This window comes from Salmonella sp. K21076, from assembly GCF_039650795.1.
Lineage (GTDB): Bacteria > Pseudomonadota > Gammaproteobacteria > Enterobacterales > Enterobacteriaceae > Salmonella > Salmonella enterica.
This window is the reverse complement of the sequence record NZ_JBCLYA010000020.1, coordinates 1-115,343: the sequence shown is the minus strand read 5'-3', so window position 1 is coordinate 115,343 and position 115,343 is coordinate 1. Positions and strand designations below refer to the sequence as shown.

Below are 115,343 nucleotides of genomic sequence, written 5' to 3'. Positions count from 1 at the left end.
CTTTACGCTTTTAACATGCGGCTAGCCGGGAACAAATTCACCGTCTAAAAAGAGTTTTCCGTTTTCCGCATACATAACGAGCGCATTAAGATAGTCCGGATCAAACTTCACGCCGCGCTTATTTTTTGCAATATACGTCAAACAATGATTATGGGTAAAAATGACTATATTTTTATTCTGCGACTTTTTCAGTAACGTATTGATTGAAGCATAAATACCGCTGCCGCAATCCATCATTTTTTTATCCGCCGTAAGCGACCTGCCTGCGGAAAACCAGGTTGCCGACTGGATGGTGCGCACCGTATTACTGGAATAGAGATTGTAATTTTGTATATCGGCACTGAAGGCTTTACCCAGCGCTCTGGCATCTTGCGCACCGTTGACCGTAATCCCCGTGCTGTCTGACAGGCAGGTATTATCGGAACGATCGCACCGCTCGGCATGGCGGAATAACACGACTACCGGATGCTGCTTCGCCAGCGCCGCCAGCGCCTTACCGTTAATCTGCGGTAGACCGTTACCGCTCCAGGCATGTTGTGAGGCCAACCCAGCGATAATAACCAACGCCCCCGCCAGAATCGCGAAATAGCGTTTGTTTTTAATAAAGCGTAGGGTAAATGCCAGCACATTAACCTCTCAGGCAGACAGTGCAGCTAACTTAATAGCAATACGATTAAAATGAAATTCCGCGACGGAAGACCAGAAACATAAAAACAGCTTTTGGGCATGCATAAAATGCCTTAAACTTTCGGCGAAAGCAAAGCATAATTCCGTTAAAATTATCTTTTTACTTCACCTTAATTTCTTAATGTTAATTTAATCTTCATCCAGTAGGGTTCAGCTAAATGCGTTAAAAAATAAGCCCTTTTCTATTGCCGAAATATTTGAAAAGCGGCTTTCAATGGCTGAAGGAAAAATGATGTCGGACTTTTTGCCTTTCTCCCGTCCGGCGATGGGCGCGGAAGAGCTCGCTGCCGTTAAGACCGTACTGGACTCAGGTTGGATAACAACCGGCCCGAAAAATCAGGAACTGGAAGCGGCGTTTTGTCGGCTAACAGGCAATCAATATGCCGTTGCCGTCAGTTCAGCCACTGCCGGTATGCACATCGCGTTGATGGCGCTGGGTATTGGTGAAGGCGACGAGGTCATTACACCGTCAATGACGTGGGTTTCTACGCTAAATATGATCGTTTTACTCGGCGCGACCCCCGTCATGGTCGATGTCGATCGCGATACGCTGATGGTCACGCCTGAACATATCGAAGCCGCGATTACGCCACAAACCAAAGCAATTATCCCCGTCCACTACGCTGGCGCGCCCGCCGATCTGGACGCTATTTACGCTCTTGGCGCGCGTTATGGCATTCCGGTGATTGAAGACGCGGCGCACGCGACAGGAACCAGCTACAAAGGTCGCCACATTGGCGCCCGGGGCACCGCGATTTTCTCCTTCCACGCCATTAAGAACATTACCTGCGCTGAAGGCGGTATCGTCGTCACGGATAACCCGCAATTCGCCGATAAACTGCGCAGTCTCAAGTTTCACGGGCTTGGCGTTGATGCCTGGGATCGACAGAGCGGAGGACGCGCGCCACAAGCGGAAGTCCTGGCGCCGGGCTACAAATATAATTTGCCCGACTTCAACGCCGCTATCGCGCTTGCCCAGTTACAGAAACTGGATGCGCTTAACGCTCGCCGCGCCGCCATCGCAGCGCAGTACCATCAGGCAATGGCAGACCTTCCTTTTCAGCCTCTGAGCCTTCCGCCGTGGGAGCATATTCACGCCTGGCATTTATTCATTATCCGGGTCGATGAAGCCCGCTGCGGTATTACCCGGGATGCTCTGATGGCATCGCTGAAAACGAAAGGCATCGGCACAGGGCTGCATTTCCGCGCCGCGCATACGCAAAAATATTATCGCGAACGTTTCCCAACGCTCACGCTGCCTGACACCGAGTGGAACAGCGAGCGGATCTGCTCACTGCCGCTCTTCCCGGACATGACCGAGAGTGACTTTGATCGGGTCATTACCGCCCTTCATCAGATAGCAGGACAATAAGCATGTTTGACGCCGCCCCCATAAAAAAAGTCTCGGTGGTTATTCCTGTCTATAACGAACAGGAAAGCCTGCCGGAATTGATAAGACGCACCACCACCGCCTGCGAGAGTCTGGGCAAAGCGTGGGAGATTTTATTGATAGATGATGGTAGCAGCGATAGCTCGGCGGAGCTGATGGTTAAGGCGTCCCAGGAGGCCGATAGCCATATCATCTCTATTTTACTCAACCGTAACTACGGTCAACATGCAGCGATTATGGCGGGGTTTAGCCATGTAAGCGGCGATCTCATCATTACGCTGGATGCCGATCTGCAAAACCCGCCGGAAGAGATCCCGCGCCTGGTGGCGAAAGCCGATGAAGGGTTCGATGTGGTAGGCACCGTGCGACAGAACCGACAGGACAGCCTGTTTCGCAAATCGGCGTCAAAAATCATTAATCTGCTGATCCAGCGCACAACGGGCAAAGCGATGGGCGATTACGGCTGCATGTTACGCGCCTATCGCCGCCCTATTATCGATACCATGTTGCGCTGCCATGAACGCAGCACCTTTATCCCTATTCTGGCCAACATTTTCGCTCGTCGGGCTACCGAAATCCCGGTGCATCACGCTGAACGTGAATTTGGCGACTCTAAATACAGTTTTATGCGTCTCATTAACCTGATGTATGACCTGGTGACCTGCCTGACGACGACGCCTCTGCGCCTGTTGAGTCTGCTGGGCAGTGTTATCGCCATCGGCGGGTTTAGCCTGTCGGTATTGCTTATTGTACTTCGCCTGGCACTGGGACCGCAGTGGGCGGCGGAAGGCGTATTTATGCTCTTTGCCGTTCTGTTTACCTTCATCGGCGCGCAATTCATCGGTATGGGACTGCTGGGCGAATACATCGGTCGCATTTATAACGATGTCCGCGCCCGCCCCCGCTATTTTGTTCAACAAGTTATCTACCCGGAAAGCACGTCGTTTACTGAGGAAAGTCACCAATGAAAGCCGTTATTTTTGCCTATCACGATATGGGATGTCAGGGCGTGCAGGCCGTACTGGATGCAGGATATGAGATTGCCGCAATTTTCACTCATGCCGACAATCCTGCGGAAAACACCTTTTTTGGCTCCGTCTCCCGGCTGGCGGCAGGATTAGGGATTCCGGTTTATGCGCCGGATAACGTAAACCATCCTATCTGGGTCGACCGCATCGCTGAACTTGCGCCAGATATTATTTTTTCGTTCTATTACCGCAACCTGTTAAGCGAAGAAATTCTGCACCTCGCCCCGGCTGGCGCGTTCAATCTGCACGGTTCTCTATTGCCAGCCTATCGTGGCCGTGCGCCGCTAAACTGGGTTCTGGTTAACGGCGAAAGCGAAACGGGCGTAACGCTGCATCGTATGGTCAAACGTGCCGACGCCGGAGAGATTGTCGCCAGTCAACGCGTCGCTATTGCGCAGGACGATGTTGCGCTTACCCTGCATCATAAGCTATGTCAGGCCGCGCGCCAGTTACTTAATAGCATCCTGCCCACCATGAAATGCGGCAATATACCTTCTGTTCCTCAGCGTGAGTCTGACGCTACGTATTATGGTCGCCGCAGGCCGGAAGATGGCCTTATCGACTGGCACAAACCGGTTTCCACGGTGCATAACCTGGTGCGGGCGGTAGCCGCCCCCTGGCCCGGCGCGTTCAGCTATAACGGCTCGCAAAAATTCACTATCTGGTCTTCCCGAATTTGTCCGGATGCGCAAGGCGCGCTTCCCGGCTCGGTAATTTCGGTCTCTCCGCTGCGGGTCGCCTGCGCCGATGGCGCGCTGGAGATTATTACCGGCCAGGCCGGAGACGGCATTACTGTACAGGGCTCGCAGCTTGCACAGACGCTTGGTCTGGTGGCGGGCGCGTGTTTGAACCGTCCACCAGCGACCAGCGGTAAACGTCGCATTCGCGTTCTCATCCTCGGCGTCAACGGTTTTATCGGCAATCATTTGACCGAACGGTTACTGGATGAAGAGAATTACGAGGTCTACGGTATGGATATCGGCAGCAACGCCATTAGCCGATTCCTGCTCCACCCTCGCTTTCATTTCGTGGAGGGAGATATCAGCATCCACTCAGAATGGATCGAATATCATGTCAAAAAATGCGATGTCGTACTGCCGCTGGTAGCAATTGCAACCCCGATTGAATACACCCGCAACCCGCTGCGCGTCTTTGAACTTGATTTTGAAGAAAACCTGCGGATTATCCGTTATTGCGTGAAATACCGTAAACGCGTGGTTTTCCCGTCTACCTCTGAAGTGTACGGCATGTGTACGGACGCCTCTTTTGACGAAGACAAATCGAATCTGATCGTCGGGCCGGTGAATAAGCCGCGCTGGATTTACTCCGTTTCCAAACAGCTTCTCGACCGGGTGATTTGGGCTTATGGCGAAAAAGAGGGATTGCGCTTCACGCTTTTCCGTCCCTTTAACTGGATGGGGCCGCGGCTGGATAGCCTGAACGCGGCGCGTATCGGCAGTTCACGCGCGATAACGCAGTTGATTCTGAACCTGGTAGAAGGGACGCCGATCAAGCTTATCGACGGCGGTCAGCAGAAGCGCTGTTTCACCGATATTCGTGACGGGATCGAAGCATTATTCCGCATTATTGTGAATGAGGGCGATCGGTGCGATGGCAAAATCATTAATATCGGCAACCCTGACAACGAAGCCAGTATTCAGGAACTGGCGACGCTGTTGCTCGACAGTTTTGATAAGCATCCGCTGCGCTGCCATTTCCCACCATTTGCCGGTTTCCAGGTCGTCGAAAGCCGTAGTTATTACGGCAAGGGTTATCAGGATGTCGCACACCGGAAACCCAGTATCGACAATGCCAGGCGCTGTCTGGACTGGGAGCCGTCTATTGCGATGCGTGATACGGTTGAAGAAACGCTGGACTTCTTTCTGCGTAGCGTCGATATCGCGGAACGCGCATCATGACGAAAGTCGGTTTACGCATTGACGTTGATACCTTGCGAGGAACGCGTGAAGGTGTTCCCCGGCTGCTGGCGACATTGCATCGCCACGGCGTTCAGGCCAGCTTTTTCTTCAGCGTCGGGCCGGACAATATGGGACGCCATCTTTGGCGTCTGATAAAACCGCGATTTTTATGGAAAATGCTACGTTCAAACGCCGCCTCGCTCTACGGTTGGGATATCCTGCTGGCCGGCACCGCCTGGCCGGGAAAAAATATCGGCAACGCTAATGCCGGGATTATTCGTGAAACGGCAACATACCATGAGACGGGACTACATGCCTGGGATCACCATGCGTGGCAGACTCACAGCGGCCACTGGAGTATCCGCCAGCTTGAAGAAGATATTGCGCGCGGCATAACGGCGCTTGAGGCCATTATCGGAAAACCCGTCACCTGCTCAGCCGCGGCCGGCTGGCGAGCGGATGGGCGCGTTGTTCGTGCGAAAGAACCGTTCAACCTGAGGTATAACAGCGATTGCCGTGGAACCACCTTATTCCGTCCGCTACTGATGCCGGGCCAGACAGGGACGCCGCAAATCCCGGTCACCTTACCCACGTGGGATGAGGTTATCGGCCCCGCCGTTCAGGCGCAGTCGTTCAATACCTGGATTATTTCCCGTATGTTGCAGGACAAAGGCACGCCGGTATATACCATCCATGCGGAAGTCGAAGGTATTGTCCATCAGCCGCTGTTTGAAGATTTGCTCGTTCGTGCACGCGATGCGGGGATCACCTTTTGTCCTCTGGGCGAACTGCTGCCGGCATCGCCTGAGTCTCTGCCGTTGGGGCAAATTGTACGTGGACACATCCCTGGCCGTGAAGGTTGGCTGGGGTGTCAACAGGCAGTGAGCGCCTCATGATGAAATCGATACGCTATTATCTGGCTTTCGCCGCGTTTATCGCGCTCTACTATGTTATTCCTGTCAACAGCCGCCTGCTCTGGCAGCCGGATGAAACGCGCTATGCCGAAATAAGTCGGGAGATGCTGGCGTCTGGCGACTGGATCGTGCCGCATTTTCTGGGATTACGTTATTTTGAAAAACCGATAGCCGGTTACTGGATAAACAGTCTGGGTCAGTGGCTTTTTGGCGCTACCAATTTTGGCGTGCGGGCCGGCGCTATTTTAACGACATTGCTGGCCGCAGCGCTGGTGGCGTGGCTGACGTTCCGCTTATGGCGGGATAAACGTACCGCGTTGCTCGCCTCCGTGATCTTTCTCTCCCTCTTTGCCGTTTACAGTATCGGGACGTATGCGGTACTCGACCCGATGATCGCGCTTTGGCTTACGGCCGGGATGTGTTGTTTCTGGCAGGGGATGCAGGCCACGACCCGAACGGGCAAGATTGGGATGTTTTTGCTACTGGGCGCAACCTGCGGTCTGGGTGTATTAACTAAAGGGTTCCTCGCCCTGGCCGTACCGGTGGTGAGCGTGCTGCCGTGGGTTATTGTTCAGAAACGCTGGAAGGACTTTTTGCTTTACGGCTGGCTGGCGGTCTTGAGCTGCTTTGTGGTTGTCCTTCCCTGGGCGATCGCCATTGCGCGACGCGAAGCCGATTTCTGGCATTACTTTTTCTGGGTGGAGCATATCCAGCGATTCGCCATGAGCGATGCCCAGCATAAAGCCCCTTTCTGGTACTATCTGCCGGTGCTGCTCGCGGGAAGTTTACCGTGGCTGGGGTTACTGCCTGGCGCGCTTAAACTGGGCTGGCGCGAGCGAAACGGCGCATTCTATTTGCTCGGATGGACGATCATGCCGCTTCTCTTTTTCAGCATTGCGAAAGGGAAACTGCCCACCTATGTTCTTTCCTGTTTCGCACCGATAGCGATACTCATGGCGCGCTTCGTCCTGCATAACGTAAAAGAAGGCGTCGCCGCGCTACGTGTCAACGGCGGGATCAACCTGGTGTTCGGGATAATCGGGATCGTCGCGGCGTTTGTCGTCTCCTCATGGGGCCCGCTGAAATCGCCGGTGTGGACGCATATCGAAACCTATAAAGTGTTTTGCGTCTGGGGCGTCTTTACTGTTTGGGCGTTTGTGGGCTGGTATAGCCTCTGTCATAGCCCAAAATACCTATTACCCGCGTTTTGTCCGCTGGGACTGGCGCTGCTGTTCGGCTTTTCCGTCCCCGACAGGGTGATGGAGTCCAAACAGCCACAGTTTTTTGTCGAAATGACCCAGGCGCCTTTGGCATCAAGCCGCTATATTCTTGCCGACAGCGTGGGCGTCGCCGCCGGGCTGGCCTGGAGTCTGAAACGAGACGATATTATGCTCTACGGACACGCGGGCGAACTCAGGTATGGTCTTAGCTATCCTGATGTACAGAATAAATTCGTTAAAGCCGACGATTTTAACGCCTGGCTCAACCAACATCGTCAGGAGGGCATTATTACGCTAGTACTTTCAATAGACAAAGACGAAGACATCAGCGCACTTTCCCTTCCCCCTGCGGACAATGTTGATTATCAGGGGCGTCTGGTGTTAATTCAGTATCGGCCTAAATGATCGGCATCGTTCTGGTGCTTGCCAGTCTGCTCAGCGTTGGCGGTCAGCTCTGCCAGAAGCAAGCGACACGGCCATTGACGACGGGCGGACGCCGCCGTCACTTGATGCTGTGGCTGGGCCTGGCGCTGATATGCATGGGTGCAGCGATGGTGCTGTGGCTGCTGGTGCTACAAACCCTGCCGGTGGGAATTGCTTACCCGATGTTGAGTCTGAATTTTGTCTGGGTCACGCTGGCGGCCTGGAAAATCTGGCATGAACAGGTTCTGCCCCGCCACTGGTTGGGCGTCGCATTAATTATCAGCGGCATTATCATTCTGGGGAGTGCGGCATAATGGGCGTAATGTGGGGACTGATAAGCGTTGCGATTGCCTCCCTCGCCCAGTTGAGTTTAGGATTCGCCATGATGCGACTGCCATCGATAGCGCATCCACTGGCGTTTATTTCCGGGCTGGGCGCATTTAATGCCGCGACCCTGGCGCTATTCGCCGGTTTGGCGGGATATCTGGTTTCCGTCTTCTGCTGGCAGAAAACATTACACATGCTCGCGCTCAGCAAAGCCTATGCGCTGCTGAGTCTCAGTTATGTGCTTGTCTGGGTAGCCTCAATGTTGTTACCCGGTTTGCAAGGCGCTTTCAGCCTAAAAGCGATGCTCGGCGTATTGTGCATTATGGCGGGGGTAATGCTGATTTTTCTGCCCGCCAGATCATAATGGCTTGCGCGTCAACCGCTGCCATTCGTCGCAGGAATAACAGCGTGCATCAACGATTTTTAAGGTCTGGTGTTTTTCCCGATTAATACAATACTGCGCATCCTGTAAAGGCGACAGGATATCGCCGGGACTCAGTAATATCATGGAATTCGCCTCGGCGATCATTTTTAGCGAACCGCCGCTATCGCACAGCACCAGAACATGGCACGCCCTCTTTTTGACATAATGCGATTTCTTAACCAACCATTCCATAGCGCCCCCGTTTCACGCTGATTGTTCATAACACGTTACACATCAACGGATAAACAAAACGGCAATAGCGATGGAATGGTTGTATATTAACCTAACATTAATTTTTACAGATCTTACACACCCACTGCTGGAGCGCACGGCGAGATATTTTAATCCCTCCGTTTTTCAGTTCTGACGGCAGCGTCAACCAGCGAACCGGCTGTTGAAAACGCGCCAGCTTATCGCGAACCCATTCAGCGAGGTTCACGTCTCCGGCCTGCGATGCATACTCCACAACCGCAACGGGACGATGGCCAAACTCTTTATCTTCTACCGGCACGACAAAGGCTTGTTGCACCAGCGGATGCGCGTTAATAACGCGTTCGACTTCCTCCGGCTGAATGCCTTCGCCGCCGCTAAAGAACAAGTTGTCCAGCCGCCCGGCGATGGTTAGCCTGCCGTGGTTCAGCTCGCCGCGATCGCGCGTGGCAAACCAGCCTTCGTCATTAACCAGCGGGATCAGTTTGCCATCACGCCAGTAACCTTCCGCCATACTGGCGGCGCGCAGCCAGACTTCATTATCGACGATTCTGATCTCTCTGCCGGGAAGCGGCGCGCCCACATCATCCGAACCATCGGCCTCTTTGGCGCATACCGTAGACGCGAACTCCGTGAGCCCATACCCGCACCAGCAGCGAATCCCTTGTTTGCTGGCCTGGTCGGTGAGTTCAACCGGAATCACCGCGCCGCCGAGCAAAACGGCTTTCAGCGTCACCGCCGCCCGATTCGCCAACAGCCGCCACAGCTGCGTCGGCACCAACGAAGCATGAGTACAACCTGCCAGCATCTGCTCCAGCGGTTGCTTATCGCGTACCGTCATGCGCGCCCCGGCGAAGAGCCAACGCCACATAATACCCTGCCCGGATACATGAAACAGCGGCAGCGATAGCAGCCAGTCATCCTGAGGGCCAAACGGCATTAGCGAAAGCACCCCCTGCGCGCTGGCAAGATGCGCCTGGCACGTATGTACAGCCGCTTTTGGCAATCCTGTGGAACCCGATGTCAGCGTCATGGAAACCAGACGCTGCGGTTGCCAGGCCACAGCATACGCCACTGTACTTTTCCGCAACTGCAACACGGTTAATCCGGAAAACGCGTTTTCGCCTTCCAGTGTCAGCGCAAAACGCAGCGTTAACTTCGGCACCAGCGCCTCCAGCAACGTCTGGGGCAACTGCGGGTTGACGGGCAGAACCCGCGCGCCGCACTGCATCAGCGCAAGCCATGCCAACAGAGTGCGCGGCTGATTCCCGGCGCGCAGCAGGACACCGTCGCCCTCCCGTACGCCCTGCGCGGCAAACCCGCCCGCCAGCGCATCAATACGCTCACAGAGGGCGCGCCAGCTTAGCACTTCATCGTTCAGGCGCAGAGCGGGCGCCTGACTGCGAACCTGACGCCAGTGGCGCCACGGCCAGTCCGTGAATGTCATAACAGTCGTTCCAGCTCATCACGCTTCAGACAAGGCAACGCGTTACCAGGCCAGGGGCGAACCTGTTGCGCCTGCATCAGATGCAAGGTATCCAGTCCGGGCAGCGTTCCCGGCGTCAACCAGGCGGCAATCCGCGCCAGTTGCGTCAGGCCGAGGCTGGACTCGATCGAAGAGCTGATGACCGCCGTCAGTCCCAACGCATGGGCGGCAGCGACTTGCTCACGCACTTTATCAAGCGATCCGGTCAGCGTAGGTTTGATAACCACAGCCCTGACGCCCTCTTCGGCTTCAAAGGTGAAATCCGCTTCGCGCAGACTTTCGTCCCAGGCAATCGCGATGCCGGTTTCACGGGCAAAGGCGCGGGAATCATCCCGCGTCTTACACGGTTCTTCGAGAAAGGCGATACGAGCGCGGTAATCCGGATTAACATACTTTGCGAACTGTTGGGCTTTTAGCGGCGTCCAGGCGCGATTCGCATCCAGACGCAGATGCAGATCCGGGATCGCCTCCAGCAGCAAATTAACCACCATGCCGTCGCGTACCGCTTCATAGAGACCCACTTTGACCTTAGCGATTTTCTCGCCGGGCATATCGGCAAGCCGCAGTACCAAATCGTCAGGATCGCCAGTGCATAACGGCGCGGCGCGATAGTCCGCCGCCTCCGGCAAGACGCCAGTCAGTTCCGCCAGCGCGCAGCTTGCGCCAAACGCGACCGAAGGCATCTCCGGTAATCCCTCGCTCCCCTGAAGCCAGTCATTCACCCATGTCAGGAGCGCCGTCTGCGCCTCTTCCCACGTTTCCTGACTGAAGCCCGGCAGCGGGGAGATCTCTCCCCACCCTTCACGCTCGCCGTCACGCAGACAAACATACAGCCCGTCGCGAGTTTTTAACCGCCTGTCGCGCAGAACCACCCCCGCGTCCATGGGGATCTGCCAGCGGTATACCTGCGCGCTACGCATTATGGGTTCCGTTTGAATTTGCTGAAGTCAGGCTGACGCTTCTGGTTAAAGGCGTTACGGCCTTCCTGCCCTTCTTCCGTCATGTAGAACAGCATGGTAGCGTTGCCGGCCAGCTCCTGCAGCCCGGCCTGACCGTCACAATCAGCATTCAGCGCCGCTTTCAGGCAACGCAGCGCCATCGGACTGTTTTGCAACATTTCGCGGCACCAGCGCACGGTCTCTTTTTCCAGATCCGCCAGCGGAACGACGGTGTTAACCAGCCCCATATCCAGCGCCTGTTGCGCATCGTACTGGCGGCACAGGAACCAGATTTCACGCGCTTTCTTCTGACCAACGATACGCGCCATATACGAAGCGCCCCAGCCGCCGTCAAAGGAGCCGACTTTCGGACCGGTCTGGCCGAAGATGGCGTTTTCGGCCGCGATGGTCAGGTCGCACATCATGTGCAGCACATGACCACCGCCGATGGAGTAACCCGCGACCATCGCGACAACCGGTTTTGGACAGGTGCGAATCTGGCGCTGGAAGTCCAGCACATTCAGGTGATGCACGCCGGAGTCATCCTGATAACCGCCGTAATCGCCGCGCACCTTCTGGTCGCCGCCCGCGCAAAACGCTTTATCGCCTTCGCCGGTCAGAATAATCACGCCCACGTTGTCGTCGTAACGGGCATCCGCCAGCGCCTGAATCATCTCTTTGACGGTCAACGGACGAAATGCATTGCGCACCTGCGGACGATTAATGGTGATTTTTGCAATACCGTCGGTGGATTTTTCATAACGAATGTCGGTGTAACCCTCCGAGCAGTCGTGCCATTCTACCGGTGCGTAAAGCATTGTTTCATCAGGATAGATCATAGTGTGTCCTTTAGTCAGAGACGCAGAATCTGAGCCAGACTGTCTACCACGCCAGCGGGGTTTTCCCGGTGCGCGTTGTGTCCGGCGTTACGAATGACATGGCATGTCGCCGCCACTTCCTGCGCCAGGGCGCGGAATTTGCTGTCGCGTTCGCCACATAAATAATAAAACGGAAATGCCAGCGCGTTAAGCACCTCGCGTAAATCCGGCTGGACGGCAAGCGATGTCGCCTCCAGCATCGCAGCCAGCGTTTCGCCGTTATTCTGGCTACGCAGCGCCGTTAGCGCCTGCCTTTGCTGCGCCGTCAGCGAGGCGAACACCGGCTGCTGATACCAGTCGTGAAAAACCTCAGTCAAGGGTTCATGACGAAAACGCTCTGCCCAGCGCCCGTCGGACAATCGTCTTTCAGCGCGCGCCTGTTCATTTTGCAGCCCCGGATGACCGCCTTCGACCACCAGGCCGCACAGGCCGGGTATTCCCTGGCAGGCTGCCATCATCGCCACACGGCCGCCAAGGGAGTATCCCACCAACCAAAACTTTAGTATGTTGTAACTAATTAACGTGGCGCGCAGTAATCTGATGACATCGGCAAAGCCGCCGACCGGAATAGCCGCAGATCCGCCATGTCCTGGTAAGTCAATATAAAGCCGCGAACAGCCGTGAAACTGTTCGCCAACCGGCTGCCATTCGCGGCAATCGCCAGAAAAACCGTGCAGGAAAACCAGCGAGGGCGTCCCAGGCTGTCCGGGCATGTGCTGCGCGTGCAACATCATAGATGGCTTACCTGAGCCAAAAGTTGCTGCAGCGTCTGCGCGCCATCCGTATCGTTTACCACCAGCTCAATCACCGTTGTCGCCGGGGTTCGCCACGCGCCAGCCAGCGCAGACTCCAGTTCTTCCCAGTTTTCCGGGCGATGATAGCGCAGGTTAAACATGGCGGCCGCATGGTCAAAATGGACGTTTTGCGGCATCAGATAAAAGCGCTCACGCTTACTTTGCGGCGTCGGCAGCAGGGAAAAGATCTGCCCGCCGTTATTGTTGACCACAATCAACACAAACGGCGCGGATACCTGACGTAGTAACGCCAGCGCGTTAAGATCGTACAGCGCGGATAAATCACCGACGATAGCCAACGTCGATTTGGCGCTGGCGCGCTGCACGCCCGCCGCTGTGGAAAGCAGGCCGTCAATGCCGCTCGCCCCGCGATTGCTGTATACCGGATAGCCGGCCGGCAACTGTGACAGCGCGTCGATCAGACGCACCACCAGACTATTGCCCACGAACAATTGCCCCTGCTCCGGCAGATAGTCGCGGATACGGTGCGCCAGCTGCGCTTCGCCAAAGGTGTCTCGCTGCGCGACCACCCGTTGCCACGCCAGTTCCGCCAGACGCGGGATCTCTACACACCACGGTTTACGTTTTTCCGCCGGATGCAGTTCCAGCCAATCGGCGATTTTCGCTACCAGTCTGCGTCCACGATGGTGCGCCGGGTCCAGACGACCTTCAATATTGTCGATTACCCAGTACTCTTCCGGCACGCAGGTTGCCTGCCATTGCAGTAAGCGTTTTCCGGTAAGGCTACTGCCAAGCTGGACGACAATCTGCGCCTGCTGCAGTTCGGTCACCGCTTTGGCGTTGCCGAGCCACAGGTCGGCGCACGGCAGCGGCTGCCCGGTTTGCGACAATACGTCGCCAATTAATGGCCATCCCAGAGTTTGCGCCCACTGCGCCACTTTTTTGCCTTCTTCCGCGCTCATACGCCCGGCGACAACGACACCGCGTTTTTGTCGCCAGAAGAACCAGTCGCGCTGTTTGTCGCTTGCCAGTCGACGCGCTTCGCGCAGCCAGGGTTTTTCATCCTGCCACCAGTCGCCGAGACGCTGCTGCCAGACCAGACCGGTGTCATTCATATCGCCATACAGCGGTTCGGCAAAAGGACAGTTAATGTGCAGCGCGCCCGCATGAAGCATGGCGAGCGCATTGTCGATGGTCGACACCAGCCAGCGCGCCGGAATATCCTGCGTGGGACGCGGCAACGACAGAGTTTGGGAGGGGTGCGAGGCAAACATCCCCGCCTGACGGATCGCCTGGTTGGCGCCGCAGTCAATCAGCTCCGGCGGGCGATCGGCGGTAAGTAAAATGAGCTTCTCGCCCGTCAGACCCGCCTCAATCAGCGCCGGATAGAGGTTCGCCACGGCGGTACCTGAAGTGACAATAACGGCAACCGGCTGTTGGCTGACTTTCGCCAGCCCTAACGCCAAATGACCAAGCCCACGCTCATCAAAGTGCGTATGGTGAATAAAAGCAGGATTCTCTGCCGCCGCCAACGTGAGCGGCGTGGAACGGGAACCAGGGGCGATACAAACATGCCTGACGCCATGACGGGTTAAGGCTTCCAGGATGACCGCCGCCCAGCGCCGGTTAAATGCACTTACTGACATGAGTTTGTCCGGTATCAATCATTGGGACTAAGTATAAAGAGCTGCAAAAATGGATTATTGATATGGGTCGGGAATATGTGACTCATTACGCGTCCATCTGCAATAAGGTACGTAACCCGGCCGCTTTATTATCTATTTCCTGCCATTCCTGTTCCGGATCGGAGCCGCGGACGATTCCCGCGCCGGCATACAACCGCACCACATTGGCCGTCACTTTGGCTGAACGTAACGTCACGCAAAACTCACTTTGCCGCGTGGAGAGATAGCCTGCCGACCCGGCATACCATTCACGTTCGAACGGCTCATGTTGTTCTATAAAACAACGCGCGGGTTCACGAGGGATCCCGGCGACCGCTGCGGTAGGCTGTAACTGGTGCAGGCAGAGCGTGTCGTCCGCCTGATTAAGCGCCGTCCAGATACAGCGGCGCAAATGCTGTACCTTGCGCAGTCTGAGCACCTGCGGCGGCAGCACATCCAGCGAGTGGGTGCAGTTTTGCAGTCGCTGGCAGATGTCTTCGACAACCAGCATATTTTCTCGCTGGTTTTTATCGTCTTTCATTAACCATTCGCCAAGCTGCCAGGCTTTATGGTTATCCGGATGGTTCGCCACCGTCCCGGCCAGCGCTTCGGTACGCAGCGCCGTTTCACGACGCCGCCAGAGCCGCTCCGGCGATGATCCCAGAAAGGCGGTATCGGCGGAAAAGGCCATAAAAAAGTGGTAGCAGTTGAGATTTAAACGACGACTGGACGCCATCATCGCGGCGGCATTGACCGGACGGGAGAATTGTAAGTCGGTGGCCCGCGCCAGCACAACTTTATCAAACGCCTCTTGCGCAATAGTGTGGGTGGCCTGCTGAATCAGCTTCACCCAACCGTCTTTGTCCGGCCAGTGTTGTTCGCTCGTGAGCGAAAGGCGCAGCGCCGGAACAGGCTTAATACCGACCAGAGAAGCGAGAAACGCTTTCGCCAGGCGCGCATCATCGCGTAGCGAAACGTCACTGTGCAGATGTAAGCGTAAGGTCGCCGTACCACCGCTACGTCGCCACTCCAGCCTCGGCAGCAATAAGTAGCCCTCTTTCGGCTCGAACGCATTCAGCCCCCAAATACGCAGGTCAGGCTGCGCGTGCTGACGTAAAAACCGTTGCGCCAGATCGAGCGATGAAAAGACGGTGATGGCCCCGAGAACGGCAGCTTCTTCGTCGCCATTGCGCTGTTGCCAGTAGAATTGCGGAAAGGATGACTGGCTGGCCAGCCAGCTCAATGCATCGAAGGCATCGTTTAAAGGGAAAGGCGCATCGAAAACGCAAAGCCCTGGCGTCGCCGGTATCTCTTGCGATAGCTGACGCGTCAGATTTTCCAGCGCAGTAGTAATAGAATGCACGCGGCCCCTCCCTGTTAAAAACCCCACATTATACGGGGTACTGCCCTAAAAAAGCAGTACCTCATTTAGGGAGGGTTGCAATTCTGTTCAGTGGGGGGATTTAGCGCCGCGCCAGCAGCAGTCCAAGCACCAGTCCTACCGCCGCGCCTACGCCAATACCCTGCCAGGGTTTTTCATGAACGTAGTCATCCGCTTTATAAACGGCCTGCTTTGCCCGGTAATAATAGCTATCCGACGCATGGCTTACGCGGTTTTTCACCTCTTCCAGCGCTTGTTCCGCGCGGGCTTTCAGCTCAATGTATTTTTGATCGGCGGGATCGCCTGAGGAACGTAAAACCTCTTCCAGCGTTTCGCTGAGCAAAGTCAGATCATCATCAACACGTGATTCACCAAATTGATATGACATTCTCATTCTCCGTTGTGTTAACACCTGCTCCTAACTATAGTCAACGGTTTCGGTTTATGCCTGATGAACCTCCCGCGCCATTCCCCGGTGCGGAATGCCGTCTTCGTCATAAACATCGGTGACGGGAATAAAACCAAACCGCGCATAAAAAGGTTGCAGATGCGCCTGCGCCCCCAGATATAGCGGCTTATCCGGCCAGTGCCGCCCACAAGATTCCAGCGTTTTCGCCATTAATTGCTGGCCCAGTTTCGCCCCTCGCCAGGCATCGCTGACGATCACCCGGCCAATGACAACCGGGTCTGATTCGTTATCACTTTTCAGAATCCTCGCATACGCCACCAGCTCATCCTGATGCCAGCCCAGAATATGCCGATTGTCGCCGACTAAATCATCGCCATCCACATCCAGGTAAGGACAGCGCTGTTCTACCACAAAGACCGCGCAGCGCAATTTGAGTAACGCGTAAAGTTGAGGAACAGTAAGTTCGCTATGGTGGAGATCCTGCCAGTCAATCATGATGCGCTCCTGTGTTGTGGTAATCTTGGGTTAAACGATAACCAAACGCGTATGGACAAGATGGAATTAATTTTTTTAGGTACGTCCGCAGGCGTTCCCACACGCTCACGCAATGTAACGGCAATTTTATTACATCTGCAACATCCAACGCAGCCGGGAGTATGGCTTTTTGATTGCGGCGAAGGGACACAGCATCAAATGCTTAATACCGCGTTTCATCCCGGTAAGCTTGAGCGCATTTTTATCAGCCATCTTCACGGCGATCATCTGTTTGGCCTGCCGGGTCTGCTATGCAGCCGGTCGATGGCGGGGAATCCCCATCCGCTAACCGTATACGGGCCTCAAGGCGTGCGTGAGTTTATTGCAACCACACTGCGCCTTAGCGGTTCATGGACCGATTTTCCGTTGCAAATTGAAGAAATTAGCGCTGGCGATATTCTTGACGACGGTCTGCGTAAAGTGACCGCATTCAGGCTGGAGCATCCACTGGAGTGCTACGGATATCGCGTTGTTGAACATGACAAGCCTGGCGCGCTGAATGCCAGGGCGTTAAAAGCCGCAGGCGTTACGCCCGGCCCGCTGTTTCAGGCGTTGAAGGCAGGAAAAACCGTCACGCTTGCCGATGGAAGGCAGATCAATGGCGCCGACTACCTTGCTCCCGCCGTGGCCGGGAAATCAGTGGCGATTTTCGGCGATACCGCGCCCTGCGAGGCCGCCCTCGCACTGGCGCAGGGTGTGGATGTGATGGTTCATGAAACCACGCTGGATGCGTCAATGGAGGAGAAAGCCAACGCTCGCGGACACAGCTCCACCCGTCAAACCGCGACGCTGGCGCGGGAGGCTGCCGTTGGTCGGCTGATCATGACCCACATTAGCTCACGCTATGACGATAAAGGCTGTCAGCGCTTACTGGCGGAATGCCGCGCTATTTTCCCGGCGACGGAGCTGGCTTACGATTTTTCTGTTTTCCCGGTTTAGCGCTCCATTTTTTGTCCTCATTGCCGATAACACTAAAAAAGGCAGGCTTTCATAATGAGGTTAGGATGGACAATTTTCAGAAAGATATTGATGACAGGGCCAATTTAACCCTGTCCAACCGTTTTGAACTGCTGTTATTCCGTCTTGGTACATCGCTGCATGAACAGAAGTCAGAGCTGTTCGGTATCAATGTATTTAAGCTGCGCGAAATCATACCTATGCCCGCCTTTACGCGCCCGGCAGGCATGAAAGCGCCGCTATTGGGCATGGTCAATATTCGGGATCAGGTCATTCCGGTGATTGATTTGCCAGCGGTAGCGGGCTGCAAGCCGGAAACCGGGCTGAATATTTTGCTGATCACCGAATATGTGCGCAGCGTACAGGCATTTGCCGTCGAGTCGGTGGAAAATATTATGCGTCTTGACTGGCAACAGGTGCATACCGCCGAGAAAGCCGTCAACGGTCGCTACATCACCAGTATTGCCTGCCTGGATGACAACAAAGAAACCAACAACCTGGCGCTGGTGCTCGACGTTGAGCAGATCCTTTATGATATTGTCCCCTCCAGCCACGATCTGCGCGCCACCAATCTGAAGACCAATAAATTTTATATTACCCCCGGCGCGGTTGCCATTGTGGCGGAAGACTCCAAAGTCGCCTGCGCGATGCTGGAAAAAGGGCTGAACGCGATGGAAATTCCGCATCAGATGCATGTGACCGGCAAGGATGCCTGGGAGAGAATCCAGCAACTGGCGCAGGAAGCGGAGGCCGAAGGTAAGCCAATTAGCGAGAAAATCGCGCTAGTCCTGACAGACCTTGAGATGCCGGAGATGGATGGCTTTACGTTAACGCGTAAAATTAAAACCGATGAACGGCTGAAAAAGATCCCGGTTGTTATTCACTCTTCCCTTTCCGGCAGCGCCAACGAAGATCATGTGCGTAAGGTGAAAGCCGACGGCTACGTGGCCAAGTTTGAGATTAACGAACTCTCTTCAGTGATACAGGAAGTGATGGAACGCGCGGCGCAAAACATCAGCGGCCCGCTGGTAAGCCGGCAGTTGCTAAGTTAAATTCCGGTCGCTGAGACCTTACAGGCCGGATGGCGGCGCAAGCGCCTTATCCGGTCTACCGTCCTGAGTCATTTTAAAGAATGACATCAGGTAATAAAAAACCCGCTTCGTGAAGCGGGTTTTTCGTTTTTACTTATTGCTTACATCAACGGCGTCGCTAACTGCACAAGGCTAATCAGCGGCTGCGGCCAGACGCCCAGTACCAACACCAGCAACGCGGAGATCAGCACCACGATACCGCCTGCGCTGTACTGCCAGTTTGTCGGCGCGTCGCGTCCCGGTTGCTGCGGCGCGTGCAGGTAGAGACTCACCGCAACGCGCAGGTAGTAGTACAAACCAATCGCGGAACCCACCACCACGGCGGCGACCAGCCACCACAGGCTGGCCTGAACGCCGACCGCCAGCACGTAGAATTTGCCGATAAAGCCCAGCGTCATTGGGATACCTGCCAGCGACAGCATCATCACCGTCATCACCGCGGCAAGAACCGGACGGTGCCAGAACAGACCACGGTAAGAGTACAGGGAGTCGGCATCCGGGCCGCGGAACGGGCTGGACATCAGGCTGACCACGCCAAACGCGCCGAGGCTGCTGAACAGATAACCGGCCAGATAAACGCCTACCGCTTCCATCGACATCTCGCCGCTCTGCAGGGCAATCAGCGCCACCAGCAGATAGCCGAGGTGAGAGATAGAAGAGTAACCGAGCAGACGTTTGATGTTGGTCTGGCTCAGCGCCATCAGGTTACCGAAGATGATAGAGGCAAAGGCGATAATGCCCAGCACCACGCGTACCGCTTCGCTGTCGCCTACCGGCGCATACAGGAACAGACGCATTACCACGCCGAAGATAGCGATTTTGCTCGCCGTCGCCAGGAAGGTAGAAACCGGCGCAGGCGCGCCCTGGTAAACGTCTGGCGTCCACAGGTGGAACGGCACCAGAGAGAGTTTAAAGCCCAGACCGACAATCATCAGGCCAAAGCCCGCCAGCAGCAACGGCTCGTGCAGCATACCATCGCCGAGGCTCTTACCGAGCGCTTCGAAAGACAGGTTGCCGGACTGCGCATAGACCAGCGCCATCCCGAACAGCAGGAAAGACGAGGCGGCGGCGGAGAGGATGGTGTATTTGATACTGGCTTCCAGCGAGCGTTTCTGGCGGAAAGCATAACCAATCAGGCCGAACAGCGGCAGTGAGATCAGTTCAATACCGAGGAACAGCGCCGCCAGATGGTTGGCGTTCGCCAGCAGAATTCCCCCCAGGCTGGCGATTAACACCAGCAGGTAGAACTCTTCCTGGTTATCGTTATAGCCTTCCAGCCACGGGTAGGCAAAAGTACAGGTGGCGAGGCTCGCCAGCAGCACCAGCCCGGTGTAGAGCATCGCAAAGCCGTCAACGCGCATCAGCGGCGTGACGTCCATTGCCCCGGCCTGGCCGACAAACCAAAGCGAAACCAGAGCAGCGTTAAGCCCAATGACCGACAGCGTGGCATTGAGGAAGTGATTGCGTCGCCACGCAATGGAGAGCATCACAACCACCACCGTCAAGCCGACGATCAGCAGCGGTAGCAGCGCAATCAGGTGTTGTGGAGTTATTGTCATGGCGATTTACGGCCTTGTAGTAGTAACGGAATTAACAAACCACTGCTGGATGTTGCTCATCGCAGAATGCGAGGTATCCAGAATCGGCTGCGGATAGAAGCCAAGCAGTACCAGAAGCACCACCAGCAACAGAATGATAAACAGCTCGCGCAGCGACATCCCTAGCAGTTCCTGGCTGGCAATCTGGCTCTTCGCTTTACCAAAGTAAGCGCGATGCAGCATCGCCAGCGAGTATACAGAGGCGAATACCAGCCCAAAGGTCGAGATAACGGTAATCATCGGCACCACCTGGTAGCTGCCGAACAGAATCATAAATTCGCCGACAAAGTTACCGGTGCCCGGCATACCGAGCGTCGCCACCGCAAAGAACATGGACAGCGCAGGCAACCACTTCATCTTGCCCCACAGGCCGCCCATCATACGCATGTCACGCGTATGCAGACGTTCGTACAACTGGCCACACAGAATGAACAGACCGGCTGCGGACAAACCGTGTGCAATCATCTGAATCACCGCGCCCTGGTACGCCAGCTGACTGCCGGTGTAGATAGCGATCAGCACGAAGCCCATGTGGGAAACGGAGGTATAGGCAATCAGGCGCTTGATGTCGTATTGGGTAAAGGCCATCCACGCGCCGTAGAAAATGCCGATGACGCCCAGCCACATGGCGATGGGCGCAAACTCCGCCGACGCGTTCGGGAACAATGGCAGGGAGAAACGCAGCAGACCGTAAGCGGCGGTTTTCAGCAAGATCCCCGCCAGGTCGACGGAACCGGCGGTCGGCGCCTGGGAGTGCGCATCCGGCAGCCAGCCATGCAGCGGAACCACCGGCATTTTCACCGCGAAGGCGATGAAGAAGCCCAGCATCAGCAGATATTCCACACCGTGGGACATCGGGGTATTCAGCAGCTCTTCATAGTTGAAGGTCCACACGCTGGTCGCTTTATAGTGCACAAACACCAGCGCCAGGATGGCAATCAACATCACCAGACCACTCGCCTGGGTGTAAATGAAGAACTTGGTTGCCGCCGTGATACGCGTTTTACCGTCAGAAGCTTTGTGGCCCCACAGCGCTATCAGGAAGTACATCGGCACCAGCATCATTTCCCAGAAGAAGAAGAACAGGAACATGTCGATGGCCAGGAACACGCCGATAACGCCGCCTAAGATCCACATCAGGTTGAGGTGGAAGAAGCCCTGATATTTTTCGATTTCTCGCCAAGAGCAAAGCACTGCCAGAACGCCGAGCAGGCCGGTCAGCACCACCATTAGCAGCGACAGTCCGTCGAGCGCCAGATGGATAGAGATGCCAAAACGCGGGATCCACGGCAGGACAAATTCAGATTGCCACTGTGGAATACCGGCGGATTGCGTCAGTGAGTAGCCGCCCTGCAACCACAATTGCAGACCGAGCGCCAGCGTCAGTTCCATGGTAATCAGCGCTATCCAGCGCGGCACTTTCACGCCAAAGCGTTCGGTCTGCCAGCACAGAAAGCCGCCGATAAAGGGGATTAATATCAACCAGGGTAATAACATAGCTAAGTATGTCCCTTATATTTACTCCTGCTCAGGCTATCTCACTCGTCAGCCCAAATCCTGCCAGTGCTCACACAAAACGCAGCGCGTTTTGAACGTCCGTAAGGACGGCCCCGTAGGGGTGAGCTTCGCGAATCATCCTCACGTACTTCAGTACGCTCCGGTTGCTGTGCGCTGGCGGTATCCGGTCTGACTTCGCCGATGACGCCTGTACTTCAGGAACAGATTTTCAACGAATTCTAAAAATTATTTTTGGGTTTGTAGGCCGGATAAGCACTGCGCCATCCGGCAGTCGTTCATCCAGCCAACAAACTCAACGCAGTACCATCAGCAGCGCCAGCACCACAACCGCGCCGATGCTCATGGATGCCACATACCAGCGCAAATAACCGTTCTCGCTCAGTACCAGGCCTTTGCCTGCAAAACGGGAAAGGATAGCCGGAATGTTCATCAACGCATTAAGCGGGTCGCGCTTCAGCAGCCAGGCGATACCGAGGAATGGCTTGACGAATACTTTGTCGTACAGCCAGTCAAAGCCCCAGGCGTTATACCACCAGGTCCCCAGCAGATGGCCCGGCGCGCTGTTGGCGATCGACGTCACCAGCGTACGTTTACCCAGCCACAGCCATGCGGCAATCAGGATGCCGGCAATCGCCACTACGCCAGAGGTAATTTCCAGGGTCAACACACGACCATGCGCCAGTTCAGTTGTCTGCGGCAGCACCCCCTGCAGAGGCGGCACAATCAGCGCGCCAACAAAGGTAGACAGAATCATCAGGACAATCAGCGGCAGATGGTGGGTAATCCCCTTCCCTGCATGAGCATGAATTTGTTCTTTACCGTGGAATACGATGAAAATCATCCGGAAGGTGTACAGGGAGGTCATGAACGCGCCAACCAGACCCGCCACCATCAGATTGATATGACCGTTCGCCATCGCGCCAGCCAGGATCTCATCCTTACTGAAGAAGCCCGCAGTGACCAGCGGCAGCGCCGACAGCGCCGCGCCCCCCACCAGGAAGCAGGCATACACCAGTGGAATGGACTTACGCAGACCGCCCATCTTAAAGATGTTCTGTTCGTGATGGCAGGCCAAAATTACCGAGCCGGATGCCAGGAACAGCAGCGCTTTAAAGAAGGCGTGCGTCATCAGGTGGAAAATCGCCGCATCCCACGCCTGCACGCCAAGCGCCAGGAACATGTAGCCAATCTGGCTCATGGTGGAATAGGCCAGCACGCGTTTGATGTCGGTCTGCACCAGCGCGGCGAAACCCGCCATGACCAGCGTAATCGCCCCGATAATGCCCACCAGATGCAGAATTTCCGGGGTCATCAGGAACAGGCCATGCGTGCGTGCGATCAGGTAGACACCGGCGGTAACCATGGTGGCGGCGTGGATCAGCGCGGAGACCGGCGTCGGACCGGCCATCGCGTCGGCAAGCCAGGTCTGCAACGGTAGCTGCGCAGATTTACCGACCGCGCCGCCCAGCAGCATCAGCGTCGCCCACATCAGCATGTTGTTGCCGTCAGCAAAGTGCGCTGGCGCCAGCTCGACCATTTCGCGGAAGTTCAGCGTGCCCAGTTCGTTGTAGAGGATGAACAGCGCGAAGGCGAGGAATACGTCACCGACACGGGTCACCACGAAGGCTTTCATTGCCGCCGCGCCATTCTTCGGATCGCTGTAATAGAAGCCGATCAACAGATAAGAGCACAGGCCCACGCCTTCCCAGCCGAGGTACATCAACAGCAGGTTATCGGACAGCACCAGAACAACCATGCTGGCGATAAACAGGTTGGTATAAGCGAAGAAGCGGGAGTAGCCCTCTTCTCCACGCATGTACCAGGAAGCGAACATGTGGATCAGGAAGCCGACGCCGGTGACCACAGAGAGCATGGTCAGCGACAGGCCGTCCAGCACCAGGTTAAAACCGATGTTGAAGTTACCGACCGACATCCACGTCCACAGCGGCTGGCTGAACGCCTGTTTGCCGTTGGCGAAGAAATCCATCCCGACAAACGCTGTCACCAACGCCGCCAGACCAACGGAGCCCACGCCAATGGTCGCGGAGAGATTTTCCGACCAGCGTCCGCGAGAGAACGCCAGCAGTACAAAGCCAATCAATGGCAGAATAATGGTTAAGGCAAGCATGTTCATCCACGCATCTCACTTACTGAATCGATGTTCAGGTTCTGGCGACGGCGATGGAGTTGCAGCAACAGCGCAAGTCCAATACTCGCTTCCGCAGCCGCAAGGCTGATGGCGAGAATGTACATCACCTGACCATCGGTCTGGCCCCAGTAGCTCCCGGCGACCACAAAGGCCAGCGCGGAGGCGTTAATCATGATTTCCAGCCCGATCAGCATAAACAGCAGATTGCGGCGGATAACCAGACCGGTTAAACCCAGGACGAATAAAATCGCAGCGAGGATCAGTCCGTGTGTTAAGGGGATCATGCGCGCTCCTCCGTTTTTCTTTTCGCGCGGTCATCGGCGCGGTTGCTTAGCACTTCGCCCGCACGCTCTTCACGACCGACGTGGAACGCCACCACCAGGCCTGCCAGCAGCAGCATAGACGCCAGTTCGACCGCCAGAACATAAGGCCCGAACAGCGTAATGCCCACCGCTTTCGCGCTAATCGGCGTGCCGTCGATGCCCTGGTCGTTAACGCCCAGAATGGCGTACACAATAACCGCCAGCATAATGGCCGACAAAACCGCCGGACCAATCCACACCTGCGGCTTCAGCCACTGGCGTTCCTGTTCGATTTCGCTGCCGCCGAGGTTGAGCATCATCACCACGAACACAAACAGCACCATAATGGCACCCGCGTAGACGATAATTTCCAGCGCACCGGCAAAGTAAGCGCCCAGCGAAAAGAACACCCCGGAAATCGCCAGTAGCGATATCACCAGATACAACAGCGCGTGTACCGGATTGGTATGGGTGATCACTCGCAGGGTCGCGAGGATGGCTATCAGGCCACAGATATAAAAAGCGAATTCCATTGCCCTCTCCTTACGGTAACAGGCTCTTGACGTCGATAGGCTTGGCTTCGTTCTCTGCTTCGCCTTTATCTTTGCCGTCGATTGCCATACCCGCCATCCGGTAGAAGTTATATTCCGGGTATTTGCCCGGACCGGAAATCAGCAGATCCTCTTTTTCGTACACCAGATCCTGACGTTTGTATTCGCCCAGTTCGAAGTCCGGGGTCAACTGAATCGCCGTGGTCGGGCACGCTTCTTCGCACAGGCCGCAGAAGATGCAGCGTGAGAAGTTAATGCGGAAAAATTCCGGATACCAGCGGCCATCTTTGGTCTCCGCTTTTTGCAGAGAGATACAGCCTACCGGACAGGCTACCGCGCACAGGTTACAGGCAACGCAGCGCTCTTCACCGTCCGGGTCGCGCGTGAGCACGATACGGCCACGGTAACGGGGCGGTAAATAGACCGGCTCTTCCGGATACATCCGCGTTTCGCGTTTCGCGAACGCATGCAGGCCGATCATCCAGATACTGCGTACCTGAGTGCCGAAACCTACTAATAATTCTTTTAAGGTCATGGTCTTTGTGTCCCTTATTGCGCCTGCCACAGAATGACAGCCGCCGTTACCAGCAAGTTGATGAGCGTCAGCGGCAGGCAAACTTTCCAGCCGAAGGACATTACCTGGTCATAACGCGGACGCGGTAACGACGCACGAATCAAAATGAACATCATCATGAAGAACGCGGTTTTCAGCGCGAACCAGACGAATGGCGGTAAGAACGGGCCATGCCAGCCACCGAAGAACAACGTTACCATCAGCGCGGAAACGGTGACGATGCCGATGTACTCCCCCACGAAGAACAGACCGAATTTCATACCGGAATATTCGATGTGGTAACCGTCCGCCAGTTCCTGCTCGGCTTCCGGCTGGTCAAACGGGTGACGGTGACAGACCGCTACGCCCGCGATGGCGAAAGTAACAAACCCAAAGAATTGCGGAATCACGTTCCACAGATGCGCCTGGTTATTGACGATATCGGTCATATTAAATGAACCGGCCTGCGCCACCACGCCCATCAGGGAAAGACCAAGGAACACTTCGTAGCTCACCGTCTGGGCAGACGCGCGCATCGCGCCCAGCAGCGAGTATTTGTTGTTGCTCGACCAACCGGCGAACAGTACCGCGTAAACCGCCAGACCGGCCATCATCAGGGAGAACAAAATCCCGATGTTTAAATCGGCCACCACCCAGTTAGGGCTAACCGGCACAATGGCGAAGGAGAGCAGCAGCGAAGTAAACGCGATCATCGGCGCCAGGGTAAAGATGACGCGATCCGAGAATTTCGGGATCCAGTCTTCTTTAAAGAACATCTTGATCATATCCGCGACCAGCTGGAGCGAGCCGCCCCAGCCAACGCGGTTTGGTCCATAACGGTTCTGGAACAGACCCAGCAGACGACGTTCGCCAAAGCTCATGAAGGCCCCGCAGGTGACGACCACCAGCAGAATCACCACCGCTTTGAGAATGCTCAGCAGGATCTCAATCAGATCCGGTGTAATCCAACTCATTGTTGCGCCTCCCGCAGATCCTCAAGACGCGCGCCAGCCAGAACCGGCGCGATGCCAGGCATACCCATCGGCAGCCCTACCTGCCCTGCCGCTAACCCTTCAGAGATTTCAACCGGCAGCGTCACCGTATTGCCATCGTAGCTAAAGGAGACGCGAGTCCCGGCATTGACGCCCAACTTCGCAGCATCCGCCGGGTTAAGTTTGATATACGGCTGCGGCATACGGCTCTGGAAGACCGGAGAACGCTGAGACAATTCGTCGCTGCCAAACAGGTGGTAATACGGCGCAATACGCCACTGACCGTCCTGCGCCTGGAAGCTTGCCGGCACGGTAGTGAAATAATCCAGACCGCCCTCAGTCGCTTCAATCAAACGCACGCCCGGATCGCCGTGACGCAGTTTGCCGCCCACTTCATCCTGGAATTTGTTCCACGCCTGCGGAGAGTTCCAGCCCGGCGCCCAGGCGAACGGAATTTCAGATCGCGGGGCAGTCGGTTGGTTATTCCCTTCCATTGAGAAGGCGAACATGGTGTCTTTATCCTGCGGCTGACGTGGTTCATGCACGCTGATATTGGCGCGCATCGCCGTACGACCGCTGTAACGATGCGGTTCGCGCGCCAGCTTCTGCCCACGAATGCGGAAGGTCGCATCCGGCGCGGCGTCCTTAATGCCGGCAAATTGCGGCATGGCGGCAATGACCGCGTCGATCACATGGTCAAGCTGTGTCCAGTCCACTTCGCGGTTTTCGACGGTGCTGTGCAGCGAATGCAGCCAGCGCCAGCTTTCCAGCATAATCGTCTTGTTATCGTAGTAGGCCGGGTCATAAACCTGGAAGAAGCGCTGCGCGCGGCCTTCGTTGTTGATGACCGTACCATCGCTTTCGGCGAAGCTTGCCGCGGAAAGCACCAGATGAGCATTTTCCATAATCGCCGTGCGCTGATGGTCAACCACCATCACCAGCGGCGCTTTGGCGAGCGCGGCGTTCACGCGCGTAGCGCTTGCATGACGGTGGAGATCGTTTTCCAGCACCACCACCGCGTCCGCGCTGCCGGTTTCCAGCTCGCCCAACGCATCGTCAAGCGAACCGCCGCCCATCATACCCAGCCCCATGCTGTTCACGGAGCGGGCAATCATAATAATACCGACGTCGGCGCCACGGCCTTTCAGCGCTTTCGCCACGTTGGCGGCCGCCTGAATCACCTCACTGCTACCGGCGTTAGTGCCGGAGATAATCAGCGGTTTTTTCGCGCCGGCCAACGCCTGCACAATGACATCAATTTTGTTTTGCAAGTCGCTGTCGATACCGTCAACCGCAGGCGCTGTATTGTCCAGCGCATGGGCAATCGCAAAGCCCAGGCGCGCCTGATCTTCCACCGGCGCGCGATAAGTCCAGGCGGCGATATCATCCAGACGGGTGTCGTCCACGTTAGTCACGAACAGCGGATGTTTGGCACGCTGGCCGATGTTAAGGATGGCCGCAATCTGCCAGTCGGCCACTTTCTGCGCCGCCGCCATTTCACGCGCTTTACCTTTCACCGCCTGGCGTACCGCCAGCGCAACGCGCGCGCCGGTCTGAGTGACATCCTCACCCAAGACCAGTACCGCGTCATAAGATTCGATCTCCCGCAGCGCCGGGGTGTAAATTCCGCCTTCACGCAGCACTTTCAGCGCCAGTTGCAGACGTTCCTGCTCGCCGCGCGCGATACCGGTGTAGAAGTTTTCCGCACCAACCAGCTCACGCAGCGCAAAGTTGCTCTCAATGCTGGCGCGTGGCGAACCGATACCGATCACTTTCTTCGACTGGCGCAGAATATCCGCCGCGCCCTGCATCGCCTGCTCGGCGTTGAGAGTAATAAAGTCATCGCCACGACGCTGAACCGGCTGACGCGGGCGGTCTTTCAGGTTCACATAGCCATAGCCGAAACGACCGCGGTCGCAGAGGAAGTAATGGTTAACGGTACCGTTGTAACGGTTTTCGATACGGCGCAGTTCGCCATAGCGCTCGCCCGGGCTGATGTTACAGCCGATGGAACACTGCTGGCAGATGCTCGGCGCAAACTGCATGTCCCATTTACGGTTGTAACGCTCGGAGTGCGTTTTATCGGTGAAGACGCCGGTCGGGCAAATCTCGACCAGGTTACCGGAGAATTCGCTTTCCAGCGTACCGTCTTCCGGACGCCCGAAGTAGACGTTGTCATGCGCGCCATAGACGCCCAGATCGGTACCGTCAGCATAATCTTTGTAGTAACGTACACAACGGTAGCAGGCGATGCAGCGGTTCATTTCGTGCGAGATGAACGGCCCCAGATCCTGGTTGCGGTGGGTACGTTTGGTGAAACGGTAGCGGCGGAAACTGTGACCCGTCATCACGGTCATATCCTGAAGATGGCAGTTACCGCCCTCTTCACAGACCGGACAGTCGTGCGGGTGGTTAGTCATCAGCCACTCCACCACGCTTTCACGGAACTGTTTCGCTTCTTCGTCGTCAATAGAGATAAAGGTACCGTCGGTGGCTGGCGTCATACAGGACATCACCAGGCGACCACGCGTATCTTCCGCGTTTTGGTATTGCTTCACCGCACACTGGCGGCAAGCACCGACGCTTCCCAGCGCCGGGTGCCAGCAAAAATACGGAATATCAAGGCCGAGGGACAGACATGCCTGTAGCAGGTTGTCCGCGCCGTTGACCTCGTATTCTTTGCCGTCTACATGAATCGTAGCCATTAGCATGCTTCCAAATTAAAAATCGTTAACTCACCAGCGCTCTTTGAGCAGGTTCGGCTGAATACCATTGATTAAATGGGTATTACTGAACGGCTGCTTGATGCCAGCTTCGAATTCTTCGCGGAAATACTTAATTGCGCTTTGCAGTGGCTCAACCGCGCCCGGCGCATGCGCGCAGAAGGTTTTACCCGGCCCGAGGAATCGACACAGTTGCTCAAGCGTCTCGATATCCCCCGGCTGGCCTTCGCCACGCTCCAGCGCGCGCAGAATTTTCACGCTCCACGGCAACCCGTCGCGGCATGGCGTACACCAGCCGCAGGATTCGCGGGCAAAGAACTCTTCCAGGTTACGCACCAGCGACACCATGCCGATTTCGTGGTCTACCGCCATCGCCAGCGCGGTGCCCAGACGGCTCCCCGCTTTACCGATGCTTTCGAATTCCATCGGCAGATCGAGGTGTGCTTCGGTCAGGAAGTCTGTCCCCGCGCCGCCCGGTTGCCAGGCTTTGAATTTCAGGCCGTCACGCATACCGCCGGCGTAGTCTTCGAGGATCTCGCGCGCGATGGTGCCGAACGGTAATTCCCACAGGCCCGGATTCTTCACGCGGCCCGAGAAGCCCATCAGCTTGGTACCCGCATCTTTGCTTTTCGAGATGTTCTGGTACCACTCCACGCCGTTGGCGAGGATTGCCGGGACGTTACACAACGTTTCGACGTTATTCACACAGGTCGGCTTGCCCCATACGCCGGAGGTCGCCGGGAAAGGCGGCTTGGAGCGCGGGTTCGCGCGGCGGCCTTCGAGGGAGTTAATCAGCGCCGTTTCTTCACCACAGATGTAACGCCCTGCCCCGGTGTGGACAAACAGTTCGAAGTCGAACCCGGTGCCCATGATATTTTTGCCAAGCAGCCCGGCCTCGGTTGCTTCGGCAATCGCACGGCGCAGATGTACAGCCGCTTCGATATATTCGCCGCGCAGGAAGATGTAACCACGATACGCTTTCAGCGCGAACGCGGAGATCAGCATGCCTTCCACCAGCAGGTGCGGCAGTTGTTCCATCAGCAGACGGTCTTTATAGGTGCCCGGCTCCATTTCATCGGCGTTACACAGCAGGTAACGGATGTTCATGGATTCATCTTTCGGCATCAGGCTCCACTTCAGACCGGTGGAAAAGCCCGCGCCGCCGCGCCCTTTCAGACCAGCGTCTTTTACCTGGCTGACGATTTCATCCGGAGACAGGCCGGTCAGCGCCTTACGCGCGCCTTCGTAGCCGTTTTTGCTACGATATTCATCCAGCCAGACCGGCTGTTTGTCATCGCGCAGACGCCAGGTCAGCGGATGGGTTTCGGGAGTACGGATAACGTTTTTCATTTATACCGCTCCAGTAGTTCAGGAATGGCTTCCGGGGTCAGATGGCTGTGAGTATCCTCATCAATCATCATGTTCGGCCCTTTATCGCAATTCCCCAGGCAGCAGGTCGGCAGCAGCGTAAAGCGGCCATCAAAGGTCGTCTGCCCCGGTTTGATGTTGAGATTTTTTTCCAGCGCGGCCTGAATCCCCTGATAGCCGGTGATATGGCACACCACGCTGTCGCAGTAGCGAATCACGTGGCGACCGACCGGCTGACGGAAGATCTGGCTGTAGAATGTGGCGACGCCTTCGACGTCGCTCGCCGGAATACCCAGCACATCGGCAATAGCGTAGATCGCGCCGTCCGGCACCCAGCCACGCTGCTTCTGAACGATTTTCAGCGCTTCAATGGACGCCGCACGCGGGTCTTCGTAGTGGTGCTTCTCGTGCTCTATCGCTTCACGCTCTGCCGCACTCAGCTCAAAAGCCTCGGTTTGTGGTTGTTGATTCTCGTGCATAATTAGCGGTCCACATCTGACATAACAAAATCGATACTACCCAGATAGACAATCAGGTCGGAGACCAGGCTACCGCGGATCGCCGAGGGAATCTGCTGCAGGTGCGCAAAGCTCGGCGTGCGCACGCGGGTACGGTAGCTCATAGTGCTGCCGTCGCTGGTCAGGTAGTAACTGTTAATCCCCTTCGTCGCTTCCACCATCTGGAAGGACTCCTGCGCCGGCATCACCGGGCCCCAGGAGACCTGCAGGAAGTGGGTGATCAGGGTTTCGATATGTTGCAGCGTGCGCTCTTTCGGCGGCGGCGTGGTCAGCGGGTGATCCGCTTTGAACGGCCCTTCCGGCATGTTATCGAGGCACTGCTGAAGAATGCGCAGACTCTGGCGCAGCTCTTCCACTTTCAGCATCACGCGGGTATAGCAGTCGGAAACGCCGCCGCCCACCGGCACTTCAAAGTCAAAGTTTTCGTAGCCAGAATATGGACGCCATTTACGCACGTCGAAGTCTATCCCGGTCGCGCGCAGCCCTGCGCCGGTGGTGCCCCACTCCAGCGCCTCTTTCGCGCCGTAAGCGGCAACGCCCTGCGAACGCCCTTTCAGAATGGTGTTACGCAGCGCGGCTTTCTCGTAAGAGTCCAGACGCTTCGGCATCCACTCAAGGAACTCTCGCAGCAGGCGATCCCAACCGCGCGGCAAGTCGTGCGCGACGCCGCCGATACGGAACCAGGCCGGGTGCATACGGAAACCGGTAATGGCTTCCACCAGATCATAAATTTTCTGCCGGTCGGTAAAGGCAAAGAAGACCGGGGTCATCGCGCCGACGTCCTGAATAAAGGTCGAAATGTACAGCAGATGACTGTTAATGCGGAACAGTTCGGAGAGCATCACGCGGATGACGTTCACACGATCCGGGACGGTGATCCCCGCCAGTTTTTCTACCGCCAGCACGTACGGCATTTCATTGACGCAACCACCGAGGTATTCGATACGGTCGGTATAGGGAATGTAGCTATGCCAGGACTGGCGCTCGCCCATTTTTTCGGCGCCGCGGTGGTGATAGCCGATATCCGGCACGCAGTCGACGATTTCTTCGCCGTCAAGTTGCAGGATAATACGAAACGCACCGTGCGCAGACGGGTGGTTCGGGCCGAGGTTGAGGAACATAAAGTCCTCGTTGTCAGTCCCGCGCTTCATCCCCCAGTCTTCCGGCTTAAAGGTCAACGCTTCCATCTCCAGATCCTGCTTGGCTTTGGTCAGCTCAAACGGGTCGAATTCGGTCGCGCGCGCCGGATAATCTTTACGCAGCGGATGGCCTTCCCAGGTTTGCGGCATCATGATGCGCGTCAGGTGCGGGTGGCCTTCGATATCAATGCCAAACATCTCCCAGGTCTCACGCTCGTACCAGTTGGCGTTAGGGAAAAGTTTAGTGAAGGTCGGCACGCGCAGGTCGTTTTCAGACAACGCCACCTTGAGCATAATATCGCGATTACGCTCAATGGAAATCAGGTGGTAGAAAACGGAAAAATCCGCGGCGGGTAACCCGTCACGGTGCGTACGCAGGCGTTCATCCATGCCGTGTAAGTCAAACAGCATGACGTAAGGTTTCGGCAGTTTCTTTAAGAAATCGCCAACCTCCAGTAGTTGTTCACGCTTGACCCAAACAACGGGGATACCGGTGCGGGTCGCCTGAACGGTAAAGGCATCCGGCCCAAAACGGTTGCGCAGTTCGCCGATAACCGGATCATCAAGATGATCGCGGGTACTCCATGCAGCGTCTTGCGCGGTTAAGTCGGTCATATTGTTCACCATTGCAAATGGTCCGTGGTGGTCGGCAGTGCTTCGCGCTATTAAAATAGTGGTTAGCGAAGTGAAGTGCTGCTGCCGACAGGCGCAAATTAAATCTCGTCCGGGGTACGCAGGTTCGTGACGGCAATACGCTCGCCGCGTTTACGTTCGCGTTCTGGCTGCATATTGGCGCGATACACGCCCTGATCGCCCACCACCCATGAGAGCGGACGGCGCTCTTTGCCAATCGATTCTTGCAGCAGCATCAACGCTTGCATATACGCTTCCGGACGCGGCGGACAGCCAGGGATATACACATCCACCGGGATAAACTTATCAACGCCCTGCACTACCGAATAAATATCGTACATGCCGCCGGAGTTGGCGCAGGCGCCCATAGAAATGACCCATTTTGGCTCCAGCATTTGGTCATACAGACGCTGAATAACCGGAGCCATTTTGGTAAAGCAGGTACCGGCCACCACCATCAGATCAGCCTGACGTGGCGACGCACGCAGCACTTCCGCGCCGAAACGGGCAACGTCATGCACTGCGGTAAACGAGGTCACCATCTCTACATAGCAGCAAGAAAGGCCGAAGTTGTAGGGCCAAATTGAGTTTTTACGGCCCCAGTTAACCATGTCATGCAGTTTGCCCATGAACACGTTTTTGTTAACTTCCTGCTCCAGGGGGTCGGTTACGATCTCCTGTTTTTGCAGGGGGTAACGGTCATTCTCACCGTTAGGATCTATGCGGGTGAGCGTATAATCCATCTTAATGCCTCGCGGTTAGCGTTGACGATTAGCGATACTGTTCGTTTCCGGGTTCATACGCTCGCGGCGTGAACGCGCGGGCGTCCAGTCCAACGCGCCAATACGCGCCAGATAAACCAGACCAGCCAGTAACACAAAAATAAAAATTGCAGCTTCCACAAAGCCAACCCAGCCGCTTTCGCGGATAGAAGTTGACCATGCGAACAGATACAGCGCTTCAACGTCGAAGATAACGAAGAACATGGCTACCAGGTAAAACTTGGCAGACAAGCGTAAGCGGGCGGTGCCGACCGAGTCGATACCTGATTCAAACGGAACGTTCTTGTGCCTCGCGCGTGCGCGACCGCCCAAAAACCAACCGCCTACCAGCATCAGGCAGCACAGGCCAATGGCAACGATAAGAAAGATAGCGAATGCCCAGTGATGAGCGATGACTTCAGTGGATGTTGACATACTCATTGCTTACTCATCAAAAGTAGCGCCAGTTCCTCTGCTCTTTACGGCAGATGGACGCCACATCGATTCAGGGGAGGAATAAAAAAACCCTACAATTACTGTAGAAAATGATAAAAACAGCTAATTGATGTGGTTTTTTACTCCTTTCTATAACCTTTTGTCAACTTTAACAAAAGTTCCTTCACATTAATTTACATCAATTCATCATCATTAACATTAAGTGCCATCCTGGAGAAAATGACTCTTCGACCAGGGGGGATTTTATGTTGTTGAATCGTGTCCGTTGTGAAGCAAAAGAAATAACACACACCTATTTTGACAGGAATTTGTGAAGATGCCTCCCCCTAAATGGGAGTATTTTCTTGATCTGTGACACGCTTTTGTTAATTCACCCCCTAAAACAGCAACAATTTCTCTAGTTTTTTAACATGCAAATTCATAAAATGGATGTTCTGGTTATTTTTTGCCCACATTGAACTGCGAATCGCTACTGGCTGATTTACCGCAACTTTTACAATTTGTGCGGTTAAGCGCGTACAGATGGGCACAAAAAAAGAGCCACTGAGCGTTTTTTCATCGCCAGCGGCTCTTTTTTACATTTACGACTTAGCGCCTTTTGCCTGCGAGCTACTCAAAACCCCCTTCCACCATCAGCGGATCATCTCCGCCCTCTGCAGAAAACTGGTTGTAATGCCATGGGTTTTGATAGCTTTCCATCGCATGGAAAATCACCATCGCCAGCTCGTTCTGGCTATTGGGATCGCGGCACAACATATATTCCGTATCCAGCAAAGGCGGTAATCCATCTGCGGCGCCCAGCACGCGAAGGTCGGGACTCATCATTTCGACAGGTCGAGCCGTTACGCCAAGACCGGCTTTAACGGCCGCGCGTACCGCCAGTAATGTAGAGGCCACATAGGCCAGCCGCCAGGGAATACCCGCTGCATTTAGCGTCTCCAGCACCATATCGCGGAATGGGCTGGGATCGTCCAGCAGGACTAATGGTACGGGCTCTCCCCTTTGCAAAACATACTCAGCCGCACAATACCAATGGGTGGGCGAGGTCCGCAAATTCAGACAGTCCAGCGAATGAGGTTGGTTAGTCGTCACCACCAAATCTACTTCCTGCGATTTAACCATGTCCACCATATAGGCGTTGCGTTTTACCCGTACATCAAGCGCGAGTTTCGGATAAACCGAGCTGATTCGGCTAAGCAAAAAAGGCAGGATAGTATCAGCTGATTCATCAGAAGCGCCGATTGTTAACACTCCCTGAAGATTACTGAACATTAATGATGAACACGCCTCATCATTAAAACGCAGGATTTTTCTGGCGTACCCCAGAAGCTGGATACCGTGTTCGCTCAAAAGTTTGTTACGACCATGGCGGGCGAACAATTCCTTTCCCACGAGTTGCTCAAGACGCTGCATTTGCTGACTGACCGCAGACTGAGTACGACATACCGCCGCCGCCGCCGCGGCGAAGGTGTTCAGATCGGCAACGGCCACGAACGTTCTCAGCAGATCGAGATCGAGGTTAATTATCGGACGATTTGCATTTATCATAATTTTTCACTTACTGACGGGTCATATCGGGCTGACCTGGTTAATGCTGTGCATTCAGAAACAAGCAATTCCATTTGTAATGTGCATCCTTCGCAGTACCGCCTGGTTACCCAGGTAAATGTTAGAATGTAATTGAAAATACGACCAAAACACTTCTCTTACTTACTGATATAATACCAAATGCAACTGATCGGGATATATCAAAGAGAATGTGTCATACCTTTAGGCGTCTACAGATTTCTGCTAATGATGGACGTGTAAATCTTGTAACAGCGTCAAATAGTTTACCGAGACGCACAGATACAAAAACAATATATTGAACAATAGGTTATGTATAAAATCGCGTCATGATAATTAGCAGACAACGCAGACTACGCCCCCGTTTCGGATCATTATCTTAACCTAAAACCGCTATATTTATAAGTATTATTACGAATAATCTTAACCTGGGATATGTTATACTAATCCGACCAGAAAGATATTATTACGACTTTAGTAAATGCTTTTTAAATATTAAATAATAATTAATTAAGATTTCTACCATTCATTAATTATACTTAACAATAGTTTCACACCACCCGCCGCCGGAAAGGTCTAACCTTCTCATTTTACCTTTAATACTCAGTATTTCCGAAATAGCCGACGCGACACTAATGATGAATGCTTATCTCTCATAAAACAGATAATTTCTGACAACATAAAAAACCACATTACGCGCAACCACATAGAACAAAACACTATACATACAGACAAAAATAGAAAATGCATCTAACCAAATGATTTTATGAAGTTTTAAACAGTACGAAAGCGCGTTAAAAATAAACAAAATCTTCTTCTGTTCACTCTTCAAAACTCACCGTCGTGGGAGTACATTGTTTCGTGCTGACTTCCACGGCAGGGAGTGGCAATAACAGCTAAAAGGTCAAGATTCATGTCCCCCATTGAAAAATCCAGCAAACTCGAAAATGTCTGTTATGACATTCGTGGCCCCGTTCTGAAAGAAGCGAAACGCCTTGAGGAAGAAGGTAATAAAGTTCTTAAACTGAATATCGGCAACCCCGCCCCCTTCGGATTCGAAGCGCCGGACGAAATTCTGGTCGATGTCATTCGTAATTTGCCGACGGCGCAAGGATATTGCGACTCGAAAGGGCTTTATTCCGCCCGTAAAGCGATTATGCAGCATTATCAGGCCCGTGGAATGCGCGATGTAACCGTGGAAGATATCTATATCGGTAACGGCGTTTCCGAGCTGATCGTTCAGGCGATGCAGGCGTTGCTTAACAGTGGCGATGAAATGCTGGTTCCCGCGCCCGATTATCCGTTATGGACAGCAGCGGTATCGCTCTCCAGCGGCAAGGCGGTACATTATCTTTGCGATGAATCTTCCGACTGGTTCCCGGACCTTGACGATATCCGCGCCAAAATCACCCCACGTACGCGTGGTATTGTCATTATTAATCCAAACAACCCTACTGGCGCCGTCTATTCTAAAGAATTGTTGATGGAAATTGTCAACATTGCGCGCGAGCATAATCTCATCATCTTCGCCGATGAAATTTATGACAAGATTCTCTATGACGATGCCGAACATCACTCTATCGCCGCACTGGCGCCTGATCTGCTGACCATCACCTTTAATGGTTTGTCTAAAACCTATCGCGTCGCCGGCTTCCGCCAGGGCTGGATGGTGCTGAACGGGCCGAAAAAACATGCGAAAGGCTATATTGAAGGGCTGGAGATGTTAGCCTCAATGCGCCTGTGCGCCAACGTCCCGGCGCAACATGCTATTCAGACCGCGCTCGGCGGCTATCAAAGCATTAGCGAATTTATTCTGCCGGGCGGTCGACTGTATGAACAGCGTAACCGCGCCTGGGAGTTGATTAACGATATTCCCGGCGTTTCCTGCGTAAAACCGCGCGGCGCGTTGTACATGTTCCCCAGGATCGACGCTAAACGTTTTAATATTCACGACGACCAGAAGATGGTGCTGGACTTCCTGCTACAGGAAAAGGTGCTGCTGGTGCAAGGTACCGCCTTTAACTGGCCGTGGCCGGATCACTTCCGCATTGTGACGCTACCGCGTGAAGATGACCTGGAGATGGCCATCAACCGCTTTGGGCGTTTCCTCTCAGGCTACCATCAATAATCTTAAATTCAGGCTACTTCGGTAGCCTGAATTGCATCTTCATCACCCTCCCCGCACAATGAAGTCTGCCGCAGTGAAAACAAAAGGTAATCTATGAAGCAGAGCCATTTTTTCGCCCATCTCTCCCGCATGAAGTTGATTAACCGCTGGCCGCTGATGCGTAACGTGCGTACGGAAAACGTCTCCGAACATAGTCTGCAGGTGGCGATGGTCGCCCATGCGTTGGCGGCGATAAAAAACCGTAAATTTGGCGGCCAGCTCAATGCTGAACGCATCGCGCTTCTGGCGATGTATCATGATGCCTCGGAAGTACTGACCGGCGATCTGCCAACGCCGGTAAAATATTTTAATTCCCAGATAGCTCAGGAATATAAAGCGATCGAAAAAATCGCCCAGCAAAAGCTGGTTGATATGGCGCCGGATGAATTACACGATATTTTCGCACCGCTTATTGATGAGAATGCCTGGAGCAAAGAAGAACAGGCAATCGTAAAGCAGGCCGATGCGCTTTGCGCCTACCTGAAATGCCTGGAGGAGCTCTCAGCGGGAAATAATGAGTTTAGACTGGCAAAAACGCGGCTGGAAAAAACGCTGGAATTACGTCGCAGCCAGGAGATGGACTATTTTATGGCGGTGTTCGTGCCAAGTTTCCATCTCTCTCTTGACGAGATAAGCCAGGATTCACCGCTTTAGTTGCCGGATGGCGGCTAACGCCTTATCCGGCCTACCGTTCTTCCCGTAGGCCTGATAAGCGTAGCGCCATCAGGCCTTTTCCAGCCTGGGGTTAAAACGGAAACAACATCGGAATCATCACAATACAAACCGCCATCACAATAAGCGTGAACGGCACGCCAAGCTTCACAAAATCGCTAAAGCTATAGTTTCCCGGCCCCAGAACCAGAGTATTGACCGGCGATGAAACCGGCGTCATAAAGGCGGCGGATGCCGCCATCGCTACTGCCATCGCAAACGGATAGGGCGACACCCCCATCGATTTCGCCGCCGCCAGCGCAATCGGCGCCATCAGCACCGCCGTTGCCGTGTTAGAAATGAACAGTCCTATGACGGCGCACAGCACGAACAGGCATCCCAGCATCATATACGGCCCATAGCCGCCGCCGATATCCATTAACCCTTGCACGACCAGAGAGACGCCGCCGGTTTTTTGCAACGCCAGCGCAAACGGCATCATACCCACAATCAAGATAATACTCGGCCAGTGGATCGCTTTATACGCGCTTTCAGCATCAATACAGCGAAATTTCCCCATCAGCAGGCAGGCGATAATCGCCGCGCTCGGATTGGGAATTTCATCGGTCAACATCAGCGCCACCATCAGTACCAGGCAGAAAATGGCGTGCGGCGCCTGGCTGTGCGCCGGCGAGGCTTCGCTGACCTCGACCGGCATATTCAGCACCACAAAGTCGCGGCCTTTTTGCCCCAGCAGGCTGATTAACTTCCAGTTCCCCACGACCAGAATGATATCGCCCATCAATAACGGTTCATCGGCCAGCGACCCTTCCAGCGCGACGCCGTCGCGTTTCAGGCCGACCACATTCAGCCCGTAACGTGTACGGAAGGCGATTTCACGCACCGACTTGCCTATCAGTTCAGACTTCGGAATAAGCGAAATTTCCGCCATGCCAACATCCAACGCCTGATCGGAAAAATATTCTCCACGCAATACCATCGGTTCCAGCAGTTGCTCGGCGCAGAACTCTCTGAGGTCAACCTCCGCCGCCGACATATCAATCAGCAGAACGTCGCGAGCGCGAAACTCCGATACGCCGTTCACATTGACGATAACCCGCCGAAAGCGCCGCCAGCGTTCAACGCCGATGACATTGGCGCCGTAACGTTCGCGCAGTTTAAGGTCGTCCAGCCGCTGTCCCACCATCGGCGAACCGGGGCGAATCGCCAGACGACGCGCGCGCCCCGTCAGACGGTACTCGCGGATAAGATCGCGGAAAGTGCGACGCTTACCGGCCTGTTGTCCGGGCGCATCGCCTTTTAGCATGAAGCGCATCACCAGCATATAAACAATGCCGAGCGCCAACACCACTACCCCCAGCGGCGTCACGCTAAAAAAGTTGAACCCGTGCAGGCCTTCACGCAGCAGTTCACTGTTAACCACCAGGTTCGGCGGCGTCGCCACCAGCGTCATCATTCCGCTGATAAGCCCGGCAAAACTCAGCGGCATCATCAGGCGCGAAGGCGAGGTCTGCATATGCATAGAAACGCTAAGAACAACGGGGATAAAAATCGCCACCACGCCGGTTGAACTCATGAAAGCACCAAGTCCGGCGACGGTGATCATCAGTAAAACCAGCATCTTGATTTCACTGCTGCCCGCCATTTTAACCAGCCAGGTACCGACCACCGTCGCAACGCCGGTGCGCACGAGGCCGTCGCCAATAATAAATAAGGCGGCGATAAGAATGACATTCGGATCGCTAAAGCCGGAGAAGGCTTCCGAAAGGGTCAAGGTACCGCTAAGGACAAAAGCAACAATGACGAATAAAGCCACCGCATCCATACGTACTTTGCCCGTCGCAAACAACACGACGGCAATCGCCAGTAAAGAGAGAACCCAAATCAATTCACCGTTCACAACATATCCTTGTCAGATGAGAAGATAACGTGATTCTGCCATAAATATGCCCCGCCAGGGCGGGGCATATCATGATCAGGTCTTTCTTAACACCACCACATCGCCGTTTGGTTGTTTAGCGACCGATAATTGCGTCAGGCTATCCAACGCAAAATCAACATCCGCCAGACGCGGCGTGTCGGCCGGCGCATTGACCGCAATGACGTGGCAGCCCGCAGCCAGTCCGGACAGCACGCCAGCCGGGGCATCTTCTACTACGACGCACTCCTGAGGGGCCAGGCCAAGCAGTTGTGCGCCCAGCAAATACGCATCCGGCTCCGGTTTGCCGCGTTTGACTCGTTCGGCGGTGACAAACACCTCTGGCGCTGGAAGGCCCGCGACCTGATGGCACGCACGCGCGACCGGCATTGAACCGGAGGTGACGATAGCCCACGGAATGCCCGCTTTATTCAGGTGATTGAGTAAATCGACTGCCCCCGGCAACGCGGTGATCCCTGCGGTTTCAGTGGCTTCTATTTGCTCCAGGCGCGTAAACTCAGCGGCAATTTCCGCCTCCGATTTACCCGCCATAAAATGCCGCAACGAGGTGATCGCCTGTTTGCCATGAATAAAGCCCAGCACCTCATCATGAGCAAGGTTAAAACGATCGGCCCAGCTACACCACGCGCGTTCGACGGCAGGTAATGAGTCAACCAACGTTCCATCCAGATCAAACAGAAAACCTTTACACTGCACGTGAGCCTCCTCAGGCATTAATGATTTGATTGATTTCATTCGCGCTCAGGTGGTACTGACGCGGGCAGGCATGCCAGACATTCAACATCCGCTGGTATTTTTCCCACATCGGCGTCTGGGCATTAAAGCCGTGCGTCCCGGCGTCAAAGTGAGTGTAGCGTCCTTCTATATTCACCATAAAACGGACATAGCCGAGGTAACGCGCTTCCGTCGCGGCGTCAAACCCCAGGAAGGTGACGCGACGTTCGTCGATGGCTTGCGTATCTTTGAGGTTGGTCCAGGAGACGTGCAGCGCATGGTACATCTCCATAATATCGATGATGGTACGACAGGTCTCTTCCGTCAGCTCGCCAAACTCGCGATCCAGCTCGCGCATCTGCAGGCCGTAGCCGCGTTCAATAATTGTTTGTAAGCGACGGTAACGCTCGGCGTTGGTGGGATCGAGCATCGTCATCATTTTGTACTGGTTAGACAAAATCAGACGTTGCGCGTTGGTCATTTCCATTTTGAACTCCTGTATCACGCTATGGCGATGAAAAAAAGAAGGCATTGGTATGCCTTCTTTTATATGCGTAATCCGGGGTCAATTACAAATCATCCAAGAAAGTTTTATCCAGTTGTTTGAAGGCGCGCTTAAGCGTGTCAGCTAATGCCTGGTAATCCGGCTTTCCTTCTACCGGCGCCAGCGCTTGTCCAGCCTCCTGCAATTTACCGCGAACTTCGTAAAACCAGTTAAGGATTGAAGGCGGCAATGGCGTCAAGGAACGTTTCCCTAACCACCATAATCCCTGCATAGGCAAGCTCAGGGCGAACAGGGCGGTCGCCACGGCCGGACCTAACTGACCGCCCAGCGCTATCTGCCAGCATAATGTAAAGACGGCGACAGGCGGCATAAATCGTATGGCATAGCGCGTCATACGAATGACGCGGTTTTCGACGAAAACGGGCGCCAGCCGCTTTTCCATCGGCCACGTCTTCGCGTAGTGCTGCCCCCGGCGAAATAAGCTAAAAAAATTTACGGAGCGATTATCCGGCGTCGACATGGCCTACCTCAATTTCACATATAAAATTTAAAAAATTTGTGCAAAACAACAACTGCGAGGGACAACGTTCAAAACATTTTGTCTTCGATACCCACTATCAGGTATCCTGTGTCGGCCTGTCAAAGGCCGGTAGTTTAAAATCATTGAGTCGTCAATATTACACATAGTATGCCATTGGCTGAAAAATACGCAAAATGGCATAGACTCAAAGGTATTTCTTCCATCATGCCCAAAAAAACTCCTGCGCATGATGTTAATCATAAATGTCAGGGCTATCATGCGCTACGCTCTATGGCTCACTGACGTTTTTTTAGCCACGTATCATAAATAGGTACTTCCATGTCGAGTAAGTTAGTACTGGTTCTGAACTGCGGTAGTTCTTCACTGAAATTTGCAATTATTGATGCAGTTAATGGTGATGAATACCTTTCTGGTTTAGCCGAATGTTTCCATCTGCCAGAAGCACGCATCAAATGGAAAATGGACGGCAGTAAACAAGAAGCGGCTTTAGGTGCAGGCGCCGCTCACAGTGAAGCGCTGAACTTTATCGTTAACACTATTCTGGCACAAAAACCAGAACTGTCTGCGCAGTTAACTGCAATTGGTCACCGTATCGTACACGGCGGCGAGAAGTATACCAGCTCCGTAGTCATTGATGAGTCCGTCATTCAGGGCATCAAAGATTCCGCCTCTTTCGCACCGCTGCATAACCCGGCTCACCTGATTGGTATCGCCGAAGCGCTGAAATCTTTCCCGCAGCTGAAAGATAAAAACGTCGCCGTGTTCGACACCGCCTTCCATCAGACCATGCCGGAAGAATCTTACCTGTATGCCCTGCCGTACAGCCTGTATAAAGAACATGGCGTTCGTCGCTATGGCGCACACGGCACCAGCCACTTCTATGTAACTCAGGAAGCGGCAAAAATGCTGAACAAGCCGGTAGAAGAACTGAACATTATCACCTGCCACCTGGGCAACGGCGGTTCTGTTTCCGCTATCCGTAACGGTAAATGCGTGGATACCTCTATGGGTCTGACCCCGCTGGAAGGCCTGGTCATGGGTACCCGTTCCGGCGATATCGACCCTGCGATTATCTTCCACCTGCACGACACTCTGGGCATGAGCGTGGATCAGATCAACAAAATGCTGACCAAAGAGTCCGGTCTGCTGGGTCTGACTGAAGTGACCAGCGACTGCCGTTATGTTGAAGACAACTACGCCACCAAAGAAGACGCAAAACGTGCGATGGACGTTTACTGCCACCGCCTGGCGAAATACATCGGTTCTTACACCGCTCTGATGGACGGTCGTCTGGATGCAGTCGTGTTCACCGGCGGTATCGGTGAAAACGCCGCGATGGTTCGCGAGCTGTCTCTGGGCAAACTGGGCGTACTGGGCTTTGAAGTCGACCACGAACGTAACCTGGCGGCCCGCTTCGGCAAATCTGGTTTCATCAACAAAGAAGGTACCCGTCCGGCGGTGGTGATCCCAACCAACGAAGAACTGGTTATCGCGCAGGACGCGAGCCGTCTGACTGCCTGATTTCACACCGCCAGCCTCGCTGGCGGTGCTGTTTTGTAACCCGTCCCCAAAAGACGGTAACGAAAGAGGATAAACCGTGTCCCGTATTATTATGCTGATCCCTACCGGAACCAGCGTCGGTCTGACCAGCGTCAGCCTCGGCGTCATCCGTGCTATGGAACGCAAAGGCGTTCGTCTGAGCGTCTTTAAGCCTATCGCCCAGCCTCGCGCTGGCGGCGATGCGCCTGACCAGACCACCACTATCGTTCGCGCGAACTCTACCCTGCCGGCGGCTGAACCGCTGAAGATGAGCCACGTTGAATCTCTGCTCTCCAGCAACCAGAAAGACGTGCTGATGGAAGAGATCATCGCAAACTACCATGCGAATACCAAAGACGCGGAAGTGGTGCTGGTTGAAGGTCTGGTTCCGACCCGTAAACATCAGTTCGCTCAGTCTCTGAACTATGAAATCGCGAAAACGCTGAATGCGGAAATCGTTTTTGTCATGTCTCAGGGTACCGACACGCCAGAACAGCTGAACGAGCGTATCGAACTGACGCGCAGCAGCTTCGGCGGCGCGAAAAACACCAACATCACCGGCGTTATCATCAACAAACTGAATGCGCCGGTTGATGAACAAGGCCGTACTCGCCCGGATCTGTCAGAGATTTTTGACGACTCTTCCAAAGCGCAGGTGATCAAAATCGATCCTGCTAAACTGCAGGAATCCAGCCCGCTGCCGGTTCTGGGCGCGGTGCCGTGGAGCTTCGACCTGATTGCGACCCGCGCTATCGATATGGCGCGTCACCTGAACGCCACCATCATTAACGAAGGCGATATCAAAACCCGCCGCGTTAAATCCGTTACGTTCTGCGCGCGCAGTATTCCGCATATGCTGGAGCATTTCCGCGCAGGATCGTTGTTAGTGACCTCAGCTGACCGTCCGGACGTACTGGTCGCAGCTTGCCTGGCCGCGATGAACGGCGTAGAAATCGGCGCCCTGCTGCTGACCGGCGGCTATGAAATGGACGCGCGCATTTCTAAACTGTGCGAACGCGCATTCGCCACCGGTCTGCCGGTCTTTATGGTGAACACCAACACCTGGCAGACTTCGCTGAGCCTGCAAAGCTTCAATCTGGAAGTTCCGGTTGATGACCATGAGCGCATCGAGAAAGTTCAGGAATACGTCGCGAACTACGTTAACGCTGACTGGATCGAGTCGCTGACCGCCACTTCCGAGCGTAGCCGTCGTCTCTCTCCGCCGGCGTTCCGCTACCAACTGACTGAGCTGGCGCGTAAAGCCGGTAAACGCGTAGTGCTGCCGGAAGGCGACGAACCGCGTACCGTCAAAGCGGCGGCAATCTGCGCTGAACGCGGCATCGCCACTTGCGTACTGCTGGGCAACCCGGATGAAATCAACCGCGTCGCGGCATCTCAGGGCGTAGAGCTGGGCGCAGGTATTGAAATCGTCGATCCGGAAGTGGTGCGTGAAAGCTATGTCGCTCGCCTGGTTGAGCTGCGTAAGAGCAAAGGCATGACCGAACCGGTTGCCCGCGAACAGCTGGAAGACAACGTGGTGCTCGGCACGCTGATGCTGGAGCAAGACGAAGTCGACGGCCTGGTTTCCGGCGCGGTTCATACCACCGCCAACACCATCCGTCCGCCGCTGCAGCTTATTAAAACGGCGCCGGGTAGCTCCCTGGTCTCTTCTGTGTTCTTTATGCTACTGCCGGAACAGGTTTACGTTTACGGCGACTGCGCAATCAACCCAGACCCGACTGCAGAGCAGCTGGCAGAAATCGCGATTCAGTCTGCGGATTCCGCCATTGCCTTCGGCATCGAACCGCGTGTGGCAATGCTCTCCTACTCCACCGGCACCTCTGGCGCGGGCAGCGACGTAGAGAAAGTACGTGAAGCGACGCGTCTGGCGCAGGAAAAACGTCCTGACCTGATGATCGACGGTCCGTTGCAGTACGACGCCGCGGTCATGGCTGACGTAGCGAAATCCAAAGCGCCGAACTCGCCGGTTGCGGGTCGCGCTACCGTGTTCATTTTCCCGGATCTGAACACCGGTAACACCACCTACAAAGCGGTACAGCGTTCTGCCGACCTGATCTCCATCGGGCCGATGCTGCAGGGTATGCGCAAGCCGGTGAACGACCTGTCCCGTGGCGCGCTGGTTGACGATATCGTCTACACCATCGCCCTGACGGCGATCCAGGCTTCTCAACAGCAGCAGTAACAGTAAAAGCTAATGCCGGATGGCGGCGTGAACGCCTTGTCCGGCCTACAGGTGAGATACCGTTGTAGGCCGGATAAGACGCGTTAGCATCGCCATCCGGCATTCTGCTATTTACCCTGCAAAGCGGAATTTTTTGCTTAACTGCGCTGCATCAATGAATAACTATTCCCTTCTTCTCATACTTGGCCTCTTTGCTTTGCAACAGGGATAGTCCGTCATGTCTGTCGTTACAGAATCAAAAACAGCCAGAAAATGGGCAATGCCCGATACGCTGGTCATCATCTTTTTTGTCGCCATTTTAACCAGTATCGCCACCTGGGTCGTCCCCGTTGGGATGTTTGATAGCCAGGAAGTGCAGTATCAGGTCGATGGTCAGACAAAAACCCGCAAAGTCGTCGACCCGCACTCTTTTCGCATTGTGACCAATGAGGCCGGGGAAGCGCAGTATCATCGCGTACAATTTTTCACTACCGGCGATGAAAGACCAGGGCTGATGAATTTTCCGTTTGAAGGGTTAACATCCGGATCGAAATTCGGCACTGCCGTCGGCATCATTATGTTTATGTTGGTGATTGGCGGCGCATTCGGCATCGTGATGCGTACCGGCACCGTGGATAACGGCATTCTGGCGCTTATTCGCCACACGCGGGGCAACGAAGTCCTGTTTATTCCGGTGCTATTTGTCCTCTTTTCGTTAGGGGGCGCCGTATTTGGCATGGGCGAAGAGGCGGTCGCCTTTGCAATTATCATAGCCCCGCTGATGGTCAGGCTGGGCTATGACAGCATTACCACCGTCCTGGTGACCTATATCGCCACCCAAATTGGCTTTGCCAGTTCGTGGATGAACCCGTTTTGCGTAGTCGTCGCCCAGGGGATTGCCGGCGTGCCGGTACTTTCCGGCTCCGGGCTGCGTATTGTGGTCTGGATTGTCGCCACGCTGATTGGGCTGGTTTTTACGCTGGTCTACGCCTCACGCGTGAAAAAGAATCCGCTGCTTTCCCGCGTCCACGAATCCGATCGCTATTTCCGCGAACAGCAGGATGAAGTCGTCCAGCGCCCTTTCACCTTCGGCGACTGGCTGGTACTGCTGGTTCTGACCGGCGTAATGATTTGGGTCGTCTGGGGCGTGATTGTCCACGCCTGGTTTATTCCGGAGATCGCCAGCCAGTTTTTCACCATGGGCGTGGTGATCGGCCTCATCGGCGTTATCTTCCGCCTCAACGGTATGACGGTCAACGTGATGGCGTCCTCATTCACCGAAGGGGCGAGGATGATGATCGCGCCCGCCTTGCTGGTGGGTTTTGCCAAAGGCATTCTGCTGCTGGTCGGCAACGGCGAAGCCGGGGAACCCAGCGTGCTCAATACGTTGCTTAACAGTATCGCGCATGGCATCAGCGGGCTTAATAATGCTATCGCCGCCTGGTTTATGCTGCTCTTCCAGGCGGTATTTAATTTCTTTGTCACGTCCGGTTCGGGCCAGGCGGCGTTAACCATGCCATTACTGGCGCCGCTCGGCGATCTGGTCGGCGTTAACCGTCAGGTGACTGTTCTTGCCTTCCAGTTTGGCGATGGCTTCAGCCATATTATCTATCCGACATCAGCTTCGCTGATGGCCACGCTGGGCGTGTGCCGGGTCGATTTTCGCAACTGGCTTAAAGTGGGGGCGTCGCTGCTGGGACTGCTGTTTATCATGTCCAGCGTGGTCGTGATTGGCGCGCAGATGATGGGATATCATTGATCCAAAATGCCGGATGAGCATCAGCGCCATCCGGCAATATCTCCATGATTAAAGCAGTGATTTCGCGGCTTCTACAATCGCTGCGGCGGTGAGTCCGTACTCTTGTTGTAAGAAATCCTGCGTTCCTACCTGCCCATAACGCTCTTTGACGCCAACACGGCGCATCGGCACCGGGCAGTTTTCCACCAGCACTTCCGCTACCGCTGACCCTAGTCCATTATGGATACTGTGGTTTTCACACGTGACGATACGCCGCGTTTTTTCCGCGTAGTTTTTCACCAACATGCGATCGATAGGCTTTAAGGTGAACATATCAATGACCGCAGCGCTCACGCCTTCCTGCTCCAGTTGGCGCGCCGCCTCCAGCGCCTCCGCCACCATAATGCCGTTGGCGATAAGTGTAATATCATCGCCCTCGCGCAGTACGTTGCCCTTGCCAATGGTAAAGGTAGAGCCTGGCGCATAGATACTCGTCGCCTGCTTACGGATGGTACGCAGCCAGTAAAAACCGTCCAGGTCCATTAGCTGGCGTAAAATATTCGCGAACATCACCGCATCCGTCACCTCCAGTACTACAGAGTGCGCCAGCCCGCGAACAATCCCCATATCTTCAAAAGACATATGAGTGCCGCCGTTATGGCACGCCGTCACTCCGGCATCGGAGGCGATCACTTTGACGTTGTTACGCTGATAATCCAGCGCCATAAAGAGCTGATCAAAACAGCGACGGCTGGCAAAAGCGGTAAAGGTATGCACAAACGGTTTGCGACCGGTCAGCGCCAGTCCCGCCGCCGTGCCAATCACATTCGCCTCCATAATACCGCAGTTAATGACATGCTGCGGGTAGTCACGCGCCACGCTGTCCATCGCCATCGAGCTCATTAAATCAGCCTCAAGCGCAATAATTGGGCTTCCGGCCTCAATCTGCCCGGCGACAAAACCGGCATAAACTTTGCGCATTTCGATATCGTCTTTAAGCCCTGCGGGCGCAAGCTTAATCATGCATGACCTCCAGTTGATGAATGGCCTCATTGAGCGTCTGCTTCATGCCATCCGTCAGGCGTAAGTGGTGAGAATTCGTTAACTGCTCCAGGCATGGCACCCCCTGCCCTTTAATGCTGTCAAGGATCACAACCCGTGGCCGGGCATCAGCGGGCGGCACAGGCTGAACCACCGCCAGTAGTCCGGCGATATCATCGCCTTTGACGGTGACGACATCGAAACCAAACGCGCGGAATTTCCCTTCCAGATCGAATGGATTGATAATCTCCTCCAGCTCGCCGTCAAGCTGTTGTTTGTTCCAGTCAATGAAAACGGTCAGATTATTCAGGCGGTGGTGGGCAATAAACTGAAACGCCTCCCAGCACTGCCCTTCATTCAGCTCCCCATCGCCGACAATGCAAAATACCCGGTTGGGTCGCCGCGCCAGTTTATGCGACAACGCCATTCCGCCCGCAATAGAGATGCCTTGTCCCAGTGAGCCGGTCGTGGCGTCCACGCCGTGCGTTTTTAGCCGATCCGGATGGCTGGGAAGACGGGTGCCGTTCTGGTTAAGCGTATTCAGCTCTTCGCGCGGGAAATAGCCTTTAATCGCCAGGGTACTGTACAACGCGGGGCCCGCATGGCCTTTCGACAGTACGAAGTAATCGCGCTCCGGCCAGTCCGGGTCGGCAGGGTCGATTTTCATCACCGCGCCGTACAGAACCGCCAGAGTCTCCACTACCGACATGCTGCCGCCATAGTGACCAAAGCCAAGATGGTTTAAGGATTTGAGCGTGGCGACGCGAATGTCGCGCGCCAGTTGGGTGATTTCGGTTACGTTCATTCTTTCGCTCCGCTATTTTCCTGCACTTCGGCAGTCGCTTTTTTGCTTTTGGCCAACACGTTGTACGCCACCAGTAGCGCGAATAGCGCCACCACCAGCCCCGTGATAGCCATCGGCGACAGATAACGCGCCAGGTTGCCCAGCAAAATACCGATTACGCCAAAGTCAGCATCCGAGAACGTGGTATTGGCGAAGCCGATCGCGCCGAGAACCGGCAGTAACAGCACTGGCAGGAAAGTGATTAATAGACCATTAGCAAATGCGCCGATCATCGCCCCGCGGCGACCGCCGGTGGCATTGCCAAAGACGCCTGCGGTCGCGCCGGTAAAGAAGTGCGGCACAACGCCAGGCAGGATTAACACAAGCTTCATCTGTCCAAGCAGGAACAGCCCCACCAGCCCGCCGAGAAAACTGAACAGGAAGCCAATCAGTACCGCGTTAGGGGCATAGGGATACACCACCGGGCAGTCCAGCGCCGGACGCGCGTTTGGCACCAGTTTTTCTGAAAAGCCGGTAAAGGCCGGAACAATTTCCGCCAGAATCAGACGGACGCCTTGCAGAATGATGAATACGCCGGCGGCGAAGGTGATTGCCATGATAATGGCGTACACCAGATAGTTTTGCCCGCCGCTAAACGTCGCTTCGACATACTCACGCCCTGCGCTGACTGCCATGATCAGATAGATAATCATCATGGTCAGCGAAATCGAGATAGAACTGTCGCGTAAAAAACTGAGGTTTTTCGGCAGGTTCATCTCTTCCGTGGAGCGGGAGCCTTTACCACACAGGCTGCCAATCCAGCCGGAAAGCACATATCCCAGGGTACCGAAGTGACCAAACGCAATGTCATCGGTACCGGTAATCCGCCTCATATAACGTTGGGCCAACGCCGGGAAGAAGGCCATCACCAGCCCCAGGATTAGCGATCCGGTGAAGACCAGCCCTACGCCCTCAAACCCCGCCACGGTCAGGATTACGCCAATCATACAGGCCATGTAAAAGGTGTGATGTCCGGTCAAAAAGATATATTTAAGACGCGTAAAGCGCGCCACGACAATATTGGCCACCATACCAAATGCCATAATTAACGCCGTGGACGCGCCATATTTTTCCAGCGCGATTGAGACTATCGCTTCATTATTAGGAATAATACCCTGAATATTAAAAGCGTGTTCAAACATACCCCCTAGCGGGTTTAATGAACCCACCAGTACGGTTGCGCCACCGCCAAGCACAATAAAACCTAAAATGGTTTTAATCGTGCCTTTTACCACATCGGAAAACGCTTTTTTCTGCGCCACCAGACCAATCAGCGCAATTAACCCTACAAGCACCGATGGCACTTTTAAAATATCAACAACAAAATTCAGCGTTTCAAGGATAAACATATCCACCTCGCCAGCAATAATTATTGTTTAGCGAACCATGCGCGCAGCTGCGTTTCCAGTTCGTTGATGTCGATGATGTTATTGATCACCACCAGTTGGCTTTCCGGTACGCTGGCGCTGGCCGCGATATCTTTGGCCATTACAAAAAGATCGGCAGCCCCGGGTGTGGCCGATGAGAGATCGGAGTGTTCCACTTCAGCGTCAATATTGAGTTTCTTTAATACTTTTTTAATGTTCATTTCTACCATAAAACTACTACCCAGGCCGGAACCGCAAATTGCCATGATTTTCATTATTGTCACCTTTTAAAAGTAGAGTTGGTCTGCATCACGCACGGGCGCAATGTTATTTACCGCAAGAAAATGGAATAAAATCAGAAACGGTCAATAATCGTTTTAATGTCCTCCAGGTTTTTTGCCTGATGTAATTTTTCCATATCTACATCACTGGAAAATAATTCCGCCAGAGCCGATATCATTTCGATATGACTGTGCTTATCAGGCGCCGCCAGCATAATAATGATGTCAACCGGATCGAATTCGTCTGCGCCAAATGAAACGCCGCGCTGTAGTTTCAGTAACGATAAACCTAACCCTTTCGCCCCCTCTTCCGGCCTCGCATGCGGCATCGCTAACCCTGGCGCTAATACATAATACGGCCCAAGCTTTTGGTGCTGCTGAACAATCGCCGTAATGTATTCCGGTGCGATAACACCTGCGTCCAGCAGGGGTTTGCCGCAAATTTCCAGCGCCTGCGGCCACGTTTCCACGCTCTCCCGTAGCGTGATGGTTGCGTCAGATAACCAGGTTCCCAGCATGTTATTCGCCCCCACGGTGTATGAAATTATGAACAAACTTTATTCAAGCCATTCGATATTAGCTGCGATCGTTATCACAAAGATAGCGCTACCAGCGACTATTACTCAGAATTGTGATAGCGCTATCAAATTAAAATCATGGTGTGAAATCACAGCAAAAAAGCGGATTTAAGGCGTATACTGCCAGTCATGCGAAGCAAAGAACGACAATAAAAAAGCATCTCAACATGTTGTAATGACGCAGGAATTTGTATGTCGATACCCCGTAAACGGCGCAGTACCGGTAAAGTGACTATCGCCGATGTAGCCCAACTTGCCGGTGTAGGCACGATGACCGTATCACGAGCCTTACGCACGCCGGAACAGGTCTCTGATAAACTCCGGGAAAAAATCGAAGCGGCAGTGCATGAGCTGGGCTATATGCCTAATCTCGCCGCCAGCGCGCTGGCGTCTGCCTCCTCGCACACCATCGCGATGGTCGTACCGAACCTTGCGGAAGCGGGGTGTTCTGAAATGTTCGCCGGGCTGCAACAAATTTTACAGCCCGCAGGCTACCAGATAATGCTGGCGGAATCGCAGCATCGCGTGGAACAAGAGGAGAAGCTGCTCGAAACGCTGCTGGCTTCCAACATTGCCGCGGCGATTCTGCTTAGCGTCGAACATAGCACTACCGTGCGCCAGTGGCTGAAAAATGCCTCTATCCCGGTGATGGAGATGGGCGCGATTCGCAGCGATCCTATTGATATGAATATCGGTATTGATAACGTTGCAGCAATGTATGAGCTGACGGAAATGCTGATTCAGCGCGGTTACCAGAATATCGGGCTGCTATGCGCCAATCAGGAGCAGTGGATTTTTCAGCAACATCTGCACGGCTGGTACAAAGCGATGCTTCGCCACCATATGTCGCCAAACCGGGTGATTAATGCCGCCTTGCCGCCCAATTTTTCTACCGGCGCGTCGCAACTGCCGGAGTTTTTACTAGCATGGCCGGAGCTGGACGCGCTGGTATGCGTATCGGATGAGCTGGCCTGCGGCGCGTTATACGAGTGCCAACGACGGCGGATCAAAGTTCCGGACGATTTAGCGGTGGTCGGGTTTGGCGATAGCGATGTCAGCCGGGTCTGCCAGCCGCCGTTAACCACCATGGCCGTACCGCACCGTAAGATTGGCAGTGAAGCCGGACGGGCGCTGTTGGAAAGGTTAAATCAGGGAAACTGGAGCGATCGAAAATCTATCGCCTCCAGTTTATGTATGCGGGAAAGCTGCTAAAACGCTTATTCCGTCTCTTCCGGTTTCTCCTGAAGCGCGGCTTCGTTTTTGGCGTTGCGGGTCATCCACAGCGCCAGCGCTTTGAGCGAGTCCGGCGTAAATTCATCACAGCGCGCGGTGATCTCCTCCGGAGTCAGCCAACACACTTCGCTGACTTCATCTTCCTGAAGCGCGAAAGGCCCGTGGGAAACGCAGCTAAACAGCGCGCCCCAAACCCGGCAATGTTGGTCTTCAAAGTAAAACAGACCGTGTTCGGCAAACGGCACGCCTGCAATACCCAACTCTTCTTCCGCTTCGCGGCGGGCAGATTCCAGTAGCTGCTCATCAGCCTGGACCACGCCGCCTGCGGTAGCATCTAACATACCGGGCAAAAAATCTTTTGTTTCGGTACGACGCTGCACCAGAATTTTACCCATACCATCATGAACGACGATATACGTCGCACGATGCCGTAAGCGTTGCGCACGCATCTGTTCCCGGCTGGACTGTGCAATGACTTCATTGTCTTCATTCACAATATCCACCCATTCCGTACTTGCCAAACGACGCTGTTCCACCATCAGGAAACCTTCTTATTTCTGGCGCTCTTACGGCGCATTTACGTTTGTGAGGTAAATTACGAGTTAATTGCAACCTGCGCAATGATACTTTGATCATTGAGTGCGATTACGCTCAACACATTATCATCCAGAATACCGTAGCTTGCTGCATACCCGCCTTTCGGGATGCTCACTGACCCAGGATTAAAGTGATACAGTCCTTCCTGCTGTTGCGCCACCGGCAGATGCGTATGACCATAGACCAACACATCGCCAGTATGCAGAGCGGGCAGATTCGTCGGCCCGAAGAGGTGCCCATGCGTTAAAAATAGCCGCCTCTCTTGCGTCAATATTTGCTGCCACGGTGCAGTTATCGGGAAATGCAGCAGCATCTGATCCACTTCGCTATCGCAGTTGCCGCGCACGGCAATGATTTGCGTCGCCACCGCGTTCAGGCGTTCGGCAACCTGGGCGGGCGCATAGCCTTCAGGCAGCGCATTGCGCGGCCCGTGGTTAAGGACATCGCCTAATATCACCAGCCAACGCGCGCCGCTTTGCGCGAACCGCTCAAGCACGCGTTCCGTGGCGGGTAAAGAACCATGAATGTCCGATGCGAACATCAGTTTCATCGCTCACTCCTCATTGTGAAAAACGGCGTTATGATACTGGAATATGAATAGATTTTCAGCCTGAACGCTTCGAGGAAAGCGCAATAAAACGCTGTACGGAAGCACGCTGCCACTGAAATGTCGCATACGCCGCCAGCGACGCCGGCACGTCATCGCCATGCAGCACCAGACGATTGATCATCAATGCCAGATCGGTATCGGCAATGCACCATTCACCAAATAAATTTTGCGTCCCCTGCCCCAATAGCGCTTCAGCCGTCGCAAACAGTTTTGCCGCACTGGCTTTTCCAGCCTCGCTTAGCGGCGCTTTTTTCGCCCCGGCAAACACCACGTCGGTAGGCCGTTCTTCGCGAAGCGGCAGTAAATCGCTGCGTAGCCACGCCTGAATCTGTCGCGCGCGGGCGCGTTTTTGTAAATCGTGCGGGTAGATACGCTCCCACTGCGGCGGCGCGAAACGCTCCTCCAGGTATTCCGCAATAGCGGACGACTCGCTCAGCTCAAAATTGTCGGCCTCAAGCACCGGGACGCGCTGCGTCAGCGCATATCCCCGCCAGCCAGGTTGCAGATGTTCTCCCTGGTCCAGATCGCGGGTTTTCAGAGTAAAGGAAAGCCCTTTTTCTTGTAATGCCACCCAGGCGGACAAGACGTAGGGAGAGAAAAAGTTCGCATCCGACCACAGCACAATAACAGGCTTACTCATAATGTCCTCTTGAGGGCGTATTAGGTTTCTTCCCAAAATATAGCGTCTTTCGCCTGCTGTCACCTGATGAAAACTCACACACATCAGGAGGCTTTCTATACTTAATTCAGCCCAGACTCTTTACGCACATGCAGGAGCCAAAATGATTGACCTTTACTACGCCCCCACGCCCAACGGGCATAAAATAATGCTGTTTCTGGAAGAGGCGGAGCTGGCGTATCGTTTGCTAAAAGTAGATATCAGCAAGGGCAATCAGTTTCGCCCTGATTTTTTGGCTATCTCTCCCAATAATAAAATTCCTGCCATCGTCGATCACGCCCCGGCAGACGGCGGTCAACCGCTTAGTCTTTTTGAATCCGGCGAAATTCTTCTCTACCTAGCGGAAAAAAGCGGCAAACTGCTTAGCGGGGAGCTGCGTGAACGCCATACCACGCTGCAATGGCTGTTCTGGCAGGTCGGCGGGTTAGGGCCGATGCTGGGCCAGAATCATCACTTTAACCACTTTGCGCCACAGGCCATCCCCTATGCGATTGAACGCTATCAGGTTGAAACGCAACGCTTATACAACGTCCTGAATAAACGCCTGGAAACCTCCCCGTGGCTGGGCGGCGACCACTACAGTATTGCGGATATCGCCAGTTGGCCGTGGGTTAACGCACATCAGCGTCAGCGAATCGATCTTGATACTTACCCGGCGGTGTATAACTGGTTTGAACGCATTCGCACGCGTCCTGCGACAGCGCGCGCACTGTTACAAGCGCAACTGCACTGTAACAGTACGAAAGCGTAACGCGGTAGCATACATCATGTATGATGTAGAGGTGTATACACGGAAAACCTGCGTCCGGCACCCTTATTCGTATTAAAAACCTGACATTAGGGAAGAGGAAATCCTCCCTACTCTGGAGGTCATATGCAGATTCTGATTACCGGCGGTACGGGCCTGATAGGGCGTCATCTCATTCCCCGGCTGTTAATACTGGGGCACCAGGTGACGGTCGTTACGCGCAATCCCGATAACGCGCGTCAGATTCTCGATTCCAGAGTGACATTATGGAAAGGGCTGGCGGAACGTGAGCACCTCAATGAGATTGATGCCATCATCAATCTGGCGGGCGAACCGATTGCCGACAAGCGCTGGACGTCGCAACAAAAAGAACGGTTGTGCCAAAGCCGCTGGGCTATCACGCAAAAGTTGGTGGATTTAATTCATGCCAGCGCTACGCCGCCCTCGGTGTTGATATCCGGCTCCGCCACGGGCTATTACGGCGATCTGGGCGACGTTGTCGTCACTGAAGATGAGCCGCCGCACAACGAATTTACGCATAAACTTTGCGCCCGCTGGGAACAGATTGCCTGTCGTGCGCAGAGCGACCAGACCCGCGTCTGCCTGCTGCGTACCGGCGTTGTCCTGGCGCCGCAAGGCGGGATTCTGGGGAAAATGGTTCCGCCGTTTCGCCTCGGACTCGGCGGTCCGGTGGGTAATGGTCGGCAATATCTGGCCTGGATTCACATTGACGATATGGTCAACGGCATCCTGTGGCTGCTGGATAACGATCTTCGCGGTCCCTTCAATATGGTCTCGCCGTATCCCGTCCATAATGAGCAGTTTGCTCATGCGCTGGGTCGCGCGCTGCGCCGCCCGGCGATTATTCGCATTCCGGCGACGGCAATTCGCTTATTGATGGGAGAGTCGTCAGTGCTGGTACTGGGCGGACAGCGGGCGCTGCCAAAACGGCTTGAAGCCGCCGGATTCGCATTTCGCTGGTATGATTTAGAAGAGGCGCTGGCGGATGTGATTCGCTAATTCCCAAAGCGCCGTATCCTGCCCGGTAAGCGATGCGCCGCCGGGCTTCTTTTATTTCAGCGAGCCTTTCAGGAATTGCTGTAAACGCGGGCTTTGCGGATTGCCGAACACCTGCTCCGGATTGCCCTCTTCTTCAATTTTCCCCTGATGCAGAAAAATCACGTGCGAAGAGACATGGCGGGCGAAGCCCATTTCATGCGTGACCACCACCATCGTTTTGCCTTCTTCCGCCAGTTGTTGCATGATGCGCAACACTTCGCCGACCAGTTCAGGATCGAGCGCCGATGTGGGTTCATCGAACAGTAAAACGTCAGGTTCCATCGCCAGCGCGCGCGCAATAGAAACGCGCTGCTGTTGGCCGCCGGAGAGATGGACGGGATATTTGCCCTGAGCGCGCTCATCAATCCCCACCTTCGCCAGATATTTCAACGCCCGCTCGCGCGCGTCGTGCTTGCTTAATCCCAGTACCTGAATCGGCGCTTCCATCACATTTTCCAGCACCGTCATGTGGTTCCAGAGGTTAAAGTGCTGAAACACCATCGTCAGGCGGGTACGCAACAAGCGTAGCTGATTTTTATCCGCCACTTTGAGCTGCCCGTCTTTGTCGCGCACCAGATTAATGTTCTGACCGTTCACGATAATCGCGCCTTCGCTCGATTTTTCGAGGAAGTTAATGCAGCGCAAAAAAGTGCTTTTACCGGAACCGGACGAGCCGATAATGCTAATCACATCTCCGGCGCGGGCCTGCAGCGATACCCCTTTCAGCACTTCATGACCGCCGTAGCGTTTGTGCAAATCGATAACGTGTAATTTATTTTCTGACATCATGTTACTCGAATTATTTAGAGGACACGTGCTGCAACCAGCGTCTTTCCGCCCGGCGGAACAGGCTTATCAGGACATACGAAATGAGTAAATACAACACGGCGGCAATGCCAAACGCGGTAAACGGCTGGTAAGTCGCTGAGTTAATATCGCGGGCGATTTTCAACAAATCCGGCACCGTCGCGGTAAACGCCAGCGCCGTAGAGTGCAGCATTAAAATCACTTCGTTGCTGTAGGCAGGCAAGGCGATGCGTAATGCCGACGGCAAAATAATGCAGCGATACATTTTAAATGACGAGAAGCCATACGCTCTTGCCGCTTCAATTTCACCGTGCGGTACCGAACGAATCGCTCCGGCGAAAATCTCCGTAGTGTATGCGCAGGTATTCAGCGTCAGCGCCAGTACGGTACAGTTCAGTCCGCTGCGGAAAAACGCGTTAAGAAGATCGGTGCCTTTGACTATCTCCAGCGTATACATCCCCGAATAGAACACCAGTAGCTGTACGTACAGCGGCGTGCCGCGAAAAATATACGTAAACAGCCAGATGGGAAAACGGATGAATTTATTACTGGAAACGCGACCCACCGCCAGAATCACCGCCAGAAGACCGCCCATCACCACCGATGAAATTAACAACCACAGCGTAATCGCCACGCCTGTAAAACGATAGCCATCCGTCCACAGCAGGGATTTCCAGTACTCCTGAATGATCTCAATCACAAATCGGCCCTCTTCACGCCTACGGAATAGCGACGCTCAAGTAAGAGCAGCACACCATTGGAAACGGTGGTAAATACCAGGTAGATAAGTCCACAGACCACGGCAAAATAGAAAGGCTCCCAGGTGCTTTTACCGGCAAGCTGCGTGGCTTTGACGACATCTTCCAGGCCCAGCAGCGACACCAGCGCTGTCGCTTTGAGTATCACCTGCCAGTTATTGCCGATCCCCGGCAGGGCGTAACGCATCATCGCCGGGAACATAATCCGCCGGAAGGTTTGCCCGTGGGTAAAACCAAAGGCCGTCGCCGCCTCGATATGGCCTTTCGGTACCGCCATAAACGCGCCGCGAAAGGTTTCGGTAAAATAGGCGCCGTAGATGAAACCAAGGGTGATAATACCGGCCACCATCGGATCAATATCTATCTGGTCGATACCCAGCGAATCGGTCACCACGTTAAGCGCGATTTGCAATCCGTAAAATATCAGCAGCATTAATACCAGATCCGGCACCCCGCGAATCAGGGTGGTGTACCCTTCAAAAATAAGCCCCGTTACCCGGTTTTGCGAAAGCTTCGCCCCCGCGCCGACGAGACCGATAAGCACGGCCAGCACCACGGAACTGAGCGCCAGTTCCAGCGTGACGATCGCGCCCTGTAAAATTACGCCTGAAAACCCGTACAACATGCAGCCTGTCCTGTTGTGTGTGGTGAAGTAAGAAGCCTCTTTTGCATTTTTGCCTCACATCACGCCGGATGGCGGCTGTGCCTTGCCCGGCCTACGATGCTCCCCGTAGGCCTGACGCGCACAGCGCCCTCAGGCAATGCAGACAGTCAATATTCTTTGGGCTTTATCTGCACCGACGGTGATTAACCGCCATAAACATCAAAATCAAAGTACTTTTTCGCCAACTTTTCGTAAGTACCGTCAGCACGCATTTCAGCAAAGGCTTTGTTCAGCGCTTCGCGCAGCTCGTTATCCTCTTTGCGCAGCCCCATACCGGTTCCTACGCCGAATAACTTCTCATCTTTCACCGCCGGGCCGCCGAATTTATAGTCTTTTCCGATGGGCTGTTTAAGGAAACCTTCGCTGGCCGCGACCTCGTCCTGGAACGCCGCATCAATACGGCCAGCCGTCAGGTCGGAATAAATGTTGTCCTGCCCCTGGTAAGAGACGATCTCAATCCCTTTCGGCGCCCAGTGCTCATTGCCGAAGGTCTCCTGCGTCGTCCCCTGTAGCACGCCGACGCGCTTGCCTTTCAGCGACGCGACGGTCGGCTGAATATCAGAGTTCTTCGCCACCACCAGACGGGAATCAGCGGCGTAAAGCTTGTCGGTAAACGCGATTTCCTGCTGGCGCTTTTCAGTGATGGACAGCGAGGACATGATGGCATCAATTTTCTTCGCTTTTAAAGACGGAATCAGCGCATCCAGCGGGTTTTCCACGAACGTACACTGTGTGTTGATACGGTTGCACAGTTCTTTGGCCAGATCGATATCAAAGCCGACCAATTCACCTTGTGCATTTTTGGATTCAAACGGTGCGTATGTAGGATCGGTACCGATGCGAATCTTTTGTGGAATAGCGGCAAATGCTGCGGTAGCGCTGGAAAATGCCAGCACCAGAGAAAGGGATAACGCCAGTTTTTTCATAACTATCCTCAACAGACTGTCTTTCCAGGAGATCTTTACAGATCCGATGCGACTATCGTGCCATTAATCAGGCCGACAAGGCAAAGCATTCTACCTTGTCAGCCGGTTTATTTTGCATAAAAATCGATTAAGTATGCATTTATGCGCCTGTTCCGCAACGGCTTATGCACCAAAAAGGTGCAAAACATCTATTTTGCACCGTGATAGTTCCCCAGCGCGGCGCGTTATCCCCTTCCCTCAATCGCCGTAGACATTAAAATCGAAGTACTTTTTGGCCATTTTGTCGTAAGTTCCGTCCTGGCGCAGTTCGGTCAGCGCTTTATCAAACGCGGCTTTTAGCTCGGTATCGTCTTTGCGCAGCCCAACCCCCGTCCCGTCGCCAAAATATTTTTTATCCTTCACGGAAGGACCGGCAAACGCATACTCTTTGCCCGCTGGCTGCTTCAGGAAACCTTCGCTGGCGGCGACTTCATCCTGCAATGCGGCATCCAGACGACCGGCGGTTAAATCGGAATAGATAAGATCCTGGTTGGCATAAGCCACCACATCCACACCTTTAGTGCGCCAGTTATCATTGGCGTAAGCCTCTTGCGTGGACCCTTGCAGCACGCCGACATGCTTGCCTTTCAGCGATTCCAGCGTCGGCTGAATGGGAGACCCTTTTGCCGCAATCAGGCGTGAATCCGCCGCGTAAAGTTTGTCGGAAAACGCAATTTCTTGCTGGCGTTTATCGGTAATAGAGAGCGATGAAATAATGGCATCGATTTTTTTCGCTTTTAGTGAGGGAATAAGCGCATCAAAGTCGCTGGCGACCCAGGTACATTTCACCTGCATACGCTTACACATTTCATTACCGAGATCGATATCAAAGCCAATAAAGTCGCCTTTGGCATCTTTCGATGAGAAAGGCGCGTAGGTGGTATCTGTTCCAATACGAACCGTTTGCGGGAGCGCGGCGTAACTGGCCGCCGTCGCGCCCAGACCTATCAGCAAAGACAAAGCGAGAACGGTCTTCTTCATACATACCCCTCAAGTGGCGTCATTTTCTTATGTTTTACGTGGCGTTGTGTGTTTGCAGACTTTTTCATGCAGGTCTTATGCCATTTTCACGTCAGCAAAACGATTCGACGTTAAATTTGTTAATAAAACGTTGCAATATTGTCCTGATGTTGAAGATAGCAGGTATGACGGTTGAACCGCAGCGTTTCGGCGGCTTTTAACGAATTAAATGTTGAGGATATGATCGCGGTTACAAAATTGCCCTGAAACAGGGCAACAGGGACAATAATGCACGCTAAACAGACAACGCTATGCGCCCTGCCAGCGAACAAAAAGGTCGTGCGGAAGGGGGATGTCAAATTGATCCAACACTCGGTTAACCGTTTGATTTATAACATCATCTAACGTCTGAGGAAGGTGATAAAAAGCCGGAACCGGCGGCATAATCACCGCGCCTATCTCAGCGGCCTGGGTCATTAAACGCAAATGCCCGATATGCAGCGGCGTTTCGCGCACACACAGCACCAGAGGTCGCCGCTCTTTTAATATCACATCCGCCGCGCGGGTAAGCAGTCCGTCAGTATAACTGTGGACAATCCCCGACAGCGTTTTAATCGAACAGGGCAGGATAACCATTCCTGCCGTCGGGTAAGAGCCGGAGGAAATGCTGGCGGCAATGTCGCGCGCATCGTGCGTCACATCGGCCAGCGCCTGCACCTCGCGCAGCGAAAAATGGGTCTCCAGCGCCAGCGTTTGCCGGGCCGCCTGGCTCATCACCAGATGCGTTTCCACGCTATCGACATCGCGCAAAATTTGTAATAAGCGCACGCCATAAATCGCTCCGCTGGCGCCGCTAATACCTACAATGAGTCGTTTCATGTCCTCTTACCGTTTACGAGCGCCGTTCATCCCACTGTGTTACGTAACCGGCTCAAAGTGGGTCTGAAGAGATACCATGACAAAAGAATCCCTATCATAAAAGCCAGCTCAACCAACATTATCACTACTCCCTGCTCACTAAACTAGGTGCCGACCATAATGGCAAAATTGGTGATAATGACAAATCGGGCCGTCCAGGGAAAAAGCGGCGATCGATAGCGTAGCAAATCGCTGGCGTACGTGCCATTACGCACCGATTGTCGGAAGCGATACTGGCACCATCCGATGGTTATCCATGCCAGGCAACCCACCTGCCCGGTACTGGCGATCAGATATAAATAAAATTGCTGTGCGGGAATATAGCGGGTCAGCAACGACACCAACGCCAGCAAGGCCGTGATTAAAATAGCATACACCGGCACGCCGCCGCCGTTCGTTTTACCAAAGCAGGCTGGCGCAAAGCGATCGCCCGCCATAGACCACAGCATACGCGAACTGGCGTAAATGGCCGAGTTAGCGGCAGAAACCGCGGCGGAAAAGATCACCAGCGTCATCAGCGTATCCGCCCCCGGAATGCCCGCGTGGGAGAATACCCATACAAAGGGACTTTGTCCATTTGGCGTCAGTTCATGCGGATAGACCAGCGCCAGCACCGCAATCGCCAGGCCGTAAAACAAAATGATTCTGAGACCGATCCCCAGGATCACCTTCGGTAAAATAATGTGCGGCGATTCGGTCTCCCCTGCCGCATTTCCGACCAGTTCCACCCCCTGGAAGGAGTAAATCACGATCGTCATACAGACCACAATTTGCTCCCAACCGTGGGGAAACCACATTCCGTCTGTTTTTAACGTCGGGTGCCAGTCACTATGGCCCATTAGCGAGTAGATCATGACCCCGCCCGCGCAGATAAACAGCACGATCGCGAAGACCTTAATGGCCGAAAGCCAGTATTCGCATTCGCCAAAACTTTTTGCGGAGGTGAGATTGATAGCCGTCAGGATGAGCAGAATCGCCAGGCAGAACATATATACCGGAACCGCGGGGAAAAACTGGTGAGCAATAAACCCTGCGGCAGTGAGGTCGGCTGCCAGGGAAAAGACCCAGCTAAACCAGTAAAGCCAGCCAATGGTATAGCTCCAGCAAGGTGACGGCATAAACATCAGCGCGTAATGTTGAAATGAACCGGAGTGAGGAAAGGCGCATGATAATTCGCCAAGACACATCATCGTCGCCAGCATAATGGTTCCGGCAAACAGATAGGCCAGTAAGGTTCCCGCCGGCCCGACGCTGCTTAACGGTTCGGCAATGCCGATAAATAAGCCGGTGCCAATCGTGCCGCCCAGCGACATCATCAGCAGGTGCCGCTTCTTCAGGTTACGCCGCAGACCGCCTTCAGGCTCTGCTGGCGGAGATTGTTGCAGGGTATCCATCGTTACTCCCTGTCTTTCGTGAGGTCAAAGATGCCGCCGCGACATAGCCGCGGCGGTTATGCGTTAACGCGTAAACCTCCAGGCGACGCCTTTGGTCTGGCAGGCCATTAACAGGCCCGTATAATCCAGCTCAAAGCGAACCACATCGCCTACTTTTAGCGACTGACGACAATCTTCAATATCCACCAGCGTATGATCGCTGGTTTGCCCTAAGATAGTGATAGCGTCGTCGCATGGCACACAGTTATCCGACGGCACATCCTGACGACCAAACGCCAGCAATGCGCGTCGGCGTATGCCACGATCGACAAAGGTTTTACTTTGCAAAAAGGCATCGACGCCCAGCTCCCCGACCGGGACGGTCGGTTTACTGTTCAGTTCGATGATTTCCGCTTCCAGGATATACATATCGGAACAGGCTTTATCGACCGGTTTTGCGGAGTGGTGAAATTCATTCAGGTATTTCATGTCCACATATTCAATGCCGAATTCATGCAGTCCGCCGATGCGCAGATGATTCAGTCCCTGCGGCCAGATACCTTTATCCAGCAGGTGATAGCTGGTGCAGTTTCCCGCAGAAAGCCGCCGGACAGGAATACCGCTGTCAGCTTCCAGCCGGGCGGCCAGCGCCAGAAAATCCTCGCCATTTTTTACCGTTGGCAACACGGTGCCGTAACAATTAAAGTTGGTGCCCAGTCCATATAATTCCAGACCGGGCAGACCAGTAATCAGAGTCACGGTCTCAAGAATGCGTTGATATTCACCAAACCAGATACCCTCGCGTAAATCGCCCATATCCACCATCAGTAATACCTGATGCGTTTTCCCCTGGCGTTGGGCTTCTTGCGATAATGCCCGTAATACCACCGGCTCGCTATTTAAACTAATATCCGCGTAGCGCACCACATCTTCGATTTCACTCAGACACGGGCTGCGTAACAGGCAGGTCGTACATCCTGTCTCGCGTATTTTTTTCAAATTATAGGTTCGTGATTCAGCAATAACGGTAATTCCGCCGTTTAACACCGCCTGCGCGGTTTCCACGCAGCCGTCAAAAACTTTATTGACAGCCATCACGTCAATACCGCTGCTTGCCAGCAGAGCTTTTTCCGTGCGTGCGTTTTCTTCCAGCTTGCGTAGATTTATTTCCAGAACTGGCATATACATTTTATTTTCCTCCCGCCATGCTTAAACGGGCATTACGTTTCTGCGCCCGATGGTAAATGTACTCCGCGACGACAACCGCCAGCACGGCTCCGCCAATAATTTTCCCGGCGTACTGGAAATATCCGCCCATATCAATTTGAGAAGGCGGAATAAATAACAGCGCAACGGCAAAGGCGATAGAAAGAAAGCCCAGCGCGGGTAAAATAGCCGGTAAAACCTTGCCCGGAATTTTAAAACTTCTTGGCGTATCTGGCTGAGTCTTACGTAAACGCCAGAACGCCGGGAACATCACCAGATAAGGAATAAAATAGGTGATGGTCGTTAGCGCCGTTAACATCCAGTAAGCCGCCGCAACGCTTGGCGAAATAAAAGTCGAAAAACACAGGACCGTGACAATAATCGCCTGTATAGTCAAGGCAAAGGCGGGCGTTTTCCACACCGGATGTAATTTGCCGATTCGGTCCCCCAGCAGATTATCTTCACGCGAGGCTTCCTGGAGCATATAAATCGGCCCCACCAGCCAGGAGTTAATCTGCCCGAGAGCGCCAAAAAACATACAGATGGCCATAACAGGAATTAACCACGGCATATGCAGCGTGTCCGCAGCAGCATGCATAGCCTGCATGACGCCTGCCACGATGTCGGTTTTCCCGGCGGGTAAAAGCGTATTTAGCGCCCAGGTGCCGACCATATAGATCCCAACGATAACGGCGGCAGAGACGGCCATCGCTCGCGGAAAATCACGCTGTGGATTACGGGTACGCCCGGCAATCATCGGGGCGACCTCCAGTCCGGCAAACGCAAACATCATGCTGGATAAGAAAACGATCGTATCCCAGTGTCCGAGATCCGGAATCCAGTTTTTCGCTGTAGTGTAGTCCGTCTGCATCTGGTGTCCGGTACATAGCCATACCACCGCCAGCAAAATGAGGATGGCGGAGGGAATAAATACGCCGCACCAGGCGCTGATGCTATTAATAATTTTTGTCCATTCCATCCCGCGGATATTCATCAGCGTTAATAGCCAGAAAATTACCGCGGAACCAATACCGATAAACGCTTTATTTTCCGCCAGGCCGCCGCCGATCATATAGCCCAACGCGGTAAAGCCGAATTGCAGCATTAATGGGAAAAACAGTACGCAGGAAAAGAGAAAACAAACCACGACAATCCATGCAATACGTTTACCAAATGCCTCTTTAATCCAGACAAATATCCCGCCATCTTTCGGCCAGCCGGTTGACAGCTCGCCGCATACCATCGCTAAAGGAAAAAACAAGCAGAATGCGGCTATCACCCATAGCAACATGGCCGATGCCCCGTAAGGCGCCACGTTAGGGATTTGCCGCAAACTCAGAATAGCGATGACATTCATAAAGACAATGTCTTTGATGCCAAGTAAGCCAGAATTCGTGTTACTCATGGCCATCTCCTGTTATGCATTCAGGCATCACTGCCCTCTTCTTATCATCTGACGACGGGCTTCAGCATGAAACTGAAGCCCAAAACAGTATTAATAAATGTCGTACTTGACCATATCTTCGTAACTGTCTTCCCGACGAATCAGACGCGTCTCACCATTTTTATCGATCATCACCACCCCCGTGCGCGGACGGTTGTTATAAACGGTTTGACTTTCAATGGTGTATGCCCCGGCATCAAGAAACGCGACAATATCGCCAACATGAGTCTCCTTCGGCAGTAAAAACTCTTCGCCTTTCACTCCCATGTGGAAATAATCCCCGCCATCACACAGCGGCCCGGCTAATTTTATCCAGGCGTCGTGCGCTGCCGTCATGCGAGAGGCGTTATAGACATAAAAGAACCAGTCAAAATGCTGGCTATCAGAGAGTACGCTGTAACCAGCATCGACAAATTTCCATTCAACGTGGCATTCCACATTGCCGTTAAGATCGTAATTTGTTTTACGTTTTTCGCAGGAGACTTCCGTCAGTAAAACCGCCGCCGACCCGGTCACTTTACGTCCCGGTTCAATACATATTTCCACATCGGTACGCCATTTATGCACTTCGCGAATGACCGCATCGGCAAAATCCTGGGCGGTAATACCGGCATACATATTATCTTTTAACGGGTCGCCATTCTCGTCGTCATATTTATAGGGAACCGGAATTCCGCCGCCCACGTTGATCAAATCAAATTTAATACCGAGCACCTCTTCCAGGCGACGGGATTCATCCACCAGCACTTTAGTCGCTTTTGCGAAAGGCTCTGACTCCGGCACCTGATCGCCCACATGCATATGCAAGCCGCGTAAATGCACATAAGGCATCGCCAGAATGCGGCGGCAGGTTTCTTCCGCCTGTTCCAGGTCGAGACCCGACTTCGCATGGAAAGCGGTAACCAGTTCCGCATGCGTCGCCGAGGGAACATTCGGCTCTACGCGGACGCAAACATTGGCGACTTTCTTCAGCTTGCGAGAGATGGCATCAATATGTTCCAGCTCATACAGGCTATCAACATTAATAAGATACAGATCGTTGGCGATGGCATATTCCAGATCGGCAGGCTTTTTCACCACGCCGTTGAAGACGATCTGATCGCCGCGAAAGCCTATCTCCAGGCACTTGCGAACCTCATATTGTGAGTTTGCCTCCGCGCAAATTCCGGCGTCACGAATGGCTTTCAACACCCCCATGACCGAGCAGGTTTTTGACGCAAAGAAGGTTTTGGTATTTTTATGCGCCGCAAATGCCTGCTGGATTTCATGAATGTTACGAATAATCTCCGGCTCAGAAAACACATAGAACGGCGTGGGGTACTGGCGCGCCAGAGCGTCCAGATCGACCCCTTCAAAACACAAATGACCGTCTTTGTGCTGGAAACGGCGATCGCCGTTGATTACCTGCTCACGTAGCTGGTTGTAATTCTGCATAATCGAGTCAGTCATAACGCCCTCTGCTTAATGTTTATGGTAAAAATCCGCATTCTTTACAGGGATAAAGCAAAAGGCATGCCACTATTTTTTATCAAAATAATCAATTATTTATAAAAATAAGCTGTTTCTCATTTTCGTCATTAAGTTTGCTATTCATCATAACGACGAAAATTCGTCATTTTTATAATGGCAACATGAACAATAGATATGAGGAATGCATGTATGGCATCCACCAATCAGGAACTGGCCTCGGCGCTCAGGATGTTTTCCCGCTTTTTCGATTTGATTCATCAGCCGTTGGCCGTCATTAATGAGCGTGGTGAATACGTTTACTACAATCAGGAAAGCGCGGATCTGGACGGCTACAGCATTGAACGGGCAATGGGAAAACATATGCTGGATGTCTATCCGGGCATGAAAGAAACCCAAAGTACGATGCTTTCATCGTTAAAAAAAGGCGTGGAATACATTGGCCATTATCAAATTTATTACAATGCGCGAGGCCAGGCCGTTGACTATCAGCACACCACCGCGTCGCTCTATGCAAGCGATGGCGGCATGGTCGGCGTTATCGAAATCGGCAGGAATATGTCCGGCGTCAGGCGGCTCCAGGAGCAGGTGGTAGAACTGAACCAACTGCTGTATGCCGATCACCATGAGAAGCACCATGCCATTATTACCGAAAATCCGGAAATGCTCAGTAATATCGCCAAAGCCAAACGGCTGGCCGCCAGTAATATTCCGGTGACGATTGTCGGGGAGACGGGAACGGGTAAGGAGCTATTTTCCCGCCTGATACATCAATGCAGCAAGCGGGCGAATAAGCCATTTATCGCCCTGAACTGCGGCGCTCTACCGCCTACGCTTATCGAAAGTACGCTTTTCGGCACCGTGCGCGGCGCCTATACCGGCGCGGAAAATAGCCAGGGCTATCTGGAACTGGCAAACGGGGGAACGCTCTTTCTTGATGAGCTGAACGCCATGCCGATAGAAATGCAAAGTAAGCTGCTGCGATTCTTGCAGGATAAAACCTTCTGGCGGCTCGGCGGACAACAGCAACTCCACTCTGATGTCAGGATCGTTGCCGCCATGAACGAAGCGCCCGTCAAATTAATTCAACAAGAACGCCTGCGGGCAGATCTTTTTTATCGGTTGAGCGTCGGAATGTTGACGTTACCGCCGTTGCGCGCCCGCCCGGAAGATATCCCCTTACTGGCGAATTATTTTATTGATAAATACCGTAATGACGTGCCGCAGGACATTCACGGATTAAGCGAGACGGCGCGTGCTGATCTGCTCAATCACGCCTGGCCGGGTAATGTCAGGATGCTGGAAAACGCGATTGTACGCAGCATGATCATGCAGGAAAAAGACGGGCTGCTGAAACACATCATTTTTGAACAGGACGAGTTAAATTTAGGCGTACCGGAAACCGCGCCGGAGAATCCCCTTCCCTCGTCACCCGATCCGCAGTATGAAGGGTCGCTGGAGGTACGGGTTGCCAACTACGAAAGGCATTTAATAGAAACCGCGCTGGATACGCATCAGGGGAACATTGCCGCCGCGGCCCGTAGCCTTAACGTATCCCGCACCACGTTACAGTACAAAGTACAAAAATACGCTATTCGCTTCGGCGTGGTGCGTAATTGACATCGGCCAGCGGCATCGCGCCGCTGGCAAAGCCATTAGCCTTCGTTATGCATTTCCAAGTTTTCCATTTCGTTCTGGAACAGCACCGCTTTGGCGTCGTCATTACGTAATGAATCCAGGAAGTCGAGGTATTGCTGGTCTACGTCTTTGGTGACATATACCCCGTTAAATACCGAACATTCAAACTGCTGGATATCCGGGTTTTCTGCGCGTACGGCTTCGATCAGATCGTTCAGATCCTGGAAGATAAGCCCGTCTGCGCCGATGATCTGCCGAATCTCATCCACCTCGCGACCATGCGCGATCAGCTCATTGGCGGTCGGCATATCAATGCCATAGACGTTGGGGAAACGAATTTCCGGCGCGGCGGACGCCAGATAAACCTTCTTCGCGCCAGCTTCCCGGGCCATCTCGATGATCTGCTCTGATGTGGTGCCACGCACGATGGAATCATCCACCAGCAGGACGTTCTTATCGCGGAATTCCGCGCGATTAGCATTGAGCTTACGGCGCACGGATTTACGGCGTAGCTGTTGGCCCGGCATGATAAAGGTACGTCCCACGTAACGATTTTTGACAAATCCCTGGCGGTACGGCTTGCCGAGAATACGGGCAATTTCCAGGGCGATATCGCAGGAGGTTTCCGGGATAGGGATCACGACGTCGATGTCCAGATCTTCCCATTCACGAGCGATTTTTTCGCCAAGTTTGGTGCCCATATTCACACGAGCGCTGTAGACGGAGATTTTGTCGATAAAGGAGTCCGGGCGAGCAAAATAAACGTACTCGAACAGACAGGGGTTACTGACCGGATTATCCGCGCACTGGCGCGTGAACAGTTGCCCCTTTTCGGTAATATAGATAGCTTCGCCTGGCGCAACATCGCGCAGGAATTCAAAGCCCAGCGTATCCAGCGCCACGCTTTCAGAAGCGACCATATACTCCGTACGACCATCGCCAACGTCACGCTTGCCCAGCACTAACGGGCGAATGCCGTGCGGATCGCGAAAAGCCACCATGCCGTGGCCGATAATCATCGCTACGCAGGCATAGGCGCCGCGGATTTGACGGTTAGTCGCGGCAATCGCGGCAAAAATATTGTCGGCTTCCAGCGGATAGTGACGGAAGCTGTCGAGCTCGCTGGCGAAAATATTGAGCAGGATTTCGGAATCGGAGGTGGTGTTGATATGACGGCGCTTTTCTTCAAACAGCTTTTTACGTAGCTCGTGCGCATTAGTCAGGTTGCCATTATGGGCCAACGTGATGCCATACGGCGAGTTAACGTAAAAAGGTTGCGCTTCCGAAGCGCTGGAGCTGCCTGCGGTAGGGTAGCGCACATGGCCGATCCCCATGTTGCCCTGCAAACGCTGCATGTGGCGAGCTTCAAAAATATCGTTCACCAGCCCGTTTGCCTTACGCAAGCGGAAGCAGTTATTCGCATCAATGGTGATGATACCGGCAGCATCCTGACCACGATGCTGGAGCACTGTTAACGCGTCATAAATCGACTGGTTGACCGGCATAACACCGGAGATACCGACAATACCGCACATACGTCATTTTCCTCGTTAAGCCACATCTCAGAACCTGTTACGTCCTGGGCAAGAAACTCGACGAGCTTTGCAGATAGTCAAAGAACCATCTGATGATGAAGCTGAACTGCGGGATGAGCTGCGATTTGCTCCAGTCTTCGCTTTTCGACAAGCCGGTAAAGGTATCAAGGAAGAACAGAATGGCGGCGACAATCAGCGCGCCTCGCAGTGCGCCGAAACAGATCCCCAACACCCGGTCAGTTCCCGACAGGCCGGTCTTTTCTACTAGCTGACCTATCACAAAATTCACGATAGCGCCGACGATAAGCGTCGCGATAAACAGTACCGCGATAGCAATCCCATTACGAACCAGTTCGTCTTCAAAGCCCGTAAACCAGACAGACAGGTAAGTGTAGTAGTGACTGGCGACAAAGAAAGCACAACCCCACGTCACCAGCGATAACGCTTCACGAACAAAGCCGCGGATCAGGCTAACCAGACAGGAAAAAGCAATCACCGCGATAATGGCGTAATCAATCCAGACCATAGATGTCCCACGATTTTACGCCCTGTCGTCCTGTTCGGGGCGCATTCTAACAGAAAAAGAAAACGTTTGCGTAGGGATTTCCTTCCCACGCGTAAATAAAAATGGCGCTGAAAAAATATTCAACGCCATCACACTTTTTATCTCTTCGGGCACGACCAGAAGAGCTGCCATCGGCCTGATAAGCGCAGGATACCCGGTTTATTCCTTCTGCCGGATGGCGGCGTAAACGCCTTATCCAGCCTACAGAACTTCGGCTATTACCAGATGAACACCGTAGGCCTTAACGCTGCGCGCTCAGGCAAAACGCGCCTTAGTTCGGGCTATATCCCATCACCACGCCGCTTAACCCGGAAATCTGCTTGAGCTCGCCAAGCGATCCTTTCATCTTATCTTTCGACGCATCCGGCCCGACGAGAATACGGGTTATTTTACCCTGTACCGGCGTTGAGGGGGAAGTATAAACCCGGAACCCGGCGGAACGAAGCTTGCCGACTATCTCGTTGACTTTATCCGCGTTTTTCAGCGCGCCCAACTGTACGACATAGGCTTTGCCGGTCGGCGCAGGTTTATCGTCGGTAGCCGGTTGCGGCGCGGGCGTCGGCGTGGAAACGGCGACAACCGGCTGTTGCGGTTTAGGCTGCGGCTTCGGCTTTTCAACCGGCTTCGGTTTAGGCGTCTCCACCGGTATCGGATCAAGCTCGACATTGTTAGACGCCATGCGCGACGGGTCCAGCGACGGCGCTGCCGCATCTCCCGCCCGCACCTCTTCAGCCGCCCCTTCCGGCGGCTGTGTCGGCAGCGCCTGCGTTGCGGCAGGCATCATATCCGGCTCATCACGGTCGCCAGGCTTCGGTACCAGTGGAATCGCAGCAAATTCATCCTGATAATGCTTTTTCTGTCCGTCCAGCAGACCGGGAAGCACAATAACCCCCAGCGCGACTAACACAATCGTGCCGACTAAACGATTCTGAAACTTACTCGCCACCGATTCTCCCCGCGTCTATCACTTCCATAACATGTGCGACGGTGTGGAACGATCCGCACACCAGCACGGTATCTTCTGGCTGCGCCGCGTCGATAGCGGCCTGCCATGCCTGCGCGACGCTATCATAGACATTCCCTTTCCCCAGATGTTCCAGAAGTTGTTCCGCCGTCGCGCCGCGCGGCCCCTCTAACGGAGCACAATACCAGTCGTCAACCACGCTTTTCAACCAGGCTAACGTGCCGGCGATATCTTTATCATGCAGCATACCAATCACCGCAAGCACGCGCCCGCGTTTCGGCAACATTTTCAGACGACCCGTCAGGTATTCCGCCGCGTGGGGATTATGGGCGACATCAAAGATAACGCGCGGCGACTCACTCACGATTTGAAAACGTCCCGGCAAGGTAGCCTGCGCAATACCGTCGCGAATCGCCTGTTCGTCAATGTTCAACCCGCTGGCGCGCAGCGCGGCCAGAGCGGTGGCGGCATTCGGCTGGGGAACCTGCGGCAACGGCAGTCCGGCAAGCGTGCCGTCGCCATCGGTAAACGCCCAGTGGGTCGCTGTCACCTCATAACGCCAGTCAACGCCGCGACGCAGCAACAGCGCGCCGGTCTCCTGCGCGACATCCGCGATGGTTGCCGGCATTTCCGGTTCGCCGACGATAGCGGGTTTTTCCGCACGAAAAATCCCGGCCTTCTCGCGGCCAATACTTTCGCGATCCGGCCCCAGCCAGTCAGTATGGTCAAGCGCGATGCTGGTAATTACCGCTACATCGGCATCCACAATGTTCGTGGCGTCCAGGCGCCCGCCCAACCCGACCTCCAGAATCACCACGTCAAGGTTAGCCTGTTTAAACAGCCACAATGCCGACAACGTACCATATTCAAAATAGGTCAATGAAATATCGCCGCGCGCCGCTTCTATTTCCGCAAAGGACGCGGTATGCGCGGATTCCGCTAATTCTTTCCCCTGCACGCGCACGCGCTCGGTGTAACGTACCAGATGAGGTGAACTATAGACGCCCACACGGTATCCCGCCGCGATTAACACCGACTCCAGCGTTCGACAGGTCGTACCTTTACCGTTGGTTCCCGCAACGGTAAAAACGAACGGCGCAGGCTTGAGGATGTCCAGACGCGCTGCCACCTGGCTTACGCGCTCAAGGCCTAAATCGATACTCTTGCTGTGCAGGTTTTCCAGATAAGAAAGCCACGAGGCCAGGGGCGACGCAGCTTGAGGTATAGATTTGTTTTTCATTGATTCCGCTGCTTCTTTACGGTGAAAAGCAAAAGGGCAGAGCCTGCGGCCCTGCCCTTTTCAGTTATCAGGCCTCAGACTCCTGATCCGGCGCCGGAGGCACCACCACGCCTTCACGCGGGGCGTCCGGGTTCGGCGCGGGCAGATTCATCAGCTTCGCCAGAATGCTCGCCAGCTTCAGGCGCATTTCCGGACGGCGGACTATCATATCAATAGCGCCTTTTTCGATCAGGAACTCACTGCGCTGGAATCCTGGCGGGAGCTTCTCACGAACGGTTTGTTCGATAACGCGCGGGCCGGCGAAGCCAATCAGGGCTTTTGGCTCGGCGATGTTGAGATCGCCCAGCATCGCAAAACTGGCGGAAACGCCGCCCATTGTCGGATCGGTCAATACCGAGATGTAGGGCAGACCACGTTCCTGCATTTTAGCCAGCGCCGCCGAGGTTTTCGCCATCTGCATCAGCGACATCAGCGCTTCTTGCATACGCGCGCCGCCGGAAGCAGAGAAACACACTAACGGACAGTTGTCTTCCAGCGCCTGTTCAACGGCGCGAACGAAGCGTGCGCCAACGACAGACCCCATTGAGCCGCCCATGAACGCGAATTCAAACGCGGCGGCGACAACCGGCATACCGTGAAGCGTCCCTTTCATGACCACCAGCGCGTCTTTCTCGCCGGTTTCTTTCTGCGCGGACGCCAGTCTGTCTTTATATTTTTTGGAGTCGCGAAACTTGAGCACGTCTTTCGGCTCCAGCTCGCTACCCAACTCCACAAGGGAACCTTCATCTAACAGGCTATGCAGGCGATTGCGCGCCGACATGCGCATATGATGGTCACACTTAGGACAGACCTCAAGATTACGTTCCAGCTCAGCGCGGTATAAAACCTGACCGCAGCTATCACACTTGGTCCACACCCCTTCAGGAATGCTTGCCTTGCGGGTGGGAGTAATGTTGCTTTTAATTCGTTCAATCCAGCTCATTGGTGACCTTTCTGCCTGAACCTTAGTCAGCTTTATTATAAGGGGCGCATAATGCCATTTTTGCCCCCAACAGACCATGAATGTTGCACATTAAAACATAACAGCCCGAAACTTTGGATAAAAAAGTGGTCGAACCGCTGAGTTACTTTCTATTTTGCGGCACGCGACGCAGCGCGCTTATGCCGGACAATCTCAATGACGCCAGGTAATATCGAAACCACGATAATCCCCACAATCAGCAGCTTAAGGTTATCCTGAATCAACGGTATCGTACCGAAGAAATAACCGGCGTAGGTAAAGAGCAGCACCCACAGCAGCGCGCCGATGACGTTATAGGCGGCAAAATGCCGATAGGACATGTGCCCCATCCCTGCCACAAACGGCGCAAAGGTTCTGACGATCGGCACGAAGCGAGCGAGAATGATAGTTTTACCGCCGTGTTTTTCATAAAACTGGTGGGTTTTATCCAGATAACTGCGGCGGAAAATTTTCGAATTCGGATTACTGAACAGTTTTTCGCCGAACAGTCGACCAATCGTGTAATTTACCGCATCGCCGACAATTGCGGCGATCAGCATTAACGCCACCATGACATGCACATTGAGATCGTTGGTTTCCAGCGAAGCCAGCGCCCCGGCGACAAACAGCAGCGAGTCGCCCGGCAGGAACGGCGTGACGACCAGGCCGGTTTCACAAAACAGAATCAAAAACAAAATAGCGTACACCCAGACGCCGTACTCCGCGACCAGCTCCGCCAGATGCACATCGATGTGCAGAATAAAATCAATAATAAAGTAGATCAGGTCCATATTTGTCTTTGCCTTTCTACCCGACACGTTTCGGGTGTGCGATTCGGATTAGTCCGCCAGAAATAGCGGGCCCATTGGCGGTTTTGGAAGGTCAAACCGGTCAGGGTAATCCACCGCAACCAAATATAGCCCTTCCGCCTTCGCCGTTGCCGCCGCCAGCGTTCTGTCCCTGGCCGCTAACAGCTCTGCGATCCAGCTCTCCGGCTGGTTGTGAGCGCCTACTTCCAGCAGGCTGCCGACAATATTCCTGACCATATGATGAACAAAGGCATTCGCTTTGATATCGACCACCACATAAGGGCCGTGGCGGGTAACGTTGATGTGCATCACATTACGCCACGGCGTGCGCGACTGGCACTGCACCGCGCGAAACGAGGTAAAATCATTTTCGCCAAGCAGACACTGCGCCGCGCGATGCATCCGCTCTGCATCCAGCGGCTCATAGTAATGCGTCACGCCTTTTGCTAATACCGCAGGACGCAGTCGATGATTGTAGATGATATAGCGATAACGGCGAGCCGTAGCGCTAAATCGCGCGTGAAAATCATCCGGTACAGTTTTCACCCAGCGCACGGCAATGTCACCAGGCAAATTCGCATTTACCCCCAGCGTCCATGCCGCATCTTTGCGCAATGCGGTCGTTTCGAAATGGACAACCTGCCCGGTGCCGTGAACGCCGGCATCGGTGCGCCCGGCGCAGAACACGTTAATAGGTTCATTTGCCACCTGCGAGAGCGCTTTTTCCAGCTTTTCCTGCACGCTGCGCACTTCATTCTGACGCTGCCAGCCATAATACTTGCTGCCGTCGTACTCAATACCCAGCGCAATTTTATAGACCGGCGATGATTGCTGTCCGGACATCAGTACAGATACTCCTGCACCAGCTTCTCCGCAATTTTAACGGCCATCAGCGCGCCGCCGAAACGCACGTTGTCCGCCACTGACCAGAACTGAATTTGTTCCGGCATACCGTAATCATTATGCACACAGCCAATAGAGAGCTGTGGATTGCCGGAAGCGTCGCCCACCTGCGTCGGGTAATCCGTCTCTTCTGACAGTACGATATCTTCACCGCGGGAAAACGCCTCGCGCGCCTCTTCCGCCGCCAGCGGACGGAGCGCTTCAAAGCTCACCATCTGCGCATGGCCATAGAACACCGGCGACTGCACGACACTGGCGGAGATCATCACGCCATCATCCTGCAAAATTTTACGCACTTCATCGACGATACGACGTTCCTGGCGCACGCTGCCTTCCCGATCCGGCAGCAGCGGCAGCATATTGAACGCCAACTGGCGGCCAAAGAAATCATCTTCATCAATCGGTATGCCGTTAAGCAGCTTCGCACTTTGTCCGGCCAGCGCATCGACCGCTTTTTTCCCCTGCGCGGACGCTGATAACATACTGGTGACGGCGATGCGCGACAGTCCCCCCTGATCGATTAACGGCTTGAGCGCCGCCAGCAGTTGACTGGTCAGACTATCGGCGACCGCAATCACGTTACGGTTACGGTAATCCGCCAGTACATACGGGTTAACTTCCGGCACGACCAGCGGCACATCAGGCTCCAGCGCGAACAGACCGCTGGAATCTATCACCAGGCAACCTGCATTGGTCGCGTCGTCTATCCAGGCAGCCGATGCCTCTGCGCCGGCAACGAAAAACGCCAACTGCGCCTGCGTCCAGTCAAAGTCCGCCGCATCCTGGACAATGACCGACTTGCCACCAAAACGGAGGTGCTCGCCCGCGCTTTCATGACGCGCCAACGCATAAATTTCACCGACCGGGAACTGGCGTTCAGCCAGTGTTTCAAGCAGGGCTTCGCCTACGGCGCCCGTTGCGCCCAGAATGGCAATGTTCCAGCCTTCAGACATGGTGATTTACTCCAGAAATACATAAGCGTCCCTGTCGCATTATTCGACAGGGAGCATTAAGAAGACATTAATGTGCCGGGTGATGAACAGCGTTAAAACCTAGCTTACACAGCAAGGCGGCTGCCGTTTCGTCGTCACACATCACGTATAAAGACGACCATTCACGGCGCTCAAGATAATTTTTACGCAATTTATCAAATTCACCCGGAATTCCAGCGACTTTACGCAGTGGCGCATCGTCGCGGCGCACATCATACACCAAATGCGCCAGTCTTTTCAGCGTCGGTTGATCCAGCGGGCCGTGAAGCGTAATACGACCAAACTCAGGCGCAGGCAGTAATGTCTCCAGCGCGACACGCTGCTCGCGACCGATAAACGCGCTATACGCCTCAAAGACCTGGGTGGTGCCGCGCGCTTTGCCTTCCAGCGTATAGCCGGCAATATGCGACGTGCCGATATCCACGGCTTCCAGTAGCGCGACGTTAAGATCCGGTTCGCCCTCCCACACATCAAGCACCACGCTCAGCGGCTGCCCGGCATTGAGTCGCGCCAGCAATGCGGCGTTATCCACCACCGGGCCGCGGCAGGCGTTAATGAGAATGGCGCCGGGTTTCAGTCGACGGATCAGCGTCTCATCGGCCAGATGCAGCGTTTTGTACGGTCCGTCTTTATAGAGCGGCGTATGGAAAGTCAGGACATCCGCTTCCTGCACCAGCTCATCCAGCGTACGAAAATCACCCTCGTCCCCGCGTGCGGCGCGTGGCGGATCGCACAGCAACGTGCGGATACCCAACGCTTCAAGCCTGGTCTGTAGCCGGCTTCCGACGTTACCCACGCCGACAATCCCTATAGTGCGATCGCGTAACGAAAAGCCGTCACGTTCGGCCAGCATCAACAGCGCGGAAAACACATACTCCACCACGGCGATAGCATTACAGCCGGGCGCGGCTGAAAAACCGATGCCCGCCTGCTTCAGCCATGCCTCATCCACATGATCGGTGCCTGCCGTAGCAGTACCAACGAAGTTAATCGGCGTGCCGCTCAGCAGCGATTCATTCACTTTCGTGACCGAACGCACCATTAACGCATCGGCATGGTTCAATTCTTCAACGGGGATCGGGCGACCCGGCACTGCCTTTACCTCACCCAGGCGGCTAAATAATTCGCGGGCGTAAGGCATATTTTCATCAACGAGAATTTTCACGACTGTCGTACCTGTTTGAGAACGAGAGTTAACCGGACAAGTGTGCCATAATCTGGCCGCCAAGCATATATTGCTCAGATTTATGGTTAAAGGATAATTAATTATGCATCCCATCTCCGGCGCCCCTGCACAGCCTCCAGGCGAAGGGCGTAATCCTCTTTCCGCTGCGAGCGAGCAGCCGCTTTCCATGCAACAGCGTACGGTACTGGAAAGGCTGATCACGCGCCTGATTTCACTGACCCAGCAGCAAAGCGCGGAAGTATGGGCCGGAATGAAACACGATCTGGGGATAAAAAATGACGCGCCGCTACTGTCGCGCCACTTCCCCGCCGCTGAACAGAATCTTACCCAGCGTCTGGGCGTAGCGCAGCAAAATCACGCCAATCGTCAGGTGCTTTCACAGCTAACAGAGCTGCTTGGCGTCGGGAATAATCGTCAGGCCGTCAGCGATTTTATCCGTCAACAATACGGTCAAACCGCGCTTAGCCAGCTTACGCCCGATCAACTCAAAAACGTGCTGACGCTCCTGCAACAGGGGCAGCTTTCCATTCCGCAGCCGCAACAACGTCCGGCAACGGATCGGCCATTATTGCCTGCTGAACATAATACGTTGAATCAGTTGGTGACGAAGCTGGCGGCCGCGACCGGCGAGTCAAACAAACTTATCTGGCAATCAATGCTGGAACTCTCCGGCGTGAAAAGCGGCGAGCTCATTCCGGCAAAACAGTTTACCCATCTGGCGACATGGCTACAGGCGCGGCAGACGCTGTCACTACAACACGCGCCTACGCTACATACGCTGCAAGCTGCGTTAAAACAACCGCTGGAACCGGACGAACTCACAGCGATCAAAGAGTATGCCCAACACACTTATCAAATTCAGCCGCAAACGGTGCTGACCACCGCGCAGGTGCAGGATTTACTTAACCATATTTTCCTGCGTCGCGTAGAGCGGGAGGCGGATGAGCTCGAACCGCTCTCTATTCAACCCATCTACCGCCCGTTTGCGCCGATGATTGAAACCGTGAAAAATCTGTCTGCGCGACCAGGCCTGTTGTTTATCGCGCTAATAATTGTACTGGCGCTTTTCTGGCTGGTTTCTTAACCGCGCCGGAACGATAATATCGTCACCAGGATGCCAACCACCGCGGAGATCGCTCCCGCGAGGAATACGGAAGGATAGCCGTATGACGTGGCCAGCATGCCCGCCAGCGGGCCGGTAACGCCGTAGGAGATATCCTGAAACGCGGCGTAGCCGCCGAGCGCCGTACCGCGTACCTGTGCAGGTACGCGTTTCACAACCTCCACGCCCAGCGCCGAGAAAATCAGTGAACACCCTGCCCCGGTGAGCGCCGCGCCTACCAGCGCTATCCAGGCCGTCGGCGCCAGCCACAAGAGCAGCAACCCTGCCGTCTCAACCAGCAATGAGACAACGGCGACCTTCACGCCGCCAAAGCGATCCGGCATCCAACCGAACAATATGCGCATCAGTACAAACGCACCGCCAAACGCGGTCAGGGTGAATCCCGCCATCGTCCAGCCATTGCTGACAAAATAAAGTGAAATAAACGTACCGATGACGGCAAAGCCCACGCCCTGCAATGCCAGGCCCAGGCCCGGTTTCCAGATAAGCCCGACCACGCTCCACAGTGAAGGTCGCTCCCCCGTATACGCAGGCACTTTACGCACGGTGCCGTTGAATGCCCAGGCCAGCAGCGGTAAAACCATCGTCGTCCCCGCCAGCGCCGCGAAGCCAAAGTGGCTATGGATCAGCAAGCCCAACGGCGCACCGGCCGCCAGCGCGCCGTAAATCGCCATCCCGTTCCACGACATCACCTTACCGGAACGCGTTGGGCCAACCAGCCCCAGTCCCCAGGTCAGGGTTCCGGTCAGCAGCTGGCTTTCGCCAAATCCGAGGATCAAACGCCCAACAATAAGCAGCGCGAATTTTACCGGCGCGGAAACCGGCAACAGCGCGGCCAGGAGCCAGGCGGCGCCCGCCAGCCCGCAGGCAAGCATCCCCTGTAACGCCGATCGTTTAGCGCCATATTGATCCGCCAGCCGTCCGGCATAGCCGCGCGTCAGTACCGTCGCAAAAAACTGAATGCCCACGGCGATCCCAACCATCGTATTGCTATAGCCCAGTTCGTGATGGACAAAAAGCGGAATGACCGGTAACGGCAGGCCGACCGTCATATAGGTCAGGAAAACCGCAAAGGCGATGCGGAACAGCGAAAAATCCGCAGACGGGGTCGTTGTTTTTTGGCTAACTGCTGTCATGCATTACTCCAGAATGCAGAGTAAGGCGGGGAAAGGCCACGCCCCCCTCTACCTGAACGTCAGGATTAAGGTGCGTTGGATAACGTTAAACGCTTACGCATTATCGGAAGGATAATGTAGAAAGTGAAGTCTGCCTGTGAGACGCGAAACTTGTCAACCTTGAAATTGCAGCCAGGGTATCAACGCGGCGGCGTGTCATCAAACAGAAAGAGAAAGACCGCTTTCATCCCTCTCACCTTAAACCGTCCAGTCACCTGCTTGCGCTGTTCTGGCGTCAGTAACCTGAACATCATCTCCCAGATATCTTCAGGCTCCGCTTCCTGTAAGGAAATGGGTTCTGGCGTCGGTTCCTCTCCGCTGTCGTCCAGATAACGATGAACATAGAGAGGGAAAACAGATATATGAAACTCCTCGGCCTTTGATTTAACACGCTTACGCCTGACCCCCGCTTTCCCTTCACTGTACTTATATAAACGTTCGCGAACCGCAGGCTCGCTTCCCGGAAACCCCGGTAAGCCAAGACATTCCTTAACCGTGAACCATTCCTTTGCCATCGGTTTCTTTCCTTTCCCCTGATGAAATAAAAATATTTCTTCTTTTTCGCGAAATTTTGCTTTCTTTCTGGCACTATTCTTAGCGTGAAAAAGAAAGTAACTTCCTTTTCCATGCGCTAATTTTATCTTAAAAATATCGGCGCCGATAACACATCTTCTTAGGATTACAGAATGGAACCAAAAAGCCAAGACTGGCATCGTGCAGATATTAAAAGTGCACTGGAAAAAAGAGGTATTACGCTCAGAGATCTTTCTCGTCAGGCCGGTTTATCACCTGATTCACTGCGCAATGTCTTTACCCGTTCCTGGCCGAGAGCCGAACGGATTATTGCGGACGCGCTGGGCATCACGCCGCAGGAGATCTGGCCGTCGCGCTATGGCGATATGCAAATAAAAAATGATGCCGATATCGCAGAATAATAGTTAATGCTGAATAAATTGGCTTTAACTTATCAATCTCAACAATTAATAAATATTTAAACTTATTATATTGAAAATAGTAATAGCACGATCTGTCATGCTTCCCGAATCAAATACTGTTAAAGCATTACGTAATTGCTATTACGTATTTTATTAACAGGAATCATTATGAGTTGGGATAAAAGAGTGGCGGTTAATTATGCCAAAACGCATGCAGGTTCTCATTCTCAAGGCCGGTGTGCGGAATTTACCCGAAAGGCAATTCAGGCGGGCGGTATCACGCTGGGGCATACATATCATGCGAAAGATTATGGCCCAATGTTAAGAAGCGCCGGATTCACCGCTATTGGTACCTATGAAATGCCGCGCGAGGGTGACGTCATCATTATTCAACCTTACGCTGGCGGAAACCCGAGCGGTCACATGGCGATATACGATGGCGCAGAGTGGTATTCAGATTTTAAACAACGCGATATGTGGGCCGGCCCGGGCTACCGGGCAGCCAGGCCCTCATATACCATCTACAGGAAGAATTAATGAAAACGTTCTCCCTTGTCGCGCTTATCCTGTTGCTTTGTAGTTGCTCTGCGCCTCATCACGACAGTACGCAGGCCGTGAAGCAGTTCTATACCTCATGGATGACGACGTTCATGAACGATGTGAATACCCCTGACGACACCACCGCCTTAATGCAACGTTACGTTGCTAAAGAGGTTATTCATCGCCTGGCGCTAATACAGTCCCTTTATGAACAGGAGATTGTAGGGGCAGATTATTTTATGTATGCGCAGGACTATGCGCCAGAGTGGATTCCACAGTTACGGGTTGGGAAGGCACACCCTTTCCTCGGCGGAGAAAAAGTGGATGTTCTGTTGGCTACAGAGTCAACGCCCATCCACCTGGAAGTTTATACCCGTTGGGAAGAGGGACGCTGGAAAATTTACCGCGTTCGGGATGCTGATAAGGATTATGAACAGCCGATTTATGACGCAGGCGCCATCACCCAGGCTGAGGCCTGGTCAGCAAAAGTCGCGCCGGAATATGAGAAGCATTAAAAAAGGGAACCGCCATCGTTCTCTTGTTCGTACCGGAGAGGTTAAAGAGCCTATTTCATCAGGCTCTTATTCCGTCGCTGAAAACAGCAAGCCGAAAATAACCCAGGCATTATTTAAAATATGAAGTGTTATCGGTATCATTAGTCCACGGCTTCTCATTCGAACAACGCATAATATCGATGAAAAAACAAACAGATAAACAAAAGTCACCGCAAAGAGATATTGTGTATGCATAAATGCAAAAGCGAGTGAAGTAATAATAATACCGGAAACTCTTGAGTATCGACCCCAACCGATACTGCTGTTTAATAAAAACCCTCTGAATATAATTTCCTCCGCCACAGGAGCCAGAAAGCACATCACCAGCGTGTTAAGAAATTTATGAAGAAAAAATTGCCTTGATAACTCGGCCATCCAGGGTTCCGGGCCACTAAAAACATTGTAGAGAACGGTAAGGCACACCAGGGCCAGCGCCGGAACAAAACATTCCACAAATGATAAGCGGCCCAATGATAAAAACGGATAATACTTTGAATAAATACTCCAGGCGGCAATCGCGTAGACAAAAACAATACTATATATAAAAGGCGCAGCCAGACCTCCCAAATAAAGCCAGGCATAGGAAGGCGAAAATGAGGCAAAAACAAAAATGCCGAACAAACCAAATAAAACAGCCACACAACTCAAACTATGCCTAATTTTATCTAATGTATTAGTTGGCATTTATATAATATCCATATAATTTGTTGTTCCCTGAATGAAAAAACAGGTCGCATTAGCGACCTGTTTCATTGTTGATACTACAACGTAATAGTCAGGCTTACAACTTACGCATCACCAGCGTGGCGTTGGTGCCGCCAAAACCGAAGCTGTTAGACATTACGGTAGTCAGTTCACGCTCGGTCGTTTCGGTCACGATGTTCAGGCCCGCAGCCTGCTCATCCAGCTCTTCGATGTTGATACTCGGCGCGATAAAACCGTGCTCCAGCATTAGCAGAGAGTAGATGGCTTCCTGCACGCCAGCCGCGCCCAGCGAGTGGCCGGTCATCGCTTTGGTTGCAGAAATTGCCGGGCTGTTATCGCCAAACACTTCACGGATTGCACCGAGTTCTTTCACGTCGCCTACCGGCGTGGACGTACCGTGAGAGTTCAGGTAGTCGATCGGCGTGTCTACGCCGTGCATCGCCATCTGCATGCAACGTACTGCGCCTTCGCCAGACGGAGCAACCATGTCTGCGCCATCGGATGTTGCGCCATAGCCGACGATTTCCGCATAGATATGCGCGCCGCGCGCCAGAGCGTGCTCCAGCTCTTCGACAACAACCATACCGCCACCGCCCGCGATGACAAACCCATCACGGTGCGCATCATAGGTACGGGACGCTTTTTCAGGCGTATCGTTATATTTGGTGGACAGTGCCCCCATCGCATCGAACTCACAGGCCATTTCCCAGCACAGCTCTTCGCCGCCGCCAGCAAAAACGATGTCCTGTTTGCCCAGTTGGATCTGTTCAACCGCATTGCCGATACAGTGTGCGGAGGTCGCGCAAGCGGAGCTAATGGAGTAGTTCACGCCATAAATTTTAAACGGCGTAGCGAGGCAGGCGGAAACGCCGGATGCCATTGCTTTCGTCACCACATACGGGCCCACAGCTTTCAGACCACGCGGGCTACGCATGGCGTCTGCGCCAAAGACCTGGAATTTCGGGGAGCCGCCGCCGGAACCTGCAATCAGGCCGACACGCGGGTTATTCTGATAGACTTCCGGCGCCAGACCGGCGTCGGCCACTGCCTGCTCCATAGACAGATAAGCATAGATGGAGGCGTCGCTCATAAAGCGCACGACTTTGCGGTCAATGAGGCCAGTGGTATCCAGTTTTACGTTGCCCCATACCTGGCTACGCATGCCGGCGTCCTTCAGCTCCTGAGAGAAAGTGATCCCTGAACGTCCTTCACGCAGAGATGCCAGGACTTCCTGCTGGTTATTACCGATGCTGGAAACGATGCCCAGGCCAGTAATCACTGCACGTTTCATTCAATACCTCTGTAATTCGCACTATTTTTAAGTTTCGATTGGCACAATAGCGTACACTTGTACGCCGAACAAGTCCGATCAGCCATTTAGTACGGAAATTTGCGCCATCAGGCACACATCGTTAAGATCGCGATACCGCCCGTCAGACGAGTAACTTACGTGAAACAATACGCCATACAACCCGCCACACTCGAATTTAACGCTGAGGGTACACCTGTTTCCCGAGATTTTGATGATGTCTATTTTTCTAATGACAATGGACTCGAAGAGACACGCTACGTTTTTCTTGGCGGCAATCGTCTTGCGGAGCGATTTCCCGTACATTCACATCCATTATTTATAGTCGCGGAAAGCGGTTTTGGCACCGGACTCAACTTCCTGACGCTGTGGCAGGCGTTTGACAGCTTTCGTTCTGCGCACCCACAGGCGACGCTGCAAAGGTTACATTTCATCAGCTTTGAGAAATTCCCGTTAACGCGCGACGATCTGGCGCTGGCGCACCAACACTGGCCGGAGCTCGCGCCCTGGGCAGAGCAGCTGCAGGCGCAATGGCCGCTGCCGCTCCCGGGGTGCCACCGCCTATTGCTGGATCGGGGTCGGGTGACGCTGGATTTGTGGTTTGGCGATATTAATGAGCTGACCGACCAACTGGACGCCACGCTGAATCAAACAGTCGACGCCTGGTTCCTCGACGGTTTTGCCCCGGCGAAAAATCCGGATATGTGGACGCCAAACCTGTTTAACGCGATGGCGCGGCTGGCGCGGCCCGGCGCAACGCTGGCGACGTTTACCTCGGCGGGTTTCGTCCGTCGGGGATTACAGGAAGCCGGTTTTACCATGCAAAAACACAAAGGCTTCGGACGTAAACGCGAGATGCTTTGTGGAGTGATGGAACAACACCTCATGCCGACCCTTTCCGCGCCCTGGTTTTACTGCAGCGGAAGCGAAAAACGTGAAACGGCGATCATTGGCGGCGGCATCGCCAGCGCGCTGTTATCACTGGCGTTACTGCGTCGCGGCTGGCAGGTGACGCTCTATTGCGCAGATGATCAGCCCGCCCAGGGCGCTTCCGGTAATCGACAGGGCGCGCTTTATCCGCTCCTTAGCAAACATGACGCCGCCATTAATCGCTTTTTCCCGACCGCATTCACCTTTGCCCGTCGCCTGTATGATGCCCTGCCCGTCTCTTTTGATCATGCCTGGTGCGGCGTGACACAGCTCGGATGGGATGAGAAAAGCCAGCAGAAAATTGCCCAGATGCTGTCCCTGGCGCTGCCCGCCGGACTGGCCTCGGCGCTCAATGCCGAAGAGGCGGAACAGGCGGTTGGCGTGACGACACGCTGCGGAGGAATTACCTATCCGGCAGGCGGCTGGCTGTGCCCGGAACAATTAACTCGCGCAGTCATCGCACTGGCGACTGAACAGGGTTTACAAACGCGCTTTCGCCATACGCTCACGTCGCTCGTTGCGCAGGAGTCGCGCTGGCAACTGCGCTTTACGTCAGGTGAAACCGCCAGCCATGAGACTGTCGTCCTGGCGAACGGCCATCAGATTAACCGTTTTGATCAGACCCGGCCGCTGCCGGTTTATGCCGTCGGGGGGCAGGTCAGTCATATTCCCACCACCCCCGCCCTCTCGGCGTTGCGTCAGGTGTTATGCTACGACGGCTATCTGACGCCGCAAAATCCGCATAATCAGCAGCACTGTATTGGCGCCAGCTATCACCGGGGCGACGAAAGCACCGTCTGGCGCGAAGAAGATCAGCGTCAGAACCGACAGCGTCTGCTTGACTGTTTTCCGGATGCGAACTGGGCCACAGAGGTTGACGTTAGCGGCAACAGCGCCCGTTGCGGCGTGCGTTGCGCCACCCGCGACCATCTGCCGATGGTGGGCAATGTCCCGGATTACCACGCCACGCTGACGCATTACGCCGATTTAGCCGATAATAAAACGTCGGCGGCGTCTGCGCCTGTGTATCCGGGTTTATTTATGCTCGGCGCGCTGGGATCGCGTGGTTTGTGTTCAGCGCCATTATGCGCAGAAATTCTGGCGGCGCAGATGAGTAACGAGCCGATTCCACTGGATGCCGGTACGCTGGCGGCGTTAAATCCAAATCGGTTATGGGTGAGAAAGTTATTGAAGGGAAAAGCGGTGAAGTAATGGGCCAGTCAATAGCGGAAGGCGGCAAGCGTCGCCTTCCGGTCCACGGCGTTATTGTTTTGCCTTGTCGAACAAATTGTCCCACATCGCTTTGACTAACGCCTGATCGCGCGGCGACAGTTCGCCGGCGCCGATCGCTTTCTCCAGACTTTGGCTAACGTTGGCATAGACCGCCTCAACGGAGTGGTCATCACCGCTCTCCAGCTCGGCAATGGCTAACGTCAGGTGGCCACGCAGGTATCCACTGGCAAAAAGCTCATCGTCGCTGGCGTGCTCTACCATATCGTCAATTAATGCCAGAATGCGTGATTCAAACTCCGCGATCATCTTCTTTCCTCATTGTAAACGTGGCGCTGGCTTTAATTAAGCGCTTCCGGCCACGGGAACTGTTCCGCCTTAAGTTCGGGCGTGTGATAGTAATTCTGTAGCGCTTTGATGAAGCGGGCCGGACGTTCAGGAATGCCCTGCTCCAGATACGCCATTACCTGCGCATGAACCCGGCGCTGAAACGCCACGCGATCCGGCTCAATATCGCCTTCCAGATTGTCGCAACTAACGTTTAAAGGGATACCCCGCCGCCACGCAAAACAACCAGTCGAAAGCCTGTGGCTTCACCTCAACGTCTTCAAATTGACTTTGGGTCTGCGCGTCGCGTCCGTCCGGGCAGTACCAGTAACCAAAGTCGACCAGTTCGCGGCGCGCCTTACCGGCGATACACCAGTGAGAAATCTCATGCAGCGCGCTGGCGTAAAACCCATGCGCAAAGACGATACGGTGGTACGGTACCTGCGCGTCAGCAGGAAGATAGATCGGTTCGTCGTCGCCTTTAATCAGACGGGTATTAAATTCTTCGGCAAAGCAGCCGTTAAAAATCTCAATTAATTGTTCGTAATGGTGCGTACTGTTCATTAATTCATCCCCAACCAGTGGAGGATCTCCTGTCCGTGGCTATCATAAAGTAACCTGGCGCTCATCACCGCCGAGACAATAACGATCATCGGTCTGATAAGCTTTTGGCCTTTGCTCAACACCAGACGCGACCCCATTCGCGCCCCTAAAAACTGACCAACCAGCATCACAAAGCCCGTCGCCCAGATCACTTTGCCGCCGATGATAAATAACAGCAGGCCGCCAACGTTGGAGGTAGCGTTAAGCACTTTGGCATGTGCCGTGGATTTCGCCAGGTTATAGCCACATAAGGTGACAAACGCCAGAGCGTAAAACGACCCTGCGGCAGGCCCGAAAAAGCCGTCGTAAAACCCGACGCATCCCCCGGCTATCAGCGCGAACGGTAATCCATACAGGCGGCGCTGGCGATCTTCCTCGCCCAGCTTCGGCATCAATAAAAAATAGAGGCCGATGAAAATCACCAGGATGGGCAAGATCTGGCGCAAAATATCCGCCTGCACGTGCTGCACCAGCAGCGCGCCGCTCATCGAGCCAATGAACGTCATCAGAATATTGAGCTTTTGCTCGGCCAGGTTTACCACTTTACGGCGAATAAAATAGAGCGAAGACGAGAGGGAGCCGCCGCACGCCTGTAATTTATTGGTCGCCAACGCGTTTGCCGGCGACATCCCGGCGGCCATCAGCGCAGGGATAGTGAGCAGCCCTCCGCCTCCGGCGATAGAATCGATAAATCCTGCCAGTACGGCGACAAAAAACAGCACCACCAGCAGCAGCGGGGAGACCATAAACAGATCATAAAAATTGTCCATCAGAGTACATGCTCATCCAGTAGCGCCTGGCAGGAAGGCGGCAACGGCGGCGGTGTCTTCTTCTCAGGCTTTGTGGTGCCAGGTTTTGGCGGTTCGAACCAGCTTTGCAGTTCAGCGCCGCATCCATCGCCCGGCGGGGGTAAAGGTTGATCTTCGCACTCCAGGCTGTCGGCAGGGCAGCGTAAACGCACGTGCATATGCGCGCGATGCTGGAACCAGGGGCGTACTTTACGTAGCCAGTCACGATCGCTTCCGGCATCGAGGCAAAGCTGTTGTTTAATAGCCGGATTGACGAAAATACGGGTGACGTCATTGTCTTGTGCCGCCAGTTTGATCAGACTGGCGATATCCGACGACCAGCGCGACGGCACGACATGTTTACCGTCGCGGGACACCAGATCTAACGCCTGCGGGCGCAATAGCTGCGCCTGGCTCCAGCGCGTTTTCGGCAACTGCAAGAAAATATCCACATCAAGCCCGGTCTGATGACTGGCGTGTCCGCCATTAAAGCGGCCTCCGGCAGGCATCCCCATGTCGCCTATCAGGACGGTTCCGAGCCCCCGTTGCTGCGCCTGATGACTCAACCGCTGGATAAACATGACCAGATCCGGGTGGCCGAAATAACGGCGCTGATCGGTGCGCATCACCTGATAATTATCGGACTGTACCGGCAACGTGTCGGCGCCAATGATGCATCCGTTGGCAAAGCTACCGATAGACTGGGCGGCGCCGGGGACAGGATGGGTTATTTTCTGCCACGGCGTCGCCGCCAGGCTGGCGCTACTGACAAACCATGCCAGCAGCGCAATCGCGGTTTTTTTCATTTCTTACCAGCGTGGAATCTCTGTCTTTACATCCGCATTCTGTGCCCGATGGCGCAGCAGGTGATCCATCAGTACGATCGCCAGCATGGCTTCTGCGATCGGCACTGCGCGAATCCCCACACACGGATCGTGGCGCCCTTTGGTGATCATCTCGACCTCTTCACCCATCCGGTTGATCGTACGTCCCGGCACGGTAATGCTGGAGGTAGGTTTCAGCGCCATATGCGCCACAATGTGTTGCCCACTACTGATGCCACCGAGGATGCCGCCAGCGTGGTTGCTCTGAAAACCCTGCGCCGTGATTTCATCGCGATTCTGGCTGCCGCGCAGCGCCACCACGTTAAATCCTTCGCCGATCTCCACGCCTTTCACCGCATTGATGCTCATCAGCGCATGGGCGATGTCCGCATCCAGTCGGTCAAATACCGGTTCGCCAAGCCCTGCCGGCACGCCGCTCGCCATCACCGTCACTTTCGCGCCGATGGAGTCACCCTCTTTTTTCAGCGCGCGCATCAGTTCGTCCAGCGCGTCAAGTTTGTCCGCATCGGGGCAAAAGAACGGATTAAGCTCAACCTGACGCCAGTCTTTAATCTCCAGCGGAATGTCGCCCATCTGGGTCAGGCAGCCGCGGATTTCGATGCCGAACTTTTCCGCCAAGTATTTCTTGGCGATCGCCCCTGCCGCTACGCGCATCGCGGTTTCACGCGCGGAAGAACGTCCACCGCCGCGGTAATCGCGCAGGCCGTATTTCTGCTCATAGGTGTAATCCGCGTGTCCCGGGCGAAAAACATCTTTAATCGCGCTGTAGTCCTGCGAGCGCTGATCGGTGTTTTCAATCAGCAGGCCAATACTGGTGCCGGTCGTCACGCCATCAAACACGCCGGAGAGAATTTTTACCTGGTCCGGTTCGCGGCGCTGAGTAGTATAGCGCGAGGTGCCAGGGCGGCGTCTGTCGAGATCGTGCTGCAGATCGGCCTCCGTCAACGGGATGCCGGGCGGCACGCCATCGACGATACCCCCAAGCGCCAGCCCGTGTGATTCGCCGAAAGTGGTTACGCGAAAGAGTTGTCCAATTGTGTTTCCTGCCATCACGGCTCCGTTATCGTTGTTGTCGTTTGCGTGTTTTAATCTTTATAAATATTGAAATGTTCACGGGCCGCGAGCAACTGCGCTTTGGTCAACATAAAGACGCCATCGCCGCCGTTGTCAAACTCCAGCCAGGTGAACGGCACATCCGGATACTGCTCCATCAGATGTACCATGCTGTTTCCGACTTCACAAATCAGAACGCCATCATCGGACAGATAATCCGGCGCATTTCCCAGGATACGGCGGGTCAATTTGAGGCCGTCAGTGCCGGACGCCAGCCCCAGCTCAGGTTCGTGGCGATATTCGTTCGGCAGATCGGACATATCCTCCGCATCGACATAAGGCGGGTTAGTGACAATCAGATCGTACTGAACTTTCGGCAGATCGCGGAACAGATCGGAACGGATTGGCGTCACGTGATGGATAAGACCGTGTTCTTCAATGTTATGCTCGGCGACAGCCAGCGCATCCGGCGAAATATCGACCGCATCAACCTCTGCGTCCGGGAAAGCATAAGCACAGGCGATGGCGATGCAGCCGCTGCCGGTACACATATCCAGAATATATTTCGGCTGTTGGCTAATAAGGCCAGCGAAGTGGTTATTAATCAGCTCGCCAATCGGTGAACGCGGCACCAGCACGCGCTCATCAACATAAAATTCGTGGCCGCAGAACCAGGCTTTATTGGTCAGGTAGGCTACCGGGATACGCTCGTTAATGCGACGAATCACTCGCTCGACAATGCGGTGTTTTTCGCTGGACGTCAGCCGCGCGGTCCGCATATCCTCCGGAATATCCAGCGGCAGATAAAGAGACGGCAACACCAGTTGTACCGCTTCATCCCACGGGTTATCGGTACCGTGTCCATACCAGATATTCGCCGCGCTAAAGCGGCTTACCGCCCAGCGCAACATGTCCTGAATGGTATGCAGTTCACTTACTGCTTCATCGACGAAAATTTTATCCACGTATTCCTCCAGGGCATGCTCGCATTAAATTCGGCGGCTAGTTTGCCACGAAGACAGGGATAAATCAGCATTGACGCGGCGGGAGAATACGAAAAATCCGTTTTGACCGTTCGGATATCCTCCGGGTCGGGTAAACTAAGGCAAAAGATCAGACGAGACCCACGAATGAAAAAGAAAACATCGCTCAGCGAGGAGGACCAGGCGCTGTTCCGTCAGCTGATGGTCGGCACCCGAAAGATTAAACAGGATACTATCGTCCATCGGCCACTGCGCAAGAAAATCACGGAAGTCCCTACCCGAAGGTTAATTCAGGAACAGGCGGACGCCAGCCACTATTTTTCTGATGAGTTCCAGCCGCTGCTCAATACGGAAGGGCCGGTAAAGTATGTCCGTGAAGATGTCAGCCATTTCGAGCTAAAAAAAATGCGCCGCGGCGACTATTCGCCAGAACTGTTTCTGGATTTACACGGCTTAACGCAGCTTCAGGCCAAGCAGGAACTGGGGGCGCTGATTGCCGCCTGCCGTCGGGAACATATTTTTTGCGCCTGCGTCATGCATGGACACGGTAAACATATTCTGAAACAGCAAACGCCGTTATGGCTGGCGCAGCATCCGCATGTGATGGCCTTTCATCAGGCGCCGAAAGAGTACGGCGGCGACGCCGCGCTGCTGGTGTTGATTGAAGTGGAAGAGTGGCAACCGCCCGAATTACCCTGATGCGGAATTGCCGGATGGCGGCGCAAGCGCCTTATCAGGCAGCAAAGATTAAATCGCTTTCGCCATTTTCAGATTGCAGGGACTCATTTGCCAGTTGAATGTCCCCTTGCCGCTTTCATCAAGCGTAACGTTGGCAATTGCGGACGTCGTGAACATCGGCGGCGTTTCGCCCGGACAAAGCTCAGATACCAGGTATCCGACCAGAGGTAAGTGAGAGATCACCAGCACCGATCCGATCTCTTCATTGGCCAGCGCCTGAAGGTAGGCGCTGACCAGACCGACATCGCCACAGGGCGTTAGCTCCGGCAGGACATCCACCTGAGTCGGCAGATTCATACAATCGCCGACCACATCTAACGTCTGTTCGGCCCGAAGAAACGGACTCACCAGAACACGTTCGATATCCACTTTTTGACCTTTCAGCCAGTTCGCCATCAGGCGAGACTCGTCACACCCACAAGAGGTCAAGGGACGAACCGAATCACTGGCGGCATCGAGGGCTGCGTCGCCGTGACGCATGATAAAAACTTGCATATTGCACCGCTTTTGTTAACCAGTTTCACCAACACGCTTACCACATGCCCCTATTGGCTGCGGCAAAAATGCGGTGGCCGGCATTGTGCCTTATCCATTCACCGAATGAAACGCTGTTTTTTACCTCAATGGCGTAAGTATAGTCAATCCTTGATTATTATTTCGCCACTAAGGAGGCATTCAGTGCGGATTCATATTCTCTTTGACCTCAATTTCCCTGGTCAGTTTCCCCATTCGTCCAGAAATGCTCCCTGCGCTCCGCCATGCGCACTAATTGTTCACAAGGCGCGTAACGAGGACCGTAAAGTGCGGCCAGGCGCTGTAATGTCGCCACCATTTCACCCGGCCCGAGAGCATCCATATAGCGGAACGGGCCACCGAGAAACGGCGGAAAACCGATACCAAACACGGCGCCGATATCGCCATCGCGCGCGCTGCGAATCACTTTTTCGTCGAAACAGCGCGCCGCTTCGTTAAGCATTAACATGACACAGCGCTCTGCCACCTGCTGCGCAGACAGTCGACTCTGCCCTTGCACGCCAATAAGCTTATAAATAGCAGGGTCAACCTGTTTTTTGCTTTTACGCCCTTTTTCGCCATAAAGATAGAAACCGCGACCATTTTTTCTACCTTTGCGATCGTCATTCAAAATTGAAGCGACAACATTTGCAGGCGCGCTAAAACGTTCTCCATACGCCGCCTCAAGCACAGGAATAATTTTAGTGCCCGTGTCGATTCCTACCTCATCCAAAAGTTGGATTGGCCCCACCGGAAAACCAAATTTTACCAGGGCGGCGTCAATATGTTCGACGCGTTCGCCTTCAGTCAGCATCCGAATCGCCTCATTGATATATGGCGCAAGAATTCGGTTAACATAAAACCCGGCTTTATCACTGACGACTATCGGGGTTTTACCCTGTTTTTTCGCCAGCTTAACGGTCGTGGCGATGGTCTGCGCGGAAGTAGACGCGTGAGGAATGACCTCAACCAGCGGCATTTTTTCGACCGGGCTAAAAAAGTGCAATCCAATCACCTGTTCCGGTCTGGCCGCATTCGCCGCAATATCGCCAATCGGCAGGGAAGAAGTATTGGAGGCAAAAATGGTGTGAGTAGCGCAATTTTGCTCCACTTCCGCCACCATCTGTTGTTTTAACGGCAGATCTTCAAACACCGCTTCAATGACCAGATCACGATGACTGAAACCACGGTAATCGGTCGAACCTGATATCAACGCCAACTGTTTATCGCGTTCGCTGGCTTTGATATGGCGGCGGCGTACTTTTGTTTCAAGCAGATCCCAGCTGTATTTCAGAGCATGATTGATCCCCTGAGTATTTATATCCTTAATTCGTACTGGCAAACCGCCTTTACAGGCCGTAACCCAGGCGATACCGCCGCCCATTAACCCGCCGCCTAAGATGCCCACGCTGTTCAGCGGGCCGGGCGGTGCATCGCTACCGGGATCTTTTTTCACCTCGGTACTGGCAAAAAAAACAGCGCGCAGCGCCTGCGATTGCGGCGTCATCGCCAGCTCGCCGAAAGCGCGCGCTTCCGCGTCATAGCCGCTACTGCTGCCCTGCGCCAGTCCGGTTTCAATCACATCAATGATCCGCTCCGTCGCCGGATAATTACCCTGCGTTTTTTGCGCCGTCTTTTTACGCACCAGGCGAAATAACAGCGCGCGCCCCAGCGGCCCCGCCAGGATACGTTCACGGACCGGTAAAGTCCGCTGCGCCAGGCGTTCTTTTTTAGCCAGCTCGACAGCCGCTTCCAGTAAAATAGTTTGCGGCACCACATCATCAACCAGCCCGGCTTTAAGCGCCTGTCTGGCGCGAAGCTGTTTACCTGTCAGGATCATATCCAGCGCGGTACTGACCCCCACCAGCCGCGGAAGACGCTGCGTTCCGCCCGATCCCGGTAAAAGCCCTAACTGTACCTCCGGCAGTCCGAGAACGGTTTTAACGTCATCGGTACAGATACGCCGATGGCAGGCCAGCGCCATTTCAAGACCGCCCCCCAGACAGGCGCCGTGAATGGCGGCGATAACCGGAACAGGCAACGCCTGGATCTCCGCCATCAGTTGTTGCCCCTGACGCGCCAGCGTTTCCGCTTCCTGCGCGTTTTGGCAGTGGCCTATCATGTTGATATCAGCGCCAGCAATAAAGTTATCTGCTTTGGCTGAGATAAAAACAACGCCCTGCAACGCTTTATTTTCCCGGATCTGCTTCAGGATGGCGCGTACCTGCGCGGCAAACTCCGCTTTCAGGGTGTTCACCTTTTCTCCAGGGACATCAATAGCGACAACCGCGACATTATCCAGACGCACGCTAAGCATAAAAGCTGATGTGGTAGTCATTATTCCGCCTCCAGAACCATCGCCGCGCCAAGACCGCCAGCCGCGCAGGCCGTGACCAGGCCAAAACCTCCGCCCCGACGCCGTAATTCATGCAACGTTTGGGTTATCATCCGCGCGCCCGTTGCGGCAAAAGGATGCCCGTAGGCGATTGAGCCGCCGAGCACGTTGAATTTAGCGTCATCCACCTCCCCTGTCGCCTGCGCACGACCAAACACCTCACGGGCAAATCGTTCGCTGCCCAGCAGTTGTAAGTTCGCCAGAGTCTGAGCGGCAAACGCTTCATGCATGTCAAAAAGCGTCAGATCGGCCATCGTCAACCCGGCCCGCTCCAGCGCCAGCGGCGTTGACCAGGCCGGCCCCAATAGCATGTCCTGCCAGACATCAATAGCGGTAAAGGCGTAGCTGCGCAGATAACCAAGCGGGCGCAGCCCCAGCTCTTTAGCGCGGGATTCGGTCATCAGAATAACGGCGGCAGCGCCGTCGGTCAGCGGTGTACTGTTGGCGGCGGTTACGGAGCCATGTTTTCGGTCAAAAGCGGGACGCAGTTTAGCGTAGTCCGCCAGCGTGGAGGCACCGCGAATGTTGTTGTCTTCTGCAAAGGGGTTTTTATACGGCGGCACATAGGTCGTCATCACTTCTTCCGCCAGTTTACCCTCCGCCCATGCCTGCGCGGCGCGCTGATGTGAACGATGCGCCAGCGCGTCCTGCTGTTCACGCGTAATACCATACGTTTTCGCCATCTGTTCGGCGGTATCGCCCATGCGCAGACCGGTGGAATACTCAGCAACGGCGGGAGGAACGGGCAGCAGGTCGCGTAAGCGCAGACGAGAAAAAAGCGTCAGCCGTTGGCGGGTCGTCCGGGCTTTATTGACATCAACCAGTACCCGCGCCAGGGCTTTACTCACGCCTATTGGCAGTACCGACGACGAATCTGCGCCGCCAGCGATACCCGCGCGTATCGTGCCGGCCATCAGGCTTTCCGCCACATTCGCTACCGCCTGAAAACTGGTGGCGCAGGCGCGGCTTACGCTATAGGCATCGGTATGAACATTCATTCCCGTACCCAGCACAATTTCGCGCGCAATATTGGGGGCTTCCGGCATTTGTACTACCTGACCAAAAACCAGTTGCTCAATGGCATCGGCTGGAATTTCACTGCGCGCCAGCAGCTCGCCTACCACCATCTTGCCGAGATCAACAGCGGGAATACCATGAAATGCAGTGGCCTGACGAGCGAAGGGGGTTCGTAACCCACTGACAATAGCAATGCGATCGCCCTGACGGGTGACCAACGGTAAAGCCTGACGCATAGTACTCCCCTGTAAAAAAATAAATTAGTGGTCTGACCTGATCACAGTCTTAACCAATTTTTTACATTTAGCCAAGCAGAGAGAAAAGAAAGTGGGAGCTAAGGCACAGTGAAGGGAAACGACAAAAAAAGAAAACGCCTCCGCCAGATGATGACGGAGGCGTCGTGAATGAACGGATTAACGCAGGCCGAGCTGGAAGATCAGCGTTTCTGCTTCGCAGGCGAAAACAAAATCAATATCCAGACGAACGCCTTCGGATTCCTCGGTAAAGGTTGGCGTAATTTGGCAAGGTTCAGACTCCACGCTACGCGCTTTTTCGGTTAACGCCGCCAGCGTCTCTTCAGCCTCTGCGCGGGTAGCGAATACGCGGCTGTATGACGCGGTGCAATCGGAGTTGTCCATGATGGTTCCAACGTCCATACAGCAGCAAACCGGGGTTTCATCAGCACTGCATTTACTCATTGTAGATTTCCTCTGTATTTGCACCCAGGGTGCCAGATAAACGATGGGGATATTTTACGCTCCCGGCATTCGCCTCTCCAGTCGTTAATGGTGGGAAACGCGTTAAGTGACCGAAATCACACTTAAAAATGATCTAAAACAAAAATCACGCGATCGGGTGACCGTTAAGCCCGCCGATTTTACCAGCCAGATCTCGTTTCTAAGATCACAATTGAAAAAACTTATAAACATACTTGCAACATTCTAGCTGGTCAGACCTATACTCTCGCCACTGGTCTGATTTCTAAGTCGTACCGCAGACCCTACACTTCGCGCTCCTGTTACAGCATGTAACATAGTTTGTATAAAAATAATCAATGAGGTTATGGTCATGAGCCAGAAAACCCTGTTTACAAAGTCTGCTCTCGCAGTCGCAGTGGCAATCATCTCCACCCAGGCCTGGTCTGCGGGCTTTCAGTTAAACGAATTTTCTTCCTCTGGCCTTGGCCGGGCCTATTCGGGTGAAGGCGCAATCGCAGATGATGCGGGTAACGTTAGCCGCAACCCGGCGTTAATTACCATGTTTGACCGCCCGACGTTTTCAGCGGGCGCAGTTTATATTGATCCTGATGTTAATATTAGCGGGACATCGCCATCTCGTCGGACGTTAGATGCGGATAACATCGCGCCGACGGCCTGGGTGCCGAACGTCCATTTTGTCGCCCCGATTAACGACCAGTTTGGCTGGGGGGCTTCTATTACCTCTAACTATGGTCTGGCGACAGAGTTTAACGACACATACGCCGGCGGCTCGGTTGGCGGTACGACCGATCTTGAAACCATGAACCTGAATTTAAGCGGCGCTTATCGCTTAAATGAGGCCTGGAGCTTCGGCCTCGGCTTTGATGCGGTATACGCGCGCGCGAAAATCGAACGTTTTGCGGGCGATTTAGGCCAGTTGGTCGCGGCACAGAATCCGGCGCTGGCGCCGGTCGCGGGTCAGATTCTCAGCGACACCAAGATTGCCCACCTGAACGGTAATCAGTGGGGCTTTGGCTGGAATGCCGGTATCCTTTATGAACTGGATAAAAATAACCGCTACGCGCTGACCTACCGCTCGGAAGTCAAAATTGACTTTAAAGGCAACTACAGTAGCGATCTTCCCATCGCTATAAACCGATTTAACCTGCCTATCCCAACGGCAACCGGCGGCGCGACGCAGTCAGGCTACCTGACGCTGAATCTGCCGGAAATGTGGGAAGTGTCCGGTTATAACCGTGTGGCGCCACAGTGGGCCATCCACTATAGCCTGGCCTATACCAGCTGGAGTCAGTTCCAGGAATTGAAGGCAAAATCGACCGCCGGCGATACGCTCTTTGAGAAGCATGAAGGCTTTAAAGACGCTTATCGCATTGCGTTGGGTACCACCTATTACTACGATGACAACTGGACGTTCCGTACCGGTATCGCCTTCGATGACAGCCCGGTACCAGCGCAAAACCGTTCTATCTCTATTCCGGATCAGGACCGTTTCTGGCTGAGCGCCGGTACGACTTACGCCTTTAACAAAGATGCGTCTGTCGACGTTGGCGTCTCTTATATGCATGGTCAGAGCGTGAAAATTAATGAAGGCCCTTATCAGTTTGAATCTGAAGGGAAAGCCTGGCTGTTCGGTACTAACTTTAACTACGCGTTCTAATCTCTTTCTGAAACGGATCAAAAAGGTGAGCATTGCGCTCACCTTTTTATTTACTGCCGTTTATTCCGAGTCGATCTCTTTGAGTTCGTCCTGAATCGCTTGCGCGTTCGGGTTTTCCTGCGGCTTGAGTTTTCCGCCATTGGCGATAAAGTCATGACGCTGGAAGTATGCCTCGCGCACCATAATATAAGGATCGGAAGACTGGCGCAGCAAACCATCGGAGTCCAGCAACTGCGCGCGGGTTTCTATCCCTTCGATAGTCCATTTTCCTATGGACATTGGCCAGGTCAACCACGAGAGCACCGGATACAAGGTATCCGCCATATCCCCGCCATCTTCACGCAGCGTGAAGCTGCCGTAGAACGGAAGTTGCATATAAGGCCCATACCCCACGCCATAATGGCCCAGTGTACTGCCAAAGCGATGCGGTTCAACGCGCTGCAGCTTAGGATTCGCCATTCCCGCGACGTCAATAAAGCCGCCCATCCCTAATAAGGTATTCAGGAAGAAACGGGTGAAATGCACCATACCCTGATAAGGATCGCCCTGCAGGAAATAGTTCACCATGATCGCCGGTTCTTCGAGGTTGCCGGTGAAATTACTTAAACCGTTACGCGCAGGCTGTGGAACATAATCACGCCAGGCGACCGCGACCGGCCGAACAACATACGGGTCCAGCACATTAAAGTTGAAGTTGTACATGGTGCGGTTAAACCCTTCAAATGGGTCTGAACGCCCCTGCTGTTCTGTACCGGAACTCGCACACCCGACCAGCAGTGTGGTTCCCAGCGCCAGCGCCGACAGGCGAAGCTTCATAGATGTCTCCCTGTGAATTATGGCTATCGCTGATTGCCATCCATGACGGAACGCTACCGTATCCGCCTGTTTAGGTGTGAGCGATTTTAACAGCACGTCAAACGATGTCTATATGCGCGATCTCATTGCTCTGAGCATAGCCTGGTAACGCAACAACATGACGGCCCTATTCTAACGAAACAGATAAAAACGAGCGTGATTATTTTTATTTTTTCGGAGAATGCCCCGGCCTGGGTAAATGAAAAACCGCTACGCTTTATTAATATGTGTTAATCAGCAAGGATCATCATGGATAGCCTTAACGACGATAAAATTAACCGGCACAGCAGTGACCTGGAAGTTGAAAGCGAAGAAAAACAAAGCGGTAAAGAGATTGAAGTAGATGAAGATCGTCTTCCTTCCCGCGCCATGGCGATTCATGAACATATTCGCCAGGATGGTGAAAAAGAGATGGAACGCGATGCGATGGCTTTGCTCTGGTCAGCCATTGCCGCAGGACTTTCTATGGGGGCATCACTCCTGGCGAAAGGGATTTTCCACGTGCAGCTTGAAGGCGTTCCCGGCGGCTTTTTACTGGAAAATCTCGGTTATACCTTTGGTTTTATCATTGTCATCATGGCCCGCCAGCAATTATTTACTGAAAATACCGTTACCGCCGTATTGCCGGTAATGCAAAATCCCACGCTGAGTAACGTTGGCCTGCTGATGCGCTTATGGGGCGTAGTCTTATTGGGCAACCTTATTGGCACCGGGGTTGCGGCGTGGGCTTTTGAATATATGCCTATATTTGATGAAGAGACCCGCGATGCCTTTGTCAAAATTGGTATGGAGGTCATGAAAAATAGCCCAACGGAGATGTTTGCCAACGCGATTATCTCTGGCTGGATCATCGCCACAATGGTATGGATGTTTCCTGCTGCAGGCGGGGCAAAAATTGTGGTCATTATTTTGATGACCTGGCTTATCGCGCTGGGCGATACCACCCATATTGTCGTCGGTTCCGTTGAAATTTTGTATTTGGTTTTCAACGGCACGCTGCCCTGGAGCGACTTTTTCTGGCCCTTCGCCCTTCCCACACTTGCCGGAAATATCTGCGGCGGCACCTTTATTTTCGCATTGATGAGCCACGCGCAGATCCGCAACGATATGAGCAATAAGCGTAAGGAAGAAGCGAGGCTACGCGGCGAGCGCCTGGAACGGGAGCGGAAAAAAGCGGAAAAACAGCGCTGAGTGGCGACGGTTTAACCAGTCAGGCGGCGCTACACTTACTCCGGCGAATAAAAAACGCTATACTGGCGCCGCGTTGTCCCCTTAGTTAAATGGATATAACGAGCCCCTCCTAAGGGCTAGTTGCAGGTTCGATTCCTGCAGGGGACACCATGACCTCTTTTACCCACCTCTCACGAATCTCAGCAAACCCACACCACACAAGGCGTTGCAGCGTTTTTGATGTCTTATGATCTCCAGCGAATAGTGCCTATAAACATAACGAAAAGCATCCCTTTAAAGTCCCCTCTCGCTGTTAGAACTTAACCAAAAGTTAGCACCTTCACTTTCCGACAGATATAGGCCCAGAACTTCTTTTTTGCCTTCTAGATTCAGTGCCAGAACGGTATAAACCGCCTTGCTCTGATAACGGCCATCCTCACGGTTTTTATAATGAATAGCGTCCAGCCAGACGACGGGATAAACCTTCTCCAGCGGGCTCTGTTGCCACTGTTTTAGTTCAGGGATGACTTTATCGGTACTGCACTGACGGTGGCGGTTGAAACGCTGAAGGCATAAAGATCTTCACTCTCCCGGCCGATGTCCTGATAACTCATCTCCAGCGCAAACAGTCGAATGATATTGCGCTCGATCTCGTCGTACAGGGGGTCTGAAGCTTCTTCACCAATTATGGCTCAAAAGTGCCGTTACGATTGCGCGGAGTTGCCAGTTCAAAACTGCCTGTTGGGGCTTTAATGGCTTTTTGCCGGAACCATTTTTACGGTTTGCCTCAACATCCTGAGCCAGATGGGAATCAAGTTCAGCAGACAGGGTAGAGTCGGTTAAATACTTGATTAATGGCGTTAAGATGCCATCTTTGCCCGTTAATGCCTGGCCGGACCTGAAGGGCTTTAAGTGCTTTGTCGAAATCGAAGGGATGGGACATGTGCCATTCTTTTTTATTTTATGTTACTAAAATTATACAGAATTTTTAACGCTCCCCCTCTCCCCAGCACTTCCACCCTTTCAAGTACCTCTCTCTGAAAAAACATGCAAAGCCTTGTAAGACGATGTAAAGCTTTACATGTCCCGTTTTTATTCCAAGACGCTTGGCAATCAGCAATACCAATTGATCGATAACATAGATCAATATATTAAAACTCAATAGCTTAAAACTATTAAAAATACAATTATTGATCGCTTATATCGATCAAACCAATTTGTAGTGCTACACTCCAGACCTTTCTGAATCGGCTAATTTTCATAATGTTGAAGTTATTCGCTAAGTACACATCGATCGGTGTTCTTAACACGCTCATTCATTGGGGAGTATTTGCTTTCTGTATGTATGGGATGCATACGCATCAGGCGCTGACGAACTTTTCCGATTTTGTTATCGCTGTATCGTTCAGCTTCTATGCTAATGCGCGCTTCACCTTTAATGCCAGCACTACTGCAATTCTCTACATGATGTATATGGGATTCATGGGAACACTGAGCGCTGTTGTTGGATGGATGGCTGACCAATGTTCTTTGCCACCATTGGTTACCCTCATCACTTTCTCGGCAATTAGCCTGGTATGCGGCTTTATCTATTCCAGATTCATTATCTTCAGGGATAAAAATGAAAATCTCTCTTGTCGTCCTGGTTTTTAACGAAGAAGACACGATACCGATTTTCTATAGAACGGTACATGAGTTTAATGAACTTGAAAAATATAAAGTTGAGATTATTTTTATTAATGACGGAAGTAAAGATGTGACGGAGTCAATAATTAAAATAATAGCCGTATCTGATCCACTCGTCATTCCGTTTTCGTTTACACGAAACTTCGGGAATGATGCAAGATGCACAACCATTTTATTAATCTTTTTTTAAATTGAGGTAATTTAAGTTGGAACACTTAAAATACAGACCTGATATAGATGGATTACGCGCAATAGCGGTTTTATCTGTGGTAATATTCCATTATTTCCCATCATTATTGCCGGGTGGGTTTGTTGGAGTAGATATATTCTTTGTGATATCTGGATACCTTATAACATCAATAATATTAAAATCTGCATCAAACAAATCATTTTCATACCTTGATTTCTATAAAAGGAGAGTGCTTAGAATATTTCCAGCATTATCCATAGTTCTTGTATCATGTCTTATTGTTGGTTGGATTTATTTATTCCAGGATGATTACAAATTACTTGGTAAGCATGTTTTTAGTGGCTCATTCTTTATATCAAACTTTACTCTTTGGAGTGAGTCTGGCTATTTTGATTCAAAATCATACCTTAAACCTTTACTACATTTGTGGTCGCTGGGAATTGAAGAGCAATTTTATATAATATGGCCAGTAGTTATATTGCTATGCTTTAGAAGCAAAAACCATAACAGAAACATAGTATTATCATGCGCAACTATATTTATAATTAGCTATGCGATTAGCATTTTTACAATGGCATCTGATGGCGGAGCTAATTACTACTCTCCCGCATCAAGATTTTGGGAGTTAATGGCTGGAGCGATTATATCCACATTGAGATTTATAGGAATAAACACTTCGTTATCAAAATTAATGTCCCTGTTAGGAATTATACTAATCGCATTATCAATAACCATGATAGATGAAAAGATGTCATTTCCTGGATATATAGCAATAATCCCAATACTTGGCGCCTCTCTTATAATAGCATCTAATGGTAATGATTTAGTTGTGTCGAAATTGCTTAGTGTTAGGCCTGTTGTTTTCTTTGGTCTTATTAGCTATCCTCTTTATTTGTGGCATTGGCCTATTTATTCATTCTATCGTTCAATATTTGCTGGCTCACCAGACTACCATGAATTAACTCTTCTTTTATTATTATCGTTCTTTTTGGCGATATTAACTTATTATTTAATTGAAAAACCACTGAGAAATTCCAGAAGTAAATATATCACAGCAATATTATTAGCATTATCTGTATTTGGGACGGGTTTAATTGGCGCATTTATTTTTCATATAAATGGAGTTAAAGACAGGGAAATCAATAAATCAGCAAGTGAATATGCTTCTGTTACTGACGTGTACAATTATTATAAATATGGAGAACTACTCCGTGGAGGGATATGTCACTCAGTACAACTTACTGCTGCCATATCCAATGGATGTATAAAAAATGGCAAGCATAATATATTTATCATTGGTGATTCTTATGCGGCGGCTCTTTTCAATGGGCTTTCTCATTATATAGATAATAAAGGTTCTGATTATATAATAAGCCAAATGACAGATGGTAATGCTCCTCCTCTATTTGTTGACGGTAAAGATGATTTACAGAGAAGTGTCATCACTCTAAACAATAATAGAATTAATGAAATTAAACGTGTTCAGCCTGAGGTGGTTCTGCTGACATGGTCAGTTCGAGGAACAAATGGAGTACATGATAAAAAGTTAGCAATTGATGCGTTATCATTAACCATTAAAAAAATTAAAGAGGCATCCCCTGACTCAAGGATTGTTTTCATTGGACCAGTCCCGGAATGGAATGCAAATTTAGTTAAAATAATATCTAACTACCTGAGTGAGTTTAAAAAAACTCCACCATTGTATATGACATATGGATTAAATAGTGAAATAAGCGAGTGGGACTCTTACTTTAGTAACAATGTTCCAAAAATGGGAATTGAATATATATCAGCATACAAAGCATTATGTAACGAAAGTGGATGTCTTACAAGAGTTGGTAATGGTCCTGATTTTATCACTGCCGTTGATTGGGGACATTTAACAAAGCCTGGTTCTGATTTCCTTTTTAATAAAATTGGAAATAAAATAATCAAATAGATAGGCTGTTACTATTACATATAAATCCAATATGGAACATGCCAGTCATACTGTGTAACTGCCACTATATTAACGGTGATCGCTCAGGCGGTCACCGAACTCGATAATAAAGCGAATCATTGCCAGCGACCAGTCCTGGATCGGCATACTCCATTTTTTGACGCCCCTTTGACCAACTCTTTTACTGCGGCGGTGATCTTAAGTATCAGCATGGGCGACACATCAGCGTCGTACATCTCTTTGAAGGTGGCGATGATTTCGCGGGTAGTCATGTCATGCCTTTGGCATAAAGGGATAAATCTGACTTTCCATCTCGTAATACGCGTCTGATGCTCCTTAATCAGCTACAGTTCAAAGGTATTTTCACGGCCACGCAGCATGTTCAGCACTATCTCGCCGCCATCATACAGCACCGTTTTTAATGAGTAGCCATTGTGGGAGTTTGAGCTCGTTTTAGGAGCATTTTTCTCATGCCCGAGATGGTCAGCCAGCTCAGCATTGAGCGCCGTTTCGACGGTTAATTTCGTCAGCATATGGAAAAACTGACTGAGGTCGGCTTCAGTTTTAAGACCTTTAGCCAGTTCAGCCGCAAGAGCTGTGAGTTTCTTTTCGTCCATAATTGCCTTTCTCCTTTGCTGGAGTGAATATATAATAATCAGATAATTACATAATTTTTAATTACAATCTCCCAATACTTATATTATACCCCCATATTCATTACACGTTCAAAGTGTTGTTAACGTTAATCTAACTAATTATCCATTAGGTATTTCCCCTAAAGACCTTAACGAAGCCGAATTATTTTTGCATGTGACACAAAACATGAGTAATCTTTTATAAATTTATCTGACACGATATTAGGACTAATGACATCTCAGCTACCATACAATCTTTATAGTTAACTGTTGAGGATGCGGGGTCTGACAGATTACCAGATGGTGTTTGTTTTATGTCAATGAGTCTCAAACCATTAATAATGCAACCACTTTCTACAAACAATTAGTTAGTGTTAAAGTTTTAGTATCGATTACAGAAATATATGTGAATGTCTTCCCATATGTGTACCATAGACCACCAGACCCTGCGCAATCTTGCATAAGAATGTTCGATACATAACTTCCCCAGCCATCCATACCAAGACCAACACTCTATGAACCAATGGCAACGAGACCATCGACTAAATGATTTGTTGGTAGTTGGTGTACCGGATATTCTGATAGCGAATAGTCGCCTGGTCTATCTTTTTCATTTCCGATATCTGCCCAAAGGTTGAAGCAGTCCCACAAAGAGTATATGGAAAGTAACTTTCTGAATTGAAGTTTATAACATCTGGATGAGGTCCCCCTCTACTGTTCCTTGCCACGTCTTAACGCCAAACTCGCCAGATCTATATGAGGTAAACACAATATCACCGGGCATGCCACACGTTCAGCAAAAAGTCGTCATCGGCCGGTTATGACCGATGACATCCCGATGTGGTCTAGAAGCGGTACTGCAACCCCGCGGTAACCGTATAGTTATTATTAGCTATACCTGCGGCATCGCCACCAAAATACGCCGTATTACCGCTGGTTTTATCTATGATTTGCGTACCGCCCTTACCTTCTTCATATTTACTGTAAGCGAACTCAGCAAAGATTTTTGCATTACTGGTAATATAATATCCGGCGTCAATAGACGCGCCATAATATCGTGAATTTTCCGTTTTTTCACGGAAGGTAAGTTTTCGCATGTAGTGTTCGTCATTATCATGCGCATTTACCCAGTCGCTGTATTTAAACAGTACATTACACTCAAAGTCATTAATACGATAATCACCCGCCAGCCCGATATAGGGCATTTCGAAACGCTGGCTATAACCTATACCGCGCACGCCATGAGGAAAGTTACCAATATATCGACCATTATCATAAATATAAGACCCGCCTCTTGCCGTCCAGCTAAAACGAGTTTCCTGATAGCCCGCTGTTACGCCCGCCTTGTAGTTATCTCCCTGCAATAACCAACCTTTCACGTTCAAATCGTATTCATTAGCATAGTTGGCGCTGGTGTCCGGATGAATTGAACGATCGGTCCAGCCTGGCTGCTCACTGCTCATCCAGTCATGGTCAACCATATGACCCGATCCCGACGCCAAAGACGTCCAGCCGCGGGCGTCCAGCGTCATGAACGAATAGGGTTCCCATGATAAATCCCCCTGCAACGTGGCGACATTTTTTATTTTCCAGTCCAGTTGACTCAGCTTCCGTCCGGTGTCGGTATCATAAACCAGCTCCCTGGATTTACCGTTTAACACCCCCACAGAAAGGGATGTCGTGACGCTCTCAGGAGAGACGTCCGGAATAAATAAGGTAGACTCCGCATAAACCGACTCAGAAAATACGGCGATCATCATTACTGCAATAGCATGTTTTTTCATTTCTCTTGTCCTCATATTCAGATGTAATCTGGAGAGGTGATGAAGTTTTCATCTTGTCAAATCGTCGGACAAGAGTACATTTATTACGCCAGAGAACTTGACGCATTTTTACCTTATATTGAAGTTAAGAAATAGAATTTGATGCTCAGGTGAATAATAAGCAATCTATAATCATAATGGAATGATTTACCATTACGGTAATGCGACGTTATCTGGCTAACGACATCGTTGCTGTTGTTGTCAGCCAGATTGAAAGTAACTGTAATATCAGAATTTATAATGCTCTTTACTTAGACCATATTTTTTCATGCGCAGATAAAGTTTTTTACGGGGAATTTGCAAGTACTCCGCCACTTCATTAATTCGTCCCTGATGAATATTTAATGCTTCGGTAATAATTTGTCGCTCATACTCTTCAACGCGCCGGTCAAGCGGGGTCGGCTCCTGCAGAAGCAACTGCGGGTTGACCGTTTCCGCCAGCGGCAGCACGCCGACAGCAAAAAGCTCCGCCGCATTGGCCAGTTCGCGCACATTGCTTGGCCAGGCGCGTCGCATTATTCCTTTCAGTAATTCCCCCGCTATTTCCGGCACTGGATGATTGAGTCGCAGGCAGGCTTTTCGAAGATAATGGCGAAATAACGGCTCGATATCATCCGGTCGCTGAGAAAGAGACTGGCAGGCGATTTGGGTCATGGCGAAACAGTAGTAAAGCTCGGCCGCTATCTGGTTAGCTGCCGCCTGCTCCACCAGCGAAGCGCTGCCAACGCCCACCAAACGAAAAGGCCGATGCTCCAGGCTTTGTAAACGCGCCAGATGGTGCTGCTGTTCGCGTGTCAGATATTCGGGATAACTCAACACCAGCGTGCCTCCTTGCGCCTGGTCGATGAATGTCTCCAACTGCCCGGCATTCTCCGGCGTGAGTTCATAGCGAACAAACGGCCCTTTCGCGTTACGCCCCAGCTGATGGAGATAACGGGCGCCAGTCATACGTCCTGTGTCATGCTCACCGTAAAACCATACGGCAATGTCCGTTTCCGCCAGTTGTTGTAACCGTTGTCGAAACTGATTCATCCACTCGCTGCGCCCAATCAGGTCAACCTGTAACGTCTGCTGGCAATATTGCCGCCGTGCAATAACCGACCGGCGCTGGCGTAGCGCGTCTTCAATTAATATCAACAGTTTGCCCGGATCGACGGGTTTTTGCAGAAAATCCCAGGCGCCCTTTTTCACCGCATCAACCGCCATCGGTACATCGCCATGTCCGGTAATCAATAAGATTGGCAGTTGATCGTCATCCTGATGAAACAGCGTCATAAGATCGATACCGGAACACCCCGGCATACACACATCGCTCAAAACGATCCCCTCCCAATCCGCTTTTACCCACTCTTTGGCCTCGAAAGGATGGGTAAAGCCACGCACGCGGTAGCCTGCCTGCTCAAGCATTTGGGTATAGGCGTCAAGTACATCAACGTCATCATCAATCAGCAAAATAGAACATTCATCATTCAACATCATCGACATCCGTTACCGAGAATTGCAGCACCACGCAAGCATTACGCGTCAGCGTCGACGCCAGACGCAGGTCGCCCTTCATTTGCGCCATCAGCGACACGCTAATCGACAGCCCAATACCCAACCCGACAGCTTTACTGGTGGTAAACGGCTTGAGTAAAGAGGGCAACAGCGCCCCAGGCCAGCCAGGGCCGTTATCTGCAATATAAACCTCCAGCGCCTCTCCCTGCGTCTGCCATGTCACCGCGATCGCCGCATCATGCGAACAGGCGTCAAGCGCATTCGCCAGCACATTCACCAGAACCTGCTGAATACGCACTTCATCGCCGCTAACCCATACGGTGTCGGTTGGCAGTGAAAGCGCTCCCTGCCGGGATTGGTGGCGCATGGCTAATAACTCCCATGCCGCCACGAAGGTTTGGCGCAGATCAACGGGATACAATGGCGTTTCCAGCTCCGCCCGACGGGTAAACTGCCGCAGCGAACGGATAATGGCGTCAATCCGGTTAATGAGCCCTTCCGCTTTGGTGAGCGTATTTCTCGCCTGTCCGCTCTGACCTTGTTCAATCGCGCGTCCCGCCGTAAATAAATACATTGAAAGCGCATTCAGCGGCTGGTTAATTTCATGCGCCAGCGTGGTCATGGTCTGGCCGACTACCGCCAGTTTCGCCGTCTGAATCAACTCATCCTGCATGGCGCGCAGGTCGGCTTCTATCTCTTTGCGCTCGGCGACCTCTTGTTCAAGCTGCCTGCGTTGCATATTGAGCTGGCCCAGCGTATGACGTAGCAAGCGGGCTATCCGTCCTAGCTCATCGCGCCCGTAAACCGGGATAGTCGAGTCGGTTCTCCCCAGCCCTATCTGTACCACAGCCTGATTAAGCGCGGTAAAACGCTTCACCAGTCGGGAACGGATAAAATAGTGGTTGAGTCCCCAGGCCAGTAGCAACGCCAGGAGCGTCGTCACTAAAATAAGCCCGCCGCTAACGCGAACAATCTGTTCCAGGCGTTGATTGAACGTCTGCATTTGCTGGTGACTACTACCTAACTGCGCCTCAAGCAGCGTGCGAAAGCGCCCTAGCGTAGCCTCTCTGGCGCGGCTGGCGTCCAGTAAGGCTTTTTGCGCCGCAACATAATCGCGCATGGTATCGGGCATCTTATTTTTTACCATCCCGATTTCCAATAGTTCGTCGATGGTTTGCCGCAGCGTGATCGTACTGGGCCAGTCATCGAGCGCACGAATATTCTCATCCGCCGTTTTTTTTAGGTTTTCCAGATAGCGAATATGGGTCTCCACCAGCATCCCGTCATTATTGCCGGACTTGAGCTCATTCAATCTGTCGCGCAGGTCATCAACAATCTGATTTTCAATTCGCGCCAGGGTATATACCTGCTGCTGCTCGTTCTGCACCTCGCGCGAACGTTGCAAGTACTGAGCCGCGTCGCCCTGATTCGCCTCAATTTGATCGAGCAGCGTCCCTTGCTGCCAGGTAAAATCCTGTACCAGCGAATTTAGCTCCGTGGTGAAATCATCATGGAGCCAGTCGATGCGAGCGGAAAGCTCACTAACTTTCTCCCGCACCAAAAACATGTTGTAGAGGGCGTTGTCCAGCTCCGCCAGCAAGGTCCGGCTATCCTGTAAAATGACGGCCAGTTGCCGGCGCTCAGCAAGCTGAAGCCCCTGACTGAGACGCTCAATCTTATCCAGATGCTGAATAATCTGCGTACGTAACTGCAAACGTACCGTCGTGTTCGGCGCCAGCAAAAATTCATTGAGTTGATCCACGGCCAGATTCAGGTTCCCCTCAATTAAAAAAGCGGAGTGGATGCGAGGAAAATATTCATCAAGCGAATAGCGAACCTGCGAACTTTGCTCATGCCAGGAATAAAGGCTGACCATACTGACAATCAGCGTCAGTAATGCGCCCGTTAAAAATGCACCCCGTAAACTGTTGCTGATACTGAGCTGACGAAGCCGTTGCAATAATCTCCCCTTCATTTCAGCTCTTCCAGTTTGTGAATCGCCAGCCGCTGATTGTTCAGAAACCAGATCTGCCACTCCATCATTTTTTGTTCGGCAAAGCTTTTATTATCAAACTGCGCCAGCCAGGTTTCATCTTCGCTGCTTGCCGCATCCACCGGGACGCTGGTCAATAAGGCTCTGATTTCAGGTAAGGGGCGTTTAAGCCGCGTTTCTGCGCTGTGCAACGCTCGCCATGCATCTTTAAGCTGCGCAAGACGAAAACTGATCGCGGTATCAAACATGCGTTGTACCAGTTGCTGACGCTTCAGGATCAGACGATAGTTCAACGGCGGCTGGGCCATCAAACGCTGTTGTTGCGCGGCGCGAGGATTATCGGCGCTAAGCGGTGCGACGGGATACTTACCGGTATTCGCGTCAGCCAGTATCCTTTGCCCTTTCGGACTTAATAAGTAATGAATAAAAGCACGCGCTTCGTCTGCATGACGGCTGTTTTTCAACACCGCGACGTAAGTGGGCGACACCGCAGAATACGGAAAATAGGTAAAAGCAAGATTAGGATCGTTGAGTAGCAAATTAGCATAGTTATCAATGACCGGCCCGGCAACGCCAAGCCCGCTTTTGATTTTATCCGCTACGCCGAAACTGCGAGAGGAAATCGTGACCAAATTACCCGAGATTGCCAGCAGCGTCGCCCACCCTGCCGTCCAGCCTTTTTGCTGCAACAGCGACTCCACCATCAAATGATTGGTGTCTGAGCGTGACGGACTGCTCATTAATAGAGCGCCCTGGTAACTGGGCAGGCCCATATCCTGCCAGTCGGCAGGCGGCGGAAGATGGCGCGCAGCGAGCGCTGAACGGTTGATCAATAGCCCAAATCCGGATACCGCTACCGCCACTGAAGTTGAGCGGATAGAACGCGGCACCAGCTTCTGGCTGGCGGCAGGCGCGCTATCCAATAGCGCCAGCTTTTGGTGCTCCTGAAGGTGTTGCAACAGCATGGGGGATGACGTCAGGATCAGATCGACATTTTCCGCATTCGCCGTATCAAGTAATTGCTCTAAAGAACCGCTGGTACGGTTGAGCGTACGAATCATGACGGAACCCGGCTCCGTCTGCCAGCGCTGGATAATCCAGGCGGTCGCGCTGGGTGAAAAGGTCGTTGCCATCACCAGCTCGCGGCTGTACGCCTGGCAAGAACCGAACATCGCCGCCAGCCATAGCGTAAAAGCGCCCACTCTGGCGAAACAACCACAGTATGAGAAAAGTCGATTTGTGATCCCGTTCATAAATATCGATATCACATAAAGAAAATATTGAGACAAAACTTACCCTTTTATTTCTGTTGGCATCCAGAACAACGTTATTTGAATAATAACGGGTCCGTCGCCCGAAAACATCAATAAAGCGTATCAGATCACTGGCAGCAAATTTGTTAATATCCGCACATGCTAACGATAAAACGGCCATGCCAATAATTAAAGTTTCACCACACCCTTCAGGATGGGTCAAAAATAACCTTTAAATTCACCCAATTGAGTCAATTTTGACACATTTCCTCGACTTGAATTTTATTGTCACTCCTTTCACTCTACCGACAAAACCTCCTGATGTTCATCTCACTATAAAATACAGGTGACTCCATGTTAACAATATTAAAAACAGGGCGATCGGCGCATAAAGTCCCACCGGAAAAAGTCCAGGCTACGTATGGTCGATATCGTATACAGGCATTGTTAAGCGTATTTCTGGGATATCTCGCTTACTATATAGTCAGAAACAACTTCACATTATCGACGCCTTATTTAAAAGAGCAATTGGATCTCAGCGCTACGCAAATCGGCCTGCTGAGTAGCTGTATGCTTATTGCTTACGGAATCAGTAAAGGCGTAATGAGCAGTCTGGCGGATAAAGCCAGCCCAAAAGTCTTCATGGCGTGCGGTCTGGTACTCTGCGTGATTGTTAACGTTGGGCTGGGATTCAGTAGCGCATTCTGGATATTTGCCGCTCTGGTGGTCTTCAATGGCCTTTTTCAGGGCATGGGCGTCGGCCCCTCGTTTATTACTATTGCAAACTGGTTCCCTCGTCGGGAACGCGGACGCGTAGGCGCCTTCTGGAATATCTCGCATAACGTTGGCGGCGGGATCGTCGCGCCTATCGTCGGTGCGGCTTTTGCGATATTGGGCAGCGAACACTGGCAAAGCGCCAGTTATATCGTTCCGGCCTGCGTCGCCGTCATTTTTGCCTTAATTGTTCTGGTCTTGGGAAAAGGTTCGCCGCGCGAAGAAGGTCTTCCCTCCCTGGAACAGATGATGCCGGAAGAAAAAGTCATACTGAAAACGAAGAATACGGCAAAAGCGCCGGAAAATATGAGCGCATGGCAAATCTTCTGTACTTATGTGCTGCGCAATAAAAATGCCTGGTATATTTCGCTGGTCGATGTCTTCGTCTATATGGTGCGGTTTGGCATGATTAGCTGGTTGCCTATCTATCTGTTGACAGTAAAACACTTTTCAAAAGAACAGATGAGCGTCGCGTTTCTCTTTTTCGAGTGGGCGGCAATTCCCTCTACGCTACTGGCAGGCTGGCTGTCAGATAAACTGTTTAAGGGCCGCAGAATGCCGTTAGCCATGATTTGCATGGCGCTGATTTTTGTCTGTCTGATCGGATACTGGAAAAGTGAATCTTTGCTGATGGTAACGATTTTCGCCGCCATTGTAGGTTGTCTGATTTACGTCCCGCAATTCCTCGCGTCCGTACAGACAATGGAGATAGTCCCCAGCTTTGCCGTAGGTTCCGCCGTCGGTTTACGTGGGTTCATGAGCTATATTTTCGGCGCCTCGTTGGGCACCAGCCTGTTTGGCGTCATGGTGGATAAACTGGGCTGGTACGGCGGATTTTATCTTCTGATGGGCGGCATCGTGTGCTGCATTCTATTCTGTTACCTCTCCCATCGCGGCGCGCTGGAACTGGAACGCCAGCGCCAGAATGCGTTACATAATCAGGACTCACTGCAGCTTGCGGACGCGCAATAAACGATTAGCCTTCCCGGGGAACAGAAGCGCCGACATTGTCGGCGCTATCTATTCGCTGACATCGTGTATACCAAAAATAATTCGAGTTGCTTAAAAGCGGCAAGGGAGTGAGTCCCCGGGAGCATAGATAACGATGTGACTGGGGTGAGCGACGTCCCGTCAGGGCGAGGCCCATGAATGGGCCGAGTAATCCATAGCCAACACATAAGCCACTTGAAGTATGAAAGGTATGTACTGACTAACGCTTACCGTATCCCACCATAAAGCGAATAATTAACCCACATGCCGGTGCGAGAAAAAGCAATAATCCGCTAACGATGTCATCGCCATCCTGCAGCCATACATTGAGTAAATAAATCAGCGCGGCAAGGATAACCATTCCCGTAAAAGAAGAAACCGCAGAAAAAGCCCCCATCACCTGACCGATATAGCCACTCACGGCAAGTATACTTATTGCAAGAAATGTCCATAAATAGATCATCTATAATACCTCCTGTCTATGGCAAGGCTTCCATATAGCCTTACGGTCCCTCTCACTTCTCCTTTAAGATAAACCTTATCAGCACGTCATTTCCATAACATTTATCTCACATTTTATTTTCTAATCATTTTTCAATAACCTTCGTCTGAAATAAAATTATCACTGTAAAAACAATGCATTAAAAATAATGATTAGCTTATTTTTGCTACGGGAGAAATATTTACGCTTCTTGATAAAGAATTTCTGGGCGCGAGTAAATAACTGGTGGTACATTAGCCTGCCTGGCGTTCATGCCCTCGTGGTTTAGTACTGACTTAGTTTTACACTCCTTACGGGAACCATTGTCGTACATGATGGCCTAACTATACGCAAATCATTCAAGTTACCCTGATGAGCTTACTCAAGTAAGTGCTTCGGATAAGCGAACGCAACTTGAAGGATGATGCGTATTTCAGAGTGTACCGCTGCGGATAATGACTCTTCTGCGATACATTATTTTCGTATCTACAGAAGGTATTTTATGTTTCCTCAAAGCAAATTTTCACGCGCGTTTTTGCACCCGCGCTACTGGCTGACGTGGTTTGGCGTTGGCGTCCTCTGGTTACTGGTGCAGCTTCCCTACCCGGTTTTGCGTTTTCTGGGCACCCGCACCGGTAAGCTGGCGCGCCCCTTCCTGAAGCGACGTGAGTCGATCGCTCAGAAAAACATTGAACTCTGTTTTCCGACCCTCTCCCGGGAAGAAAGGGAAAAACTGATCGCCGAGAATTTCCACTCTCTTGGCATGGCGCTGCTTGAAACGGGCATGGCCTGGTTCTGGCCTGATAGCCGGGTTCGCAAATGGTTTGATGTGGACGGGCTGGACAACCTTACCCGTGCGCAGGCGCAAAATCGCGGCGTAATGGTCGTTGGCGTGCATTTTATGTCGCTGGAATTGGGAGGCCGGGTAATGGGTCTCTGCCAGCCGATGATGGCGACCTATCGTCCGCATAACAATCCGCTCATGGAGTGGGTGCAGACGCGCGGTCGTATGCGCTCAAATAAAGCGATGATCGGCAGAAACAATCTGCGCGGCATTGTGGGCGCGCTAAAAAAAGGGGAAGCCGTTTGGTTTGCTCCCGACCAGGACTACGGTCCTAAAGGCAGCTCCTTTGCGCCATTTTTCGCGGTTGAAAACGTCGCCACCACCAACGGTACCTATGTACTGTCCAGGCTGTCTGGCGCCGCCATGCTGACCGTTACAATGGTAAGGAAATCCGATAACTCGGGTTATCGTCTGTATATTACCCCTGAAATGGAAGGTTACCCGGCAGATGAAAATCAAGCCGCTGCCTATATGAATAAAATTATTGAGAAAGAGATCATGCGCGCCCCGGAGCAATATCTCTGGATTCATCGCCGTTTCAAGACTCGCCCGTTGGGGGAAGCGTCACTCTACATCTGAAAAAGGCCGCAAGGCCTTTTATTTTGTCATTTCGCATTGCCATAATATTCACATCGTAAATTACTCATTCCTGCTTTTAGCGATAAGTCTCCTGTTTACAGGCGTTTTTTTACTGTGTCGGCGGCGTCGCTCAATAGCGATTCATCACTGTCAGAAATTAAACTGTCGCCGATTCACGACACTTGTAAGTTACTAAAAATAAATAAGAAAATGCCTCTTGTTTCACCTCATTTTTAGGCGTACATTAGCGCCGTCTGGAGCGATGACGCGCAGAATTCTGAGGTGATGCAGGCGGTCGAAACACGAATAATTCTCAATTTCGTATTATCCGGCATCAACTCTCTATAATCAGGTAAGTGTAAGTTCATTTAGGCGTACGACAGGTACGCGGAGAGATGAAACGTGAAATATTTCTTTATGGGCATTTCATTTATGGTCATCGTTTGGGCCGGTACTTTCGCCCTGATGATTTAAAAGTACAATGCAAATAAATATCCTCCGGCATAGCCGGAGGTTTTTCTGATGCGCCTGTAAGGCTCTCTTACCAGCCGCGCCCTAACAGGCGCATACGATCTGACATTTGCATCAAACTTCGTTACTTACGG

At 53.0% G+C, this 115,343-nt stretch carries 105 protein-coding genes, 1 tRNA gene and 6 pseudogenes; 33 read left to right on the top strand and 79 right to left on the bottom strand.

All coding sequences use genetic code 11. The features are described 5' to 3' along the window. Positions 1-21: 21 nt before the first annotated feature. Positions 22-627 (bottom strand): lipopolysaccharide core heptose(II)-phosphate phosphatase PmrG, encoded by a 606-nt coding sequence (gene pmrG / locus AAYN39_RS07625; RefSeq protein ID WP_000879245.1) that lies wholly within the window; start codon positions 625-627, stop codon positions 22-24. A 292-nt stretch (positions 628-919) separates the two neighbouring features. Here pmrG and arnB point away from each other — a divergent pair, with 292 nt between their 5' ends. Genes arnB through arnF form a run of 7 tightly spaced genes read left to right on the top strand, consistent with a single transcriptional unit; the run spans position 920 to position 8,272 of the window. Then, complete coding sequence (gene arnB, locus AAYN39_RS07620; protein ID WP_001279286.1) at positions 920-2,059, top strand: UDP-4-amino-4-deoxy-L-arabinose aminotransferase; 1,140 nt, start codon at positions 920-922, stop codon at positions 2,057-2,059. 2 nt (positions 2,060-2,061) lie between these two features. After that, entirely contained in the window at positions 2,062-3,045 is a 984-nt protein-coding gene (gene arnC / locus AAYN39_RS07615) for an undecaprenyl-phosphate 4-deoxy-4-formamido-L-arabinose transferase (RefSeq protein ID WP_000458894.1), read from the top strand. Then, complete coding sequence (gene arnA, locus AAYN39_RS07610) at positions 3,042-5,024, top strand: bifunctional UDP-4-amino-4-deoxy-L-arabinose formyltransferase/UDP-glucuronic acid oxidase ArnA (RefSeq protein ID WP_000648774.1); 1,983 nt, start codon at positions 3,042-3,044, stop codon at positions 5,022-5,024. The genes arnC and arnA overlap by 4 nt, the downstream gene beginning before the upstream one ends. Then, on the top strand, positions 5,021-5,920 hold the full coding sequence (arnD, locus tag AAYN39_RS07605; RefSeq protein WP_000169759.1) for a 4-deoxy-4-formamido-L-arabinose-phosphoundecaprenol deformylase: 900 nt from the start codon (positions 5,021-5,023) through the stop codon (positions 5,918-5,920). The genes arnA and arnD overlap by 4 nt, the downstream gene beginning before the upstream one ends. Then, positions 5,917-7,563, top strand: coding sequence for a lipid IV(A) 4-amino-4-deoxy-L-arabinosyltransferase (arnT, locus tag AAYN39_RS07600; protein ID WP_000978048.1), 1,647 nt, complete (start codon positions 5,917-5,919; stop codon positions 7,561-7,563). The genes arnD and arnT overlap by 4 nt, the downstream gene beginning before the upstream one ends. After that, complete coding sequence (gene arnE / locus AAYN39_RS07595) at positions 7,560-7,895, top strand: 4-amino-4-deoxy-L-arabinose-phosphoundecaprenol flippase subunit ArnE (RefSeq protein WP_000579483.1); 336 nt, start codon at positions 7,560-7,562, stop codon at positions 7,893-7,895. The genes arnT and arnE overlap by 4 nt, the downstream gene beginning before the upstream one ends. Then, positions 7,895-8,272 carry a 4-amino-4-deoxy-L-arabinose-phosphoundecaprenol flippase subunit ArnF gene (arnF, locus tag AAYN39_RS07590; protein ID WP_000538693.1) on the top strand — a complete coding sequence of 126 codons (378 nt, stop codon included), beginning with the start codon at positions 7,895-7,897 and terminating at the stop codon, positions 8,270-8,272. Before arnE ends, arnF begins: the two co-directional genes overlap by 1 nt. Here arnF and pmrD read toward each other — a convergent pair. The 9 genes from pmrD to AAYN39_RS07545 all read right to left on the bottom strand — a co-directional run bounded on the left by pmrD (position 8,267) and on the right by AAYN39_RS07545 (position 16,548). Then, positions 8,267-8,524 (bottom strand): signal transduction protein PmrD, encoded by a 258-nt coding sequence (gene pmrD, locus AAYN39_RS07585; protein ID WP_000455131.1) that lies wholly within the window; start codon positions 8,522-8,524, stop codon positions 8,267-8,269. The two genes, arnF and pmrD, sit on opposite strands and share 6 nt — an antisense overlap. A 97-nt stretch (positions 8,525-8,621) precedes the next feature. Beyond that, on the bottom strand, positions 8,622-9,989 hold the full coding sequence (gene menE / locus AAYN39_RS07580) for an o-succinylbenzoate--CoA ligase (protein ID WP_000144672.1): 1,368 nt from the start codon (positions 9,987-9,989) through the stop codon (positions 8,622-8,624). Further along, positions 9,986-10,948, bottom strand: a complete 963-nt coding sequence (gene menC / locus AAYN39_RS07575; RefSeq protein ID WP_001255562.1) for an o-succinylbenzoate synthase — start codon at positions 10,946-10,948, stop codon at positions 9,986-9,988. Before menC ends, menE begins: the two co-directional genes overlap by 4 nt. After that, on the bottom strand, positions 10,948-11,805 hold the full coding sequence (menB, locus tag AAYN39_RS07570) for a 1,4-dihydroxy-2-naphthoyl-CoA synthase (RefSeq protein ID WP_000640013.1): 858 nt from the start codon (positions 11,803-11,805) through the stop codon (positions 10,948-10,950). Before menB ends, menC begins: the two co-directional genes overlap by 1 nt. A gap of 14 nt (positions 11,806-11,819) precedes the next feature. Further along, positions 11,820-12,578, bottom strand: coding sequence for a 2-succinyl-6-hydroxy-2,4-cyclohexadiene-1-carboxylate synthase (gene menH / locus AAYN39_RS07565; RefSeq protein ID WP_000979151.1), 759 nt, complete (start codon positions 12,576-12,578; stop codon positions 11,820-11,822). Further along, positions 12,575-14,245, bottom strand: a complete 1,671-nt coding sequence (gene menD, locus AAYN39_RS07560) for a 2-succinyl-5-enolpyruvyl-6-hydroxy-3-cyclohexene-1-carboxylic-acid synthase (RefSeq protein WP_000116387.1) — start codon at positions 14,243-14,245, stop codon at positions 12,575-12,577. The genes menH and menD overlap by 4 nt, the downstream gene beginning before the upstream one ends. Positions 14,246-14,330: 85 nt before the next feature. Beyond that, complete coding sequence (gene menF, locus AAYN39_RS07555) at positions 14,331-15,626, bottom strand: isochorismate synthase MenF (RefSeq protein WP_000555672.1); 1,296 nt, start codon at positions 15,624-15,626, stop codon at positions 14,331-14,333. A gap of 100 nt (positions 15,627-15,726) precedes the next feature. Further along, entirely contained in the window at positions 15,727-16,032 is a 306-nt protein-coding gene (gene elaB / locus AAYN39_RS07550; RefSeq protein WP_001522308.1) for a stress response protein ElaB, read from the bottom strand. A 54-nt stretch (positions 16,033-16,086) separates the two neighbouring features. Beyond that, positions 16,087-16,548, bottom strand: coding sequence for a GNAT family N-acetyltransferase (locus AAYN39_RS07545; protein WP_000568155.1), 462 nt, complete (start codon positions 16,546-16,548; stop codon positions 16,087-16,089). A gap of 60 nt (positions 16,549-16,608) precedes the next feature. Between AAYN39_RS07545 and rbn the strand changes: the two genes are divergently transcribed. Both rbn and AAYN39_RS07535 read left to right on the top strand, forming a co-directional pair. Next, complete coding sequence (rbn, locus tag AAYN39_RS07540; protein ID WP_000419093.1) at positions 16,609-17,526, top strand: ribonuclease BN; 918 nt, start codon at positions 16,609-16,611, stop codon at positions 17,524-17,526. 65 nt (positions 17,527-17,591) lie between these two features. Next, a complete protein-coding gene (locus AAYN39_RS07535; RefSeq protein ID WP_000368546.1) occupies positions 17,592-18,596 on the top strand; it encodes a chemotaxis protein in 1,005 nt (334 codons plus the stop codon). 140 nt (positions 18,597-18,736) lie between these two features. On the opposite strand, the gene nuoN is transcribed toward AAYN39_RS07535, so the two are convergent. The 15 genes from nuoN to lrhA all read right to left on the bottom strand — a co-directional run bounded on the left by nuoN (position 18,737) and on the right by lrhA (position 35,444). After that, positions 18,737-20,194, bottom strand: a complete 1,458-nt coding sequence (gene nuoN / locus AAYN39_RS07530; RefSeq protein WP_000156669.1) for an NADH-quinone oxidoreductase subunit NuoN — start codon at positions 20,192-20,194, stop codon at positions 18,737-18,739. 6 nt (positions 20,195-20,200) lie between these two features. Further along, positions 20,201-21,730 (bottom strand): NADH-quinone oxidoreductase subunit M, encoded by a 1,530-nt coding sequence (nuoM, locus tag AAYN39_RS07525; protein ID WP_000926422.1) that lies wholly within the window; start codon positions 21,728-21,730, stop codon positions 20,201-20,203. A gap of 313 nt (positions 21,731-22,043) precedes the next feature. Continuing rightward, complete coding sequence (nuoL, locus tag AAYN39_RS07520) at positions 22,044-23,885, bottom strand: NADH-quinone oxidoreductase subunit L (RefSeq protein WP_001056574.1); 1,842 nt, start codon at positions 23,883-23,885, stop codon at positions 22,044-22,046. Next, positions 23,882-24,184 (bottom strand): NADH-quinone oxidoreductase subunit NuoK, encoded by a 303-nt coding sequence (nuoK, locus tag AAYN39_RS07515; RefSeq protein ID WP_000612687.1) that lies wholly within the window; start codon positions 24,182-24,184, stop codon positions 23,882-23,884. Before nuoK ends, nuoL begins: the two co-directional genes overlap by 4 nt. Next, positions 24,181-24,735 (bottom strand): NADH-quinone oxidoreductase subunit J, encoded by a 555-nt coding sequence (nuoJ, locus tag AAYN39_RS07510; RefSeq protein ID WP_000393522.1) that lies wholly within the window; start codon positions 24,733-24,735, stop codon positions 24,181-24,183. The genes nuoK and nuoJ overlap by 4 nt, the downstream gene beginning before the upstream one ends. Positions 24,736-24,745: 10 nt before the next feature. Beyond that, on the bottom strand, positions 24,746-25,288 hold the full coding sequence (gene nuoI, locus AAYN39_RS07505; protein WP_000172747.1) for an NADH-quinone oxidoreductase subunit NuoI: 543 nt from the start codon (positions 25,286-25,288) through the stop codon (positions 24,746-24,748). A gap of 14 nt (positions 25,289-25,302) precedes the next feature. Continuing rightward, a complete protein-coding gene (gene nuoH, locus AAYN39_RS07500) occupies positions 25,303-26,280 on the bottom strand; it encodes an NADH-quinone oxidoreductase subunit NuoH (RefSeq protein WP_000118517.1) in 978 nt (325 codons plus the stop codon). Further along, positions 26,277-29,003, bottom strand: coding sequence for an NADH-quinone oxidoreductase subunit NuoG (nuoG, locus tag AAYN39_RS07495; protein WP_014341306.1), 2,727 nt, complete (start codon positions 29,001-29,003; stop codon positions 26,277-26,279). The genes nuoH and nuoG overlap by 4 nt, the downstream gene beginning before the upstream one ends. Before the next feature lie 30 nt (positions 29,004-29,033). After that, on the bottom strand, positions 29,034-30,371 hold the full coding sequence (gene nuoF / locus AAYN39_RS07490) for an NADH-quinone oxidoreductase subunit NuoF (RefSeq protein WP_000800046.1): 1,338 nt from the start codon (positions 30,369-30,371) through the stop codon (positions 29,034-29,036). Continuing rightward, positions 30,368-30,868 carry an NADH-quinone oxidoreductase subunit NuoE gene (gene nuoE, locus AAYN39_RS07485; RefSeq protein WP_000545038.1) on the bottom strand — a complete coding sequence of 167 codons (501 nt, stop codon included), beginning with the start codon at positions 30,866-30,868 and terminating at the stop codon, positions 30,368-30,370. The genes nuoF and nuoE overlap by 4 nt, the downstream gene beginning before the upstream one ends. Positions 30,869-30,870: 2 nt before the next feature. Next, positions 30,871-32,673 (bottom strand): NADH-quinone oxidoreductase subunit C/D, encoded by a 1,803-nt coding sequence (gene nuoC, locus AAYN39_RS07480; protein WP_000247855.1) that lies wholly within the window; start codon positions 32,671-32,673, stop codon positions 30,871-30,873. A gap of 86 nt (positions 32,674-32,759) precedes the next feature. Further along, on the bottom strand, positions 32,760-33,422 hold the full coding sequence (gene nuoB / locus AAYN39_RS07475) for an NADH-quinone oxidoreductase subunit NuoB (protein ID WP_000386728.1): 663 nt from the start codon (positions 33,420-33,422) through the stop codon (positions 32,760-32,762). A 15-nt stretch (positions 33,423-33,437) separates the two neighbouring features. Then, a complete protein-coding gene (nuoA, locus tag AAYN39_RS07470) occupies positions 33,438-33,881 on the bottom strand; it encodes an NADH-quinone oxidoreductase subunit NuoA (protein ID WP_000062993.1) in 444 nt (147 codons plus the stop codon). 392 nt (positions 33,882-34,273) lie between these two features. Then, positions 34,274-34,426, bottom strand: coding sequence for a hypothetical protein (locus AAYN39_RS07465; RefSeq protein WP_001522276.1), 153 nt, complete (start codon positions 34,424-34,426; stop codon positions 34,274-34,276). Between the two features lie 79 nt (positions 34,427-34,505). Then, on the bottom strand, positions 34,506-35,444 hold the full coding sequence (gene lrhA / locus AAYN39_RS07460; protein WP_000606282.1) for a transcriptional regulator LrhA: 939 nt from the start codon (positions 35,442-35,444) through the stop codon (positions 34,506-34,508). Between the two features lie 931 nt (positions 35,445-36,375). Here lrhA and alaA point away from each other — a divergent pair. Then, positions 36,376-37,590 (top strand): alanine transaminase AlaA, encoded by a 1,215-nt coding sequence (gene alaA / locus AAYN39_RS07455; protein WP_000074540.1) that lies wholly within the window; start codon positions 36,376-36,378, stop codon positions 37,588-37,590. 93 nt (positions 37,591-37,683) lie between these two features. After that, entirely contained in the window at positions 37,684-38,283 is a 600-nt protein-coding gene (gene yfbR / locus AAYN39_RS07450; protein ID WP_000813878.1) for a 5'-deoxynucleotidase, read from the top strand. A 91-nt stretch (positions 38,284-38,374) separates the two neighbouring features. Here yfbR and AAYN39_RS07445 read toward each other — a convergent pair whose 3' ends face one another. The 4 genes from AAYN39_RS07445 to yfbV form a co-directional block, all read right to left on the bottom strand. After that, positions 38,375-40,201: an SLC13 family permease gene (locus tag AAYN39_RS07445; protein ID WP_001012871.1), complete on the bottom strand. Its 1,827-nt coding sequence runs from the start codon at positions 40,199-40,201 to the stop codon at positions 38,375-38,377. Positions 40,202-40,276: 75 nt separating this feature from the next. Beyond that, positions 40,277-40,954 carry a sugar phosphatase gene (locus tag AAYN39_RS07440; protein WP_077905086.1) on the bottom strand — a complete coding sequence of 226 codons (678 nt, stop codon included), beginning with the start codon at positions 40,952-40,954 and terminating at the stop codon, positions 40,277-40,279. Continuing rightward, positions 40,947-41,441: a YfbU family protein gene (locus AAYN39_RS07435; RefSeq protein ID WP_000426135.1), complete on the bottom strand. Its 495-nt coding sequence runs from the start codon at positions 41,439-41,441 to the stop codon at positions 40,947-40,949. The genes AAYN39_RS07440 and AAYN39_RS07435 overlap by 8 nt, the downstream gene beginning before the upstream one ends. Before the next feature lie 82 nt (positions 41,442-41,523). Then, a complete protein-coding gene (gene yfbV / locus AAYN39_RS07430) occupies positions 41,524-41,979 on the bottom strand; it encodes a terminus macrodomain insulation protein YfbV (RefSeq protein ID WP_000106616.1) in 456 nt (151 codons plus the stop codon). Positions 41,980-42,318: 339 nt separating this feature from the next. Here yfbV and ackA point away from each other — a divergent pair, with 339 nt between their 5' ends. The 3 genes from ackA (at position 42,319) to yfcC (ending at position 47,480) form a co-directional block, all read left to right on the top strand. Further along, positions 42,319-43,521: an acetate kinase gene (gene ackA / locus AAYN39_RS07425; RefSeq protein WP_000095689.1), complete on the top strand. Its 1,203-nt coding sequence runs from the start codon at positions 42,319-42,321 to the stop codon at positions 43,519-43,521. Positions 43,522-43,597: 76 nt separating this feature from the next. Then, complete coding sequence (gene pta / locus AAYN39_RS07420; protein WP_000086690.1) at positions 43,598-45,742, top strand: phosphate acetyltransferase; 2,145 nt, start codon at positions 43,598-43,600, stop codon at positions 45,740-45,742. A 217-nt stretch (positions 45,743-45,959) separates the two neighbouring features. Then, positions 45,960-47,480 carry a putative basic amino acid antiporter YfcC gene (gene yfcC / locus AAYN39_RS07415; protein ID WP_000117932.1) on the top strand — a complete coding sequence of 507 codons (1,521 nt, stop codon included), beginning with the start codon at positions 45,960-45,962 and terminating at the stop codon, positions 47,478-47,480. 48 nt (positions 47,481-47,528) lie between these two features. Here the strand turns inward: yfcC and AAYN39_RS07410 are convergent, their stop codons facing one another. The 5 genes from AAYN39_RS07410 to AAYN39_RS07390 form a co-directional block, all read right to left on the bottom strand. Next, complete coding sequence (locus AAYN39_RS07410; RefSeq protein WP_000593037.1) at positions 47,529-48,482, bottom strand: transketolase family protein; 954 nt, start codon at positions 48,480-48,482, stop codon at positions 47,529-47,531. After that, positions 48,475-49,305: a transketolase gene (locus AAYN39_RS07405; protein WP_001103260.1), complete on the bottom strand. Its 831-nt coding sequence runs from the start codon at positions 49,303-49,305 to the stop codon at positions 48,475-48,477. Before AAYN39_RS07405 ends, AAYN39_RS07410 begins: the two co-directional genes overlap by 8 nt. Beyond that, positions 49,302-50,693, bottom strand: coding sequence for a PTS ascorbate transporter subunit IIC (locus tag AAYN39_RS07400; protein ID WP_001681684.1), 1,392 nt, complete (start codon positions 50,691-50,693; stop codon positions 49,302-49,304). Before AAYN39_RS07400 ends, AAYN39_RS07405 begins: the two co-directional genes overlap by 4 nt. 20 nt (positions 50,694-50,713) lie before the next feature. Further along, entirely contained in the window at positions 50,714-50,986 is a 273-nt protein-coding gene (locus tag AAYN39_RS07395; protein WP_000699818.1) for a PTS sugar transporter subunit IIB, read from the bottom strand. 80 nt (positions 50,987-51,066) lie between these two features. Continuing rightward, the gene (locus tag AAYN39_RS07390; RefSeq protein WP_000901818.1) at positions 51,067-51,510 is read right to left on the bottom strand and encodes a PTS sugar transporter subunit IIA; all 444 of its coding nucleotides are present in this window, start codon (positions 51,508-51,510) and stop codon (positions 51,067-51,069) included. 252 nt (positions 51,511-51,762) lie between these two features. Between AAYN39_RS07390 and AAYN39_RS07385 the strand changes: the two genes are divergently transcribed. Beyond that, positions 51,763-52,782: a LacI family DNA-binding transcriptional regulator gene (locus tag AAYN39_RS07385; RefSeq protein WP_000026949.1), complete on the top strand. Its 1,020-nt coding sequence runs from the start codon at positions 51,763-51,765 to the stop codon at positions 52,780-52,782. Between the two features lie 5 nt (positions 52,783-52,787). On the opposite strand, the gene yfcD is transcribed toward AAYN39_RS07385, so the two are convergent. The 3 genes from yfcD to yfcF are packed head-to-tail and all read right to left on the bottom strand — an operon-like array spanning position 52,788 to position 54,650. Further along, positions 52,788-53,342 (bottom strand): NUDIX hydrolase YfcD, encoded by a 555-nt coding sequence (gene yfcD / locus AAYN39_RS07380; protein ID WP_000230215.1) that lies wholly within the window; start codon positions 53,340-53,342, stop codon positions 52,788-52,790. 56 nt (positions 53,343-53,398) lie between these two features. Continuing rightward, complete coding sequence (gene yfcE / locus AAYN39_RS07375) at positions 53,399-53,950, bottom strand: phosphodiesterase (protein WP_000772458.1); 552 nt, start codon at positions 53,948-53,950, stop codon at positions 53,399-53,401. A gap of 55 nt (positions 53,951-54,005) precedes the next feature. Then, entirely contained in the window at positions 54,006-54,650 is a 645-nt protein-coding gene (yfcF, locus tag AAYN39_RS07370) for a glutathione transferase (protein WP_000043013.1), read from the bottom strand. Between the two features lie 142 nt (positions 54,651-54,792). Here yfcF and yfcG point away from each other — a divergent pair, with 142 nt between their 5' ends. Beyond that, positions 54,793-55,440, top strand: coding sequence for a GSH-dependent disulfide bond oxidoreductase (gene yfcG, locus AAYN39_RS07365; RefSeq protein WP_000566559.1), 648 nt, complete (start codon positions 54,793-54,795; stop codon positions 55,438-55,440). A gap of 123 nt (positions 55,441-55,563) precedes the next feature. After that, on the top strand, positions 55,564-56,457 hold the full coding sequence (locus AAYN39_RS07360) for a TIGR01777 family oxidoreductase (RefSeq protein ID WP_001166265.1): 894 nt from the start codon (positions 55,564-55,566) through the stop codon (positions 56,455-56,457). Positions 56,458-56,508: 51 nt separating this feature from the next. Here the strand turns inward: AAYN39_RS07360 and hisP are convergent, their stop codons facing one another. The 10 genes and pseudogenes from hisP to AAYN39_RS07310 form a co-directional block, all read right to left on the bottom strand. Then, positions 56,509-57,282: a histidine ABC transporter ATP-binding protein HisP gene (hisP, locus tag AAYN39_RS07355; protein ID WP_001763985.1), complete on the bottom strand. Its 774-nt coding sequence runs from the start codon at positions 57,280-57,282 to the stop codon at positions 56,509-56,511. A gap of 13 nt (positions 57,283-57,295) precedes the next feature. Continuing rightward, on the bottom strand, positions 57,296-58,003 hold the full coding sequence (gene hisM / locus AAYN39_RS07350; RefSeq protein WP_000569771.1) for a histidine ABC transporter permease HisM: 708 nt from the start codon (positions 58,001-58,003) through the stop codon (positions 57,296-57,298). Further along, a complete protein-coding gene (locus AAYN39_RS07345; protein ID WP_000965498.1) occupies positions 58,000-58,686 on the bottom strand; it encodes a histidine ABC transporter permease HisQ in 687 nt (228 codons plus the stop codon). The genes hisM and AAYN39_RS07345 overlap by 4 nt, the downstream gene beginning before the upstream one ends. A gap of 182 nt (positions 58,687-58,868) precedes the next feature. Beyond that, positions 58,869-59,651: a histidine ABC transporter substrate-binding protein HisJ gene (hisJ, locus tag AAYN39_RS07340; protein WP_000731871.1), complete on the bottom strand. Its 783-nt coding sequence runs from the start codon at positions 59,649-59,651 to the stop codon at positions 58,869-58,871. A 237-nt stretch (positions 59,652-59,888) separates the two neighbouring features. Further along, a complete protein-coding gene (argT, locus tag AAYN39_RS07335; RefSeq protein WP_000754418.1) occupies positions 59,889-60,671 on the bottom strand; it encodes a lysine/arginine/ornithine ABC transporter substrate-binding protein ArgT in 783 nt (260 codons plus the stop codon). 288 nt (positions 60,672-60,959) lie between these two features. Further along, positions 60,960-61,529 (bottom strand): UbiX family flavin prenyltransferase, encoded by a 570-nt coding sequence (locus AAYN39_RS07330; RefSeq protein ID WP_000825682.1) that lies wholly within the window; start codon positions 61,527-61,529, stop codon positions 60,960-60,962. 26 nt (positions 61,530-61,555) lie between these two features. Further along, positions 61,556-62,962, bottom strand: a pseudogene (locus AAYN39_RS07325) (amino acid permease). Positions 62,963-63,025: 63 nt separating this feature from the next. Continuing rightward, positions 63,026-64,129: an alanine/ornithine racemase family PLP-dependent enzyme gene (locus tag AAYN39_RS07320; protein WP_000281913.1), complete on the bottom strand. Its 1,104-nt coding sequence runs from the start codon at positions 64,127-64,129 to the stop codon at positions 63,026-63,028. A gap of 1 nt (position 64,130) precedes the next feature. Further along, a complete protein-coding gene (locus AAYN39_RS07315; protein ID WP_000072509.1) occupies positions 64,131-65,552 on the bottom strand; it encodes an APC family permease in 1,422 nt (473 codons plus the stop codon). 90 nt (positions 65,553-65,642) lie between these two features. Continuing rightward, positions 65,643-67,040, bottom strand: a complete 1,398-nt coding sequence (locus tag AAYN39_RS07310; protein ID WP_000132306.1) for an alanine racemase — start codon at positions 67,038-67,040, stop codon at positions 65,643-65,645. 210 nt (positions 67,041-67,250) lie between these two features. Between AAYN39_RS07310 and AAYN39_RS07305 the strand changes: the two genes are divergently transcribed. Further along, on the top strand, positions 67,251-68,678 hold the full coding sequence (locus AAYN39_RS07305) for a sigma-54-dependent Fis family transcriptional regulator (RefSeq protein ID WP_000168932.1): 1,428 nt from the start codon (positions 67,251-67,253) through the stop codon (positions 68,676-68,678). Positions 68,679-68,713: 35 nt separating this feature from the next. Here AAYN39_RS07305 and purF read toward each other — a convergent pair whose 3' ends face one another. From purF to pdxB, 9 genes are all read right to left on the bottom strand, one after another. Then, entirely contained in the window at positions 68,714-70,231 is a 1,518-nt protein-coding gene (purF, locus tag AAYN39_RS07300; RefSeq protein WP_000334231.1) for an amidophosphoribosyltransferase, read from the bottom strand. A 37-nt stretch (positions 70,232-70,268) separates the two neighbouring features. Then, on the bottom strand, positions 70,269-70,757 hold the full coding sequence (cvpA, locus tag AAYN39_RS07295) for a colicin V production protein (RefSeq protein ID WP_000262102.1): 489 nt from the start codon (positions 70,755-70,757) through the stop codon (positions 70,269-70,271). A 310-nt stretch (positions 70,758-71,067) separates the two neighbouring features. After that, positions 71,068-71,742 (bottom strand): cell division protein DedD, encoded by a 675-nt coding sequence (gene dedD / locus AAYN39_RS07290; RefSeq protein WP_000157040.1) that lies wholly within the window; start codon positions 71,740-71,742, stop codon positions 71,068-71,070. Next, positions 71,732-73,000, bottom strand: coding sequence for a bifunctional tetrahydrofolate synthase/dihydrofolate synthase (gene folC / locus AAYN39_RS07285; protein WP_000792271.1), 1,269 nt, complete (start codon positions 72,998-73,000; stop codon positions 71,732-71,734). Before folC ends, dedD begins: the two co-directional genes overlap by 11 nt. Positions 73,001-73,067: 67 nt before the next feature. After that, entirely contained in the window at positions 73,068-73,982 is a 915-nt protein-coding gene (gene accD / locus AAYN39_RS07280; RefSeq protein ID WP_000118383.1) for an acetyl-CoA carboxylase, carboxyltransferase subunit beta, read from the bottom strand. Between the two features lie 149 nt (positions 73,983-74,131). Then, a complete protein-coding gene (locus tag AAYN39_RS07275) occupies positions 74,132-74,791 on the bottom strand; it encodes a DedA family protein (protein ID WP_000364318.1) in 660 nt (219 codons plus the stop codon). A 48-nt stretch (positions 74,792-74,839) separates the two neighbouring features. Next, a complete protein-coding gene (gene truA, locus AAYN39_RS07270) occupies positions 74,840-75,652 on the bottom strand; it encodes a tRNA pseudouridine(38-40) synthase TruA (protein WP_000016631.1) in 813 nt (270 codons plus the stop codon). Next, entirely contained in the window at positions 75,652-76,665 is a 1,014-nt protein-coding gene (locus AAYN39_RS07265) for an aspartate-semialdehyde dehydrogenase (RefSeq protein ID WP_001289141.1), read from the bottom strand. Before AAYN39_RS07265 ends, truA begins: the two co-directional genes overlap by 1 nt. Before the next feature lie 67 nt (positions 76,666-76,732). Then, the gene (gene pdxB, locus AAYN39_RS07260) at positions 76,733-77,869 is read right to left on the bottom strand and encodes a 4-phosphoerythronate dehydrogenase PdxB (RefSeq protein ID WP_000699178.1); all 1,137 of its coding nucleotides are present in this window, start codon (positions 77,867-77,869) and stop codon (positions 76,733-76,735) included. Positions 77,870-77,972: 103 nt separating this feature from the next. Between pdxB and flk the strand changes: the two genes are divergently transcribed. Further along, a complete protein-coding gene (flk, locus tag AAYN39_RS07255; protein ID WP_000553395.1) occupies positions 77,973-78,974 on the top strand; it encodes a flagella biosynthesis regulator Flk in 1,002 nt (333 codons plus the stop codon). Here the strand turns inward: flk and AAYN39_RS07250 are convergent. Together AAYN39_RS07250 and AAYN39_RS07245 are read right to left on the bottom strand one after the other, a co-directional pair. Beyond that, entirely contained in the window at positions 78,971-80,149 is a 1,179-nt protein-coding gene (locus tag AAYN39_RS07250; RefSeq protein WP_000127714.1) for an MFS transporter, read from the bottom strand. The two genes, flk and AAYN39_RS07250, sit on opposite strands and share 4 nt — an antisense overlap. 179 nt (positions 80,150-80,328) lie before the next feature. Then, positions 80,329-80,703, bottom strand: a complete 375-nt coding sequence (locus AAYN39_RS07245) for a hypothetical protein (protein ID WP_001051260.1) — start codon at positions 80,701-80,703, stop codon at positions 80,329-80,331. A 171-nt stretch (positions 80,704-80,874) separates the two neighbouring features. Here AAYN39_RS07245 and AAYN39_RS07240 point away from each other — a divergent pair, with 171 nt between their 5' ends. From AAYN39_RS07240 to AAYN39_RS07230, 3 genes are all read left to right on the top strand, one after another. After that, on the top strand, positions 80,875-81,123 hold the full coding sequence (locus AAYN39_RS07240; protein WP_000433427.1) for a transcriptional regulator: 249 nt from the start codon (positions 80,875-80,877) through the stop codon (positions 81,121-81,123). 168 nt (positions 81,124-81,291) lie between these two features. Beyond that, positions 81,292-81,660: an NlpC/P60 family protein gene (locus tag AAYN39_RS07235; protein WP_000118257.1), complete on the top strand. Its 369-nt coding sequence runs from the start codon at positions 81,292-81,294 to the stop codon at positions 81,658-81,660. After that, a complete protein-coding gene (locus tag AAYN39_RS07230; RefSeq protein WP_000847532.1) occupies positions 81,660-82,178 on the top strand; it encodes a YbjP/YqhG family protein in 519 nt (172 codons plus the stop codon). The genes AAYN39_RS07235 and AAYN39_RS07230 overlap by 1 nt, the downstream gene beginning before the upstream one ends. 66 nt (positions 82,179-82,244) lie before the next feature. On the opposite strand, the gene AAYN39_RS07225 is transcribed toward AAYN39_RS07230, so the two are convergent. Both AAYN39_RS07225 and fabB read right to left on the bottom strand, forming a co-directional pair. Continuing rightward, positions 82,245-82,901 (bottom strand): type II CAAX endopeptidase family protein, encoded by a 657-nt coding sequence (locus AAYN39_RS07225; RefSeq protein WP_001142908.1) that lies wholly within the window; start codon positions 82,899-82,901, stop codon positions 82,245-82,247. A 97-nt stretch (positions 82,902-82,998) separates the two neighbouring features. Further along, a complete protein-coding gene (gene fabB, locus AAYN39_RS07220; protein ID WP_000817161.1) occupies positions 82,999-84,213 on the bottom strand; it encodes a beta-ketoacyl-ACP synthase I in 1,215 nt (404 codons plus the stop codon). A 159-nt stretch (positions 84,214-84,372) separates the two neighbouring features. On the opposite strand from fabB, the gene mnmC reads away from it, so the two are divergent. Next, the gene (gene mnmC, locus AAYN39_RS07215) at positions 84,373-86,373 is read left to right on the top strand and encodes a bifunctional tRNA (5-methylaminomethyl-2-thiouridine)(34)-methyltransferase MnmD/FAD-dependent 5-carboxymethylaminomethyl-2-thiouridine(34) oxidoreductase MnmC (protein WP_000816082.1); all 2,001 of its coding nucleotides are present in this window, start codon (positions 84,373-84,375) and stop codon (positions 86,371-86,373) included. A gap of 51 nt (positions 86,374-86,424) precedes the next feature. On the opposite strand, the gene AAYN39_RS07210 is transcribed toward mnmC, so the two are convergent. From AAYN39_RS07210 to prmB, 6 genes and pseudogenes are all read right to left on the bottom strand, one after another. Then, positions 86,425-86,700, bottom strand: a complete 276-nt coding sequence (locus tag AAYN39_RS07210; RefSeq protein WP_000559749.1) for a YfcL family protein — start codon at positions 86,698-86,700, stop codon at positions 86,425-86,427. A gap of 32 nt (positions 86,701-86,732) precedes the next feature. Then, positions 86,733-87,282 (bottom strand): annotated as a pseudogene (locus AAYN39_RS07205) (elongation factor P hydroxylase). Next, the gene (locus AAYN39_RS07200; RefSeq protein WP_000368599.1) at positions 87,282-88,091 is read right to left on the bottom strand and encodes a sulfite exporter TauE/SafE family protein; all 810 of its coding nucleotides are present in this window, start codon (positions 88,089-88,091) and stop codon (positions 87,282-87,284) included. Before AAYN39_RS07200 ends, AAYN39_RS07205 begins: the two are co-directional and overlap by 1 nt. Continuing rightward, entirely contained in the window at positions 88,091-88,915 is an 825-nt protein-coding gene (mepA, locus tag AAYN39_RS07195) for a penicillin-insensitive murein endopeptidase (protein ID WP_000750429.1), read from the bottom strand. Before mepA ends, AAYN39_RS07200 begins: the two co-directional genes overlap by 1 nt. A 3-nt stretch (positions 88,916-88,918) precedes the next feature. Next, positions 88,919-90,004, bottom strand: a complete 1,086-nt coding sequence (aroC, locus tag AAYN39_RS07190) for a chorismate synthase (protein WP_000918475.1) — start codon at positions 90,002-90,004, stop codon at positions 88,919-88,921. A gap of 35 nt (positions 90,005-90,039) precedes the next feature. Continuing rightward, entirely contained in the window at positions 90,040-90,972 is a 933-nt protein-coding gene (prmB, locus tag AAYN39_RS07185; RefSeq protein WP_001542329.1) for a 50S ribosomal protein L3 N(5)-glutamine methyltransferase, read from the bottom strand. Positions 90,973-91,137: 165 nt separating this feature from the next. On the opposite strand from prmB, the gene smrB reads away from it, so the two are divergent. Next, complete coding sequence (gene smrB / locus AAYN39_RS07180; protein ID WP_000730794.1) at positions 91,138-91,689, top strand: endonuclease SmrB; 552 nt, start codon at positions 91,138-91,140, stop codon at positions 91,687-91,689. 48 nt (positions 91,690-91,737) lie between these two features. Here the strand turns inward: smrB and sixA are convergent, their stop codons facing one another. The 4 genes from sixA to AAYN39_RS07160 all read right to left on the bottom strand — a co-directional run bounded on the left by sixA (position 91,738) and on the right by AAYN39_RS07160 (position 96,351). Beyond that, a complete protein-coding gene (gene sixA, locus AAYN39_RS07175) occupies positions 91,738-92,223 on the bottom strand; it encodes a phosphohistidine phosphatase SixA (RefSeq protein ID WP_001195808.1) in 486 nt (161 codons plus the stop codon). A gap of 208 nt (positions 92,224-92,431) precedes the next feature. Beyond that, positions 92,432-94,579 carry a fatty acid oxidation complex subunit alpha FadJ gene (fadJ, locus tag AAYN39_RS07170; protein WP_000214156.1) on the bottom strand — a complete coding sequence of 716 codons (2,148 nt, stop codon included), beginning with the start codon at positions 94,577-94,579 and terminating at the stop codon, positions 92,432-92,434. Further along, on the bottom strand, positions 94,579-95,889 hold the full coding sequence (gene fadI / locus AAYN39_RS07165) for an acetyl-CoA C-acyltransferase FadI (protein ID WP_001248124.1): 1,311 nt from the start codon (positions 95,887-95,889) through the stop codon (positions 94,579-94,581). Before fadI ends, fadJ begins: the two co-directional genes overlap by 1 nt. A gap of 177 nt (positions 95,890-96,066) precedes the next feature. Beyond that, complete coding sequence (locus AAYN39_RS07160; RefSeq protein ID WP_000030904.1) at positions 96,067-96,351, bottom strand: YfcZ/YiiS family protein; 285 nt, start codon at positions 96,349-96,351, stop codon at positions 96,067-96,069. A 370-nt stretch (positions 96,352-96,721) separates the two neighbouring features. Here AAYN39_RS07160 and fadL point away from each other — a divergent pair, with 370 nt between their 5' ends. Next, positions 96,722-98,029 (top strand): long-chain fatty acid transporter FadL, encoded by a 1,308-nt coding sequence (gene fadL, locus AAYN39_RS07155; RefSeq protein WP_001766332.1) that lies wholly within the window; start codon positions 96,722-96,724, stop codon positions 98,027-98,029. Between the two features lie 60 nt (positions 98,030-98,089). Here fadL and mlaA read toward each other — a convergent pair whose 3' ends face one another. Next, a complete protein-coding gene (mlaA, locus tag AAYN39_RS07150; RefSeq protein WP_000776787.1) occupies positions 98,090-98,845 on the bottom strand; it encodes a phospholipid-binding lipoprotein MlaA in 756 nt (251 codons plus the stop codon). Between the two features lie 288 nt (positions 98,846-99,133). Here mlaA and AAYN39_RS07145 point away from each other — a divergent pair, with 288 nt between their 5' ends. Both AAYN39_RS07145 and AAYN39_RS07140 read left to right on the top strand, forming a co-directional pair. Further along, positions 99,134-100,075 carry a formate/nitrite transporter family protein gene (locus tag AAYN39_RS07145; protein WP_000377769.1) on the top strand — a complete coding sequence of 314 codons (942 nt, stop codon included), beginning with the start codon at positions 99,134-99,136 and terminating at the stop codon, positions 100,073-100,075. A 75-nt stretch (positions 100,076-100,150) separates the two neighbouring features. Beyond that, positions 100,151-100,225, top strand: a tRNA-Arg gene (locus tag AAYN39_RS07140). Between the two features lie 147 nt (positions 100,226-100,372). On the opposite strand, the pseudogene AAYN39_RS07135 reads toward AAYN39_RS07140, so the two are convergent. Continuing rightward, positions 100,373-100,997 (bottom strand): annotated as a pseudogene (locus AAYN39_RS07135) (transposase); the annotation flags it as partial. A gap of 320 nt (positions 100,998-101,317) precedes the next feature. Between AAYN39_RS07135 and AAYN39_RS07130 the strand changes: the two are divergent. The 3 genes and pseudogenes from AAYN39_RS07130 (at position 101,318) to AAYN39_RS07120 (ending at position 103,869) form a co-directional block, all read left to right on the top strand. Continuing rightward, entirely contained in the window at positions 101,318-101,707 is a 390-nt protein-coding gene (locus AAYN39_RS07130; RefSeq protein ID WP_001682026.1) for a GtrA family protein, read from the top strand. Further along, positions 101,676-101,894: pseudogene (locus AAYN39_RS07125) on the top strand (glycosyltransferase); the annotation flags it as partial. The gene AAYN39_RS07130 and the pseudogene AAYN39_RS07125, both read left to right, overlap by 32 nt. 52 nt (positions 101,895-101,946) lie before the next feature. After that, on the top strand, positions 101,947-103,869 hold the full coding sequence (locus AAYN39_RS07120) for an acyltransferase family protein (RefSeq protein ID WP_000400611.1): 1,923 nt from the start codon (positions 101,947-101,949) through the stop codon (positions 103,867-103,869). Positions 103,870-104,039: 170 nt separating this feature from the next. Here AAYN39_RS07120 and AAYN39_RS07115 read toward each other — a convergent pair. The 6 genes and pseudogenes from AAYN39_RS07115 to pgtC all read right to left on the bottom strand — a co-directional run. Then, positions 104,040-104,486: pseudogene (locus AAYN39_RS07115) on the bottom strand (transposase); the annotation flags it as partial. Positions 104,487-104,858: 372 nt separating this feature from the next. Beyond that, positions 104,859-105,155 (bottom strand): annotated as a pseudogene (locus AAYN39_RS07110) (tail spike protein). A gap of 194 nt (positions 105,156-105,349) precedes the next feature. Further along, entirely contained in the window at positions 105,350-106,288 is a 939-nt protein-coding gene (gene pgtE, locus AAYN39_RS07105; protein ID WP_000716015.1) for an omptin family outer membrane protease PgtE, read from the bottom strand. 267 nt (positions 106,289-106,555) lie between these two features. After that, positions 106,556-107,803 carry a two-component system response regulator PgtA gene (gene pgtA / locus AAYN39_RS07100; protein WP_000930841.1) on the bottom strand — a complete coding sequence of 416 codons (1,248 nt, stop codon included), beginning with the start codon at positions 107,801-107,803 and terminating at the stop codon, positions 106,556-106,558. After that, positions 107,793-109,799 carry a two-component system sensor histidine kinase PgtB gene (pgtB, locus tag AAYN39_RS07095; RefSeq protein WP_000678500.1) on the bottom strand — a complete coding sequence of 669 codons (2,007 nt, stop codon included), beginning with the start codon at positions 109,797-109,799 and terminating at the stop codon, positions 107,793-107,795. Before pgtB ends, pgtA begins: the two co-directional genes overlap by 11 nt. Further along, positions 109,796-110,989: a phosphoglycerate transport regulator PgtC gene (pgtC, locus tag AAYN39_RS07090; RefSeq protein ID WP_000467983.1), complete on the bottom strand. Its 1,194-nt coding sequence runs from the start codon at positions 110,987-110,989 to the stop codon at positions 109,796-109,798. Before pgtC ends, pgtB begins: the two co-directional genes overlap by 4 nt. A 435-nt stretch (positions 110,990-111,424) precedes the next feature. Here pgtC and pgtP point away from each other — a divergent pair, with 435 nt between their 5' ends. Then, entirely contained in the window at positions 111,425-112,816 is a 1,392-nt protein-coding gene (pgtP, locus tag AAYN39_RS07085; RefSeq protein ID WP_000955756.1) for a phosphoglycerate transporter PgtP, read from the top strand. 238 nt (positions 112,817-113,054) lie between these two features. Here pgtP and AAYN39_RS07080 read toward each other — a convergent pair whose 3' ends face one another. Further along, positions 113,055-113,297, bottom strand: coding sequence for a YfdY family protein (locus AAYN39_RS07080; RefSeq protein ID WP_000639889.1), 243 nt, complete (start codon positions 113,295-113,297; stop codon positions 113,055-113,057). 520 nt (positions 113,298-113,817) lie between these two features. Here AAYN39_RS07080 and lpxP point away from each other — a divergent pair. Together lpxP and ypdK are read left to right on the top strand one after the other, a co-directional pair. Further along, positions 113,818-114,738: a kdo(2)-lipid IV(A) palmitoleoyltransferase gene (gene lpxP, locus AAYN39_RS07075; RefSeq protein ID WP_000484431.1), complete on the top strand. Its 921-nt coding sequence runs from the start codon at positions 113,818-113,820 to the stop codon at positions 114,736-114,738. A 402-nt stretch (positions 114,739-115,140) separates the two neighbouring features. Beyond that, positions 115,141-115,212, top strand: a complete 72-nt coding sequence (ypdK, locus tag AAYN39_RS07070; protein ID WP_010723117.1) for a membrane protein YpdK — start codon at positions 115,141-115,143, stop codon at positions 115,210-115,212. The last annotated feature ends 131 nt before the right edge of the window (positions 115,213-115,343 follow it).

Excerpts from the sequence above, each read along its gene's own strand:
- arnB (WP_001279286.1), top strand. The coding sequence starts at position 920 with ATGTCGGACTTTTTGCCTTTCTCCCGTCCGGCGATGGGCGCGGAAGAG.
- arnC (WP_000458894.1), top strand. The coding sequence starts at position 2,062 with ATGTTTGACGCCGCCCCCATAAAAAAAGTCTCGGTGGTTATTCCTGTC.
- arnA (WP_000648774.1), top strand. The coding sequence starts at position 3,042 with ATGAAAGCCGTTATTTTTGCCTATCACGATATGGGATGTCAGGGCGTG.
- arnD (WP_000169759.1), top strand. The coding sequence starts at position 5,021 with ATGACGAAAGTCGGTTTACGCATTGACGTTGATACCTTGCGAGGAACG.
- arnT (WP_000978048.1), top strand. The coding sequence starts at position 5,917 with ATGATGAAATCGATACGCTATTATCTGGCTTTCGCCGCGTTTATCGCG.
- arnE (WP_000579483.1), top strand. The coding sequence starts at position 7,560 with ATGATCGGCATCGTTCTGGTGCTTGCCAGTCTGCTCAGCGTTGGCGGT.
- arnF (WP_000538693.1), top strand. The coding sequence starts at position 7,895 with ATGGGCGTAATGTGGGGACTGATAAGCGTTGCGATTGCCTCCCTCGCC.
- pmrD (WP_000455131.1), bottom strand. The coding sequence starts at position 8,524 with ATGGAATGGTTGGTTAAGAAATCGCATTATGTCAAAAAGAGGGCGTGC.
- menE (WP_000144672.1), bottom strand. The coding sequence starts at position 9,989 with ATGACATTCACGGACTGGCCGTGGCGCCACTGGCGTCAGGTTCGCAGT.
- menC (WP_001255562.1), bottom strand. The coding sequence starts at position 10,948 with ATGCGTAGCGCGCAGGTATACCGCTGGCAGATCCCCATGGACGCGGGG.
- menB (WP_000640013.1), bottom strand. The coding sequence starts at position 11,805 with ATGATCTATCCTGATGAAACAATGCTTTACGCACCGGTAGAATGGCAC.
- menH (WP_000979151.1), bottom strand. The coding sequence starts at position 12,578 with ATGATGTTGCACGCGCAGCACATGCCCGGACAGCCTGGGACGCCCTCG.
- menD (WP_000116387.1), bottom strand. The coding sequence starts at position 14,245 with ATGTCAGTAAGTGCATTTAACCGGCGCTGGGCGGCGGTCATCCTGGAA.
- elaB (WP_001522308.1), bottom strand. The coding sequence starts at position 16,032 with ATGTCATATCAATTTGGTGAATCACGTGTTGATGATGATCTGACTTTG.
- AAYN39_RS07545 (WP_000568155.1), bottom strand. The coding sequence starts at position 16,548 with ATGATTGACTGGCAGGATCTCCACCATAGCGAACTTACTGTTCCTCAA.
- rbn (WP_000419093.1), top strand. The coding sequence starts at position 16,609 with ATGGAATTAATTTTTTTAGGTACGTCCGCAGGCGTTCCCACACGCTCA.
- AAYN39_RS07535 (WP_000368546.1), top strand. The coding sequence starts at position 17,592 with ATGGACAATTTTCAGAAAGATATTGATGACAGGGCCAATTTAACCCTG.
- nuoN (WP_000156669.1), bottom strand. The coding sequence starts at position 20,194 with ATGACAATAACTCCACAACACCTGATTGCGCTGCTACCGCTGCTGATC.
- nuoM (WP_000926422.1), bottom strand. The coding sequence starts at position 21,730 with ATGTTATTACCCTGGTTGATATTAATCCCCTTTATCGGCGGCTTTCTG.
- nuoL (WP_001056574.1), bottom strand. The coding sequence starts at position 23,885 with ATGAACATGCTTGCCTTAACCATTATTCTGCCATTGATTGGCTTTGTA.
- nuoK (WP_000612687.1), bottom strand. The coding sequence starts at position 24,184 with ATGATCCCCTTAACACACGGACTGATCCTCGCTGCGATTTTATTCGTC.
- nuoJ (WP_000393522.1), bottom strand. The coding sequence starts at position 24,735 with ATGGAATTCGCTTTTTATATCTGTGGCCTGATAGCCATCCTCGCGACC.
- nuoI (WP_000172747.1), bottom strand. The coding sequence starts at position 25,288 with ATGACCTTAAAAGAATTATTAGTAGGTTTCGGCACTCAGGTACGCAGT.
- nuoH (WP_000118517.1), bottom strand. The coding sequence starts at position 26,280 with ATGAGTTGGATTACACCGGATCTGATTGAGATCCTGCTGAGCATTCTC.
- nuoG (WP_014341306.1), bottom strand. The coding sequence starts at position 29,003 with ATGGCTACGATTCATGTAGACGGCAAAGAATACGAGGTCAACGGCGCG.
- nuoF (WP_000800046.1), bottom strand. The coding sequence starts at position 30,371 with ATGAAAAACGTTATCCGTACTCCCGAAACCCATCCGCTGACCTGGCGT.
- nuoE (WP_000545038.1), bottom strand. The coding sequence starts at position 30,868 with ATGCACGAGAATCAACAACCACAAACCGAGGCTTTTGAGCTGAGTGCG.
- nuoC (WP_000247855.1), bottom strand. The coding sequence starts at position 32,673 with ATGGTGAACAATATGACCGACTTAACCGCGCAAGACGCTGCATGGAGT.
- nuoB (WP_000386728.1), bottom strand. The coding sequence starts at position 33,422 with ATGGATTATACGCTCACCCGCATAGATCCTAACGGTGAGAATGACCGT.
- nuoA (WP_000062993.1), bottom strand. The coding sequence starts at position 33,881 with ATGAGTATGTCAACATCCACTGAAGTCATCGCTCATCACTGGGCATTC.
- lrhA (WP_000606282.1), bottom strand. The coding sequence starts at position 35,444 with ATGATAAATGCAAATCGTCCGATAATTAACCTCGATCTCGATCTGCTG.
- alaA (WP_000074540.1), top strand. The coding sequence starts at position 36,376 with ATGTCCCCCATTGAAAAATCCAGCAAACTCGAAAATGTCTGTTATGAC.
- yfbR (WP_000813878.1), top strand. The coding sequence starts at position 37,684 with ATGAAGCAGAGCCATTTTTTCGCCCATCTCTCCCGCATGAAGTTGATT.
- AAYN39_RS07440 (WP_077905086.1), bottom strand. The coding sequence starts at position 40,954 with ATGCCTGAGGAGGCTCACGTGCAGTGTAAAGGTTTTCTGTTTGATCTG.
- AAYN39_RS07435 (WP_000426135.1), bottom strand. The coding sequence starts at position 41,441 with ATGGAAATGACCAACGCGCAACGTCTGATTTTGTCTAACCAGTACAAA.
- yfbV (WP_000106616.1), bottom strand. The coding sequence starts at position 41,979 with ATGTCGACGCCGGATAATCGCTCCGTAAATTTTTTTAGCTTATTTCGC.
- ackA (WP_000095689.1), top strand. The coding sequence starts at position 42,319 with ATGTCGAGTAAGTTAGTACTGGTTCTGAACTGCGGTAGTTCTTCACTG.
- yfcC (WP_000117932.1), top strand. The coding sequence starts at position 45,960 with ATGTCTGTCGTTACAGAATCAAAAACAGCCAGAAAATGGGCAATGCCC.
- AAYN39_RS07410 (WP_000593037.1), bottom strand. The coding sequence starts at position 48,482 with ATGATTAAGCTTGCGCCCGCAGGGCTTAAAGACGATATCGAAATGCGC.
- AAYN39_RS07405 (WP_001103260.1), bottom strand. The coding sequence starts at position 49,305 with ATGAACGTAACCGAAATCACCCAACTGGCGCGCGACATTCGCGTCGCC.
- AAYN39_RS07400 (WP_001681684.1), bottom strand. The coding sequence starts at position 50,693 with ATGTTTATCCTTGAAACGCTGAATTTTGTTGTTGATATTTTAAAAGTG.
- AAYN39_RS07395 (WP_000699818.1), bottom strand. The coding sequence starts at position 50,986 with ATGAAAATCATGGCAATTTGCGGTTCCGGCCTGGGTAGTAGTTTTATG.
- AAYN39_RS07390 (WP_000901818.1), bottom strand. The coding sequence starts at position 51,510 with ATGCTGGGAACCTGGTTATCTGACGCAACCATCACGCTACGGGAGAGC.
- AAYN39_RS07385 (WP_000026949.1), top strand. The coding sequence starts at position 51,763 with ATGTCGATACCCCGTAAACGGCGCAGTACCGGTAAAGTGACTATCGCC.
- yfcD (WP_000230215.1), bottom strand. The coding sequence starts at position 53,342 with ATGGTGGAACAGCGTCGTTTGGCAAGTACGGAATGGGTGGATATTGTG.
- yfcE (WP_000772458.1), bottom strand. The coding sequence starts at position 53,950 with ATGAAACTGATGTTCGCATCGGACATTCATGGTTCTTTACCCGCCACG.
- yfcF (WP_000043013.1), bottom strand. The coding sequence starts at position 54,650 with ATGAGTAAGCCTGTTATTGTGCTGTGGTCGGATGCGAACTTTTTCTCT.
- yfcG (WP_000566559.1), top strand. The coding sequence starts at position 54,793 with ATGATTGACCTTTACTACGCCCCCACGCCCAACGGGCATAAAATAATG.
- AAYN39_RS07360 (WP_001166265.1), top strand. The coding sequence starts at position 55,564 with ATGCAGATTCTGATTACCGGCGGTACGGGCCTGATAGGGCGTCATCTC.
- hisP (WP_001763985.1), bottom strand. The coding sequence starts at position 57,282 with ATGTCAGAAAATAAATTACACGTTATCGATTTGCACAAACGCTACGGC.
- AAYN39_RS07345 (WP_000965498.1), bottom strand. The coding sequence starts at position 58,686 with ATGTTGTACGGGTTTTCAGGCGTAATTTTACAGGGCGCGATCGTCACG.
- hisJ (WP_000731871.1), bottom strand. The coding sequence starts at position 59,651 with ATGAAAAAACTGGCGTTATCCCTTTCTCTGGTGCTGGCATTTTCCAGC.
- argT (WP_000754418.1), bottom strand. The coding sequence starts at position 60,671 with ATGAAGAAGACCGTTCTCGCTTTGTCTTTGCTGATAGGTCTGGGCGCG.
- AAYN39_RS07330 (WP_000825682.1), bottom strand. The coding sequence starts at position 61,529 with ATGAAACGACTCATTGTAGGTATTAGCGGCGCCAGCGGAGCGATTTAT.
- AAYN39_RS07320 (WP_000281913.1), bottom strand. The coding sequence starts at position 64,129 with ATGTATATGCCAGTTCTGGAAATAAATCTACGCAAGCTGGAAGAAAAC.
- AAYN39_RS07315 (WP_000072509.1), bottom strand. The coding sequence starts at position 65,552 with ATGAGTAACACGAATTCTGGCTTACTTGGCATCAAAGACATTGTCTTT.
- AAYN39_RS07310 (WP_000132306.1), bottom strand. The coding sequence starts at position 67,040 with ATGACTGACTCGATTATGCAGAATTACAACCAGCTACGTGAGCAGGTA.
- AAYN39_RS07305 (WP_000168932.1), top strand. The coding sequence starts at position 67,251 with ATGGCATCCACCAATCAGGAACTGGCCTCGGCGCTCAGGATGTTTTCC.
- purF (WP_000334231.1), bottom strand. The coding sequence starts at position 70,231 with ATGTGCGGTATTGTCGGTATCTCCGGTGTTATGCCGGTCAACCAGTCG.
- cvpA (WP_000262102.1), bottom strand. The coding sequence starts at position 70,757 with ATGGTCTGGATTGATTACGCCATTATCGCGGTGATTGCTTTTTCCTGT.
- folC (WP_000792271.1), bottom strand. The coding sequence starts at position 73,000 with ATGAAAAACAAATCTATACCTCAAGCTGCGTCGCCCCTGGCCTCGTGG.
- accD (WP_000118383.1), bottom strand. The coding sequence starts at position 73,982 with ATGAGCTGGATTGAACGAATTAAAAGCAACATTACTCCCACCCGCAAG.
- AAYN39_RS07275 (WP_000364318.1), bottom strand. The coding sequence starts at position 74,791 with ATGGACCTGATCTACTTTATTATTGATTTTATTCTGCACATCGATGTG.
- truA (WP_000016631.1), bottom strand. The coding sequence starts at position 75,652 with ATGTCCGGACAGCAATCATCGCCGGTCTATAAAATTGCGCTGGGTATT.
- AAYN39_RS07265 (WP_001289141.1), bottom strand. The coding sequence starts at position 76,665 with ATGTCTGAAGGCTGGAACATTGCCATTCTGGGCGCAACGGGCGCCGTA.
- flk (WP_000553395.1), top strand. The coding sequence starts at position 77,973 with ATGCATCCCATCTCCGGCGCCCCTGCACAGCCTCCAGGCGAAGGGCGT.
- AAYN39_RS07250 (WP_000127714.1), bottom strand. The coding sequence starts at position 80,149 with ATGACAGCAGTTAGCCAAAAAACAACGACCCCGTCTGCGGATTTTTCG.
- AAYN39_RS07245 (WP_001051260.1), bottom strand. The coding sequence starts at position 80,703 with ATGGCAAAGGAATGGTTCACGGTTAAGGAATGTCTTGGCTTACCGGGG.
- AAYN39_RS07240 (WP_000433427.1), top strand. The coding sequence starts at position 80,875 with ATGGAACCAAAAAGCCAAGACTGGCATCGTGCAGATATTAAAAGTGCA.
- AAYN39_RS07235 (WP_000118257.1), top strand. The coding sequence starts at position 81,292 with ATGAGTTGGGATAAAAGAGTGGCGGTTAATTATGCCAAAACGCATGCA.
- AAYN39_RS07230 (WP_000847532.1), top strand. The coding sequence starts at position 81,660 with ATGAAAACGTTCTCCCTTGTCGCGCTTATCCTGTTGCTTTGTAGTTGC.
- AAYN39_RS07225 (WP_001142908.1), bottom strand. The coding sequence starts at position 82,901 with ATGCCAACTAATACATTAGATAAAATTAGGCATAGTTTGAGTTGTGTG.
- fabB (WP_000817161.1), bottom strand. The coding sequence starts at position 84,213 with ATGAAACGTGCAGTGATTACTGGCCTGGGCATCGTTTCCAGCATCGGT.
- AAYN39_RS07210 (WP_000559749.1), bottom strand. The coding sequence starts at position 86,700 with ATGATCGCGGAGTTTGAATCACGCATTCTGGCATTAATTGACGATATG.
- AAYN39_RS07200 (WP_000368599.1), bottom strand. The coding sequence starts at position 88,091 with ATGGACAATTTTTATGATCTGTTTATGGTCTCCCCGCTGCTGCTGGTG.
- mepA (WP_000750429.1), bottom strand. The coding sequence starts at position 88,915 with ATGAAAAAAACCGCGATTGCGCTGCTGGCATGGTTTGTCAGTAGCGCC.
- aroC (WP_000918475.1), bottom strand. The coding sequence starts at position 90,004 with ATGGCAGGAAACACAATTGGACAACTCTTTCGCGTAACCACTTTCGGC.
- smrB (WP_000730794.1), top strand. The coding sequence starts at position 91,138 with ATGAAAAAGAAAACATCGCTCAGCGAGGAGGACCAGGCGCTGTTCCGT.
- sixA (WP_001195808.1), bottom strand. The coding sequence starts at position 92,223 with ATGCAAGTTTTTATCATGCGTCACGGCGACGCAGCCCTCGATGCCGCC.
- fadJ (WP_000214156.1), bottom strand. The coding sequence starts at position 94,579 with ATGACTACCACATCAGCTTTTATGCTTAGCGTGCGTCTGGATAATGTC.
- fadI (WP_001248124.1), bottom strand. The coding sequence starts at position 95,889 with ATGCGTCAGGCTTTACCGTTGGTCACCCGTCAGGGCGATCGCATTGCT.
- AAYN39_RS07160 (WP_000030904.1), bottom strand. The coding sequence starts at position 96,351 with ATGAGTAAATGCAGTGCTGATGAAACCCCGGTTTGCTGCTGTATGGAC.
- fadL (WP_001766332.1), top strand. The coding sequence starts at position 96,722 with ATGAGCCAGAAAACCCTGTTTACAAAGTCTGCTCTCGCAGTCGCAGTG.
- mlaA (WP_000776787.1), bottom strand. The coding sequence starts at position 98,845 with ATGAAGCTTCGCCTGTCGGCGCTGGCGCTGGGAACCACACTGCTGGTC.
- AAYN39_RS07145 (WP_000377769.1), top strand. The coding sequence starts at position 99,134 with ATGGATAGCCTTAACGACGATAAAATTAACCGGCACAGCAGTGACCTG.
- AAYN39_RS07130 (WP_001682026.1), top strand. The coding sequence starts at position 101,318 with ATGTTGAAGTTATTCGCTAAGTACACATCGATCGGTGTTCTTAACACG.
- pgtE (WP_000716015.1), bottom strand. The coding sequence starts at position 106,288 with ATGAAAAAACATGCTATTGCAGTAATGATGATCGCCGTATTTTCTGAG.
- pgtA (WP_000930841.1), bottom strand. The coding sequence starts at position 107,803 with ATGTTGAATGATGAATGTTCTATTTTGCTGATTGATGATGACGTTGAT.
- pgtB (WP_000678500.1), bottom strand. The coding sequence starts at position 109,799 with ATGAAGGGGAGATTATTGCAACGGCTTCGTCAGCTCAGTATCAGCAAC.
- pgtC (WP_000467983.1), bottom strand. The coding sequence starts at position 110,989 with ATGTTCGGTTCTTGCCAGGCGTACAGCCGCGAGCTGGTGATGGCAACG.
- pgtP (WP_000955756.1), top strand. The coding sequence starts at position 111,425 with ATGTTAACAATATTAAAAACAGGGCGATCGGCGCATAAAGTCCCACCG.
- AAYN39_RS07080 (WP_000639889.1), bottom strand. The coding sequence starts at position 113,297 with ATGATCTATTTATGGACATTTCTTGCAATAAGTATACTTGCCGTGAGT.
- lpxP (WP_000484431.1), top strand. The coding sequence starts at position 113,818 with ATGTTTCCTCAAAGCAAATTTTCACGCGCGTTTTTGCACCCGCGCTAC.